At 50.3% G+C, this 115,343-nt stretch carries 103 protein-coding genes, 1 tRNA gene and 2 rRNA genes (1 of these 106 running past the window's edge); 69 read left to right on the forward strand and 37 right to left on the reverse strand.

What is annotated here, in order from left to right; translation table 11 throughout:
- From L4D79_RS23105 to L4D79_RS23115, 3 genes are all read left to right on the forward strand, one after another.
- Window positions 1–280: ribosomal RNA gene (locus L4D79_RS23105) — 23S ribosomal RNA — on the forward strand; the annotation flags it as partial.
- A 117-nt stretch (window positions 281–397) separates the two neighbouring features.
- Window positions 398–513: ribosomal RNA gene (gene rrf, locus L4D79_RS23110) — 5S ribosomal RNA — on the forward strand.
- Between the two features lie 66 nt (window positions 514–579).
- A tRNA-Asp gene (locus tag L4D79_RS23115) sits at window positions 580–656 on the forward strand.
- Between the two features lie 419 nt (window positions 657–1,075).
- Here the strand turns inward: L4D79_RS23115 and L4D79_RS23120 are convergent.
- Window positions 1,076–1,579 carry a DUF6252 domain-containing protein gene (locus tag L4D79_RS23120; RefSeq protein WP_428654850.1) on the reverse strand — a complete coding sequence of 168 codons (504 nt, stop codon included), beginning with the start codon at window positions 1,577–1,579 and terminating at the stop codon, window positions 1,076–1,078.
- 284 nt (window positions 1,580–1,863) lie between these two features.
- Here L4D79_RS23120 and L4D79_RS23125 point away from each other — a divergent pair, with 284 nt between their 5' ends.
- Both L4D79_RS23125 and mepA read left to right on the forward strand, forming a co-directional pair.
- Entirely contained in the window at window positions 1,864–2,844 is a 981-nt protein-coding gene (locus L4D79_RS23125; RefSeq protein WP_428654852.1) for a sugar-binding transcriptional regulator, read from the forward strand.
- Between the two features lie 109 nt (window positions 2,845–2,953).
- A complete protein-coding gene (gene mepA, locus L4D79_RS23130) occupies window positions 2,954–3,793 on the forward strand; it encodes a penicillin-insensitive murein endopeptidase (RefSeq protein WP_428654854.1) in 840 nt (279 codons plus the stop codon).
- 48 nt (window positions 3,794–3,841) lie between these two features.
- Here the strand turns inward: mepA and L4D79_RS23135 are convergent, their stop codons facing one another.
- From L4D79_RS23135 to rdgC, 3 genes are all read right to left on the reverse strand, one after another.
- Window positions 3,842–4,096: a YfhL family 4Fe-4S dicluster ferredoxin gene (locus tag L4D79_RS23135; RefSeq protein WP_428654856.1), complete on the reverse strand. Its 255-nt coding sequence runs from the start codon at window positions 4,094–4,096 to the stop codon at window positions 3,842–3,844.
- 5 nt (window positions 4,097–4,101) lie between these two features.
- On the reverse strand, window positions 4,102–5,493 hold the full coding sequence (trhP, locus tag L4D79_RS23140; RefSeq protein WP_428654858.1) for a prephenate-dependent tRNA uridine(34) hydroxylase TrhP: 1,392 nt from the start codon (window positions 5,491–5,493) through the stop codon (window positions 4,102–4,104).
- Window positions 5,494–5,770: 277 nt separating this feature from the next.
- Complete coding sequence (rdgC, locus tag L4D79_RS23145; RefSeq protein WP_428655185.1) at window positions 5,771–6,682, reverse strand: recombination-associated protein RdgC; 912 nt, start codon at window positions 6,680–6,682, stop codon at window positions 5,771–5,773.
- Window positions 6,683–6,834: 152 nt separating this feature from the next.
- Here rdgC and L4D79_RS23150 point away from each other — a divergent pair, with 152 nt between their 5' ends.
- The 5 genes from L4D79_RS23150 (at window position 6,835) to L4D79_RS23170 (ending at window position 15,225) form a co-directional block, all read left to right on the forward strand.
- Window positions 6,835–8,106, forward strand: coding sequence for an exonuclease SbcCD subunit D C-terminal domain-containing protein (locus L4D79_RS23150; RefSeq protein WP_428655187.1), 1,272 nt, complete (start codon window positions 6,835–6,837; stop codon window positions 8,104–8,106).
- Complete coding sequence (locus tag L4D79_RS23155; protein WP_428654860.1) at window positions 8,106–11,924, forward strand: AAA family ATPase; 3,819 nt, start codon at window positions 8,106–8,108, stop codon at window positions 11,922–11,924. Before L4D79_RS23150 ends, L4D79_RS23155 begins: the two co-directional genes overlap by 1 nt.
- 162 nt (window positions 11,925–12,086) lie before the next feature.
- Complete coding sequence (phoB, locus tag L4D79_RS23160) at window positions 12,087–12,776, forward strand: phosphate regulon transcriptional regulator PhoB (protein WP_107350498.1); 690 nt, start codon at window positions 12,087–12,089, stop codon at window positions 12,774–12,776.
- 57 nt (window positions 12,777–12,833) lie between these two features.
- Window positions 12,834–14,138, forward strand: coding sequence for a phosphate regulon sensor histidine kinase PhoR (phoR, locus tag L4D79_RS23165; RefSeq protein WP_428654863.1), 1,305 nt, complete (start codon window positions 12,834–12,836; stop codon window positions 14,136–14,138).
- A gap of 91 nt (window positions 14,139–14,229) precedes the next feature.
- On the forward strand, window positions 14,230–15,225 hold the full coding sequence (locus tag L4D79_RS23170) for a PstS family phosphate ABC transporter substrate-binding protein (RefSeq protein ID WP_428654865.1): 996 nt from the start codon (window positions 14,230–14,232) through the stop codon (window positions 15,223–15,225).
- Here the strand turns inward: L4D79_RS23170 and ppx are convergent.
- Genes ppx through L4D79_RS23185 form a run of 3 tightly spaced genes read right to left on the reverse strand, consistent with a single transcriptional unit; the run spans window position 15,222 to window position 19,349 of the window.
- Entirely contained in the window at window positions 15,222–16,724 is a 1,503-nt protein-coding gene (gene ppx, locus L4D79_RS23175; protein WP_428654867.1) for an exopolyphosphatase, read from the reverse strand. The two genes, L4D79_RS23170 and ppx, sit on opposite strands and share 4 nt — an antisense overlap.
- Complete coding sequence (ppk1, locus tag L4D79_RS23180) at window positions 16,721–18,811, reverse strand: polyphosphate kinase 1 (protein WP_428654869.1); 2,091 nt, start codon at window positions 18,809–18,811, stop codon at window positions 16,721–16,723. The genes ppx and ppk1 overlap by 4 nt, the downstream gene beginning before the upstream one ends.
- A 34-nt stretch (window positions 18,812–18,845) precedes the next feature.
- On the reverse strand, window positions 18,846–19,349 hold the full coding sequence (locus tag L4D79_RS23185; RefSeq protein WP_428654871.1) for a glycine cleavage system transcriptional repressor: 504 nt from the start codon (window positions 19,347–19,349) through the stop codon (window positions 18,846–18,848).
- 261 nt (window positions 19,350–19,610) lie between these two features.
- On the opposite strand from L4D79_RS23185, the gene L4D79_RS23190 reads away from it, so the two are divergent.
- The 4 genes from L4D79_RS23190 (at window position 19,611) to phoU (ending at window position 25,066) form a co-directional block, all read left to right on the forward strand.
- Window positions 19,611–21,830: an ABC transporter permease subunit gene (locus L4D79_RS23190; protein WP_428654874.1), complete on the forward strand. Its 2,220-nt coding sequence runs from the start codon at window positions 19,611–19,613 to the stop codon at window positions 21,828–21,830.
- Window positions 21,831–21,894: 64 nt separating this feature from the next.
- Window positions 21,895–23,508, forward strand: coding sequence for a phosphate ABC transporter permease PstA (gene pstA / locus L4D79_RS23195; protein ID WP_428654876.1), 1,614 nt, complete (start codon window positions 21,895–21,897; stop codon window positions 23,506–23,508).
- A gap of 18 nt (window positions 23,509–23,526) precedes the next feature.
- Entirely contained in the window at window positions 23,527–24,345 is an 819-nt protein-coding gene (gene pstB, locus L4D79_RS23200; RefSeq protein ID WP_107350505.1) for a phosphate ABC transporter ATP-binding protein PstB, read from the forward strand.
- Window positions 24,346–24,355: 10 nt separating this feature from the next.
- Complete coding sequence (gene phoU / locus L4D79_RS23205; RefSeq protein WP_039469132.1) at window positions 24,356–25,066, forward strand: phosphate signaling complex protein PhoU; 711 nt, start codon at window positions 24,356–24,358, stop codon at window positions 25,064–25,066.
- Between the two features lie 58 nt (window positions 25,067–25,124).
- Here phoU and L4D79_RS23210 read toward each other — a convergent pair whose 3' ends face one another.
- The 9 genes from L4D79_RS23210 to L4D79_RS23250 all read right to left on the reverse strand — a co-directional run bounded on the left by L4D79_RS23210 (window position 25,125) and on the right by L4D79_RS23250 (window position 33,359).
- A complete protein-coding gene (locus tag L4D79_RS23210; protein ID WP_428654879.1) occupies window positions 25,125–25,685 on the reverse strand; it encodes an outer membrane beta-barrel protein in 561 nt (186 codons plus the stop codon).
- A gap of 74 nt (window positions 25,686–25,759) precedes the next feature.
- The gene (locus L4D79_RS23215) at window positions 25,760–26,287 is read right to left on the reverse strand and encodes a porin family protein (protein ID WP_428654881.1); all 528 of its coding nucleotides are present in this window, start codon (window positions 26,285–26,287) and stop codon (window positions 25,760–25,762) included.
- Between the two features lie 272 nt (window positions 26,288–26,559).
- Entirely contained in the window at window positions 26,560–27,498 is a 939-nt protein-coding gene (locus L4D79_RS23220) for a LysR family transcriptional regulator (RefSeq protein ID WP_428654883.1), read from the reverse strand.
- A gap of 156 nt (window positions 27,499–27,654) precedes the next feature.
- Window positions 27,655–28,326: a hypothetical protein gene (locus L4D79_RS23225; protein WP_428654885.1), complete on the reverse strand. Its 672-nt coding sequence runs from the start codon at window positions 28,324–28,326 to the stop codon at window positions 27,655–27,657.
- Between the two features lie 60 nt (window positions 28,327–28,386).
- A complete protein-coding gene (locus L4D79_RS23230) occupies window positions 28,387–29,463 on the reverse strand; it encodes a hypothetical protein (protein ID WP_428654887.1) in 1,077 nt (358 codons plus the stop codon).
- A gap of 357 nt (window positions 29,464–29,820) precedes the next feature.
- Window positions 29,821–30,741, reverse strand: a complete 921-nt coding sequence (locus L4D79_RS23235) for a LysR family transcriptional regulator (protein WP_428654889.1) — start codon at window positions 30,739–30,741, stop codon at window positions 29,821–29,823.
- Window positions 30,742–30,793: 52 nt separating this feature from the next.
- A complete protein-coding gene (gene ppk2, locus L4D79_RS23240) occupies window positions 30,794–31,597 on the reverse strand; it encodes a polyphosphate kinase 2 (protein WP_428654891.1) in 804 nt (267 codons plus the stop codon).
- Window positions 31,598–31,759: 162 nt separating this feature from the next.
- Window positions 31,760–32,506, reverse strand: a complete 747-nt coding sequence (locus L4D79_RS23245; RefSeq protein WP_428654893.1) for a copper homeostasis protein CutC — start codon at window positions 32,504–32,506, stop codon at window positions 31,760–31,762.
- Between the two features lie 244 nt (window positions 32,507–32,750).
- Window positions 32,751–33,359, reverse strand: coding sequence for a peroxiredoxin C (locus tag L4D79_RS23250; protein ID WP_036817749.1), 609 nt, complete (start codon window positions 33,357–33,359; stop codon window positions 32,751–32,753).
- Between the two features lie 131 nt (window positions 33,360–33,490).
- Between L4D79_RS23250 and L4D79_RS23255 the strand changes: the two genes are divergently transcribed.
- The 3 genes from L4D79_RS23255 to aceA all read left to right on the forward strand — a co-directional run bounded on the left by L4D79_RS23255 (window position 33,491) and on the right by aceA (window position 38,155).
- The gene (locus L4D79_RS23255; RefSeq protein ID WP_428654896.1) at window positions 33,491–34,387 is read left to right on the forward strand and encodes a hydrogen peroxide-inducible genes activator; all 897 of its coding nucleotides are present in this window, start codon (window positions 33,491–33,493) and stop codon (window positions 34,385–34,387) included.
- Window positions 34,388–35,054: 667 nt separating this feature from the next.
- The gene (aceB, locus tag L4D79_RS23260; RefSeq protein WP_428654898.1) at window positions 35,055–36,665 is read left to right on the forward strand and encodes a malate synthase A; all 1,611 of its coding nucleotides are present in this window, start codon (window positions 35,055–35,057) and stop codon (window positions 36,663–36,665) included.
- Between the two features lie 182 nt (window positions 36,666–36,847).
- On the forward strand, window positions 36,848–38,155 hold the full coding sequence (gene aceA / locus L4D79_RS23265; RefSeq protein WP_428654900.1) for an isocitrate lyase: 1,308 nt from the start codon (window positions 36,848–36,850) through the stop codon (window positions 38,153–38,155).
- Window positions 38,156–38,260: 105 nt separating this feature from the next.
- Here aceA and L4D79_RS23270 read toward each other — a convergent pair whose 3' ends face one another.
- Both L4D79_RS23270 and L4D79_RS23275 read right to left on the reverse strand, forming a co-directional pair.
- Window positions 38,261–38,872, reverse strand: a complete 612-nt coding sequence (locus L4D79_RS23270; protein WP_428654902.1) for an acyl carrier protein phosphodiesterase — start codon at window positions 38,870–38,872, stop codon at window positions 38,261–38,263.
- A 48-nt stretch (window positions 38,873–38,920) separates the two neighbouring features.
- Window positions 38,921–39,379, reverse strand: a complete 459-nt coding sequence (locus L4D79_RS23275) for a CBS domain-containing protein (RefSeq protein WP_428654905.1) — start codon at window positions 39,377–39,379, stop codon at window positions 38,921–38,923.
- Between the two features lie 230 nt (window positions 39,380–39,609).
- On the opposite strand from L4D79_RS23275, the gene L4D79_RS23280 reads away from it, so the two are divergent.
- The 6 genes from L4D79_RS23280 (at window position 39,610) to secF (ending at window position 46,430) form a co-directional block, all read left to right on the forward strand.
- On the forward strand, window positions 39,610–40,698 hold the full coding sequence (locus L4D79_RS23280; protein WP_428654907.1) for a S1 family serine peptidase: 1,089 nt from the start codon (window positions 39,610–39,612) through the stop codon (window positions 40,696–40,698).
- A gap of 103 nt (window positions 40,699–40,801) precedes the next feature.
- Window positions 40,802–41,854, forward strand: a complete 1,053-nt coding sequence (gene queA / locus L4D79_RS23285; protein WP_428655189.1) for a tRNA preQ1(34) S-adenosylmethionine ribosyltransferase-isomerase QueA — start codon at window positions 40,802–40,804, stop codon at window positions 41,852–41,854.
- A 265-nt stretch (window positions 41,855–42,119) separates the two neighbouring features.
- A complete protein-coding gene (gene tgt / locus L4D79_RS23290; RefSeq protein ID WP_428654909.1) occupies window positions 42,120–43,250 on the forward strand; it encodes a tRNA guanosine(34) transglycosylase Tgt in 1,131 nt (376 codons plus the stop codon).
- A gap of 16 nt (window positions 43,251–43,266) precedes the next feature.
- Window positions 43,267–43,599, forward strand: coding sequence for a preprotein translocase subunit YajC (gene yajC, locus L4D79_RS23295; RefSeq protein WP_428654912.1), 333 nt, complete (start codon window positions 43,267–43,269; stop codon window positions 43,597–43,599).
- A 23-nt stretch (window positions 43,600–43,622) separates the two neighbouring features.
- The gene (gene secD / locus L4D79_RS23300; RefSeq protein ID WP_428654914.1) at window positions 43,623–45,470 is read left to right on the forward strand and encodes a protein translocase subunit SecD; all 1,848 of its coding nucleotides are present in this window, start codon (window positions 43,623–43,625) and stop codon (window positions 45,468–45,470) included.
- 12 nt (window positions 45,471–45,482) lie between these two features.
- Window positions 45,483–46,430, forward strand: a complete 948-nt coding sequence (gene secF / locus L4D79_RS23305; protein WP_428654916.1) for a protein translocase subunit SecF — start codon at window positions 45,483–45,485, stop codon at window positions 46,428–46,430.
- A gap of 368 nt (window positions 46,431–46,798) precedes the next feature.
- Here secF and suhB read toward each other — a convergent pair whose 3' ends face one another.
- Entirely contained in the window at window positions 46,799–47,599 is an 801-nt protein-coding gene (gene suhB / locus L4D79_RS23310) for an inositol-1-monophosphatase (protein ID WP_428654918.1), read from the reverse strand.
- Between the two features lie 235 nt (window positions 47,600–47,834).
- Here suhB and trmJ point away from each other — a divergent pair, with 235 nt between their 5' ends.
- The 22 genes from trmJ (at window position 47,835) to L4D79_RS23420 (ending at window position 68,716) form a co-directional block, all read left to right on the forward strand.
- Complete coding sequence (gene trmJ / locus L4D79_RS23315; protein WP_428654921.1) at window positions 47,835–48,566, forward strand: tRNA (cytosine(32)/uridine(32)-2'-O)-methyltransferase TrmJ; 732 nt, start codon at window positions 47,835–47,837, stop codon at window positions 48,564–48,566.
- 113 nt (window positions 48,567–48,679) lie between these two features.
- Window positions 48,680–49,186, forward strand: coding sequence for a Fe-S cluster assembly transcriptional regulator IscR (gene iscR, locus L4D79_RS23320; RefSeq protein ID WP_428654923.1), 507 nt, complete (start codon window positions 48,680–48,682; stop codon window positions 49,184–49,186).
- A 31-nt stretch (window positions 49,187–49,217) separates the two neighbouring features.
- The gene (locus L4D79_RS23325; RefSeq protein ID WP_428654925.1) at window positions 49,218–50,432 is read left to right on the forward strand and encodes an IscS subfamily cysteine desulfurase; all 1,215 of its coding nucleotides are present in this window, start codon (window positions 49,218–49,220) and stop codon (window positions 50,430–50,432) included.
- 36 nt (window positions 50,433–50,468) lie between these two features.
- On the forward strand, window positions 50,469–50,855 hold the full coding sequence (gene iscU, locus L4D79_RS23330) for a Fe-S cluster assembly scaffold IscU (protein ID WP_107350527.1): 387 nt from the start codon (window positions 50,469–50,471) through the stop codon (window positions 50,853–50,855).
- Between the two features lie 18 nt (window positions 50,856–50,873).
- Complete coding sequence (gene iscA / locus L4D79_RS23335; protein WP_428654928.1) at window positions 50,874–51,197, forward strand: iron-sulfur cluster assembly protein IscA; 324 nt, start codon at window positions 50,874–50,876, stop codon at window positions 51,195–51,197.
- Between the two features lie 93 nt (window positions 51,198–51,290).
- A complete protein-coding gene (gene hscB / locus L4D79_RS23340; RefSeq protein WP_428654931.1) occupies window positions 51,291–51,806 on the forward strand; it encodes a co-chaperone HscB in 516 nt (171 codons plus the stop codon).
- Between the two features lie 38 nt (window positions 51,807–51,844).
- On the forward strand, window positions 51,845–53,695 hold the full coding sequence (gene hscA, locus L4D79_RS23345; protein ID WP_428654933.1) for a Fe-S protein assembly chaperone HscA: 1,851 nt from the start codon (window positions 51,845–51,847) through the stop codon (window positions 53,693–53,695).
- A gap of 2 nt (window positions 53,696–53,697) precedes the next feature.
- Window positions 53,698–54,036 (forward strand): ISC system 2Fe-2S type ferredoxin, encoded by a 339-nt coding sequence (gene fdx / locus L4D79_RS23350; protein ID WP_255040639.1) that lies wholly within the window; start codon window positions 53,698–53,700, stop codon window positions 54,034–54,036.
- A 213-nt stretch (window positions 54,037–54,249) separates the two neighbouring features.
- The gene (gene iscX / locus L4D79_RS23355; protein ID WP_428654935.1) at window positions 54,250–54,450 is read left to right on the forward strand and encodes a Fe-S cluster assembly protein IscX; all 201 of its coding nucleotides are present in this window, start codon (window positions 54,250–54,252) and stop codon (window positions 54,448–54,450) included.
- A gap of 377 nt (window positions 54,451–54,827) precedes the next feature.
- Window positions 54,828–56,123: an aminopeptidase PepB gene (pepB, locus tag L4D79_RS23360; RefSeq protein ID WP_428654937.1), complete on the forward strand. Its 1,296-nt coding sequence runs from the start codon at window positions 54,828–54,830 to the stop codon at window positions 56,121–56,123.
- A 54-nt stretch (window positions 56,124–56,177) separates the two neighbouring features.
- A complete protein-coding gene (gene pepB / locus L4D79_RS23365) occupies window positions 56,178–57,455 on the forward strand; it encodes an aminopeptidase PepB (RefSeq protein WP_428654939.1) in 1,278 nt (425 codons plus the stop codon).
- 29 nt (window positions 57,456–57,484) lie between these two features.
- Complete coding sequence (gene ndk, locus L4D79_RS23370; protein ID WP_428654941.1) at window positions 57,485–57,913, forward strand: nucleoside-diphosphate kinase; 429 nt, start codon at window positions 57,485–57,487, stop codon at window positions 57,911–57,913.
- Window positions 57,914–58,174: 261 nt separating this feature from the next.
- Window positions 58,175–59,296, forward strand: a complete 1,122-nt coding sequence (rlmN, locus tag L4D79_RS23375) for a dual-specificity RNA methyltransferase RlmN (RefSeq protein WP_428654943.1) — start codon at window positions 58,175–58,177, stop codon at window positions 59,294–59,296.
- Between the two features lie 77 nt (window positions 59,297–59,373).
- On the forward strand, window positions 59,374–60,132 hold the full coding sequence (pilW, locus tag L4D79_RS23380) for a type IV pilus biogenesis/stability protein PilW (protein WP_428654945.1): 759 nt from the start codon (window positions 59,374–59,376) through the stop codon (window positions 60,130–60,132).
- On the forward strand, window positions 60,122–61,099 hold the full coding sequence (gene rodZ / locus L4D79_RS23385; protein ID WP_428654947.1) for a cytoskeleton protein RodZ: 978 nt from the start codon (window positions 60,122–60,124) through the stop codon (window positions 61,097–61,099). The genes pilW and rodZ overlap by 11 nt, the downstream gene beginning before the upstream one ends.
- 12 nt (window positions 61,100–61,111) lie before the next feature.
- Entirely contained in the window at window positions 61,112–62,227 is a 1,116-nt protein-coding gene (ispG, locus tag L4D79_RS23390; RefSeq protein ID WP_428654949.1) for a flavodoxin-dependent (E)-4-hydroxy-3-methylbut-2-enyl-diphosphate synthase, read from the forward strand.
- A 102-nt stretch (window positions 62,228–62,329) separates the two neighbouring features.
- Window positions 62,330–63,598, forward strand: a complete 1,269-nt coding sequence (gene hisS / locus L4D79_RS23395; protein ID WP_428654951.1) for a histidine--tRNA ligase — start codon at window positions 62,330–62,332, stop codon at window positions 63,596–63,598.
- A 13-nt stretch (window positions 63,599–63,611) separates the two neighbouring features.
- Window positions 63,612–64,223 carry a YfgM family protein gene (locus L4D79_RS23400; RefSeq protein WP_428654953.1) on the forward strand — a complete coding sequence of 204 codons (612 nt, stop codon included), beginning with the start codon at window positions 63,612–63,614 and terminating at the stop codon, window positions 64,221–64,223.
- Between the two features lie 10 nt (window positions 64,224–64,233).
- Complete coding sequence (gene bamB / locus L4D79_RS23405) at window positions 64,234–65,391, forward strand: outer membrane protein assembly factor BamB (protein WP_428654955.1); 1,158 nt, start codon at window positions 64,234–64,236, stop codon at window positions 65,389–65,391.
- A 181-nt stretch (window positions 65,392–65,572) separates the two neighbouring features.
- On the forward strand, window positions 65,573–67,081 hold the full coding sequence (gene der / locus L4D79_RS23410; protein WP_428654958.1) for a ribosome biogenesis GTPase Der: 1,509 nt from the start codon (window positions 65,573–65,575) through the stop codon (window positions 67,079–67,081).
- A 158-nt stretch (window positions 67,082–67,239) separates the two neighbouring features.
- On the forward strand, window positions 67,240–68,118 hold the full coding sequence (locus L4D79_RS23415) for an alanyl-tRNA editing protein (RefSeq protein ID WP_428655191.1): 879 nt from the start codon (window positions 67,240–67,242) through the stop codon (window positions 68,116–68,118).
- 373 nt (window positions 68,119–68,491) lie between these two features.
- Window positions 68,492–68,716, forward strand: coding sequence for a zinc ribbon domain-containing protein (locus L4D79_RS23420; protein ID WP_428654960.1), 225 nt, complete (start codon window positions 68,492–68,494; stop codon window positions 68,714–68,716).
- Window positions 68,717–68,840: 124 nt separating this feature from the next.
- Here the strand turns inward: L4D79_RS23420 and xseA are convergent, their stop codons facing one another.
- Window positions 68,841–70,199, reverse strand: coding sequence for an exodeoxyribonuclease VII large subunit (xseA, locus tag L4D79_RS23425; RefSeq protein ID WP_428654962.1), 1,359 nt, complete (start codon window positions 70,197–70,199; stop codon window positions 68,841–68,843).
- Window positions 70,200–70,468: 269 nt separating this feature from the next.
- Here xseA and guaB point away from each other — a divergent pair, with 269 nt between their 5' ends.
- From guaB to L4D79_RS23445, 4 genes are all read left to right on the forward strand, one after another.
- A complete protein-coding gene (gene guaB, locus L4D79_RS23430; RefSeq protein WP_428654965.1) occupies window positions 70,469–71,932 on the forward strand; it encodes an IMP dehydrogenase in 1,464 nt (487 codons plus the stop codon).
- Between the two features lie 114 nt (window positions 71,933–72,046).
- Entirely contained in the window at window positions 72,047–73,630 is a 1,584-nt protein-coding gene (guaA, locus tag L4D79_RS23435; protein ID WP_428654967.1) for a glutamine-hydrolyzing GMP synthase, read from the forward strand.
- Window positions 73,631–74,057: 427 nt separating this feature from the next.
- Complete coding sequence (locus L4D79_RS23440; protein WP_428654969.1) at window positions 74,058–75,617, forward strand: AbgT family transporter; 1,560 nt, start codon at window positions 74,058–74,060, stop codon at window positions 75,615–75,617.
- Between the two features lie 400 nt (window positions 75,618–76,017).
- Entirely contained in the window at window positions 76,018–77,574 is a 1,557-nt protein-coding gene (locus tag L4D79_RS23445) for an AbgT family transporter (RefSeq protein WP_428654971.1), read from the forward strand.
- A gap of 106 nt (window positions 77,575–77,680) precedes the next feature.
- On the opposite strand, the gene fghA is transcribed toward L4D79_RS23445, so the two are convergent.
- The gene (fghA, locus tag L4D79_RS23450) at window positions 77,681–78,523 is read right to left on the reverse strand and encodes an S-formylglutathione hydrolase (protein ID WP_428654973.1); all 843 of its coding nucleotides are present in this window, start codon (window positions 78,521–78,523) and stop codon (window positions 77,681–77,683) included.
- A gap of 58 nt (window positions 78,524–78,581) precedes the next feature.
- Window positions 78,582–79,712 carry an S-(hydroxymethyl)glutathione dehydrogenase/class III alcohol dehydrogenase gene (locus L4D79_RS23455; RefSeq protein ID WP_428654975.1) on the reverse strand — a complete coding sequence of 377 codons (1,131 nt, stop codon included), beginning with the start codon at window positions 79,710–79,712 and terminating at the stop codon, window positions 78,582–78,584.
- A 202-nt stretch (window positions 79,713–79,914) separates the two neighbouring features.
- Between L4D79_RS23455 and L4D79_RS23460 the strand changes: the two genes are divergently transcribed.
- Complete coding sequence (locus tag L4D79_RS23460) at window positions 79,915–80,784, forward strand: LysR substrate-binding domain-containing protein (protein WP_428654977.1); 870 nt, start codon at window positions 79,915–79,917, stop codon at window positions 80,782–80,784.
- A gap of 93 nt (window positions 80,785–80,877) precedes the next feature.
- On the forward strand, window positions 80,878–81,411 hold the full coding sequence (gene tadA / locus L4D79_RS23465; protein ID WP_428654979.1) for a tRNA adenosine(34) deaminase TadA: 534 nt from the start codon (window positions 80,878–80,880) through the stop codon (window positions 81,409–81,411).
- Between the two features lie 33 nt (window positions 81,412–81,444).
- On the opposite strand, the gene L4D79_RS23470 is transcribed toward tadA, so the two are convergent.
- Entirely contained in the window at window positions 81,445–81,594 is a 150-nt protein-coding gene (locus tag L4D79_RS23470) for a hypothetical protein (RefSeq protein ID WP_428654981.1), read from the reverse strand.
- 182 nt (window positions 81,595–81,776) lie between these two features.
- Window positions 81,777–83,240, reverse strand: coding sequence for a membrane-bound lytic murein transglycosylase MltF (gene mltF / locus L4D79_RS23475; protein ID WP_428654983.1), 1,464 nt, complete (start codon window positions 83,238–83,240; stop codon window positions 81,777–81,779).
- 443 nt (window positions 83,241–83,683) lie between these two features.
- On the opposite strand from mltF, the gene purL reads away from it, so the two are divergent.
- From purL to L4D79_RS23500, 5 genes are all read left to right on the forward strand, one after another.
- Entirely contained in the window at window positions 83,684–87,595 is a 3,912-nt protein-coding gene (gene purL, locus L4D79_RS23480; protein WP_428654985.1) for a phosphoribosylformylglycinamidine synthase, read from the forward strand.
- A 161-nt stretch (window positions 87,596–87,756) separates the two neighbouring features.
- Window positions 87,757–88,434 (forward strand): HAD family hydrolase, encoded by a 678-nt coding sequence (locus L4D79_RS23485; protein ID WP_428654987.1) that lies wholly within the window; start codon window positions 87,757–87,759, stop codon window positions 88,432–88,434.
- Window positions 88,435–88,596: 162 nt separating this feature from the next.
- Window positions 88,597–89,001: a hypothetical protein gene (locus tag L4D79_RS23490; protein ID WP_428654989.1), complete on the forward strand. Its 405-nt coding sequence runs from the start codon at window positions 88,597–88,599 to the stop codon at window positions 88,999–89,001.
- A gap of 117 nt (window positions 89,002–89,118) precedes the next feature.
- Entirely contained in the window at window positions 89,119–89,457 is a 339-nt protein-coding gene (gene glnB / locus L4D79_RS23495; protein ID WP_107301208.1) for a nitrogen regulatory protein P-II, read from the forward strand.
- Between the two features lie 348 nt (window positions 89,458–89,805).
- Window positions 89,806–90,279 (forward strand): Dps family protein, encoded by a 474-nt coding sequence (locus tag L4D79_RS23500; protein ID WP_428654992.1) that lies wholly within the window; start codon window positions 89,806–89,808, stop codon window positions 90,277–90,279.
- A 147-nt stretch (window positions 90,280–90,426) separates the two neighbouring features.
- Here L4D79_RS23500 and L4D79_RS23505 read toward each other — a convergent pair whose 3' ends face one another.
- A complete protein-coding gene (locus L4D79_RS23505; protein WP_428654995.1) occupies window positions 90,427–91,044 on the reverse strand; it encodes a YitT family protein in 618 nt (205 codons plus the stop codon).
- Window positions 91,045–91,488: 444 nt separating this feature from the next.
- Here L4D79_RS23505 and glyA point away from each other — a divergent pair, with 444 nt between their 5' ends.
- The 10 genes from glyA (at window position 91,489) to L4D79_RS23555 (ending at window position 101,183) form a co-directional block, all read left to right on the forward strand.
- A complete protein-coding gene (glyA, locus tag L4D79_RS23510; RefSeq protein ID WP_428654997.1) occupies window positions 91,489–92,739 on the forward strand; it encodes a serine hydroxymethyltransferase in 1,251 nt (416 codons plus the stop codon).
- A gap of 166 nt (window positions 92,740–92,905) precedes the next feature.
- Window positions 92,906–93,355 (forward strand): transcriptional regulator NrdR, encoded by a 450-nt coding sequence (gene nrdR / locus L4D79_RS23515; protein WP_255040667.1) that lies wholly within the window; start codon window positions 92,906–92,908, stop codon window positions 93,353–93,355.
- Between the two features lie 49 nt (window positions 93,356–93,404).
- The gene (ribD, locus tag L4D79_RS23520; RefSeq protein ID WP_428654999.1) at window positions 93,405–94,559 is read left to right on the forward strand and encodes a bifunctional diaminohydroxyphosphoribosylaminopyrimidine deaminase/5-amino-6-(5-phosphoribosylamino)uracil reductase RibD; all 1,155 of its coding nucleotides are present in this window, start codon (window positions 93,405–93,407) and stop codon (window positions 94,557–94,559) included.
- Between the two features lies 1 nt (window position 94,560).
- Complete coding sequence (locus L4D79_RS23525; RefSeq protein ID WP_428655001.1) at window positions 94,561–95,217, forward strand: riboflavin synthase; 657 nt, start codon at window positions 94,561–94,563, stop codon at window positions 95,215–95,217.
- Between the two features lie 34 nt (window positions 95,218–95,251).
- A complete protein-coding gene (gene ribBA, locus L4D79_RS23530; protein ID WP_428655003.1) occupies window positions 95,252–96,355 on the forward strand; it encodes a bifunctional 3,4-dihydroxy-2-butanone-4-phosphate synthase/GTP cyclohydrolase II in 1,104 nt (367 codons plus the stop codon).
- 173 nt (window positions 96,356–96,528) lie between these two features.
- Window positions 96,529–96,999, forward strand: coding sequence for a 6,7-dimethyl-8-ribityllumazine synthase (gene ribH, locus L4D79_RS23535; RefSeq protein ID WP_006646664.1), 471 nt, complete (start codon window positions 96,529–96,531; stop codon window positions 96,997–96,999).
- The gene (gene nusB, locus L4D79_RS23540; RefSeq protein WP_187462241.1) at window positions 96,999–97,466 is read left to right on the forward strand and encodes a transcription antitermination factor NusB; all 468 of its coding nucleotides are present in this window, start codon (window positions 96,999–97,001) and stop codon (window positions 97,464–97,466) included. The genes ribH and nusB overlap by 1 nt, the downstream gene beginning before the upstream one ends.
- Before the next feature lie 62 nt (window positions 97,467–97,528).
- Complete coding sequence (thiL, locus tag L4D79_RS23545; protein WP_428655006.1) at window positions 97,529–98,500, forward strand: thiamine-phosphate kinase; 972 nt, start codon at window positions 97,529–97,531, stop codon at window positions 98,498–98,500.
- 3 nt (window positions 98,501–98,503) lie between these two features.
- Complete coding sequence (gene pgpA / locus L4D79_RS23550; RefSeq protein ID WP_428655008.1) at window positions 98,504–98,989, forward strand: phosphatidylglycerophosphatase A; 486 nt, start codon at window positions 98,504–98,506, stop codon at window positions 98,987–98,989.
- Window positions 98,990–99,116: 127 nt separating this feature from the next.
- Complete coding sequence (locus L4D79_RS23555; protein ID WP_428655010.1) at window positions 99,117–101,183, forward strand: hypothetical protein; 2,067 nt, start codon at window positions 99,117–99,119, stop codon at window positions 101,181–101,183.
- Window positions 101,184–101,264: 81 nt separating this feature from the next.
- Here L4D79_RS23555 and dxs read toward each other — a convergent pair whose 3' ends face one another.
- Genes dxs through xseB form a run of 3 tightly spaced genes read right to left on the reverse strand, consistent with a single transcriptional unit; the run spans window position 101,265 to window position 104,286 of the window.
- Window positions 101,265–103,124 (reverse strand): 1-deoxy-D-xylulose-5-phosphate synthase, encoded by a 1,860-nt coding sequence (gene dxs, locus L4D79_RS23560; protein WP_428655012.1) that lies wholly within the window; start codon window positions 103,122–103,124, stop codon window positions 101,265–101,267.
- Window positions 103,125–103,148: 24 nt separating this feature from the next.
- A complete protein-coding gene (gene ispA / locus L4D79_RS23565; protein WP_428655014.1) occupies window positions 103,149–104,051 on the reverse strand; it encodes a (2E,6E)-farnesyl diphosphate synthase in 903 nt (300 codons plus the stop codon).
- Window positions 104,044–104,286, reverse strand: coding sequence for an exodeoxyribonuclease VII small subunit (gene xseB, locus L4D79_RS23570; protein ID WP_255040680.1), 243 nt, complete (start codon window positions 104,284–104,286; stop codon window positions 104,044–104,046). Before xseB ends, ispA begins: the two co-directional genes overlap by 8 nt.
- Before the next feature lie 318 nt (window positions 104,287–104,604).
- Between xseB and pomA the strand changes: the two genes are divergently transcribed.
- From pomA to thiI, 3 genes are all read left to right on the forward strand, one after another.
- On the forward strand, window positions 104,605–105,366 hold the full coding sequence (gene pomA, locus L4D79_RS23575) for a flagellar motor protein PomA (protein WP_428655193.1): 762 nt from the start codon (window positions 104,605–104,607) through the stop codon (window positions 105,364–105,366).
- 9 nt (window positions 105,367–105,375) lie between these two features.
- Window positions 105,376–106,296 carry a flagellar motor protein MotB gene (locus L4D79_RS23580; protein WP_428655018.1) on the forward strand — a complete coding sequence of 307 codons (921 nt, stop codon included), beginning with the start codon at window positions 105,376–105,378 and terminating at the stop codon, window positions 106,294–106,296.
- Between the two features lie 229 nt (window positions 106,297–106,525).
- Entirely contained in the window at window positions 106,526–107,974 is a 1,449-nt protein-coding gene (thiI, locus tag L4D79_RS23585) for a tRNA uracil 4-sulfurtransferase ThiI (protein ID WP_428655020.1), read from the forward strand.
- Between the two features lie 153 nt (window positions 107,975–108,127).
- On the opposite strand, the gene yajL is transcribed toward thiI, so the two are convergent.
- The 9 genes from yajL to L4D79_RS23630 form a co-directional block, all read right to left on the reverse strand.
- Entirely contained in the window at window positions 108,128–108,751 is a 624-nt protein-coding gene (yajL, locus tag L4D79_RS23590) for a protein deglycase YajL (protein ID WP_428655022.1), read from the reverse strand.
- Complete coding sequence (gene panE, locus L4D79_RS23595) at window positions 108,741–109,655, reverse strand: 2-dehydropantoate 2-reductase (RefSeq protein WP_428655024.1); 915 nt, start codon at window positions 109,653–109,655, stop codon at window positions 108,741–108,743. Before panE ends, yajL begins: the two co-directional genes overlap by 11 nt.
- 110 nt (window positions 109,656–109,765) lie before the next feature.
- On the reverse strand, window positions 109,766–110,605 hold the full coding sequence (locus L4D79_RS23600) for a nucleoside-specific channel-forming Tsx family protein (protein ID WP_428655026.1): 840 nt from the start codon (window positions 110,603–110,605) through the stop codon (window positions 109,766–109,768).
- Between the two features lie 307 nt (window positions 110,606–110,912).
- Window positions 110,913–111,722, reverse strand: a complete 810-nt coding sequence (locus L4D79_RS23605) for a nucleoside-specific channel-forming Tsx family protein (protein ID WP_428655028.1) — start codon at window positions 111,720–111,722, stop codon at window positions 110,913–110,915.
- 361 nt (window positions 111,723–112,083) lie between these two features.
- On the reverse strand, window positions 112,084–113,457 hold the full coding sequence (locus L4D79_RS23610) for an AmpG family muropeptide MFS transporter (protein WP_428655030.1): 1,374 nt from the start codon (window positions 113,455–113,457) through the stop codon (window positions 112,084–112,086).
- Window positions 113,458–113,634: 177 nt separating this feature from the next.
- Complete coding sequence (locus tag L4D79_RS23615; protein WP_428655032.1) at window positions 113,635–113,997, reverse strand: hypothetical protein; 363 nt, start codon at window positions 113,995–113,997, stop codon at window positions 113,635–113,637.
- Window positions 113,998–114,045: 48 nt separating this feature from the next.
- Complete coding sequence (locus L4D79_RS23620; protein WP_428655034.1) at window positions 114,046–114,600, reverse strand: peptidylprolyl isomerase; 555 nt, start codon at window positions 114,598–114,600, stop codon at window positions 114,046–114,048.
- Window positions 114,600–115,169 (reverse strand): YajG family lipoprotein, encoded by a 570-nt coding sequence (locus tag L4D79_RS23625; protein WP_428655036.1) that lies wholly within the window; start codon window positions 115,167–115,169, stop codon window positions 114,600–114,602. The genes L4D79_RS23620 and L4D79_RS23625 overlap by 1 nt, the downstream gene beginning before the upstream one ends.
- A 64-nt stretch (window positions 115,170–115,233) precedes the next feature.
- A protein-coding gene (locus tag L4D79_RS23630; protein WP_428655038.1) for a methyltransferase crosses the window boundary here: on the reverse strand, window positions 115,234–115,343 show its end. 1,021 nt of this gene lie beyond the right edge of the window; only the last 110 of its 1,131 coding nucleotides appear in the window; its start codon lies beyond the right edge, outside the window — the gene reads right to left on this strand; it ends in the stop codon at window positions 115,234–115,236.

The raw sequence follows: 115,343 nt of genomic DNA on the forward strand, positions 1-115,343 counted from the left end.
GCGTTGGATGATTGAGAGGGGCTGCTCCTAGTACGAGAGGACCGGAGTGGACGAACCTCTGGTGTTCGGGTTGTGTCGCCAGACGCATTGCCCGGTAGCTAAGTTCGGAATCGATAACCGCTGAAAGCATCTAAGCGGGAAGCGAGCCTCGAGATGAGTCATCCCTGAACCTATAAGGTTCCTAAAGGGTTGTTGAAGACTACGACGTAGATAGGCAGGGTGTGTAAGCGCTGTGAGGCGTTGAGCTAACCTGTACTAATTGCCCGTGAGGCTTAACCATACAACACCCAAGGGGTTTTTACGGACTCCATGAGCACTTGAATGAAGTGTTGAGAACCTGGTCAGATTTTCCCAGATTGCTATTTGCTGCCTTGAGGCGGTAGATACACAGAATTTGCTTGGCGACCATAGCATTATGGACCCACCTGATCCCATGCCGAACTCAGTAGTGAAACGTAATAGCGCCGATGGTAGTGTGGGGTCTCCCCATGTGAGAGTAGGACATCGCCAGGCTCCCAATTTAGATATGCGTATTGAACGACGTATATCGGATAGACATGAAGATGTTTATCATCGTGTGGAGCGGTAGTTCAGTTGGTTAGAATACCGGCCTGTCACGCCGGGGGTCGCGGGTTCGAGTCCCGTCCGCTCCGCCACTTATTAAGAAGCCTCGCTGGAAACAGCGGGGCTTTTTTACGTCTGTCGGATATATTCGCCTTGCAGGCGAATGAGTCCCGCTGGTGCGCCAGCCCGGCCGTTCCGCCACTTATTAAGAAGCTTCGCTAGAAATAGCGGGGCTTTTTTGCATCTGACGCTCCTGAAAGTGCTGTGCACTTTTTCGCGGGCCGGAATGCCGGACCATCGACTCCCGTCCGCTCCGCCACTTATTAAGAAGCCTCGTCTAAAGACGAGGCTTTCTTGTATCTGACGCTCCGAAAGTGCTGTGCACTTTGGTCGCGTCCGGAAGCCCGGCGCGTTGAGTCCCAGCCGCTCCGTCACTTATTAAGAAGCCTCGTCGAAAGACGGGGCTTTTTTACGTTTATAGGATTTGTTCGCCCCAGATTAGGCTGGTGCTTTACTGGTTATCGAGAAGATCAGCAGCAAATTCCCCATTAGATACGGTGATGGTAATAGCCCCTTGGATAGCATTGTTCGCGGTAAAGTTGAAGGTTCCACTGACTTGCCTACCAAACTCACCTTCTTCATCCGAAGTTACTACAAGTTCTCCGCTACCACCGAGATAGGTAAAGAAATTGTTATCAGTATCCTGCCTGCTGGCAAAAGTATCGAGATCTGATGGATTGAAGTTATAGCTGCCAACACCGGTATAGTTATCAATGACTAATTTAATTGCAGTCCCGTCGTCACCGAGTCCATTAACAATGAGGTGGCCTGAAGGCGCAGTGAAAATGATAATCTCTGCGTCCCATGCTTCATCATCTATGTCTGCAGACATGAATGGCTCAACAGGAATGAAAATACCGCCATCGTCATTATCGTTGTCACTATTACAGGAGGTAAGTGTGATAACAGCAGGTATTAAAATAAAGCTGGCTAGAAAAGAGGCACATGACTTCATAGTATTGACCTAATAAAACGATTAATTGGGATGTAATTACAAAGCGTAGTTGATAAGTATCCCTATACCTTCCGAGTATTGAGAACTGTATAGAGGAAATATTGAACAATAGTTCTTAACTTTAAACTGTAATTACATAATGCCCAACAGGCTGAGCAAGGACAGGCTCTCATTTTAGTGGCTTGTAAGTGACTGTCAGCTCGCTGTATTTTGTGATAACGGCTAAAATAGTTCTTCACTTTAAACCCTATTCATAACCCCAACTAGTAATAAAAGGTATGGCCATGACAGCGCCCCAGAATGATAACACCCACGTTGACAGCGATAAGCTTACCGAGATAGCCATCGCTTATTATCAGGATGGGGCCACGCAGGAAGAAATCTCCAAAATGTTCGGGATGTCGAGGGCCAAAGTCGGCCGTTTGCTTCGCCGCGCCAGGGATGAAGGGGTGGTCGAAATCACCGTGAAGTATCATCCGGTATTCAGCGAGAAACTCGAGCAGCAGTTGGTCGAACGCTTTAACCTCAAGCGTGCGTTGATTGCCCTTGACCAGCCTGATGATGAAAGCCAGCGCCAGCAGGTGGCCAGCTTGGTATCAAGCTATCTGTCCTCGATATTGACCGATGACATGGTGGTGACCGTAGGGCAGGGACGTAACATTGCTTCTATCGCGAGCCATGTCGGGGTCGTCCCCCATCGTAAGTGCCGCTTTGTTTCAGGTATTGGTGGTACTCACCGTTCGGGTAACGCGATTAATGCTGACCACATCTGCCGCCTGTTGGCCAAGAAGTACGATGGGATCAGTGAAACCCTCTATGCACCGGCCTATGTGGAAGATATCAAGGTAAGGGAAGCCTTCATGAAAAATGGCACAGTGAAGGAAACCCTTGACCGAGCCCGGCGGGCTGATGTGGCCTTGGTCGGTGTCGGGGATATGAATGAAAACAGCCATATGGTCAAATTGGGCTGGTTTACCCCGCAGGAGATTGTCGAGGCGAGGATCCGCAAAGGTGTGGTCGGTGATATCGCGGGTTACGACTTTTTCGATAGCCAAGGCCGGCGCGCTGATACCATGATGAGCGACAGGGTTATAGGGCTCAGTATGGAAGAGCTTAGGCATATACCGACGGTGGTGGTAACGGCGGCGGAGAACAGCAAGGCGCTGGCCTTACTTGGTGCTCTGCGCTCTGGTGTTGTTGATGTGCTGGCAACCAGCGTTAGTAATGCCCTGACCATTTTGAACTTGGATCAGCAAATGAAATAAAGATCGTATATTTGTTTTTCGATCCTAATTGATCAAGCTGCCTGCGGGCAGCTTTTTTATTGCTTGCTATGCTGAAGAGAGCAAGAAAATAAAGACAAAAGGATCAGTCATGAGGTACTTTTTTGTGCTGTTGTTGGGGCTCACACTGGGCTTGCCGGTATCTGCCAGCCCATGGGAAAAAGTAAAAGCACCGACACAGGGTCAATCGGAGTCTATCGGTACTTACAATAATGGTTGCTTAGCAGGGGCTGAGCCTCTGCCGTTGGCGGGAGATGGCTATCAGGTAATGCGCTCCCAGCGGGGGCGGTTTTACGGTCATGAATCGATGATCCGCTTCCTGCATGATTTGTCGAAGAGTGTCCATCAGCTAGAGCTTGGCCAGTTACTGGTTGGCGATATAGCAATGCCGCGTGGCGGGCGTTTTTCGTCAGGCCATGCCAGCCACCAGACCGGGTTAGACGCGGATATTTGGCTCAAGCTCGGCGAGCGTCCGCTTAACGAGGCAGAGCTGATTGATGTTCAACCGCTACCGATGGTGCACATCAAGCAGTATAAAATCAACAAGAAGAACTGGAGTGATAAGCAAGCTCTGATGGTACAGCTGGCTGCCGCCGACGAACGGGTCGCACGAATATTTGTCCACCCAGTGATCAAAGAGCAACTCTGCCAGCGTGAGTGGACCGATCGGGCATGGCTGCAAAAAGTCAGACCATGGTGGGGGCATTATTACCATTTCCATGTCAGGCTCCATTGCCCTGATGGTGACCGTAATTGTAAAGCGCAACAATCACCGCCACCGGGTGATGGATGCGGGGCAGAGCTTGCTTCCTGGAAACCGAAGCCAAAGGTGAAGAAAGAAAAAGTGGCTAAGGTGAAGAAAAAGCCCAAGCCAAAGCCCGTTCCGCCATCCCAATGTGTGGCCTTGTTACGGACTCCGGTCAAGGGATAAATACTCAGGATTAAGATACAAAAAAAGCGCCTCACGGCGCTTTTTTCGTTAAGCCAATCCCTGCAGGGTGACAAACTTTTCGAACAGGGCTTCGTCTGTTTCGATGTTGTCGGGATCGGTAATGATACAGTTGGTGATCGGACACACCGACTGGCAAGTCGGCTTGTCGTAGTGCCCTTTACACTCGGTGCATTTGTCAGGGTCGATCTCGTAGATTTCGGCCCCCATGACGATCGCCTCGTTCGGACACTCGGGATCACACATGTCACAGTTAATGCACTTTTGGGTGATCAATAACGCCATGGCGATTATTTACCGTCTTTAGGTGCGTGTGGGTTACGGGTGTTCTCACCAGAGTTTAGATTACGCATTAGCAATGCGTACTCTAGATCCATGTCCTGTGGGACCGGAATGAACACGAAGTGGCCGTTACCTTTGGCATCATCAATCACTTCAGACTTGCGGTTCTCCATCGCTTCAAGGGTGAAGATCACGTTGCCCTGCGGAGTCATGACCTCTAGGCTGTCACCAACGATGAACTTGTTCTTCACTTCGACTTCGGCCAAGTCACCACGGCGTTTGCCGGTGAACTCGCCCACGAACTGCTGGCTGTCAGAAATTGAGTAGCCATAGTCATAGTTCTGGTAAGCATCGTGCGTGTGGCGGCGCAGGAAGCCTTCGGTGTATCCGCGGTGAGCAAGGCTCTCCAGGGTACCCATCAAGCTTTCGTCAAATGGCTTGCCAGCAACTGCATCATCAATTGCTTTGCGGTAAACCTGCGCAGTACGTGCACAGTAGTAGAAAGATTTGGTACGGCCTTCGATTTTCAGTGAGTGGACACCCATCTTGGTCAAACGCTCAACGTGCTGGATAGCGCGCAGATCTTTCGAGTTCATGATGTATGTGCCGTGCTCGTCTTCGAAAGCGGCCATTTTTTCTTCTGGACGGTGTGCTTCACTTAGCAGTACGACTTCGTCAGTTGGCTTGCCAAGACCAAGCGTATTATCTGGACGCTCTTCGGCTTCTTGCACCTGAACCGCGGCATCTTGTACTTCGACAATCTGGCCGGCATCATTTTCAGTGGCTTTCTCTGTTTTGTATTCCCAACGGCAAGCATTGGTACACGTACCCTGGTTAGGGTCACGCTTGTTGATGTAGCCAGATAGCAAGCAACGGCCAGAGTATGCCATGCACAGTGCGCCGTGAACGAAAATTTCCAGCTCGGTTTCCGGGCAGTGTTCACGGATCTCTTCGATTTCTTCTAGCGAAAGTTCTCGAGACAGAATGACACGCTCGACACCTTGTGTTGACCAGAACTTCACGGTAGCCCAGTTAACGGCATTTGCCTGAACTGATAGGTGGATCGGCATTTCAGGGAAGCTTTCGCGAACCATCATGATAAGGCCTGGGTCTGACATGATAAGTGCGTCAGGGCCCATTTCCACGATAGGTTTCAAATCACGGATGAAGGTTTTCAGTTTAGAGTTATGTGGCTGAATGTTACATACCACGTAAAGCTTTTTGCCTTGGGCATGGGCTTCGTCGATACCTATCTTCAGGTTCTCGTGGTTGAACTCGTTGTTACGAACACGAAGGCTGTAACGTGGTTGGCCGGCATAGACAGCATCTGCACCATAGGCGAATGCGTAACGCATGTTCTTCAGGCTGCCCGCAGGCGATAACAATTCAGGTTTAAACATAGCTCTTAAATTCCAGTGTCTGATTGCAAATCAGGCCGTATCGCAGGGGGATACGGAGTTGAGGCGGGATTTTACTGTGATCTACCCCTCAATAGCAATGCTAACTCAGTAAACAGGGGAAGTTTCGCGGTTTGTGGCTGTAAATGGCAAATTGGCTGGATATGTTGGTGGACTTGGCTAATGGTGTGGTGTGCACTTTGCTAGGAGGAGGTGAAGCAAAGCGAAAGGAAAATGTGGCACCAATATGTATAGTGCCACACATCATTGTGTCTGGCTGTTAGCCTTTGGCTTCAAGGCCGCCAAGTACTTCGAACAGGTTCGGTAGGAATGCGGAGAATTCACCGGCCATCAAAGAAAGATCGGCGTCAATACGCACAGCCATCTCGTCACGGTCGATGTCTTCATTCTGTTCTTTCAGCTCGTCAGAGAACTTCAGCCGTTTGATCGACAGGTCGTCGGCCAGAACGAAATCAATGCGATCCTGCCAGTTGATAGACAACTTGGTCACCAGCTTATCGGCTTCGATGTGAGCCATGATTTCATCGCTCGACAAGTCCTGCTGCTTACAGCGGATCACACCGCCGTCTTCCAGAATCGCTTTCAGCTCGGCTTCTTCACCGATAGTGAAACCGTCTGGTGAAGTGTTCGAACGTACCCACTCGGTCATGGTTAGCTCTGCAGGCTTTTCTGGTGTTACCGGAATAACAGGCAGACTACCGATAGACTTACGCAGAAGTGCCAGCATATCTTCAGCTTTTTTGAAGCTACCCGCATCAACCAAGACATAGCCCTCTTTGGGCATGATCAGCGCATAGGTTTGGCTCTTGCGGCTGAAGGCGCGAGGTAGCAGATCCATCACGATTTCATCTTTGATGGTGTCTTTTTCGCTTTTCTTCAGCTTGCGGCCTTGTTCAAGCTCTTGGGCTTCCACCTTCTCATTCAGTGTTTCTTTGATCACTGACGCTGGTAGCATTTTTTCTTCTTTGCGCGCACAAATCAGGATGTTGTCACCAATCACATGGGTGAACATATCGCCGTGCTTACCCAGAGCATGGACCCAACCAAATTTTTGCTGATCCTGGCTGCCACACGGGGTGAACCGGAACTCTTCAAGTTGTTTTTCTAGTTGGTCAGGATTGAGGTCGATCTCGCGGCTGAAGCGATAGGTAAGTACGTTTTTAAACCACATCATGGCTGTTACAAATCCTTGGTTGTGCATTTGGCTGTCAATCTTATTGCATTGGTTAGCTTTTGTCTTAAGTTTTCGTGTTCCGCGCTTGGGCTAATCACAAAGTGCGGTACAATCCGAAACAGTTTTTCCAGAACGGCATATCGACCGCAATGAAGATCCTCCATACCTCCGATTGGCATCTGGGTCACCAGCTGCATGGCTATAACCGCGATTTTGAGCACCAGGCATTTCTTGATTGGCTGGCGCAAACCCTTGAGCAAGAGCAGGTCGATGCCCTGCTGGTCGCAGGTGATATTTTTGATACCGCCAACCCGCCGGCGAGTGCCTGGCGGATGCTGTACCGCTTCTTGGCGCGGATGGCGAAAAGCATGCCGGCCTTGAACGTGGTGATGATTGGTGGCAACCACGACTCGCCAAGTAAGCTCGATGCCCCGCACGAGCTACTCAAGGCGTTTGACTTACATATCGTCGGTGGTGTTCATCGCCTGCCTGATGGAGAGCTGGATACCGAACGGATGCTGGTCCCGCTGACCAACAAGGCGGGTGAGCAAGCAGCGTGGGTGCTGGCGGTGCCTTTCTTGCGCAGTGCCGATCTTCGCACCGAAGATTTAGACGAAGAGGATGACCGCCTGATTAAAGGCGTCGAAACCCTGTATGGCGAGGTAACTGCTGCGGCGCGCCAGTTGCAGCAACCGGATCACGCTTTGATTGGGATGGGCCACGCTTACATGGCATCGGGCAAGTTGTCGGAAATGTCCGAGCGCCGGGTACTGGGCGGCAACCAGCATGCCTTGCCGGCCACTATTTTTGCCGATGATATTCACTATGTCGCGCTGGGGCATTTGCATCTAGCGCAGATGGTAACCAAACAGGACCACATTCGCTATAGCGGCTCACCGCTACCGCTCTCGATGTCTGAACGCCGCTACAAGCACCAAGTGGTATTGGTTGATTTCGATGGCCAACAGGTAACAGCGATTGAGCCGCGGTTGATCCCCCGTGTGGTTGATATGCTCAAAGTGCCGGCTAAGCCAGACTCGTTGGAAGCGGTGTTGGCAGAACTTGAGGCATTAGAGCTCGAAGACGTACCGCGTGAGCAGCAGCCTTTCTTGGAGGTCCATGTGTTGCTTGATAAGCCTCAGGCACTATTGCGTGAAAAAGTCATGCTGGCGATCGAGGGCAAAGCGGTGCGTTTAGCCAAAATCACCCCGCATTATCAGCAACAAGAGCAGCAGGATGGTTTGAATCATCGCCGTTTATCGGAGGTCTCTCCCGAGCAAGTGTTTGCATTGAGCTGGGCGAAAAAATACAACGGGGAGCCGGATGTGGCGATGGCGACGGCGTTTGAGCAGCTATTGATTCAGGTTGAGGATGAGGCGGGTAATGACCGTGATTCCGTATCACGTGAGGGAGAAAAATAATGAAAATCCTGGCCTTACGTGGTGAAAACCTAGCGAGTTTACAAAGCCATTTCGAGATTGATTTTGCAGGAGGGCGGCTAGGTGAAGCCGGTCTGTTTGCCATTACCGGCAAAACCGGGGCAGGGAAATCGACCCTGCTTGATGCTATTTGCCTTGCGCTGTACGACCGTATTCCCCGTTTGCAGTCGAACAAGAAAAATGATGCGGAAATTGGCCGTGACGGTGACAGCGGTCGTATCAAAGCCAACGATGTACGCAGCATTTTATCGCGCGGTAAAGCAGAGGCTTACACTGAAGTCGACTTTGTCGCCAATGACGGTAGTCATTGGCGGGCGCACTGGCACGTCCGCCGCGCGAGGGGGCGGGCTGAAGGCCGAGTGCAGGCTGCTGAGCAGTGGCTGGAAAATATGGATACCGGCCAACGTTTTGCAGGCAAAAAGCAAGAGTTACAAGCCGAAATCGAACGTTTGATTGGTTTGACTTTCGAGCAGTTTCGTCGTGCAGTGATGCTACCGCAAGGTGAATTTGCGGCGTTCCTGAAAGCGGGTGCCGATGATCGTGCGGCTTTATTGGAGCGCATGACTGGCGGCGAAATCTACGGCCAGCTCTCGATTGCGGCGTATGAACGTGCCCGCGAAGAGAAGCTTGCCTTGACGCAACTGCAAGACAAACTGGGCGATATTGCGCTGCTGTCTGATGAAGAAAAGCAGGCATTGCAGAGCCAGGTGGCAACCTTGAAACAGCAGGTAGAGCGGCTCGATAGCCAGCTACAAGCGTTCAAGCAGCATAAGCAGACATTGCAGGCTGCGACCATATTGGCGACACGTGTCGAACAGGCGCAAAGCCAGTCTGCACAAGCGAGCCAGCAAAAAGCCGACGCGGCGCTACGGTATACCCAATTGACCTTGATTGAGCAGGTACAACCCGCCCAGCGAGATTTATCACTGTTGCAGCAAGCGCAGGTGCAGCTTAAAAAAATCACTGATGGCTTAACGGCGGCTACAGCGGCTTTGGCGACAGAAACTCAAGGCCACCATACAGCTGAGCAACAAGTGGTGGCAGTACGAAGTGCGCTCAACGACGTAGAGCAACAGTGGCAGGCCATTGAACCTAAGCTCAAAGATGCCGCGAAATGGGACCAGAAAATAGCGGGGCTGCACGACCAGTGGCGTGAACTCGATGCGCAGTGCCAGCAATACCGCCATGCCCAGCAAGAGCAGCAAAAGCGTGTGACGCAGTTGCAACACGCGCAGCAACGCTATCAGCAGCAAGCCGAACAGTTACAGACCTACTTTACTCAGCATCCCGATGTTAAGCGGTTGGCTGAACAAGCTTCGTCTGTTGAAGATAATGTGAAACGCTACCTTGCCGCGCACCGGGCCAATAGCGATTTGCGCAAAGAGCAGCAGCAGATCGGGCTTGAACTACAGGCTCATGCCCAGAGCAAAGCGACACTGGACCAACAAGCTCAAGATCTACAACTGCAGCAGCAGGCATGCGAGACACAGCGCCAGAGTCTGGATGTCGTAGCTCTGGAAGCCCAGCAGGCCCAAGAGCGGGTGCATTACGCAGACAAGCAACAGTGGCGTGATACCCTGCGCCAAGGCCTCTCAGGGGTGAAAGAATGGCAATCGCTATTGGTCCAGCAGGGTAAAGCCCATGGGGAATGCCAAGACACCACCAAACGCGTTGCTGATGCCACGCAGCGTTTGGCGAGCTTGGTTCCCCAGCTTGCGACTTTGTCGGTACAGCATCAAGAAGCCGAAGGCATGCTGCAGCAAAGCCGTGCCGTGATGCAGCTCGACGACTACCGGGCCGAATTGAAAGACGGTGAAGCCTGTCCATTGTGTGGCTCGCTGGACCATCCCTATGCAGCAGATAATCCCGTGGTGGAAAGCCTGCTGCAGGCCCAGCAAATGCGAGTGACTGAGCTGGCTACGCAGAAGCAGGCAACGGAAGCACAAATCAACCAGCTGCAGCAGCTTCAGGCCTCTGAGCAACCACGTTTGGCGGCACTTGAGGCTGAATACCTGTCTCTGGATCAACAGATTGCGCAGGTCTACCAGCAATATGAGCCTACCTTTGCCACCCTTTGTCAGGCTCTGGTCTCGGAGGCAACCGCTTCGGAGGTAACAGCTTCGGAGAGAACCGCTTCGGCGTTAACGGTTGAATCAGATCTGGCTGGGTTAGCTGCGCTGTCTGAACAGTGGCAAGCTGATGTTACGCTGGTGGATGTTGCTTTGAAACAGCTGCAACAGGCCGGTGAGGAGCGCCAGCGTAGTATTGAGCAAGGGCGTCAGCTCGAGCGGCAGTGGCAGCAGTTACAGCAGGCCCAGAGCCAACTTGCCGAACAGCAACATGGCCATGCCCAGCAAGCGATCCAGTGGCAATCTCGCCTGCAGTCGCTAGAACAACAGCAAGCTACCCAAACAGAGATCTTGACGGCGCGTGCAGAGGCACTGAATGGACAGTATGGGGGTGATACGTGGTTAGTGCAGCTGAAAAGTGTCGGGGAAGAAGCTTTCTTTACCCAGCTCCATACCCAGATACAGCAGTTCTCGGCCAATCAAACCGCATTGGCTGAGGCAGAAAATCAGCTGGGCTTGTTGGCTCCTCAACTGGCTGAAGCACAAACAGCACTGCGCAATACGGATCTGCGTAGTACGGAAATCACGGCTGCAATGACGACGCTCACAAATGAGAAAGCGCAATTGTGGCAGCAACGTGTTGCCCTAATTGGCGAGCAGGATATCGCGGCCCTCGAAAGCCAGCACAAGCAGGCCATTCACCACCAGCAACTCGCTTTGGATCATGCCCAGCAACAACAGCGCCAGTCGGGCGAAGCCATGGCGGCGGCGGATGCCGCCTTGAAAGCCGTGCAACAGCAGCATAGTGATGCCACACAGACACTGTCTGAGCGGCAAACGCAATGGACGCAATGGCTGACGCAGTTTGATCTGACTGATGAAGTACTGACAGCCTTGTTGGCCCACAACGAAGTGTGGCTAGCGCAAGAGCGTGAAGCCCTGAAACAGCTGGAACAAGCGCTGGCCGCGGCGAATACGGTATTGTCCGAGCGAGAGCTGGCCGTGGTCGAACATCAACCGGTGTTGGCTATCGCGCAGCAATGGCTGGCTGCACATAGCATCGACACTGACGACGTTGCCTTGCCGGTTGTTGCGGATTGGGAAACGGAGAAAGCGGCGTTGGATGAGCAGATATTCCAGGGCCGGCAGCGCTTGGCGCAAGCCGAACAAGCAGAGTTGCAGTCCGGGGCATTGACCGAGCAACTCAAAGGCCAGCAAACGACCACCGAACTGTGGATCCAGATGAATGAGCTTATCGGCTCGGCGACGGGCAATAAGTTCCGTACCTTGGCGCAGGGGCTGACCCTGCAGCAACTGGTGGTGCTGGCCAATGAACATTTGCATGATTTGGCACCGCGCTATGCCTTGCAGCCGGTTCCGGGCAGCCCGTTGGCGCTTCAGGTCATTGACCATGATATGGGCGATGAAGTGCGCAGCGTGGAGTCGTTATCCGGTGGTGAAAGTTTTCTGGTATCCCTGGCACTCGCACTGGCATTGGCGTCACTGGCGGCAGATACCCGCCAGCTGGGCTCGCTGTTTATTGATGAAGGGTTCGGTACCCTTGATCCCGATAGTCTGGAAATGGCGTTGGCCTGTCTTGATGCCTTGCAGGCTGATGGGCGTCAGATCGGGGTTATTTCCCATGTCGGCACCCTGGTTGAACGCATCGGTGTACAGGTTGCGGTAGAGGCGCAAGGGGGAGGCCGGAGCCAGATCACCGTGAGGGGGTGATATCATCATTTTTATCAATATGTTGCAGTTGAGTGCAACAAAATGCTATATGACAGTATGATATACGTTCAGTTACGTATTTCTCCATGAAAGTCACAAAAGTGTCATACTTAACACACATAATGGCGCTCGAAAGACAGCAATTAATAGGTATTGATTACGATGGTAAGACGGATTCTTGTTGTAGAGGATGAAGCTCCAATTCGCGAGATGCTTTGCTTCGTTCTTGAGCAGAAGGGATATCAGGCTGTTGAAGCCGAAGATTATGACATGGCGCTTGAGAAACTGTGCGAACCTTATCCCGAGCTGATTTTGCTCGATTGGATGTTGCCAGGTGGCTCAGGAATTAATCTTATCAAGCACTTGAAGCGCGATGAAATGACTCGTCAGATCCCGGTTGTTATGTTGACAGCCCGTGGCGAGGAAGAAGATAAGGTACGTGGTCTGGAAGTGGGAGCGGATGATTACATCACCAAACCATTTTCACCGAAAGAGTTGATGGCACGCCTGAAGGCGGTAATGCGCCGGGTTTCACCGACGTCTCTGGATGACGTGATTGATGTTCAGGGCTTGAAGCTTGATCCGGTATCTCACCGCGTGACGTCTAACGAACAGCCGCTGGACATGGGGCCCACTGAGTTCAAGATGCTTCACTTTTTCATGACTCACCAAGAGCGTGTATATAGCCGCGAACAGCTGCTGAACAACGTTTGGGGTACCAACGTATATGTTGAAGACCGAACGGTTGATGTCCACATTCGTCGTTTGCGTAAAGCACTAGAGACTGGCGGTCACGATAAATTGGTTCAGACGGTGCGTGGAGCGGGTTACCGTTTCTCGACCCGGGTTTAGTTTTAATAGTAACAATCAAGCAGGCGCACCGCGGTTAATGTGGTGACGGAGTTATAAATGGTAGAGCGGCTTTCGTGGAAAAAGTTAGTCTGGGAACTACTCTTTTTCTACTTGCCTTGGATCGCACTGGGGTGGGTATTTGGTTACATGCCCTGGTTTTTGCTGGTCGCAACGTGGATCCAGTTGATTTGGCATTTTCATAATCTTTTGAAGATGTCCAACTGGCTATGGAAAGAGCGGAGTCTGACGCCTCCTTCCGGATCGGGCAGCTGGGAGCCTCTTTTCAATGGTATTTACCGTTTGCAGCAACGTAACCGACGTCGTCGCAAAGAGTTGGCAACCTTGATCCGCCGTTTTAGAAACGGTGCGGAATCCCTTCCTGATGCTGTTGTTGTCTTTCGCAGCGAAGGGAACATCGTGTGGTGTAACAAGCTTGCTCAGCACCTGCTTGGTTTCCGTTGGCCGGACGATGCCGGCCAGCCGATCAGCAACTTGCTCCGGAGCCCGGACTTTGTCCGCTACTTGAGCAAGCAATCTTTTGAGGTTCCGCTCGAAATTACGTCGCCGCTTAATTATGACCGTACTCTCGAGCTGCGGATCATGCATTACACCGAAGGGGAATACCTGATGGTGGTGCGTGATGTTTCCCAGGTGAAGCAGCTTGAAGGTATGCGTCGCAATTTCTTTGCTAACGTCTCCCACGAGCTGAGAACCCCGATGACCGTGCTGCAAGGCTATCTGGAAATGTCGAAAGATCCCGAGATGCTGGTGGGGCCGATGTGGGATAAAGCCCACGGGGTGATGACCGAACAGTTGACCCGGATGAATTCTTTAGTTGAACAGTTGTTGACCTTGTCGAAAATCGAGGCGGCACCGAACATCGAACTTGAAGAGACCATTGATGTCCCGGCGATGCTGGATGTATTGGAAAAAGAGGCTATTTCTCTTAGCGGCGGTAAAGAGCAGCTGTTTACCTTTGAAGTGGATCCGTCACTCAAAGTATTGGGTGATGAAGACCAGTTACGCAGTGCGATTTCCAACTTGGTCTACAATGCGGTGAAGCATACGCCGTCAGATGCCGAAGTGAAGGTGCGTTGGTTCCTGACTGCGGCAGGTCCGAGACTGGAAGTGACTGACCAAGGGCAGGGGATTGAGCCGCAGCATATTCACCGCCTGACAGAGCGATTCTACCGGGTCGATAAAGCCCGCTCGCGTGAGACCGGTGGTAGTGGATTAGGCCTGGCGATTGTTAAGCATGCCTTGAGCCACCACGATTCACACCTTGAGATCGAGAGTGAAGTGGATGTCGGCAGTACATTTGCATTTACTTTGCCACAGCGGTTGATTGCAAACGCGGCATAAGTGCAAAACACGCCGAATTGCGGTGAAACATGCTAAAGTATTCAGCGGCCTAAGGGCCGCTGTTGTCGTTTTAAGGAGTTACAATAACCGAATGATTAACCGGATCAGGCAGGCCATTAGCCGATGGCAGAAAATAGCGACCACTCTGGTATTGCCTCTCTCTGCCCTTGTTGCAGCTGGCCCCGTTCAGGCCGATCATGGCCCGTTGCCTCATTACGAGAAGGTGAAAGGGATCTCCGGCAATTTATCCTCGGTTGGCTCGGACACCTTTGCCAATTTGATGACCTATTGGTCGGAAGAATTCAAGCGCACCTATCCGAGTGTGAATATTCAGGTGCAGGCGGCTGGGTCATCAACGGCACCGACAGCTTTGATTGAGGCAACCGCCCAGTTCGGGCCGATGAGCCGGCAGATGAAAGCGAGGGAAATCGCTGCCTTTGAGCATGAGTACGGTTACAAGCCAACGGAGATCCGAGTCGCTATCGATGCGTTGGCAGTGTTTGTTAACGAGGATAACCCGCTGCAAGGACTGGACTTTACCCAACTTGATGCCATTTTTTCGCAAACGTTGCGCTGTGGCGGTAACCAGTCGATCACCCGTTGGGGACAATTGGGGCTAACGGGCAGTTGGGACAAGCGGGGGATCCAGCTTTTCGGCCGAAACTCTGTCTCTGGCACCTATGGCTATTTCAAGCAAAAAGCTCTTTGCCAAGGGGATTTTCGCAATAACGTCAACGAGCAGCCGGGTTCGGCCTCGGTGGTACAGTCTGTATCGACCTCGCTCAATTCTATCGGCTACTCCGGTGTCGGCTATCAGACCACCGGGATCCGGGCGCTACCTATTGCCCGTAAAGGAAGTGATTATATCGCGCCGACCATAGAGAACGCGGCCAGTGGCCGTTACCCTCTGGCGCGCTATCTGTATGTTTATGTTAATAAACATCCTGAGCGGCCATTGCCGCCGCTTGAGAGTGAGTTTATTCGCTTTATTCTGTCGCACCAAGGGCAGGATCTGGTGAAGAAGGACGGCTATGTTCCCCTGCCAGCCGAGGCGGTGAAACAAACTCTGGCTGAGCTGGGGCTTTAGCTGGGGCTTAGGCCCAACTCCCAACCCGCCTTGCGCCAGTATTCCTGCTCTTGGCGCAAGTCCGCCGCCAGTAAGCGGTTACTCTCCTCCCAACCGTCAGGCAAGGTCAGTTGCCACTTCTCTTTGTCGGCATCGACAGTGATCGCCGGCAGTGATTCGTCACTGCGCTGGCCATTGAGGGCAACAGCCAATCTCAGGGTGCGGATCAGCGGGTAGAGGTGCTTGCGTTTGTAGATACTCAATTCCGGCATTTCATCCAACTTCAAGCTCTTGCGCTGGAAGCGAACCAAGGTCGCCAGTACCGTTTGCTGCTCGAGGTTGAAACCTGGCATCGTACTGAAGCGCAATAGGTAGGCTGAATGGCGGTGGAAACCCGGATAGCTGATACTCAGGCCCACTTCGTGGAGCAATGCCCCCCAGCTGAGCAGGGTCGCCAGTTCGATCTTGGTTAGGCCCGGTTGCGGCTCAACTTGGTTGTAGAGCTGCTCGGCGGTTGCCTTGACCCGGTTGGCCTGGGCGATATCGACATTGTACTGCTTGGCCATCGAGGTCGCGGTTCTGACCCTAATATCGCTATGGCGAAATCGCTCTTCCATTTCATACAGCAAGCCTTCGCGTAGGGCACCGTTTGAGAATATCATTTCATCGACATTCAGTGATTTGAACACCGCACTGAGAATAGCAACCCCGGCAGCAAAGACCGGCTTGCGGTCGTCGCTAAGGCCGACAAAGTCGAGCTCGTCTGAGTTTTTGACTTTGAGGATCGCATCATAGAGCTGTTGCAGGCGCTTGGCTGTGATCACCCCATCGCTGTGTCCTTGGCCTATCAGGACTTCTCGGATCGCCTTGATGGTGCCGGAAGAGCCGACCGCTGTCTGCCAGCCTTGGCGGATGTACTTGCTGGCGATGCTTTCGAGTTTTTGCTGAGCAGCAAGCTGTGCCGCTGCCATGTTCTTGCTGCTGATTTTGCCTTTGGCAAAGTAGTACTTGTTATAGCTGACACAGCCCATGTGTTTGCTGTAGGCCAGCTGCGGGGTAAAGCCATCACCGATGACCAGTTCGGTACTACCGCCCCCGATATCAACAATCAGTTTTTGTCCGCTGTCTGGCTGAGTGTGGGCGACACCAAGGTAAATCAGACGGGCTTCTTCTGTGCCGGGAATGATTTCTATCGGGTAGGGGAGCAGGGTTTCAGCGCGCTTGAGGAAGACATGGGCGTTGTTAGCCTGGCGCAACGTGTAAGTGGCGGCAATGCGAACATTTTCCGGTTCAAATCCTTGCAGACGTTCAGCAAACATCGCCAAGCAATTCAAACCGCGTTGGATCGCGGCCTGATCGAGGTTGTGGTGTTCATCCAGCCCAGAGGCCAGATGGACACGCTGCTTGTGACGGCTGATGATTTGCAGGCTTTGCCCGACAATGCGGGCGACAACCATATGGAAGCTGTTCGAGCCAATGTCTATCGCAGCGATTTCTCTTGGGCGTACAGGTTCTGTCATGTATTGCTTTCGCTCTTTATTTTTTTCTTAAGCTGTTTTTCTGATTGCTTGAGGTAGTCGTAGATCGCTAGCTGGGAGCGGATTTTACGTTTATTGCCTCGCGGAACGTATTTATTGGACATTTCTTTATCAATAATACGGGCCTTGACGGTATCAGAAAGCTGGATATTGAGTATGTCGATAATCTTCTTTTTCAGTGCCGGATCATCAATGGGGCAGCCAACCTCAATCCGGTTGTCGATGTTTCGCGTCATCCAGTCGGCAGAGGATATGTATACATCCGGCTCGCCGTTATTCTCAAAGACAACGACCCGAGGGTGCTCGAGGAAGCGGTCGACGATACTGATCGCCGTGATATTCTCGCTAATCCCCTTGATCCCCGGGATCAAAGTACACATGCCGCGTACAATAAGCTTGACGTTCACACCCGCATTACTGGCTTGGTAAAGCAGGTTAATCAGGCCTTTATCGACAAGGTTATTCACCTTTAGTGTAATACCGGATGGTAAGTTTTGCTTGGCATGGGCAATTTCCCGGTCGATCGAGTCATACAGACGTGAGCGGGAGTTGCGAGGCGAGACAATCAAGTGGTTGAATTTTACCGGGCGGTAAGGGTTTTGGATGTAGTTAAATACCATCCTGACTTCGTCGGTGATCTCCTTGCGACAGGTCATCAGCGAGAAATCGGTATAGATCCGTGCCGTTTTTTCGTGGAAGTTACCGGTGCCGAGGTGGGCATAGCGCACCAGCTCATCGTCTTCCTTGCGAGTAATGAGGCAAAGCTTGGAGTGGATCTTGAGTCCCGGGACGCCAAAGAGTACCTGGACCCCCGCATCTGTCAAGCGGCGGGCCCATTCGATGTTTGCTTCTTCGTCAAAACGGGCCTGGAGTTCGACCACGACCGTCACTTGTTTACCGTTGTTGGCGGCATCGATCATTGACTCGATGATTTGCGAGTTTTTGGCCACCCGGTAGATATTGATTTTTATACTGCGTACTTTCGGATCATAGGAAGCCTGGCGCACCAGTTCGGTCATATGATTGAAGGTGTGGTACGGGTAGTACAGCAGGATATCTTGCTTCTTGATCGCATCGAAAGCATTACGGGCATTAACAAACTGGGCACTTGCCAGTGGCGGCAGTTGTTTGTTCTCGAGGTAGTCCCGGCCAACATTCGGGAATCCGATGAAATCTTTGAAATTATGGTAGCGTCCACCTGGAATGATACTGTCGTAGTTCGATACTTTCAGTAAGCCGCAGAGCACATCGACCATATCGGCAGGCATATCACGCTGATAGACAAACCGGACCGGCATTGCGGTCAGGCGTTGGTCCAAACCTTCAGACATCTGCTCGAGCAGGCTGTGCTCCACCTCCAGGTTCAGGTCGTATTCGGCATCGCGGGTCATCTTCATCGCATAGGCGGACAGCTCATCGTATTCGAACAAGCCACTGAAGATGTCGTCAAGGCAGAAGCGGATAATATTATCGAGAAAGATGAGGGTCTTGCGTCGCTTGCCCTTGGCTTCAGGCAACTGGATAAAGCGTGGTAGCTGATCCGTCGGGATTTCCATCAAGGCATAGCGCTTGTTGTCACCTTGGCGCATTTCTACAGCCAGGTAGGAATATTCATCTTTGAGGAATTGCAGCAGATCGATGTCGTCGGTCAGTAAAATAGGGGTGACATGAGGCAGAATCTGGCTGCGAAAATGCTTTCTCAGCCAGCTCTGCTGGCGGTCATCGAGCTGCTGCTCATTGACCAGGAAGATGTGACGCCTTGCCATCTCGAGCAGGATTTCGTTGTACAGGGTGTCAAAATCCTGATTCAGCTTGAGTACCCGGCTTTGGATCTTGCTCAAGAGATCCTTAGCCTGGTCATTACTGCCTTGCTCTTCGTTGATCAGGATACGGCGTTTGACATCCGCAAAGCGCACTTTATAGAACTCATCAGTATTACTCGAGTAAATACCTAGGAACCGGACTCGCTCAATCAGCGGTACAGACTTGTCTGCGGCTTCCTGCAGCACGCGCTCGTTAAAAGATAGCCAGCTCAGTTCTTTGTCGGTATAGAGAGGTTCTGCGCTCATTGTCATCCTACTTACTAATGGGGCATAAGAGGGATCAGTTATCGTCGATATCTACAGTGAGATCATCGGCAATCTTCTCCAGCTCTTCCTGGACGTACTCAATACTCAAACTGCTTGGCAACTCTAATTGGAAACGGGCAGAAAAAATGGGGTAGCCCCAGTTGGGTGCACTGTCAGAATGCGTTTTGAGCTTGTGAATATTTATCCCAAGCTGGTTGAGCTTGGTCGTGACGTCTTTGACAATACCTGAGCGGTCGTTCCCCGTGACCAAGAGATGGTGCACAACAGACGTTGGCAGGGTTTTACCCTCTTCTTCAACAATTTGAATTTGAAGGGCATCAAGCTGTTGAAGGGCATTGCTGAGCACACCGACATATTGGTCGGCAACTTCTACTTGCAGGATGCCGGTAAACTGACCCGCTAACTTGCTGAGGCTGCTTGAAAGCCAGTTACCATGGTTTTGGTAAACCGTGTCTGACAGCGTTTCTACTAGGCCAGGGCGATCTTGGCCGATGACAGTGATGATCAGATGCTTCATAACGATGTCCTTATACAAGAGGCGTCATTGCCCGTTCTATATTGACTATTATGTGAGCATGTGAACTGTGTGTCTAGGCTAACAGACCGATCAAGATATTGAATTTTTTACGAAATCACAGAATTGAATAATAAATATTTTTTATTTCACTTTTATGTCATCTATGTCTATGAGCCCGACATGACGGAGGCGGCGGCTTGTCATATAATTGTCATCTAAAGGAAATATTATTAGTAAACGTGTAAATTTATTGAGGTAATGATGGCAAAGGCCGGTGCGATATTGATGGGAGAGAGTCCTGGCCGTAAGGTAAAAGATAAATTGGTGCGTTATGGTGTGACGTCCGGTGGGATCTTTGTCCTTGTTACCCTCATTTTGATTTTTTTCTACCTCCTGTATGTGATCCTGCCGATCTTCTCATCGGTCAAGGTGAGTTCCCAACAGCAATTTACCACCGCTTTTACCGACAAGACCGCAGATATCCGCGTCAGTGACAATAATGATCATCTGTTCCGTCTTGCTACCGACGGCTCCCTGAGTGCGATAAGCCTTACTGGAACCGCTGCGGGAGACGTTGTCGGTGCGGTTGATCTTCTCGACGGTGTGGCCAGTGTTGGCCGTACGCTTCCCGCTGACCAGCTATACGCCTTAGGTGGACAGTCCGGTGAGGTACTGATTGCCAAGCCCTCTTTGACGGCAACACCAGGTAATCGCGCCCTTACATTGAGCTATCCACTCGGTCATGAGTCGCTTCAGTTAGACCCTGAAAGCCAGCCGATAGTGAGCTTAGCGGCTTCGGTTCGTGGACGGCGAGCGATCATTATGGGGATCACCGCTGATGGCCGGGCGAGAGTGGTGTTGTTTACTGAGACCGGCAATGTACTGGGTGGAAATAGGGCGGACTGGCAGTCTTCTTCTTTTGCCGTCAGCGGTCTGCCAAGCTCGGTGAATGATATTGTTGTGACCCCTGATGCCCGTACAGCCTATGTCCTAGCGGGCGAAAAGGTGTACGTTGTTGCGTTTGACGGTACATCAGGCTGGGTGCGGGAAGTGGTTGAGATTGAGCTACCCGGCAGCCAGGCGCAACAACTGGCTTTGCTCTCGGGCGCCAACTCCCTGCTTATTAGCCACAGTGACCAATCGTTATCCCAGTGGTTTGAAATACGTAAAGACGGTAAGCGCGAGCTGGTCAGAACCCGTAATTTTGCCGTTGGCGATAGCCCGGTAACCGCTTTGATCCCTGAATATACCCGCAAGGGCTTTTTTGCTCTGCAGCAGGATGGTCAACTATCGGCATTCTATACCACGGTAAAAGGGGCGATATACCGCGAACCGGTTTTTGTTGATGACCTACCGCAACAGATTGTGATTTCGCCGCGGGCAGATCGTCTGGTCGCGCTGAAGGGCAATGACTGGCAGGTTTTTGATGTTGATAATCCTCACCCGGAGATAGGGTTTGCGTCCCTGTGGCAGAAAATTTGGTACGAGGGCTATCCGGAGCCGGATTATGTCTGGCAGTCGACATCGGCCAGTGATGAATTTGAACCCAAGCTGAGTTTGGTACCCTTGGTTTTTGGTACCTTGAAAGCCGCGTTATATGGCTTGATGTTTGCGGTTCCGCTAGCATTGGCAGGGGCGATATACACGGCGTATTTCATGTCTTCACGGATGCGTGGCATAGTGAAACCGACGGTGGAGCTGATGGAAGCGCTGCCGACCGTTATCCTTGGCTTCCTTGCCGGTATTTGGCTGGCACCGATAGTGGAATCCCATTTGGTCGGTATGGTGGCTTTGGTGGTGATGTTCCCGGTGGGCATGCTGTTGGCCGGGATTGGTTGGTCTTTGTTACCGGACAGTTGGCGAAGTAGGATTCCGAGTGGCTTTCATATCCTCATACTGATGCCGGTTATCGTCTTGATTGCCTACGCCTGTTTTGAGCTCAGCCCTTGGCTTGAACAACTGTGGTTTGCTGGAGATGTTAGGGCATACTTGAGTGACGAATGGGGGATTGGCTACGATCAGCGCAATGCCTTGGTGGTAGGGATTGCGATGGGGATCGCGGTGGTTCCGACTATTTTCTCCATTGCCGAAGATGCTATTTTTTCCGTTCCAGGCCATTTGACCAGCGGTTCATTGGCTTTAGGGGCGACGCACTGGCAAACTCTTACACGAGTGGTGTTGTTAACGGCAAGCCCGGGTATCTTCTCGGCCATTATGATGGGGCTCGGTCGGGCTATCGGTGAAACGATGATTGTACTGATGGCCACCGGTAATACCCCGATCATGGATTGGAATATTCTCGAAGGCATGCGCACATTGTCAGCGACAATTGCCATTGAAATGCCGGAAAGCGAAGTCGGCAGTTCTCATTATCGGGTCATGTTCCTGGCCGCCTTTGTGCTGTTCGTCTTTACGTTTATGTTTAATACCGTGGCTGAGTTAGTACGCCAGCGTCTACGTGAAAAATACAGTTCACTTTAATTTATTGCGGACTAGGCACCGATGAATGATCTGGAAACATTAATAACAATGAATAACGTATTTAATGAATAAGTGGTTAAAATCAGGCGCACCTTGGATATGGCTAACCGCAGGGGCTGTTAGCCTGAGCTTGATCGTGGTGCTTGGCTTATTGCTATTGATTGGCTGGAAAGGACTCGGTTACTTCTGGCCTGCGCCTGTTTATCAATTTGAAATCCAGCAAAACGGTCACCAAAGTACCGTTATTGGTGAGGTATATGAGCGTAAAACGGTCCCGGTTAAACAACTGACAGAGGCCGGTATCAATACCGCTGGTTTTGATGGCGACACTGTTTTCCGTTACGTTATCAAAACCGGTAACCGGGATGTGCTGGGCAGTGATTTTGTCACCATACTTGGGCCGCATATCGTCAGCCAACAGCCGGCAGCTGGTGTCGCGGTGATAGAGCGGTTGAAGAACGGTCGATTCTATGGCTTTCCGGTCGGGCTAATCGATGACGGGGTGGCGATCCCGCTGGAAGAGCTTGAGCACAGCCTGGAGCAAGCCAATATTGTCCGCGATTTAATTAGCCAGATTGAGCAATCGGATCTGGCTGAATTGAACCAACAGTTTGAACAGCTTAATGCCAAGGCGCGTCAACACGATGATCCCTCGCAATTGATTAGTGAGCGACAGTTGCTGGAGCAGCGGTTTGCCCAGATTGAGCAACAGCTGTTGACGCTTCATCAGCAACTCAGTCGTGATAGCTTGATTGTCCGAGAAATGACGGGGCGGGACATGACGCTGCCGCTCGAGCAGATTTTAGATCTCTGGTATCCCAATGATTTCACGACCGCAGGCAAGCTTGGCCATTGGCTCAGCCAGCTAGGCCATTTTGTCAGTGATGATCCCCGTGAGGCCAATACGGAAGGTGGCGTGTTCCCGGCGATTTTCGGCACCGTATTCATGGTGTTGTTGATGAGTGTGATTGTGACGCCGCTGGGGGTGTTGGCTGCGGTCTATCTTCATGAATATGCGGGGAAAAATATATTTACCAAGTTGATTCGGGTTGCCGTGATTAACTTGGCGGGTGTACCGTCGATTGTTTACGGCGTCTTCGGGTTGGGGTTCTTTGTTTATATTGTCGGGGCACAAATCGATGATTTGTTCTTTGCCGATCAGCTACCGGCGCCGACATTCGGTACGCCGGGTATTTTATGGTCGGCGTTGACCTTGGCGATCCTGACTTTGCCGGTGGTGATTGTCTCGACCGAAGAAGGGTTAGCCAGGATCCCGAGTTCGATCCGTCATGGCTCTCTTGCTCTGGGGGCGACTCAGGCTGAAACCTTGTGGCGGACTGTGTTGCCGATGGCAAGCCCGGCGATTATGACGGGCTTGATCTTGGCGGTAGCCCGGGCTGCCGGTGAGGTCGCGCCGCTGATGTTGGTTGGGGTGGTGAAAATGGCACCGTCGTTACCGATTGACGGTCAATTCCCTTACCTGCATTTGGATCGAAAATTTATGCATCTCGGTTATCATATATATGATGTGGGTTTTCAGAGTCCGAATGTGGAAGCGGCACGACCGCTTGTGTATGCCACGTCATTTTTGTTGGTCACCGTTATTGTGGGTCTGAACCTGACAGCCATTGGGATCCGTAACCACTTGCGTGAAAAATTCCGCTCCTTGGAGCAATAGTGAGATTCAGGAAAGAGTATGTTTTCAATTAATTCCCCAATTGGCCTGTTTGAGCCTGTTGATTTGTCAGCGTTGCCGGAAGAGAAAACGGCGCTGTCAATCGAGGGGCTGGATCTCCATTATGGTGCCCACCAGGCCCTGTATGATATCAACATGCGCATTGCCAAAGGCCAGGTGACGGCATTTATCGGCCCGTCAGGCTGTGGTAAATCGACACTATTGCGCTGTATCAACCGGATGAACGAACTGGTTGAAGGCTGCAAGGTTGACGGCAAGGTGATGCTGCACGGCCAGAATATCTACGATGGTAAAGTCGATGTTGCTTCGCTGCGCCGCCGGGTTGGTATGGTATTCCAGCGCCCGAACCCGTTTCCTAAGTCCATCTACGAAAATGTGGTGTATGGCCTCAGGCTGCAGGGGATCAAGGATCGCCGGGTGTTGGATGATGCGGTGGAAAGTTCGCTCCGGGGCGCAGCTCTGTGGGATGAGGTTAAAGACCGCCTGCATGAAAATGCCTTCGGCCTTTCCGGCGGCCAGCAGCAACGCTTGGTGATAGCCCGGGCAATCGCGATAGAACCGGAGGTTCTATTGCTCGATGAGCCGACGTCGGCACTGGATCCGATTTCGACCCTGACCATCGAAGAGCTGATTAACGATCTGAAAACCAAATATACGGTGATTATTGTCACTCATAATATGCAGCAGGCCGCACGGGTATCCGATAATACCGCCTTTATGCATATGGGAGAGCTGGTGGAATATACCAGTACCAATGATATATTCACCACCCCGAAAGAAAAACGTACCGAAGATTACATCACGGGTCGATACGGTTAAGGAGAAAGTAATGTTAGATAATTTGAGCCTTGGCCGTCATATTTCTGGCCAGTTCAATGCTGAGTTGGAAAGTATTCGTACCCATGTATTGGCGATGGGCGGGTTGGTCGAACAGCAGCTGGCCGATGCGCTTAAGGCAATGCACAAGCAAGATATCGAGCTGGCACGACGGGTGATCAAAGATGACCACAAGGTCAATGCGATGGAAGTGGCCATTGATGAAGCCTGTACCCGTATTATTGCCAAGCGTCAGCCGACCGCCAGTGACTTGCGCTTGGTGATTGCGATCATCAAGACGATTACCGACCTTGAGCGAATCGGCGATGTGGCCGAAAGTATTGCCAAGGTGGCGTTGGAAAACTTCACCAACAAGCAATATAACCTGTTGGTCTCTCTTGAAGCTTTGGGGCAGAGTGCAGTGCGTATGCTCCACGAGGTACTGGATGCTTTTGCCCGGATGGATGTTAAGGCGGCGATTGAGGTGTATCAGGAAGATGATCGGATTGACCGTGAGTATGAAGCGATTATCCGTCAGCTGATGACTTATATGATGGAAGATCCGCGCTCGATCCCGAATGTGCTGCAGGTGATGTGGTCGGCACGCTCGATTGAACGGGTTGGGGATCGCTGCCAGAACATCTGCGAGTACATCATCTATTTTGTGAAGGGTAAGGATATTCGCCATACCAGTCAGGAAGAACTGGAAAATATTCTGAAATAGAGACATTTTGGTTTGGGTGGCTTTGTGCTTATCAAAGCCGCCCTAAAATCCAATTACCTTAAAAGCGGTAATTAATCCCAAATCCGTAACTATGGTAGTAATTGTTTTCACCAAACATGTTGGCTTTTTGATAGTTGAAATAGCCGATGATATCGAAATTGGCAGTGACTTCTCGCCCAACCTCGAAGCCATAGATCCCTGTCGTGTCATGGTCGCGATCTTTTTGATATTCACCTCCCCCCACATAGTACTTCCGGCTTTCCTCTATTCGGCTTACCCCAATAACGGCGGCAACATAGCCTGGTTGGTAGCCAAGAGCCAGAAAATGATACTTAGGTTTTAACGCCGCACTATAACTGTAGGTTTTATAGTTGATACTACGAAAACCCTTGAAGAAAAGGCTATCGCCTAGCTCAGTGGCATTGAGTTCGATACCCATTGTTACTCTAGGGTTAATGTCAAACGCATAACCTGCAGTTAGGCCGTATTGGAGCGGCAAGGTTGTTTTGTGGTAATCGGTAAAACCGAACTTTAGACCAGCATATGGGCCTGCTACTGAACTAGCAAAAGCGCTGGTAGAAAGTAGTGTCGCAAGGAGCAATACAATACGTGATTTCATCGTGTTGGCTTTCTATGTTGGCGAAGAATGGGAGGGGAGAATCTGGCGATGAGATATCGCCAGATTGGTTTGGATTAGAACTTGTAGTTGGCACCGATGTAGAACGTACCGTAGTCTGAATCCATTGACTTGTAGCCACCTTTAACAGAGACATTGCGGTTGAAGTCGTAGCCAGCTTCTACACCTAGCGCGAGGACGGTATCGTTGAATGACTCTTTGCCGCTCCCTTCATAGATGAAATTATATTTGAGCTCTTCCTCGAGGTTATGTAGGCCAATTTGTGCCCCTGCATAGAAGTTATCGTTGAAGTAGTATTTTGGTTTAACATTAATCCCGTATGAGTAGGCAGATAACTTAGCGAATTCCTCGCCCTCAGAGTAAGAATCTTCACCATAGTTACGGTATTCGCCCTCGATACCAACAACAAACTGTGGGGCTACTTGGAAATCATAACCAGCAACTAAGCCAATTCCGGTATCGAATGAGTTGCCATCAAGGCTGTTCGAAGCCAAGTCTGCACCAATGTAAAAGCCTTCTTTTGATGCCAAAGCCGGTGCAGAAAGAAGTGAAGCGATAGTCAGAGCAAAAAGTGTCTTTTTCATAATTGATCTCTAATTCGTAATAGTTTGTTGGTTCGCACAGATAGCTACTTTGTCTTTCCAATGCGAGAAATATTAAATTGAACAGCGTACACAATCTAATTAGTTTGATTGATAAGGCTTATCAATGGTGTTTATTGCACGATGTTTTATTGTGTTGTTATAGAATCTGACTGTGGTTATGCCGCGCTATCCTTGCCAACGAGATAGATACTAAATTTTGCTTTGGTATTTATCTAATTACTAAATCTAAGGACTCTTATTCGCCATGCTTATCAGTCGATGTTCGGGGACTGGGCCTCTTGAATAAGCTGTTTGATGAGGCTTAATAGCCACTGGGTGAGAGGGTCTTTGTGTTTGGACTGGTGATAGAAACACACCGATGCGAAGCCTACAATGGGGAAATCAATATGGGCATCAATTTTACGAAAGTCCGGGTGATCATCGGGAATCATGATATCCAGAGTTGGAAATAGCAAATCGGTTTGTTTGATTGTTTGAAGGAGTGTTTCCGGAGAGGTAGAGCGAAAGCCAATTTTCGGTGTTAGGTTGTAATGGGCAAAGTATTGTTCAATATCAGCAGCCTGTTCATTTCGATCCGGCACGATTAAGCAGGCAAAGGTTGCGTCTTTGGCATCGGGTATGGCCATTACCGGTTTACTATAAGGATGCTCTCTTCGTACAATGACCACCCCCTTATCACCTGGAATCGTCTGTCGGTACAACTCCTTACTGGTGTTGGCGATATCATAGTTTAGGGCGATTTGAAGGCCGCCATTGAGCAGTTCAGCGAACGTCGATGTACTCCAGTTGATGACTTCTACCTGGCAATCAGGTGCCTGTTCCTGGATGAGTAAATATAACTTGCTGCCAAAGGCATAGATATACTGAGGTGCTAACGCGATACGCAGCTTGCCGGTGATCTGCTGTGGGTTGAACTCTTGGTTGGTATTGACGGCTTGGAACAGGTTATCGAGGGCAGGAGAAAGCTCTTGGCATAATTGTTCTACATAGGGGGTCGGTGTCAGTCCTGTACGGGTTTTGGTAAACAGCTCGTCATCGAAATGAAGCCGGAGTTTCTGCAGAGCATGGCTGACGGCAGGTTGGGTTACGAATAACCGTTCCGATGCCTTGCGCAGGTTTTGCTCTTGGTAGATGACCAGTAGGGTTTTGAGTAGGTTGAGATCGAGGTTGGCGGATAAGTCCTTGGCCATTGATACGTTCCGAGTTTGGTCACATAGTGATCAAGATATCACAGCTTTTAATTCTCGGGCATTGACCTTCAAATTTATCTAGCAAAAAAGCCCCTGAGAAATAAAGGTAGCAGGGGCGAGAGTACCAAACGGACAAGTTTTTAAAGGTGTAGTTAGTTATTTGAAGCGAAAGTTAATTCCTGCCTCTATAGTGCTGTCAGATGTGATCCTTTCTCCTGGACGGGCTCGGTGCTCACCGTAAGTATATTTGACGTATGGCTCTACCCATTTAGGCTTGAAGGTAACGGTTATGTCATGGCTGTTGATATTGTCATTGATGATATCTTGCGAGAACCGATCGCCAGACAGTAACCTGTCATGATTGAAGCTATAGCTGGTATTCAACCATGGTTTAGGACTGTAGCTAATCCCAACCGTATTCTTCCACTCTCGCTGATCAAACCAATCAATATCGAGTAATGCCTTGGTTTGTCGCCACTCGTGAGAAGTGCTGGCGTAGATCATCACAGTCTCTGACAGGGCGGTACCGGTAAATATGCCGATATCGTAAATATCGATACTGTCAGCACGGCCATAGCTAGCGTAAGCCTCGGTATAAAACTGCCCCAGCATGACTCCATAGCCAGTACCAATCTCGAGGTAACCGGTTGAGTCGATCTCTGCGCTAACGTTGATTTCCTCCGTTGCTTGCAGACTGCCTGTTACTGTTCCTATCCAGTCATCACCGGTTTTAGAAACTTGAAAACCCAATTGAGGCTCGTTGGCTATTGCCATGTGGCTGGCTGAAATAGAGAGCCATATACCCAAGATGTAAAGTAAGCGTGTCATAGCGAATTACCGTAAGAAAAGAAAGCCGCCATACGGGCGGCTTAGTTCGTAGGAGTTTGCTTAAGAGCGCTCAACCTTGGCCTTGATGGCTTCACGCAGCTCTCGTGACTTGGCGCGTAGCTGCGATTTTTGTTCGTTTGAAAGGTTAGGACGCTGTTTTAATTCCGGTCGACCTTGCCCTGATTTATCAACTGAGACCATTAGTCGGCCATCGTTATTCTGAAGGATAAGGGAGTTGCCTTGCCATCCAGTGATTGTTGTTTGGCCGTCAATTGAGCTATCGACTTTAGCAACGATGAGTCCATTGTCTACTGATCGGATCAAACCGTTATCATCGACATAAATTGGACTATTTTCACCGTTGAATTCAACAGCACCGGTGTCAGTATTAAATTTGATCTGATTACCATTGTCTCCATTTACGGTGATGTAATTACCTGAAGTATCAGATTCGATTTCGATATCACCGTGGCCTCTTTCTTTGCCGTCACTGGCTCCTATTCCCCAGTCCGGAGTATCGCCAAAGTCCGGTGACAGACCGCCAGTACCGCCGCTATCTTCAATTTCCCAGCGGCCATTACCGTCAGTGTTGATTACGATATATTCACCGTCTTTACCTGAGCTGAGGATGTATTGGTTATCACCATTTTTGGTGACGTTACCTAGAAATTTATCTTCGCGAGCCGATGTAATATTGCCTTGTTCATCAACTTTAACGACACCTACTGGGGCGCCTGACTCATTGCGAAGGATGAGGTGGCCAGAAGAAAGCACCACGATAGACTCACCAGAGTCAGCTGAAATGACACCTCGTTCGGTTTCAGGGTTAAATTGGCTCCCCCCTTGGATATTACCTGTTACATCTTGGATGGGAGCATCAATATCCGGTCTTTCTATTGGGTGATCTTCTGGAGGCAAGAGGCCCCAACCATTATCAGTCCCATCAATACCAATGACATTGCCGTTGTTATCGTAAATCAGGCCGTCGTTCGGTTTTTCTTTTTCGATTGGGTTTTCAATGCCTGCTCGAGGATTATCAAAATCAGGATCAACTGTATCGTTTTTTGAACCAGAAGATGATGAACAGCCAGTTAAAATCGTTGCTGCCACTAATGAAGCCAGTAGTTTAATTTTCATTGGATACTCTTAATTTTAAAGTTATTTCATAGGCCAATAGCAAATCGTGGTGAAAAAGGTTTGGCCATGGGACGATAATTTTTATATGTGGAACTGTCAGGTAGCGCTGTAAACCAGGGTGCCGTGTTGACGGAGTGAATATTAAATAGGTGGTAAGGCTTTCTCTAATTAGTGGTCGTTATTTAGTGCTTAAGCAACAGTGATTAATCATGGCGGCTTATCGAGCTGTTAAGGCTCACTTATGACCGCCTGATATCGTAGTTGATAGGTGAAGGGAAATAAGATTAATAAGTATAAGGAAACTTATTTGGTGGTGATTTTTCACTTTTATTTTGAGGTTGATTATTTAGTTGTCTCTTAAGAATCAGCTAATAACTCTTCGATCAGCTTGAATAGCCAGAGTGTCAGAGGGTTTCTGCGATTCTTTTGATGAAAGTAAGCCATGATTGGCAATTGGAGGTACTGTTCGTTGATTCTTAGTTTTAATCCTCTTAGCTGTTCACGTTCTTCTTGGCGTAAAAATGACGAAGATGGGTAAATCATATCAGTATGTTTAACTATATCTAGTACAGCCATGGGGAGCTCGGAGCGGAAAGCCACCCTGACATTCAGGCCATGGCTTCTCATTATTCTTTCTGCATGCGGGATATTGGAGTTCCAATCTGAAATGATAATACTAGCAATCTCTAGCCCATCTAAGTCCTGAGGGGTCACGAATTCAGCTTGGATAGGGTGATCCTTACGAACATAAACGGTAAAGGTATCGTGACACAGCGTTTTTCGCATTAGCTCTTTGGGGGCATGGTGTATATCGAAATTAACCCCTAGGCTGATTTCACCCTTGTTCAGTTCATCGAGTGACGTTGGAGACCAATTGAGTAAATGGAGGTTGACCTTGGGAGCTTGTTGCTTGACCTTTTGGTACAAAGGAGTAGATAAATAGGTCAGTATATTTGAGGTCATTGTGAGCTTTATCGTCCCCTCAAGCTCCGCTGGGTTAAAGCTGTGGCTGGCATTCAGGGTTTGAGATAGGTCGTCTAATAATGGGCTGATATTTTCGGCCAGTTCTGCACCAAATGCCGTCGGTTGTAGGCCATGCCGGGTTTTGACAAAGAGCTCATCATTGAAATGGTTGCGTAACTTTTGTAGTGCTTGGCTGATTGCCGGTTGGCTGACAAACAGCCGCTCGGAAGCTTTACGCATGTTGAGCTCTTGCGAGAGGATCACAAAAGTGCGGAGTAGATTGAGATCTAGGCTTGCATAGAGATCTTTTGTCATGTCATTCCTTGCGTGAGGGGCTTAAATAAAACGTCATTTTATTTAACTAACCTTAATCGTTGCCAAACAAGTCAGGAACAAAGGTCTGGTTTTCTTCCGGTACGCGGATGTAGCCTTCCTTGTTGACCTCCGGTAATTCGACCTCTGGGTAGTCGATATCTTGGTATGGGATCTGGCCCAAGAGATGGGAAATACAGTTGATTCTGGCTTTCTTCTTGGTATCGGCATCCACCACCCACCAAGGGCACTGCTTGGTATCGGTATAAGCGAACATCCGATCCTTTGCGGCAGAGTAGGCGGCCCAGCGGCTTCGGGATTCCAAGTCCATCGGACTGAACTTCCAGCGCTTTATTGGGGTGTTGATGCGTTCGAGGAAGCGTTTTTCCTGCTCTTCATCAGAGACCGAAAACCAGTATTTGAGCAAGATGATCCCGGAGCGCTTGAGCATCCTCTCAAACTCGGGGCAAGAGCGGAGAAACTCCTCGTATTCATCATCGTTGCAAAAGCCCATCACATGCTCGACACCGGCCCGGTTGTACCAGCTGCGATCAAACAGCACCATTTCACCTTCTGCTGGAAGGTGTGCTACATAGCGTTGGAAGTACCACTGGGTGCGCTCTCTATCAGTGGGTTTAGCCAAGGCGACGATACGGCTTATCCGCGGATTGAGCTTTTCGGTGATCCGCTTGATGACCCCACCTTTACCTGCTGCATCCCGTCCCTCGAAGACCACAACAACTTTCAGCCCTTCTTGCTTGATCCATTCTTGGAGTTTCACCAATTCTATTTGCAGACGTTCCAGCTCAGCGTCGTAATCGCTTTTTTTGAGTTTTTTCTTCGGCGGGACAAAAGGCATAGCGAGTCTCTACTTTGTTTCAACTTGATAACAAAAGAGTAACTCGGAAACTGGGGTTTGACGAATGGGAAGGTGAATATCTTGATATCGATAGCACTATTCTACCAATCCAGATAAATACGAGATCAACGACTTATCCAGATTGGTATACGGCGATTGTTCCTAATGGGCGCTTAATGCACGTACTACGTCCGCGATTTTCTCTGGTGCGGTGACCGGGATAGCAAAGTCATCGATATCGGCATTGCCCATATGGGCAGAATTGGCATAGCTGCGCATCTGGGAAGGGCGGGTGGATTTACCTGACAAGTGGACTTCCCTAACACCGGATTGCTGGACGATTTGGGTAACGTTGCCAGCATTGACGCCGGCACCCGCCATAATAGCGAGATGATCGCCACAGTATGACACCATTTTGCGTAGCATCGGGATCCCGTCGAAGGCATTGGCTTCAAGCCCGGAAGTAAGTACGCGCTCGCAGCGATGCTTCATGATGGTATCCAAGGCAGCCATCGGATCCAGGCACTGGTCGATAGCACGGTGGAAGGTCAATCCTATTCCGTTGGCTTGGCGACGGAGTTCAGCAAGGAAATCCTCATCAACGGTACTGTCGTTGTTAAGTGCCCCGATCACCAGGCCGTCGAGCCCTGCCTGCTTTGCAGTATGGGCATCTGCCAGCATGATTTCTTTATCTTGGCTCGAGAACAAGAAGTCCCCTTGGCGTGGACGGATCATGGCATAAACCGGCACGGTGGCATATTTGGCAGCCAGCTGAATTAATCCGGCATTGGGGGTGAGTCCTCCAAGCGCGAGCGAAGAGCAGAGTTCGATACGGGTGGCACCGCCTTGCTGGGCCAGGTGGAGAGATTCAATGTTATCGATACAAACTTCAATATGGTCAACGGTCATAACAACGATTGTACAAAGGGTTGGGTGACAAGCAGTGTAGACGATATTGAATTTTGAGACGATTGGTCAGATCAAAATTCTGATGGGCGATGGGCGATGGGCGATGGGCGATGGGATAGCTCAGATACAAAAAGGGCCCGGTGTGTCCGGGCCTCATTCTATTTTTTGCCTATTGGCTGACTTTGGCTTTACGCTATTGCGTTTATTGCCTGATTAACACCGTGAGCGTGGTGTTAATTGCTAATTACTTAGCTAGGTCTGCAGTGTGCTCAGATAGGTAGTCAGCAACACCTTTTGGAGATGCGTCCATACCTGCTTTGCCTTCTTCCCACTGTGCTGGGCAAACTTCACCGTTTTTCTGGTGGAAGTTTAGAGCGTCAACCATGCGTAGCATTTCGTCGATGTTACGGCCTAGAGGTAGGTCGTTAACTACTTGGTGACGTACTAGGCCATCTTCGTCGATTAGGAAAGAACCACGGAAAGCAACGCCTGCTTCTGGGTGCTCAACGTCGTAAGCTTTACAGATTTCGTGCTTAACGTCAGCGATTAGTGGGTACTTAACTTGACCGATACCGCCGTTCTCAACAGCAGTGTTACGCCACGCGTTGTGAGAGAACTGAGAGTCGATAGAAACACCAATTACTTCAACGCCTTTCGCTTGGAAGTCTTCGAAACGCTTGTCGAAAGCGATTAGTTCAGAAGGACATACGAAAGTGAAGTCTAGTGGGTAGAAGAAAACAACAGCTTTCTTGCCTTTAGTGAATTCTGCAAAGTTGAAGTTATCAACGATTTCGCCGTTACCTAGAACAGCTGCAGCAGTAAAATCTGGTGCTTGACGACCTACTAGTACCATTTTGGTGCTCCTAAAAATTCGGTTTGTCGCCCACCTTTCCGGTCGGCTCTTTGTTTGGACGAGACAAACTATAACGAAACTGGTAAATTCAAAAAAGCGGAATAAATAGATTGATGTAATCGAAATTTACGATGAACAAGTTTCCTTCTCTTAAACAATTGCACTATTTAGTGACTTTATTTGAAACCCGACATTTCGGTGAGGCGGCCAAGCGCTGCTTTGTCAGTCAGTCAACCTTGAGCTCTGGGGTGCAGAATCTCGAAGAGCTGATAGGCTGCCAGCTGATTGAAAGGGACAATAAGTCTTTGGTCTTTACTTCGACCGGCGAGGATGTTGTTTCCCGCAGCCGGGAGTTACTGGCGAGAAGCCAAGATTTAATGGAGCTATCAAATTGTATCGGAGATGGTATGGAAGGCCAGCTGCGGGTGGGGTGTATCCCAACTATCGCGCCTTTCCTGCTCTGTGATTTGGTACAGGAAGTAAATCGGTTGCATCCGAACCTTAATTTATTGTTGCGCGAAGATACTACCACCAACTTGCTGGCAGCCTTGCGCAGCGGCGAGATGGATGTCCTGATCTTGGCATTGCCTGTAGAGATTAATGGCATGCACAGCCAAGTGGTCGGCCGCGATGCGTTCAAGATGGTGATCAGCCGCAACCAGGCAGAGCAAGTCACCACCCCATTACGCTATGCTGATTTACCTGATGAGTCAGTGTTCTTGCTAGAAAAAGAACATTGCCTGACTGACCATGCGGTTTCAGCCTGTAAACTGACCACCAAAGAGAAGATCAACCCGTTCACAGCAACCAGCCTTCATACGCTGGTACAAATGGTTGCGAATGGGTTGGGAACGACCTTTATCCCACAGATGGCTATTGATCATGGCTTGCTGCATAACCAAAATCTGGTTGTGGTCGAGCCTCCGGGTCAGGAGGCATACCGTGAAATTGGTTTGGTATGGCGGCCGACCTCCAGCCGTACCCGCACCTTCCATCAACTTGCTGATATTGTCGAAGAGTTACTGTAAGCGATTCATTCTGTCGTCATTTTTAGTTGAGAGCCGCCAGTTTTGCGGCTCCTTGATATTATTTCCTTTCTGTAAATTAAGTGCTTGGATAAAACCGCCTAACACAGCACAAAATGCTAACTACTCATTCCTTGTTGGTGTTTTCCAATAATCCAATCTAATGAAACTGCCTTTAATTTGTAGGTTTATTATGTTTCGCTCTAAAAATAAATGAAACCAGTTGATTAAGGGTCTATGCTTCCTGTGTATAAAAAATAGGCTGCAAAGTGTATTTAACGATTATTTTTTAAGCACATAACTGCTTTCAAGAAAATCGGGCTTGTTTGAAACGCAGATCGGGACAAGTGTTTGAATTATCATTTTGTGTAATTTAATTACGTAAATGGTTACGAAATGGTAGGGGATAAGATTCAGTGACAAAAACCGAGTTTTTGCCTGAAATTTGTTTCAATTCAGTGTTTTGAGTTATTGCTCTACTTTTTATAAGTTGTTGTTTTATTTGGTTTCGAGTGGGCGGTTACTCGCTAGATTAAATTGTCTAGTCTTGCAATTAGGCGTATGTTACGGCAACGTAAATAGGGCGTTAAGGTCAAGTTTGTTTGCGTGTAGACGAAAGCGTACTTGGTTTGAGTGGTGATTAAGTTACATTCGTAAGGGAGCGAGAGGAATGGAAAACGAAATGTCTACTAACCATGAAGTGAAGCTATCGCTACAGACACCATTATCTGCAGAGCAGGCTGAAATCCTCAATGAGGAAGCCTTGGCTTTCTTGGAAGGACTTGTACAGCGCTTTGCTGGAAGGGTTCCTGAGCTACTGGCAACCCGAGAACATCGTCAGCTTGCGATTGATGCTGGCAGCCTCCCCGACTTCCTGCCTGATACCACTGAAATCCGAAACAGCGAGTGGACTGTTCAAAATATCCCGCAGGACTTACTGGACCGCCGTGTTGAGATCACCGGCCCTGTCGAGCGCAAGATGGTGATCAATGCGCTCAATGCCGATGTCAAAGTATTCATGGCTGATTTTGAAGATTCTTTTGCACCGGCTTGGGGAGAGGTACTCGCTGGGCAGCAAAATCTGAAAGATGCCGTCAACGGCACGATTTCTTACACCAACCCCGAGTCAGGCAAGCAATACCAACTCAATGACGACCCAGCGGTGCTGATCTGCCGGGTGCGTGGATTGCACTTACCTGAAAAACACCTGCTTTGGCAGGGGGAGCCTATTCCGGGTTGTTTGCTCGACTTTGCCTTGTATTTCTACCATAACTACCAGCAGTTGCTCGAAAAAGGCAGTGGCCCTTACTTCTATATCCCTAAGTTACAGGCTTATCAAGAAGCAGCATGGTGGAGTGACGTCTTTAGCTATACCGAAGATACCTTTGAGTTGCCAAGGGGGACGATCAAAGCCACCGTTCTGATTGAGACCTTGCCTGCGGTGTTTGAGATGGAGGAAATCCTCTACAGCCTCAAAGAGCATATTGTGGGTCTTAACTGTGGTCGCTGGGATTATATCTTCAGCTACATCAAGACACTGCGCAATCATCCCGATCGCATTTTACCGGATCGCCAAGTCGTGACGATGGAAAAACCTTTCCTTAATGCCTATTCACGCCTGCTGGTCAGAACCTGCCATCGCCGTGGAGCATTTGCAATGGGGGGAATGGCCGCGTTTATTCCATCCAAAGATCCTGAGCGCAACGAATGGGTACTCAACAAGATCCAAACCGATAAGTCACTGGAAGCCAACAATGGCCATGACGGGACTTGGGTTGCCCACCCTGGGCTTGCCGGCACCGCCAGAGCGGTATTTGACGAGGTGTTGGGAGCACGTACTAACCAACTTGATATCTCGCGCAGCGATGATGCTCCGATCACTGCCGACATGCTACTTGAGCCATGCCAAGGTGACAGAACAGAAGAGGGAATGCGCCATAACATCCGCGTGGCTGTGCAATATATCGAGTCATGGATTTCCGGTAATGGTTGTGTGCCTATCTACGGCCTGATGGAAGATGCGGCTACCGCTGAAATTTCACGGGCTTCGATCTGGCAGTGGATCAAGCACGGTAAATCACTGAGCAACGGTAGTGTGGTCACCAAGGCACTGTTTGAAGAAATGCTTAAAGAAGAGATGCAAGTGCTTGAACAAGAGTTGGGCTGTGAGCATTTCCAGCAGGGGAGGTACAACGAAGCGGCGGTATTGATGTCGCAACTGACCACCAGTGATGAATTGGTAAACTTCCTAACCTTGCCGGGTTATGAGTATCTGCCATAAATCTCTCATGCAGGTGTGAATGTGCAGTACCCCAAAGAATAAGCACTACCCATTAATAACATCAAAAGCCAATAACGAGAAAGGGCCCGTGACAGTCAAGCTTACCGGGCCGATAAAAAGTCAGTTTTGCCAATAACAAAATGTGATGCGGATTATCGCCAAATGAAACGAGGGACATCATTATGACATTGACTCGCCAGCAACAAATTGAAGCATTGGAAAAGGACTGGGCGGAAAACCCACGTTGGAAGCATGTTAAACGTACCTATACCGCTGAAGAGGTCATTAACCTACGCGGCTCTTTTGCCCCGGCTAATACCATCGCGCAGCGTGGTGCTGACAAACTGTGGGAGCTGGTCAACGGTGACGCGAAAAAAGGCTACGTTAACTGTTTGGGCGCGTTGACCGGTGGTCAGGCTGTACAGCAGGCTAAAGCGGGTATCGAAGCGATTTACCTCTCGGGTTGGCAGGTTGCTGCCGATAACAATACGGCCTCAAGCATGTACCCTGATCAGTCACTGTACCCGGTGGATTCGGTACCGGCCGTGGTCAAACGTATCAACAACTCGTTCCGCCGCGCGGACCAAATCCAATGGTCTACCGGTAGCTCGCCAGAAGAAGGCATTGATTACTTCCTGCCAATCGTTGCGGATGCTGAAGCAGGCTTCGGTGGCGTACTGAATGCCTATGAGCTCATGCGCAATATGATTGATGCAGGGGCGGCAGGCGTGCACTTTGAAGATCAGCTCGCGTCGGTGAAGAAGTGTGGTCATATGGGCGGTAAAGTACTCGTGCCAACCCAGGAAGCCGTGCAGAAACTGGTGGCTGCGCGTCTGGCTGCCGATGTTGCCGGCACTACCACCTTGGTGATTGCCCGTACCGATGCCAACGCAGCCGATCTACTGACCTCAGATTGTGATCCGTACGATAAGGACTTTATTATCGGCGAGCGCTCTCAGGAAGGCTTCTACCGCGTGCGTGCCGGTATTGATCAGGCGATTGCCCGCGGCCTTGCCTATGCGCCCTATGCCGATTTGATTTGGTGTGAAACGGCGACACCTTGTCTGGAAGAGGCACGTAAGTTTGCCGAGGCGATCCATGCCCAGTATCCAGACCAGCTACTTGCCTACAACTGCTCGCCTTCTTTCAACTGGGAGAAGAATCTGGATGCAGAAACCATTGCCAAGTTCCAGCAGGAACTGTCGGACATGGGCTATAAGTACCAGTTCATTACCCTAGCGGGTATCCACAACATGTGGTTCAACATGTTTGAGTTGGCACACTCGTATGCTCAGGGTGAAGGTATGCGTCACTATGTTGAGAAAGTGCAGCGTCCAGAGTTTGAAGCAGCAGACAAAGGCTATACCTTTGTGGCCCACCAGCAGGAAGTGGGTACTGGCTACTTCGATAAGATGACCAATACTATCCAAGGTGGCAACTCGTCGGTGACAGCCTTGACCGGTTCGACCGAGGAGGAGCAGTTCAAGTAACAGAAATACCCAAGCCTCCTAGTAATTGTTACAACCTATTTTGATTTTTGAGCGCCGTAATGGCGCTCTTTTTTTTATCTGCATGGTTTATTTTATCAGCGAGGTCTAGTTTTTGGACGGACTCACAGGTTGATCGTTGTTGGGTTGAAAGCCCCGTGCTGCCTGTTCCACTTGCGGATAAATTACAAAGAATTGTTGTTCCAGCTTGCTGTAGTTAACCATCAAAACTGCAGGGGTAAGGGCGAGTTGGTGGAGCTTTGGTCTGCGGTTGGCCATCCGGGTTAAGGACGTTTCCAATGACTCGGGGTACTGGTATTGCAGCAGCCAGTTTTGCTGCCACATCCGGTTCATGGTAAGGAGGTAGTTCTCTGGCATATTATGCTGGTATTGCTCGACTTCCGCCCTGGTTTCGCGAACAAACTCAGGCAGTGTCAGGGGGTGGAATTGTTGCCAGTGACGGGCCAGGAAGTGGTCCCAGACCATATCGAGGGCGATACCGCTGACCCGACGGGTGTCCGATCCAAACAGTTGTCGGCAGTTGCGTACTTCCGGCATAGCATCGATGTAGCTGTCGACGAAGCGGTGGAGCTTGATGCCATCTGCGATGTCTTGGTTGAACTGCCGGTAGGGATCACCCCTGACGAAATCGGCTAGTAGGTTACCCGCTAGGTGACTATTGCATTGCTGGGCAAGGTGGAGGTGGGCCAGAAAGTTCATGCGTGGGTAAACGCTGCCGGGCTTTCTGGCGCAGTGTTTGGCTGATGTTCAGTAGGTAGGTGCAGAGTCGTTTTCAATCGGTTCGACCTCTTCTTGCAGCTCCAGTAAATTGATGGCGATAGAGACGAAATCGGTATCAGTGATGATCCCGACTAGTTTATTGTGGTCGACAATGGGTAAACAGCCAATGTGGTGTTTCTGCATGTAGAGTGCGGCTTCTTTCAGTCCTGCCGTTGGTTCGACACTCCTCAGGCTACGATGCATGGTTTGCTCAAGGGGAATATCCAGCGCGGAGATAAAGGTGCTTTTGGATATTTGCTCGAGGCTGGACTCTTGGGCTGACAAGATATCTCGCTGGCTGACCAAGCCAATAAGGTGATTGTCTTTGTCGGTGATAGGAACATGATGGATATGATGTTTTTCCATAACCCGCTTGGCATCGGCCAGGGTGTGCGATGCGCTCAAGGTATGGGGGTAGGGTGTCATCATGTCGGAAACGGTAAACATAAAGCCTCCTCAATAACGGTGAGTTATTTGTTGTTATTGCCCGCATTGCAGGCTCCATAACTTCCTTTTTTTTTGCTTTCTCTATGAATGTAGCTAATCCTGACCGCACGACCTATGACACCCGTCAAAGAACTTGCAAGTTATTCCTCTGTTTCTCATTTGTTTCTCATAAGTTAAAAACGAGATTGTGTCGTATACTCATTAAAATGATACTGTAGAGGAATGAGTTGATGCGTAAGCTGCTGTTTATTTTGCTGTCTTGGGCGATGTTGTTTCCATTCTATGTATACAGCGATGAGCCTGAGCCACAGCCCAAAATCATTGGTGGCATTGAATCTGGAACCAATGAGATTCCTTGGCAGGCTTACCTCAATATGACTTTTGGCGAGGGAGCGGATGAAAGGACATTTATCTGTGGTGGGGTAGTGATAAGCGCCGATGCGGTGCTGACTGCGGCCCACTGTATGCGTAATGGCAGCGAGACGGCCAAGCCCGAGAATGTACGGGTGTGGGCCGGTATCACCAGTATCTTCAGTGCGGGCTCTCTGAATTCTGTGTCAGTGAGTGAAATCGTACTCCACCCTAATTACAATTCATCCCGGTTTGCCAATGATATTGCCATCCTCAAGCTGTCCAGTACCCTGCCGGATGATGCCTTGCCAATTCGCCTTGCGTCTGTGAGTGAGCAGCAGCGTGCCGATCAGGCGTTTGCCAATGGTTGGGTCTCCGATGGCGAGCGCCAGCCTAACTTATTGGTCTCTGGTTGGGGGAGCACAGATGCCAGTGATTCCAGCTCTGGGGCAACTCGTCTTCAACAAACTCTACTGTCTGGGGTGCCGGATAATATCTGTAACTCGATGTGGGGAGGCAATATCAACAGTAGCGAAGCTGGTATCTTCCTCTGTGCTGGCTCGGTATCGCCGACGCTCGGCAGAGACAGTTGCTTCGGCGATTCGGGTGGCCCCTTGGTGTGGCAGGATCCGCTCGCCGCTGCAGATAGCGACTTTGGTCTACGTTTAGTTGGGCTGGTCAGCTTTGGTGAAGGCTGCGCCGGGCGATTACCGGGTGTCTATTCGGAAGTGGCGGGTCAAACTACCTGGCTAGGGGGAGAAATTGGCCAGGGTTTCCTCAATCAAGCGACACCAGAGTTTGCAGTGGATCCCTTCCTCGCCAATTACGATGGAGCAGGTGATGCTGTTGAAGGCGTCCAGTCCGTCGCCAGCGGTGGTAATAGCAGTAGCGGTGGCGGCACTATCGGTATCGTTAGTTTGGTATTGCTGAGTGCTATTATCGGGTTACGCCGACGCGTGACGAGTTAGCATTTGTACTGTACTCCAGCCGAGCCCTATCAAGGTGATCTTTGCTTGATATTGCAGTGTGGCAGCCTATACTAGCTGCCTGCTGTAATTTAGGGCCCTAATGATGCAAGTTTCTGATTTTGACTTTGACCTTCCTGATGAGCTGATTGCTCGTTACCCACAACCTCAGCGCACTGCTAGCCGTTTGCTGCAGCTGACCGGCAATACTGGTGAGCTTGCGCACAAAGGCTTTAAGGATGTACTGGATCTGGTTGAGCCGGGTGATTTGTTAGTGTTCAACAATACCCGAGTGATCCCAGCTCGCCTGTTTGGTCGCAAAGCTTCTGGCGGTAAGATGGAAGTTTTGGTTGAGCGTATGCTGGATGACAAGAGTATTCTTGCCCACGTGCGTGCGTCAAAATCACCCAAACCGGGTAATGAATTGTTCCTTGGCGAGAATGATGAGTATCAGGCTGAAATGGTTGCCCGCCATGATGCATTGTTCGAAATCCGCTTTAACAGCGACAAAACGGTGTTGGAAATCCTTGAAGAAGTCGGCCATATGCCACTTCCTCCTTACATTGACCGTCCTGATGAAGACTCTGATAAAGAGCGTTATCAAACGGTATACAACGCCAAACCGGGAGCTGTGGCAGCTCCAACGGCCGGCCTGCACTTTGACGACGAGTTGATGGCGGATCTTAAGGCGAAAGGGGTGAACTTTGCCTTTGTTACCTTGCATGTTGGCGCAGGTACCTTCCAGCCGGTACGCGTTGACAATATCAACGACCACCACATGCATGCCGAGTATGTTGAAGTGCCTGAAGAGGTTGTTGCGGCGATTAACGCGACCAAGGCCAATGGCAAGCGTGTGATAGCGGTTGGGACGACATCGGTACGTTCTCTGGAAAGTGCAGCCCAAGATGCCAAGCAGAAAGGCACTGAGCTGAAGCCATTTTTCGGCGACACCGAAATCTTCATCTATCCAGGTTATGAATACCAATTGATTGATGTGCTGATCACCAACTTCCACTTGCCGGAATCCACCCTGATCATGCTGGTGAGTGCCTTTGCCGGTTACGAGAATACCATGAACGCATACAAGCAAGCTGTTGAAAACAAATACCGTTTCTTCAGTTACGGCGACTCGATGTTCATTACCCGTAAAACGGCGTAATCACACTTTTCATTGACGAAGTCAGTGCCACTTAAGGCTGCATTTGTTAAAATGCAGCCTTTGTACGTTTCATCTCTCGGCGAAAAGCCCAGACGATGACATATTCTTCCACTAGGCTTTAGGGCGGAGTGGAACACCTGCTGTCTTATAGCAGGTATATTTAGGCAGGGCTGGCGTGTTGCCGGGTACTGCCATTGTTGTGTCCCTGACCTTAGCGGGATGGGGGCGTTTATGTCAGATTGTTTCTCTGGCTGTTGGAGGCTTTGTGAAATTTGAATTAGATAAAACCCTGGGACGTGCCCGTCGTGGCCGTTTGCAGTTTGAGCGTGGTACGGTAGAAACACCGGCCTTCATGCCTGTGGGTACTTACGGTACCGTTAAGGGTATGACCCCGGAAGAAGTGGAAGAAACCGGCGCGCAAATCCTGCTGGGTAATACCTTCCACCTTTGGCTGCGTCCTGGCCAAGAAGTCATGAAAATGCACGGTGATCTGCATGACTTTATGCAGTGGCAGGGGCCGATCCTGACTGATTCAGGCGGTTTCCAGGTATTCAGCTTGGGCGATATCCGTAAAATCACCGAAGAAGGTGTTCACTTCCGTAACCCAGTAAACGGTGACAAGATTTTCATGGACGCAGAAAAGTCGATGGAAATCCAACAAGACCTAGGTTCTGACGTCGTTATGATCTTCGATGAGTGTACGCCATACCCGGCGACACACGACGAAGCGAAGAAGTCGATGGAGATGTCTCTGCGCTGGGCACAGCGTAGCCGTAACCACTTTGACAAACTTGGTAACAAAAATGCACTGTTTGGTATCGTCCAAGGTGGTGTATATGAAGACTTACGCGATGTTTCTGTTGAAGGCCTGACTAACATTGGCTTTGACGGTTATGCGGTTGGTGGTCTTGCTGTCGGCGAGCCGAAAGAAGACATGCACCGCGTGCTTGAGCACACGTGTCCGCAGCTACCTGAAGACAAGCCGCGTTACCTGATGGGTGTGGGTAAACCAGAAGACTTGGTTGAAGGTGTTCGCCGCGGTATCGACATGTTCGACTGCGTGATGCCGACTCGAAATGCCCGAAATGGCCACCTGTTTGTGACCGGAGGTGTGATCAAGATCCGTAATGCGAAACATAAAACGGATACAACCCCTCTCGATCCGCACTGTGACTGTTACACTTGTCGCAAGTATTCGAAGGCGTATCTGTACCACCTGGATAAATGTAATGAAATCTTGGGTGCGCGCCTTAACACAATCCACAACTTGCGTTACTACCAGCGTTTGATGGAAAGTATCCGTAGTGCGATTGAAGAAGATCGTTTCGATGTGTTTGTAGAAGAATTCTATGCACGTCGTAACCGTGAAGTTCCACCATTAAATGACAACAAATAATCGAGGACGTTAGTAAATGAGTCTGATCTCTCAAGCACACGCAGCAGCTGAAGGTGCACCACAGGGCGGCGGTATGCAGCTATTTATCATGCTTGGCCTTTTTGCCGTAATCTTCTACTTCATGATTTACCGCCCGCAGGCGAAACGTGTTAAAGAGCACAAGAACCTAATGTCTTCTATGGGCAAAGGTGATGAAGTACTTACCAGCGGTGGCCTTGTCGGTAAAATCGCCAAGGTTTCTGAAGAAAATGACTACATTGTTATCGCGTTGAACGATACGACTGAAGTTACTATCAAGAAAGACTTCGTTACAGCCGTTTTGCCAAAAGGCACAATGAAGTCTCTGTAAAACTTGCTTTAAGGATCACCGCAGTGCTAAACCGTTATCCCTTGTGGAAGAACCTGATGGTAGTGTTCGCGCTATTAATCGGTTTGCTTTATGCGCTTCCCAATGTTTACGGCGAAGATCCAGCAATTCAAATCTCCGGGGCGCGTGGCGCCTCGGCAGATATGTCCACGCTGGATGCCGTCACCGAAGATTTAGAACAAAATCAAATCTCCTATAAATCAGTCGCTTTCGAAAACGGTACTGTCCTGGTCCGCTTTAACGACACTGATACTCAAATCAGTGCTCGCGATATTCTTAACGAACAGCTTGGCGATGATTTCGTTGTTGCCCTGAACCTTGCCGCTTCTACTCCTGACTGGCTTGAATCCATCGGCGCTAACCCAATGAAACTGGGTCTTGATTTGCGCGGCGGTGTGCATTTCTTGATGGAAGTAGACATGGACGCAGCAATGGAAAAGTTGCTGGGCCAGCAAGAAGAAACATTCCGTACTGAATTGCGTGAGGCGAAAATTCGCTACCGTGCAATCAGCAAAACGGATGAATCCGTGGAAGTTCGTCTGCGTAACGCAGAGCAGCTTGATGAAGCCAAGCGTGAACTGCAGCGTCTTCACCCGGATATGTTGTTTACCGACACCACCAGTGGCTTCTTACTGAGTGCGACATTCACCGATGCTCGCCTACAGGAAATCCGTAACTACGCGGTTGATCAGAACATCACTATCCTACGTAACCGTGTTAATGAACTGGGTGTGGCCGAACCGTTGGTTCAGCGCCAGGGTGCCAACCGCATCGTGGTCGAGCTTCCGGGTGTTCAAGATACAGCCCGAGCTAAGGAAATCCTCGGTGCAACGGCAACCCTTGAGTTCCGCGAAGTGGATAATTCGGCTGACCTAGCGGCAGCGGCTTCTGGCCGTGTACCTCCGGGTAGCGAAGTGAAGTTCACTCGTGATAACCGTCCAGTCGTGCTGAAAAAGCGTGTGATCCTATCGGGTTCTCATATTACCGATGCTAGCTCAAGTGCCGATGAATATGGCCGTCCTCAGGTTAACATCTCGCTCGACAGCGAAGGTGGCAGCAAGATGACAGCCTTCTCACGTAACAACGTGGGCAAGCTGATGGCGACCGTCTTTACCGAATATAAAGACAGCGGCGAGCGTGAGGAAAGTGGCAAGGTTATCCTGGAGAAGCACGAAGAAGTGATTAACCAGGCGACTATCCAGACTGCACTCGGCCGTAACTTCCGTATTACCGGTATTGACTCGCAGGCTGAAGCCCATAACTTGGCGCTACTGCTACGAGCAGGTGCACTGATTGCACCGATCTCGATTGTCGAAGAACGTACCATTGGTCCATCAATGGGTCAGCAGAACATCGATATGGGTATCCAGGCGATGATTTGGGGTATGGTCGCAGTCATGCTGTTTACCCTGATTTACTACCGCCGCTTTGGCCTGTTTGCCAACATGGCGCTGTTGATGAACCTAGTGCTGATTATCGGTGTGATGTCGATGATCCCGGGTGCAACCATGACCTTGCCGGGTATTGCGGGTATCGTTCTGACGGTAGGTATGGCGGTTGATGCCAACGTACTGATCTTTGAGCGTATCCGTGAAGAGCTTCGCGAGGGCCGCAGCCCACAGCATGCAATTCAGCAGGGTTATGCGAATGCCTTCAGTACGATTGCCGATGCCAACATTACCACCCTGATCACCGCAATCATCCTGTTTGCTGTGGGTACCGGTGCGATTAAAGGTTTCGCCGTTACGCTATCAATTGGTATTTTGACTTCCATGTTCACGGCCATTATCGGTACTCGTGCACTGGTTAACTTGGTTTACGGCGGTAAGCGCGTCGATAAACTGTCGATCTAAGGAGACGCTGACATGTTTCAGATAATGAAAGCGGATAAGGTGATCGACTTTATGCGCTGGTCGAAAGGGGCATTTGTCCTTTCGATTATTATGATTTTCGCGGCCATTGGTACCGTGACCACCCAGAAACTGAACTGGGGCTTGGATTTCACTGGCGGTACCCTGATTGAAGTGGGCTTCGAACAGCCTGCCGATCTGGGCCTGATCCGTGAATCGCTGGAAGAGGCTGGTTTTGGTGATGCCATCGTACAGAACTTCGGTACCGCACGTGATGTCATGGTTCGCCTGCAGCCACGTGAAGATGCTAAGGGTGAGAAGCTGGGTAACCAGATCATCGATGCACTGAAAGTGGGTACAGGTCAAAGCGTAGAAATGCGTCGTATCGAGTTTGTTGGCCCGAATGTCGGGGACGAACTGGCCGAAGCGGGTGGTTTGGCAATTTTGGTGTCACTGATCTGTATTTTGCTCTACGTATCCGTTCGCTTTGAATGGCGTTTGGCTGCCGGTGCGGTATTGGCATTGGCTCACGATGTGATTATCACTATTGGCATCTTCTCGTTTACTCAGATCGAGATCGACCTGACTATCGTGGCAGCCTTGCTGACGGTTGTTGGTTACTCGCTCAACGATACCATCGTAGTATTTGACCGGATCCGAGAGAACTTCCGTAAGATGCGTAAGGGCGATGCCATCGAGGTAATGAATAACTCGATTACTCAAACCCTGAGCCGTACCTTGATTACCTCGGCAACCACCTTGTTTGTGGTTATCGCCCTGTTCATGAAAGGCGGTACTATGATCCATGGTTTTGCCGCAGCCTTGCTGATTGGTATCACTGTCGGTACTTACTCGTCTATCTACGTTGCTTCGGCGCTGGCGCTGAAACTGGGTATTGTCCGTGAGCACTTGATGCCACCACAAGTGGACAAAGAAGGTGAAGAGTTTGATGCCATGCCGTAAGGCACGCATCACCTTAAACTGAAAAACGGAGCCGATGGGCTCCGTTTTTGTTTTAAGAGCACGGAGGAAGAGCGGTTCCTAGATCCTAGTTCCTGGGAAAAGCGGGCTCCTAGTTCCAAGGAAAAGCTTGAAAAGAGCCTTGGCTCTTAGATTCTGCCTGCAGAACCCAGAACCCAGAACCCAGAACCCAGAACCCAGAACCCAGAACCCAGAACCCAGAACCCAGAACCCAGAACCCAGAACCCAGAACCCAGAACCCAGAACCCACTCTCAAGGATCTAGGAACTCGTATCTAGGGTCTTAGATATAAAAAAACGCCCCGGTGATTTTCATCACCGGGGCGTTTGATGTTTTTCTGTTAGCGAGAATTACTTCGCTAGGGCTTCGCTACCGTGTTCACGGATTTTGCTAAGCAGTGGCTTAACTACGCGTGCGTTACCAGCAACGATGTTGCCTGTAACCAGGTAGTTAGTGTTGCCAGTGAAGTCAGTACAGATAGCACCAGCTTCGCGCGCGATTAGTTCACCAGCAGCAATTTCCCAAGCCTTCAGGCCTAGGCGGAATACACCGTCAACACGGCCAGCAGCTAGGTAACAAAGGTCTAGGGCTGCACAACCAGATTGGCGCATATCGTCACATTCAACGAAAAGGGCGCTTTGGATCTTGATGTAGCTTTCAGCGTGCTGCTTAGCAGCAAACGGTAGGCCAGTTGCCAGAGTTGTACCTGTAAGGTCGCGAGGCTGAGATGCACGTAGACGCTGGCTGTTTAGCTGGGCGCCTGAGCCACGAGTAGCAGTGAAAAGCTCGTTACGCATAGGATCGTAAACGGCTGCTACTTCAGTGCGGCCGCGCATGCGTAGTGCAACAGAGATTGCATAGTGAGGGTAACCACGAACGAAGTTCTTGGTGCCATCCACTGGGTCAATGATCCACTGACATTCTTTGTCCTTGCCTTCAATCGTACCGCTTTCCGCTGCAATGATGCAGTGGTCAGGGTAAGATTTACGGATAGTGTCGATAATGATAGCTTCTGCTTCGTTATCGATGTTGGTAACAACATCATTGCCTTTATTGGCAACTTCAATAGCTTGTGATTTTTCTAGAGATTTAATGACATGGTCACCTGCCTTTCGTGCAGCACGAATGGCAATGTTCAGCATAGGATGCATAGGATCTTCCCAACGGATGTTAAAGAACTAAAAAGCGGCGGCGAGTATATCAGAGCTAGGGCAAAAGGGAAGTGGTTATTTTTTATTCGCGCAGCAGCTGTAAAGCCAACTGGCAGGATTCTCCCCACTTACTGAGTCCGCTTAGGTATAAAGTTTTTACATGTTTTCACCATTTTTAAAATCACTGTGTTAAAATCTGTCGGTTCGATTGATAGAGTTGAAAGTTGCACCTCCTATGTTAGATAAAGTCAGTGTAGTTCTTGTGGGAACATCGCATCCCGGAAATATTGGTTCTGCGGCCAGAGCGATGAAAGTTATGGGATTGACCAATTTGGTTTTGGTTGATCCAGCTTGTGAGGTCGATGAGAAAACCTACGCGTTGGCAGCCGGTGCAGCCGATATTGTTGAACAAGCAAAAATTGTGTCTTCCCTTGATGAAGCTATTGCCGATTGTGGTTTGGTTATCGGTTCCAGTGCACGTTCTCGTACACTCGAGTGGCCACAACTAGACCCTCGTGAATGCGGTATTAAAACCATTGCGGAGGCACCGTCTCACAATGTGGCTATTTTATTTGGCCGTGAGCGAACAGGGTTGACCAATGAAGAGCTGCAGCGCTGTCATTGCCATGTCTATATCCCTGCGAATCCAGAATACAGCTCGCTAAACCTAGCGATGGCGGTTCAAACGGTTAGCTATGAAGTGCGTATGGCGTTTCTCGAGCAACAAAAACACGCCAATGACGGGCTGGTGGAAGAATACCCGCGTGCCGCAGAGCTAGAAATGTTCTACGAGCACCTTGAAAAAGTGGCCAAGCAAACCCAGTTTATCAATAAGAAGCACCCTGGCATGGTAATGGCGAAGCTTCGTCGTTTATTTACCCGTGCTCGCCCTGAGTCCCAGGAGTTGAATATTCTGCGCGGTATCTTATCCTCGGTTGAAAAGTCACTCGAATATAAAGACAAATAGACGTATAAACTTTATGGTTAAAAGCCTGACTAAAACAGTCAGGTAAATACTTGACCGTTTTAGTCAGGTATGCGACACTCCCTCACATAGACAAACGTGGGTAGCGGTGTGTTATGAGATTGACATCAAAAGGAAGATACGCAGTCACAGCCATGTTAGACGTGGCTTTGCACTCTCAGGATGGTCCGGTTCCTCTCGCTGATATTTCAGAGCGACAGGGGATTTCGTTGTCCTATCTGGAACAGTTATTCTCTCGCTTACGTAAGGCTGGTTTGGTTGCCAGTGTCCGCGGACCGGGTGGGGGATATCGCCTCGGCGAAGATGCCAACCATATCGCTGTAGGTATGGTAATTGCTGCCGTCGATGAATCGGTAGATGCGACAAAGTGTCACGGCAAAGCTGATTGCCAAGGTGGGGTTCGCTGCCTGACACACACGCTATGGCGTGATCTAAGCTCCCGTATCAGCGGCTTTTTGAACAACATCACTCTTGGTGAGTTGATGCAAGATAATGACGTACAAGAAATATCTGACCGTCAGGATCAGGTCCTAACGAAGTCGTCATTTGGACATAAAAATACACACGACAGCACCACAATCGGTGTCGATGTTCGCTCCTAGAGACCAGACGTCCGTGTTTTCGGAGATGAAGATGAAACTGCCAATATATTTTGATTATTCCGCTACTTGCCCAGTAGATCCTCGCGTTGCAGAAAAAATGATGCAATGCATGACCATGGATGGAAACTTCGGTAACCCGGCTTCTCGTTCTCACCGCTTCGGTTGGCAGGCTGAAGAGGCGGTTGATACCGCCCGTGAGCAAATTGCTGAACTGCTGAACGCCGATCCGCGCGAAATCATATTTACTTCAGGTGCTACCGAGTCAGATAACTTGGCTATTAAAGGTGCGGCCCACTTCTACGGTAAGAAGGGCAAGCACGTGATCACCTGTAAGACAGAACACAAAGCAGTACTTGATCCATGCCGCCAGCTAGAGCGTGAAGGTTATGAGGTGACTTACCTTGAGCCGGAAGAAAACGGCCTGATTGACATGGCTAAGCTGCGTGATGCAATGCGTGACGACACCGTATTGGTGTCAATCATGCACGTGAACAACGAAATCGGTGTTATCCAAGATATCGCCACTATCGGTGAGCTATGCCGCGAGAAGAAAGTGATCTTCCACGTTGATGCTGCCCAGTCAGCAGGTAAGCTGCCAATCGATGTTCAGGAAATGAAGATTGACTTGATTTCCCTGTCAGCACACAAAATTTACGGCCCTAAAGGTATCGGCGCATTGTATGTTCGCCGTAAGCCACGTATCCGCCTAGAAGCACAGATGCACGGTGGCGGTCATGAGCGTGGTTTCCGTTCTGGTACGCTGGCGACTCACCAAATTGTGGGTATGGGCGAAGCATGCCGTATTGCTAATGAAGAAATGAACAAAGATCACCAGCACGCGCTTTCCCTGCGTGAGCGTATGCTGAAAGGCCTTGAAGGTCTTGAAGCGATGACTATCAACGGTGATCTTGAGCAGCGCGTACCGAATAACCTAAACATCAGCTTTGCTTTCGTTGAAGGTGAATCACTACTGATGGCACTGAAAGATCTTGCAGTTTCGTCAGGCTCGGCCTGTACGTCTGCCAGCTTGGAGCCGTCTTACGTGCTTCGTGCTCTTGGTTTGAACGATGAACTGGCGCACAGCTCAATTCGCTTCTCTTTCGGTCGCTTCACGACGGAAGAAGAAGTAGACTACGCAGTTTCACAGATCCGCACTGCGGTAGAGAAACTACGTGACATGTCTCCGCTATGGGATATGTATAAAGAAGGTATTGACCTGAACACGGTCGAGTGGGCACACCACTAATCTTGCGGTCATCACCACGTATTCGAGGAAACTGTCATGGCATATAGTGAAAAAGTTATCGATCATTATGAGAACCCACGTAACGTAGGCTCATTTGATAAAGGCGACAAAAATGTAGGTAGCGGCATGGTTGGTGCACCTGCCTGTGGCGACGTTATGAAACTTCAGATCAAAGTGACTGAAGAAGGTATCATCGAAGATGCCAAGTTCAAAACGTACGGCTGTGGTTCTGCGATTGCTTCAAGCTCATTGATCACTGAGTGGGTTAAGGGTAAGACGCTGGACGAAGCTGCTAGCATCAAGAACTCTGCAATTGCTGAGGAACTTGAGCTTCCACCTGTAAAAGTTCACTGCTCAATTCTAGCGGAAGACGCTATTAAAGCAGCAGTTAGCGATTACAAGAAGAAACACGAAGAACATTAATTTTCTAAGGGTTGTTGTATGGCCATAACTATTACTGAAGCGGCTGCAAGCCGCGTAGCTACTTTCCTAGAAAGCCGAGGAAAAGGCATCGGCCTGCGGTTGGGTGTCCGGACTTCAGGCTGTTCAGGAATGGCCTATGTACTGGAATTTGTCGACCAGTTGGATGAAGGTGATCAGATCTTTGAAGAAAAAGGGGTGAAGATCATCATCGATGCTAAGAGCATGGTGTATCTGGACGGTACCGAGTTGGACTTTGCCAAAGAAGGTCTTAACGAAGGCTTCCAATTCAACAACCCTAACGTATCCAGCGAATGCGGCTGTGGTGAAAGCTTCAACGTATAATCGCTGAGCCAATTGGACCTGATTGCTGCCTTTATTCAAGGGAGGGTCAGGTTCAGTTATTTTAGACTCAGTCTTTACAGAAACTCACGCGATATGAATCATTTCGAACTCTTTGGGCTACCTTTTCAGTTCCAGCTGGACGGTAGCCTTCTTGCAACTCAGTTCCGCGAATTGCAACGCCATTTCCATCCAGACAAGTTTGCTACGGCTTCTGAGCGTGACCGCTTGCTGGCAGTGCAGAAAGCCGCGCAGATCAACGATGCCTTCCAGATATTGAAAAATCCTGTCTCCCGTGCCGAGTACATGTTGTCGGTTAACGGTGTTGATATCCGTGGTGAGAACAAAACGCTGCAGGATCCGGCCTTCTTGATGCAGCAAATGGAACTGCGTGAAGAGTTGGAGGTGATCCCTGAATCGAGTGATCCAGAAAGCGCGTTGTTTGATTTTGAGCAGCACGCCTCTACGCTCTACAAAGCACAGTTGACTGAGCTTGAACAATTACTTGTTGATGAACGCTGGGAAGTGGCGGCTGACGCCGTGCGCAAGCTGAAATTTATTGTTAAGCTGCGTGAAGAAGTCGAGCGCTTGGAAGATAGCCTGCTTGATTGATTTTTTCTGAGCCCGGTATAAACACCACAGGAACGAAAATGGCACTGTTACAGATTGCTGAACCCGGTCAAAGCGCTGCGCCGCACCAACATAAATTGGCGGTGGGTATTGATTTGGGGACTACTAACTCTCTCGTGGCTGCAGTACGCAGCGGCGTTCCGGAAACCCTGAAAGATGAACAAGGCCGGGCAATTTTGCCTTCGGCGGTTCACTACAGCGAAAGCGGCATTGTTGTCGGCCATGAGGCCCGCGAGATTGCCCAGCAGGATCCGGCCAATAGCATCATTTCTGTTAAGCGTATGATGGGTCGCTCGCTGGCTGATATTCAAACGCGTTATCCGCATATGCCATACCAGTTCAGTGCAACTGATAACGGGTTGCCTCAGCTGATCACCCGTGGCGGTGATGTCAATCCTGTGCAAGTGTCGGCAGAAATCCTTAAGACGTTGAACCAGCGTGCGCAAGACACTCTTGGCGGGGATCTTGAAGGCGTAGTAATCACTGTTCCGGCCTACTTTGATGATGCCCAGCGTGCTGGCACCAAAGATGCGGCGAAACTGGCTAATCTTAATGTGCTTCGTTTGCTTAACGAGCCTACCGCTGCTGCGATTGCCTATGGTTTGGACTCAGGCCAGGAAGGGGTTATTGCAGTCTACGACTTGGGCGGTGGTACGTTTGATATCTCCATTCTTCGCTTGTCTAAAGGTGTCTTCGAAGTCTTGGCAACCGGTGGTGATTCCGCTCTGGGCGGTGATGACTTTGACCACCTACTCGCCGATTGGATCGCTGAGCAAGCCGGTATCACTGAGCGTGATGCGATTGCGCAGCGTAAACTGCAAGATGCAGCGCAGGCAGCCAAAGAAGCCCTGTCTGATACTGACGAGGTGTCGGTTGATGTGCTGGGCTGGCAGGGAAGTGTGACGCGTGCGCAGTTCGAAGCCATGATCCAACCTCTGGTTAAAAAGACCTTGATGTCATGCCGCCGTGCGTTGAAGGACGCCGATGTAGCAGCCGATGAGGTGATTGAAACCGTCATGGTCGGTGGTTCGACTCGTGTGCCATTGGTCCGCGAAATGGTCGGTAACTACTTCGGCAAAGATCCACTGACATCGATTGACCCTGACCAAGTCGTGGCAATTGGCGCCGCGATTCAGGCCGATATCCTTGCGGGTAATAAGCCAGATGCTGATATGTTGCTACTGGATGTGATCCCACTGTCTTTGGGTATCGAAACCATGGGGGGGATGATTGAAAAGATCATCCCACGCAATACCACGATTCCTGTTGCTCGTGCCCAAGAGTTCACCACTTTCAAAGATGGTCAAACCGCGATGTCAGTGCACGTGGTGCAGGGCGAGCGAGAGATGGTCAGTGATTGCCGTTCGCTGGCACGCTTTACCCTACGCGGTATTCCGGCGATGGCGGCAGGTGCTGCACACATTCGTGTCACCTACCAGGTAGATGCCGATGGCTTGCTATCGGTTACCGCGATGGAGAAGAGCAGCAGCGTACAATCTTCTATTCAAGTTAAGCCGTCTTACGGCTTGACCGACGATGAAATCGCGACAATGATCCGCGATTCAATGACCTTTGCCCAGGACGACAAAGACGCCCGCGCCCTTGCAGAGCAACAAGTGGAAGCCGATCGTGTCCTGGAAGGGTTGATTGCAGCGCTGGCTCAGGATGGTGAAACCCTGCTGAGCAAAAAAGAGCGCGACGAGCTGGAAGCCGTCATGATGGAACTGGTTCAGTTGCGTCAGGGGACAGACCCTTACGCGATTGAAGCCGGAATTAAGAAAACAGATAAGGCGAGTCAGGAATTTGCATCACGCCGGATGGATCAGTCTATCCGCCGTGCGCTGGCTGGTCAGTCGATAGATGAGGTTTAGGCATGCCTAAAATTGTTGTATTACCCCATGATGAGCTGTGCCCTGAAGGGGCGGTACTGGAAGCGCAAGAAGGTGAAACCATTCTTGACGTGGCACTGCGTAACGGTATTGGCATTGAACATGCCTGTGAAAAATCCTGTGCGTGTACCACATGTCACTGCATTGTGCGTGAAGGTTTTGATTCACTTGAAGAAAGTGACGAGCTGGAAGACGATATGCTGGACAAGGCGTGGGGACTGGAGCCTGAATCACGCTTGGGTTGTCAAGCCAAGGTAACTGATGAAGATTTGGTGGTGGAGATTCCGAAATACACCCTGAACCTAGCATCGGAAAACCACTAACACATTATAGCAACCAAGCAAACTCGCTTTCGGCGAGAGCAACTTGACGTTATTTTGTTATAAAAGCCCTGATGGTGAAAACCATCAGGGCTTTTTGTATGTCTGTGCTTTGCGGTTAGCTACACTAATACCAATCTGAAAATTATTCTGGCTAAAGGCTAAAGGCTAAAGGCTAAAGGCTAAAGGCTATGGGCTGAAGAATAGGAGGCAGTAATGGGCTTGAAATGGATTGATTCGCGGGAGTTGGCGATCGAGCTGTCCGAGCAGCACCCTGATGTTGATCCGGTGACGCTCCGCTTTACCGACTTAAGGGAATGGATTCTGGCACTGGAGGTATTTGATGATGATCCCGAGCATTGCAGCGAGCGGGTGCTCGAAGCGGTGCAGATGTATTGGATTGAAGAGGCGGATTGAGCCGCTTTCTTGCTATCTCTCCCCCATGATATTTTCCTGCATGATCTTGCTCCTACTCTCGTTGTAAACAGCTTGTTTCTTGGCTGCATCCAAGGCAGAGTAGGATAAATTCTGAAAATTGGCCAAATAGCCTTATTTTCAACTACCACGTTCTCCCTCGCTGGGGAGCGCTGTCCGGAACGTGCTGAAATCGCTGTGAAACCCCTTGTAATGCTAAAATGCGCCCCAATAACATCTGTTATAACGGGTAACGCCATTGTCATCTATTTGTTATCTAAATGCATGCAAGATAATGTATTCAGGCGTTAGGTTCGGTCCTATCATATCCCGTTACTGCGCTGGGTATAGCGGAGTAACAATAATCCAAGGAGTCTTTCATGTCTGCCAAAATGAGTGTGCTACTGTCTGCGGAAGCAGCTGACGAAAAATGGGGCAAAAATGCCCTGGTAACCTTCGAAGCTGACGGTGCGGTAGTTCACCTGACAGAAGAAAATATGCTGCCTGCAATCCAACGTGCTGGCCGCAAACTGGATGCGCAAGGTATCAAGAACGTCGAGCTAGCTGGTGAAGGCTGGGATCTGGAGTGTATCTGGGCCTTTGTTCAGGGCCACCGCAATGCCAAGCCGGGTAATGAGGTCATTTGGAGCGGACTGTCAGAGGCCGATGAAGCTGAGCTGCAGGCGCGGCTGATGGCAACCAACTGGGTTCGCGATATTATCAACCAGTCAGCTGAAGTGGTTCGTCCTTCGCAGCTGGCCTCTCGTGCTGGCGAGTTGATCAAGTCATTGGCGCCGGAACATGTTACCTACAAGATTATCAAAGGTAATGACCTGTTGGATGAAGGCTGGAACGGTATCCATACTGTAGGCCGTGGTTCAGAGCGCTCACCAGCGATGTTGCGTCTTGACTATAACCCAACCGGAAATGCCGATGCGCCGGTACACACGTGTGTTGTTGGCAAGGGGATCACTTTCGATTCAGGTGGCTACAGCATGAAGCCTTCTGCGGGCATGACAGCGATGAAGGCGGATATGGGTGGTTCGGCGCTAGCGACCGGTGCGTTGGCACTGGCTATTGCCCGTGGTACCAACAAGCGTATCAAACTGATCCTGTGTTGTGCCGAAAACATGGTGTCAGGCCGCGCCTTCAAACTGGGTGACATCATTACCTACAAGAACGGCAAAACTGTTGAAGTACTTAACACAGATGCCGAAGGTCGTTTGGTATTGGCGGACGGTTTGATCTACGCAAGCAGCCAGAACCCAGAGCTGATCATTGATTGCGCCACCCTAACCGGTGCAGCGAAGAATGCACTGGGCAATGACTACCATGCTCTGTTCAGCTTCGATCACGGGTTGGCACAAAAAGCACTAATGGCGGCAAGCGATGAAAACGAAGGTCTGTGGCCACTACCGCTAGCTGAACAACACCGCGCGATGATGCCATCGAATTTTGCTGATCTTAGCAATATCTCACAAGGTGATTTCCTGCCGGGAGCCAGCACTGCTGCGGCTTTCCTGTCTTACTTTGTCGAAGATTACCAGAATGGTTGGATGCACATTGATGCCAGTGGTACCTACCGTAAGTCAGCCAATGACAAGTGGGCGGCAGGGGCTACCGGTATGGGTGTCCGCACGCTGGCCAATATCCTGTGTGACCACGAACAAGACTAAAACTAAAAATATAATGCTGCCGCCAATGAGCGGCAGCTTTTTCAGGAAGAAAGTATGTTAAAGATTTTATTATCGTCAGCTCCACACTCGGGAGTATGGGGAGACAAGGCGCTGGTGGCGTATGAAGCCGACAGTGCCGTTATTCATTTCATGGCTGATTTCCCGCTGCGTCGAATTCAGCAGGCAGCTCGACAGTTACAGTCGCAAGGAATCACTCAAGCTAGCCTAGAAGGTGAAGGCTGGAGTTATGAGCGCCAGTGGGCGTTTTACTGTGGTTTCGCTACACCCAAAGCCGAAGTCGAGCTGCGCTGGGCCTCTATCGACGAGGACGAACTGGAGCTGCTCAATGCCCGCCGCCGCAGTGCCGACTGGGTGCGTAAGGTGGTAAATGCTACCCCGGAAGACATGTACCCGGAGAAGCTGGCGGACGAAGCGGTATCCTTCTTGTCGTCGATTGCCGGCGAAGCCCTTTCCCACCAGATTGTGGTGGGTGATGCCCTGGCCGAGCAAGGCTGGATCGGTACCCACAGCGTTGGTCGTGCCAGCAGCCGTCCACCTGTGATGCTAACCGTGGATTTCAACCCAACCGGAGATGCCGATGCGCCGGTATCGGCCTGCTTGGTGGGGAAGGGGATCACCTTTGATTCAGGCGGTTACAGCATCAAGTCGAGCGCTGGTATGGTGACCATGAAGTGCGACATGGGCGGTGCCGCCACAGTAACTGCGGCACTGGGTTATGCGATAGAGCAAGGTTTGCGTCAACGTGTGAAGTTGATCCTGTGTTGTGCCGAAAACATGATTGCCGGAAACGCCTATAAGCTGGGTGATGTGTTAACGTACAAGAACGGCCAGACCGTGGAAATTGTTAATACCGATGCAGAGGGGCGCTTGGTACTGGCTGATGGTTTGATTGCCGCTAGCGAAACCAAGGCACCGTTGATTATTGATGCGGCGACGTTGACCGGGGCAGCCATGATGGCGGTCGGTACGGATTACAATGCGTTGTTTGGCTTGAACAAGGAGTTGGTGTTCAAAGCGCAGCAGCTTTCTGATTTGGTCAATGAGCCGGCATGGCCGTTGCCGTTGGAAACTTGGCACCAGGCCAACTGCCCGTCATATTATGCGGATACGGCCAACAGCCGATCGCAGAAAGGTGGCGGTATGGGCGGTGCATCAAATGCGGCCGCATTCCTGTCGCGTTTCGTCGACACCGACAACTGCGGCTGGGTACATTTTGATTTGGCGGCTTGCTTCCGTGATAGTGCCGATGCCCGCTGGGCCGCTGGTGCAACCGGAGTGGGTGTTGCCAACATCGCAGCAATGCTGCTTTAGAAGATTTAAGCCTGAGGGGAAATATAATAATGACAATTGAAAGAACATTCTCAATCGTAAAACCAGACGCCGTTAAGCGTAATTTGATTGGTGCTATCTATAACCGAATCGAGAAGGCCGGGCTACGTGTGGTTGCCGCGAAAATGATCCGCTTGGATGCCGACAAGGCCAAGGGGTTCTATGCCGAGCATGAAGGCAAGCCATTTTTTGATGACCTAGTGGCCTTTATGACGTCGGGACCGGTGATGGTTCAGGTACTGGAGGGCGACAATGCCGTAGTGCGCTACCGTGAGCTGATGGGCAAGACCAACCCGGAAGAAGCGGCGTGTGGTACCCTGCGTGCCGACTATGCGCTTAGCCTGCGTCATAACTCGGTACATGGTGCTGACAGCCCAGAGTCTGCTGCACGTGAAATTGCTTATTTCTTTGCAGATGACGAGATCTGCCCTCGCGACTAAGCCAGCCTAATCAAGCAGAGAAAATGAAACGGGAAGCCAAGGCTTCCCGTTTTTATTTGCCTGCCAGCCCCCTGCCGAGTGAACAAGTGGAATCTCACTGCCAAAGCCTGTACAATTTCGCGCCTTAAAACCAAACTGACAAACAGGCGGATGGAAAAAGCCATTCTCTGATTGTTTGGTACTCAAAGGTCCTGTCGTATACCGCTAACCGGTATACCCAAGGCACAGATAACGTCACGTAATTTAAAGAGGCAACAACCGATGACAACTGTTAAAACAAATCTGCTGGATTTTGATCGCAAGGGGCTGCGTAAGTATTTTGCCGATGAACTGGGTGAAAAAGCCTTCCGCGCCGATCAGATAATGAAGTGGATTTATCATTTCGGTTGTGATGATTTCGATCAGATGACGAACATCAACAAGAAATTGCGTGAAAAACTCAAGCGAGTCGCCGAAATCCGTGCACCGTATGTCGCGGAAGCTCAGCACTCGAGCGACGGTACCATCAAGTGGGCGATGAAGGTCGGTGATCAGGACGTGGAAACGGTTTACATTCCTGACGAGGATCGCGCGACTTTATGTGTCTCTTCTCAGGTAGGTTGTGCGCTGGAATGTAAGTTCTGTTCAACAGCCCAACAGGGTTTCAACCGTAACCTACGGGTGTCGGAAATCATTGGTCAGGTTTGGCGTGCTGCCAAAGAGATCGGTATCGAGAAAGAAACGGGTCGTCGTCCGATTACCAATATTGTAATGATGGGTATGGGTGAGCCACTGCTTAACATGAAGAACCTGATCCCAGCGCTTGAAATCATGCTTGATGATCTCGGCTTCGGTCTCTCTAAGCGTCGCGTCACGGTATCGACATCAGGTGTTGTATCTGGTCTTGATCAGATGACGGGCACTATCGATGTGGCACTGGCGATTTCTCTGCACGCACCTACCGATGAGCTGCGTTCGCAAATCATGCCAATCAATGATCGCTGGAATATTGAAGACTTCTTGGCGTCGGTACGTCGTTACATTGATTCATCGAATGCAAACCGTGGCCGTGTGACCGTGGAATACGTACTGCTTGATCATGTTAACGATGATATGGAACATGCACGTCAATTGGGTGTGCTCTTGAAAGATACGCCGGCCAAGGTGAACTTGATCCCATTCAACCCATACCCGGGTTCTCCGTACAAGAAACCGAGCAACTCTCGTATTGACCGCTTCATGAAAACCCTCATGGAATACGACTTTACGGTAACAGTTCGTAAGACCCGCGGCGATGATATCGATGCGGCCTGCGGACAATTAGTAGGTGATGTGATTGACCGCACGAAACGCACACAAGCTAAGGCTCAAAATGCTGAACAAATCCCGGTAAAATCAGTCTAATAGACAATTACCTAGTCAAAGCGGAGAGGGAATCCGCTTTGGCTGCACATTAATATGGACATTAAGGTGGGAGTGGGATGGTGCGATGGACGATGTACCTATTATTGTGTAGTTTTATGACCGGTTGTGTTACCGTCGATGAAACTGGCAACACCCCCCAGGGCATGAACAAGATTGAGGCATCAGAAGCCAGAGTCACTCTTGGGCTGGGGTATTTAGATAAAGGACAATGGCAGCGGGCGCGTGATAATTTTGAGCTCGCCTTACGCTATGCGCCGCGTTATTACCGGGCGCAAAATGCGATGGCTTATTACTACCAGCGGGTGGACGAACCGGAATCTGCTGAAGCCATGTATCGCCAGGCGCTGAAAGATTCGCCAAAAAATGGCGATGTGAGAAACAACTATGGTGTATTCTTGTGTAGTCAGGGGCGCTATGATGATGCCATCGATGAATTTGAGCGTGCCATCAAGCAACCATACTATTACCTGACTTCGGCCAGTTATGAAAATGCAGCATTGTGTCGCCTGGAACAAGGTAACCAACCACAAGCTCGGGGCTATTTTGAAAAGGCCCTGTCTTACGATCCTTACCGGGCAAGATCGATGCTGAATCTGTCGAAGTTGGACATTGAGGCGCAGAACTTCAAGGAAGCCCGCGTCAGGCTGTTTAAATTTAACAAAAGATACGGGTACAAAGCCGACAGCCTTTGGCTGTTGATCCAGCTAGAGCAGCTGGCTGGCTCTGATAGCCAAGCGGATAAATACGCTGGTATTCTCAAAGCCCAGTACCCAAACTCTCAGCAATATCAAAAATATCTAGCCAATGAATACTGAACAGAACGAAGAACGATCAACAGAAGATATCATTCTTCCAGGGGATATGCTGCGTCAGGCTCGAGAGAAGCTAGGCTATTCACAGAAGGATGTTGCAAGCCGATTGAGGCTCCGCCTCTCGGTTGTCAGCGATATCGAAGATAATCATTTCGAAGAAGCGCAACTGGCCACGTTTACCCGTGGCTATGTGCGTTCCTATGCCAAATTTGTCGGCCTTGACGAGGCTGAGATACTGGCCAAACTTGACCAGCAAGGTCATGCCCAACCCCAAGAGCAGGAAATGCAGAGCTTTTCACGCCGTACCAAGCGTGAAGCGCACGATAGTCGTATTATGCGATTGACCTGGGCTTTGGGTGCCTTGTTTGTCGGATTGACCGGGATCTGGTGGTGGCAGAGCCTGCAGATGACCCCAGAAGCAGAACTGACCGCCGTTCCAGCAGAGGTACAGGCGTTGGATGAGTCGATAGCGAATGCTGGTAACGGCAGCAGCACGGCTGTACTGACGGCAGTAACCGAGCCGGGAGCGGAAGATGGTGCAAGTGTGGTGAGCACGGTCGATGCCGAGCAACCTGTGCAGCTACCAGAGATCGAACCCGAGCCTCAGGCCAGTTTCGAAGACAGCTTTACCGAGCCGAAAGTGCTGGCAGACACCGATGTAGACAGTGCTGATAGTTTGGCTGCAGAGCAGCTGAGCGATGTGGTCTCTGAAGAGGAAACCGTCGTTGTCAGCACTGATCTTGAGCTGAGCTTTAGTGGCGATTGCTGGATTGACATCCGTGATGCCAATGGTCGTCGCTTGGATACCGGTATCAAGAAAGCCGGCGATGTCCTGAAGCTTGATGGCAATGAGCCATTCCGCGTGGTGCTAGGTGCACCGAGCGTAGTCACCATGAGCTACAAAGGTAAACCTGTTGATCTTAGCAGGTACCCTGCAGGTAAAGTGGCGCGATTGAAACTGCCGCAGTAAAGAGTAGATGTAATGCATAACGAGTCTCCAATTAAACGCCGTCAGTCCACCCGTATCTATGTCGGTGATGTGCCAATCGGTGATGGCGCACCGATTGCGGTGCAGTCAATGACCAACACTCGCACCACCGATGTGGCCGCGACAGTTGCGCAGATCAACGCATTGGAAAATGTGGGTGCTGACATCGTGCGTGTTTCTGTACCAACCATGGACGCGGCCGAGGCGTTTAAGCTAATCAAGCAGCAGGTGAATATCCCGCTGGTGGCTGATATTCACTTTGACTACCGTATCGCACTGAAAGTGGCCGAGTACGGTGTTGATTGCTTACGTATCAACCCGGGCAATATCGGTCGTGAAGACCGTATCCGTGCGGTTGTAGATTGCGCCCGTGACAACAATATCCCAATTCGTATCGGGGTGAACGGTGGCTCGCTGGAAAAAGATATCCAGCAAAAGTACGGGGAGCCGACACCAGACGCTTTGGTCGAATCGGCGATGCGTCATGTTGATATTCTGGATCGTCTCAACTTCGACCAGTTCAAGGTCAGTGTGAAGGCATCAGATGTGTTCTTGGCGGTTGACTCGTACCGTAAGCTGGCCCAGCAAATCAGGCAGCCGCTTCACTTGGGCATCACCGAAGCGGGTGGCGCACGAGCTGGATCGGTGAAATCAGCCGTAGGCCTTGGTATGTTATTGGCTGAAGGGATCGGTGATACCCTGCGTGTTTCTTTGGCGGCCGATCCGATTGAAGAAATCAAAGTCGGTTTTGATATCCTCAAATCCCTGCGTATCCGCTCTCGCGGTATTAATTTTATTGCCTGCCCAACCTGTTCACGCCAAGAGTTTGATGTGATTGGCACCGTGAACGAGCTGGAGCAGCGATTGGAAGACATCACAATACCTATGGATGTTTCCGTCATCGGTTGTGTGGTCAATGGCCCGGGTGAAGCAGAAGTGTCACACCTCGGTATTGCCGGCGGCAACCGCAAAAGTGCGTTTTATGAAGACGGCCTGCGCCAGAAAGAGCGTTTCGATAACGACAACGTGATTGAGCAGCTGGAGGCTAAAATCCGCGCTAAGGCATCAATGCTGGATACAGCAAACCGCATTGATGTGACAGAAAAATAACGAAATTGGCAAGAATCGCCCCTACTCGTGTTGGGGCGGTTCACTATTTGCGTTATAACCTATATATTCAACTCCATTCCCCATCGGTTAACGAGAATAAACGTGGCGAAACAAATTCAAGCAATTCGAGGCATGAACGACTGCCTTCCAACCCAGTCTCCACTTTGGCAGAAAGTGGAATCGACCATTAAACAAGTTGTAAGCGCTTACGGTTACAGTGAAGTCCGTATGCCTATCGTCGAGTCGACGCATTTGTTTAGTCGGGCAATCGGTGAAGTAACGGATGTTGTTGAAAAGGAAATGTATACATTTGAGGACCGCAATGGCGATAGCCTGACGCTGCGTCCTGAAGGAACCGCTGGCTGTGTACGTTCGGGTATCCAGAATGGCCTGCTATACAACCAGGAACAGCGTCTGTGGTATACCGGCCCTATGTTCCGTCACGAGCGCCCTCAGAAAGGTCGCTACCGCCAGTTTCATCAGTTCGGTGTGGAAGTCTTCGGTCTGAATGGCCCGGACGTTGACGCAGAGCTTATTATGATGACAGCCCGCATGTGGCGTAAGCTGGGTATCGACAAGCACGTCCGTCTTGAGTTGAACTCTATCGGTTCACTTGAAGATCGTGCTAACTACCGTCAGGCATTGGTGGCTTTCCTAGAGCAGCACATCGAGATCTTGGACGAAGACTGCAAGCGCCGTATGCACACTAACCCATTGCGCGTTTTGGACACCAAGAATGCCGCTATCCAGGAAATTCTGGTTGATGCACCTAAGCTGTCTGACTACCTCGGTGAGGAGTCAAAACAACATTTTGCCGGTTTGTGTGAACTATTGAGCGCTGCGGGTATCGAATACCAAGTAAATGAACGTCTTGTACGTGGTCTGGACTACTACAACCGTACTGTATTTGAGTGGATCACCGAGAGTCTTGGTGCACAGGGTACAGTATGTGGCGGTGGCCGCTACGATGGCCTGGTTGAGCAACTAGGTGGCAAAGCGACACCGGCTGTTGGTTTTGCTATGGGCCTAGAGCGCCTGGTATTGATGATGGAAACCCTAGAGCTGACCGATGTACGTCGTCCGGTTGACGTGTACATGGTCACGGCGGGTGAAGGTACCATGATGGCAGGCATGAAGCTGGCTGAGAAGCTGCGCGAAGAAGTCGCTGGCCTACGTGTGATGAGCCACTTCGGTGGTGGTAACTTCAAGAAGCAATTCAAGCGTGCTGACAATGTCGGCGCGGCAGTAGCATTGGTACTGGGCGAAAACGAAATCGCTGAAAATACCGTGGTAGTTAAAGATCTGCGCGGCGGTGAGCAAACCACAATGGCGCAAGACGAAGTGGCAGCGAAGCTGGCCGAATTGATTTAAGAGAGGACAGGAAGTGGACGGCAATATCACAGAAGAACAACAAGTTGAACAGATAAAGGCTTGGTGGAAAGAAAACGGTAAAGCCGTTGTTCTCGGAACTGTGATTGGTTTGGGTGGTCTGTTTGGCTGGCGTTACTACCAGTCGGAAGTTCAGTCAGCCAAGGAGCAGGCATCCGATGCATATACCCAGGTGGTTAACCGCCTGGAAAATGGCAGCGAGTCAGCCATTGCAGATGTACAGGCATTTATCGCAGCCCACGAAAGCAGCCAGTACTCTGTTTTGGCAGCACTTCAACTAGCGAAAGCTCAGGTTGATAACGGTGACTTGGATGGTGCCGCTGAGCAGTTGAGCTGGGCTATCGCCAATACCCAAGATGTCGCGATCTTACCGATTGCACAAACCCGCTTGGCACGTATTTATGCCGAGCAGGACACTTTCGACAAGGCACTATCAGAGCTGGACAAAGTGACAGCTGAAAGCTGGCAGGCCAAAGTGGCTGAGCTACGTGGTGATGTTCTATTGCAAAAAGGTGAGGTTGAAGCGGCGCGTGAAGCTTATGTGAGCGCACAGCAGCTTGGTGCATCACCGGCCTTGCAGATCAAGCTAGACGACTTGGCACAGTAAGGTAGAGCGTATGCAGAAGGTGTTGAAGCAAGCCGTTTCGGTCGCATTGGCTGTCGGTCTACTTGCGGGTTGTGCCAGCGAGGAAGATACGATCCAGATGTCACCGTTGCCAGTGGTAGAAAGCACATTTACCCCGGTGCAGGGATGGAGCAGTAAGGTTGGGGATGGTGTTGGCCATTTCTTTTCCAAGCTGAGCCCGGCAGTGGGCTACGGTAAGGTGTTTGTTGCTGACCGTACTGGTTTGGTCAAGGCGCTGGATCCGGATACGGGCAAAGAAATTTGGCAGCAGGATCTTGAAGGCGATATTTCCGCAAGATTGGCTGGCGGTATGACCTTGTCATACGGCAAGGTGTTTATTGGCTCGGAAAATGCCGAGGTCATTGCCCTTGACGAAGAAACCGGTGAGATCGCTTGGCGCCAGACGGTAGAAGGCGAGGTATTGTCAAAGCCATTGGTCGATGAAGGCTTAGTGGTTGTTAATACCAGCCGAGGTATTTTGCAGGCGCTGGATGCCGACAGTGGCGAAAGTCGCTGGCAACTGGGTAGCGAAGTACCAACCCTGACTCTACGCGGTGACAGTTCGCCAGTGTCGATTTCTGGTGGTGTATTCTGGGGACAGGCCAATGGGCGTTTGGCGGGTGCTCTGATGGGCAATGGCCAGATGTTGTGGCAACAGCCGATTGGTTCGCCGAAAGGCGGTACCGAGATTGACCGTTTAGTTGATGTTGATGCTACCCCCGTTATCGATGGCGAGCGTCTGTTAGCCCTTGGCTTCAATGGTAGCTTGGTATCGATTGATCTGCGTACTGGCCAGCCGGCATGGAAACGAAACTATTCCTCGGCCACTGATTTTGCTATTGATGGTAGTCAGCTATATTTGATCACAGACAAAGATCATGTTGTTGCGGTAGATACCCGCAGTGGCACAGAGCTGTGGTCGAATAATCAGCTGGAGTACCGTTTGCTCAGCGCCCCTGCTGTAATTGATGGTTATCTGGTGGTGGGTGATAGCGAAGGCTACTTGCATTGGCTTGACCCATACAGCGGTGATTTTGTTGCCCAGCAGGAAACAGACGGTAGCGGTATTGCGGTACCACCGGTCCGAATGAGCGATGGTTACTTGGTGATCACCCGCGATGGGCGTATTAACAAAATGCAAATGCCGTAATTTGCCGTTATAATACGCGCCATTATTATTCTCGGCTCCTGCTGTGGACACAGTCAGGAGCCGTTGTTGTTATATCCGTTCGCGATATTATTGTCGGATGAAGGTGCAGGCTGTAGGCCTGGCTGGAGGCAAGAATGAATGGAAAATATGTCATTATGACTATGAAAAGTAAGAGGTACTTATGATTCCTGTTGTTGCCCTTGTCGGGCGCCCAAACGTGGGTAAATCGACGTTATTTAACCGTCTTACCCGTACAAGGGATGCGCTGGTAGCTGACTTTCCTGGCCTAACAAGGGATCGTAAATACGGTAAGGCTGAGCTCGAAGAGCATGAATTTATTGTGATTGATACCGGTGGTATCGACGGAACTGAAGAAGGCGTCGAAACCAAAATGGCCGAGCAATCACTGGCGGCGATCGAAGAAGCCGATGTTGTCCTGTTCCTCGTGGATGGCCGTGCAGGCCTGACATCGTCAGATGAAGCGATTGCCAAGCATCTGCGTAGCCGTGAAAAGCCGACTTTCTTGGTGGTAAACAAGATTGACGGTGTTGATGGCGACAGCGCTTGTGCCGAATTCTGGAAGCTGGGCATGAACGGTATGTACCAGATCGCCGCGGCGCAAAACCGTGGTGTAACGGCACTGATGGAGCGCGCACTAGCCCCGTTCGCAGATAGCCTGAACGCGTCAACAGACGAAGACAGCGATGAAGTATTCATCGAAGATCTGACTTCGGTAGAAGATATCGAGAAAGCCAATCTGTCTGAAGCGGATGCGGAAGCGGCGTATAAGCGCTTGCAAGAGCAGCCAATCAAGATGGCGATTATTGGCCGCCCGAATGTGGGCAAGTCGACACTGACTAACCGTATTCTTGGTGAAGAGCGTGTTGTTGTGTACGATATGCCGGGTACGACCCGTGACTCTATTTACATTCCGATGGAGCGCGAAGGCCAAGAGTATGTTCTGATTGATACTGCGGGGATCCGTCGTCGTAAGAACATGCATCAAGCGGTAGAAAAATTCTCAGTGATCCAGACGCTTAAAGCGGTGGAAGATGCCAACGTAGTTCTGTTGGTCATCGATGCGCGTGAAAACATTTCTGATCAGGACTTGAGTCTGCTTGGTTTTGCCCTAAACGCTGGTCGTTCACTGGTTATAGCCGTTAACAAGTGGGATGGTTTGGATAACGAAGTCAAAGAGCGTGTGAAGTCTGAACTTGACCGCCGCTTGGGCTTTGTCGACTTTGCCCGTATTCACTTTATCTCGGCTCTGCACGGTACAGGTGTTGGTCACCTTTACGAGTCAGTACAGGAAGCCTACCAGTCAGCGACTAAGCGTATCAGCACCTCGTTGCTGACCCGTATTATGCAGATGGCGCAGGACGATCACCAGCCACCAATGATCCGTGGTCGCCGTGTGAAACTGAAGTATGCCCACGCTGGTGGTTACAACCCACCGATTATTGTTATTCACGGTAACCAGGTGAATGAACTGCCGGGTTCATACAAGCGCTACTTGATGAACTACTACCGCAAGTCACTGGAAATGATGGGTACACCAATCCGTATTCAGTTCCAGAACAGCGAGAACCCGTTCGAAACCAAGAAGCAAAAGCTAACGATTTCTCAGGAACGTCAGCGCAAGCGTCTGGCGACAGCACTGAAAAACCGTGATCGCGACGGCGACAGCTAATTTACTGTTTAGGTAGCTCTTAAGCTACGTATTCAGCGGTATAGACAAACCCGGCCATTTGGTCGGGTTTTTTGTTATGATACCAAGCTACATAAATACGTGATCAACTACTTACCCAGATTGATATTACACCTTTCCATCTACCTGCAAGGATATCCATCATTGTGATCAGCGCGACCCATGTACTTTTTCCTGAACGTACCTACCAATGTGAAGCGGACGTACAACTGATAGCGGCCACTCCGACTCAGGGCTGCTATGTTGTTACCGATCAGACGTCTTTCCATCCTGTTAGCCATATCTGGCCAGATCACCCCGCTGATCGTGGTACATTGGTCTTTGCAGGGCAGGCGTATGAGGTTGTCGATTGCCTCGTCGGCGCCGTCGAGCAGGAGAGTGGTCAGCTGCACGTTGGTGCTGATATCCCGGTGAAACGCGATGAGCCGGGATGGGTGTTTGTGGTTGTGCACCAGCTGGCTGAATCTGTGGATTTTGCCTCAGGCTGCAAGGTCATGCTGAATGTTGATGAGCAATATCAGTTAGCATTGAGCCGCGGTCACAGTGGCGGCCACCTGTCATCGCTCGCCCTGAACAAGGTGCTGCACCATGATTTTTGGCGCAAGGACGCATCACGCAAAGATGAGCTCGGCCATTATGACTTCCACAGCTATGCACAGACCGAAAGTAGGGTAACCGAAGACTGCAGTACAGATACGTATCGTATTGGTAAAACCCTGCGTAAACGTGGTCTCAATGCGGCCGACATGCTGGCAGCCTTGCCAGTTATCACCGAGCAAATCAATCAGCAGCTTGCGCAGTGGTGCGAGGCGGGTTATCCGGTCGATATGCGAAGGGAAGGGGAAGCGCTTACCGATTCCCGCTACTGGCGCTGTGATTTGGATGAAGGCCAAGTGGTGGAAATCCCCTGCGGCGGCAGTCATGTCCGCTCACTAGCAGAATATGCGGCATTGCGGGTAGAGTTCCGTATTGCCAGCGATCAGGAGTTGGTGATGCTAACATATAGCCAGCCGGCTTGATCAATCGTACGAAGACAGTAAAAATCGCCTTTTTGGCGATTTTTTTATACTTATCAGATGATTAGGCTTTATTGTTAAGTCGGTTATTATAAATGCGATCTTTTTAGTGCTTATTTCTAATCTTCTTGATCATCTGGCTTTACACCGGAAGTTGCAGGTATAAATATCGTTTAAAATTGAAAAACAGAACATGTAACTTATGCTTTCGGGATGTGTATTGATAAATGTTCTTTTGGTACCTGATCGCTGATCACCATGGCTTTTAGCGTTGATCACCGGTTTGAAGTACGATCAGGATACGGAATGTTGAAGCGTTAAGGCACAGGCCGGCAAATTGAATTATGATTGGCGACTCATCGTTAAGGGAAAGAAAATGAGCCAGAATATTTGTCCGAGTTGTCAGCAAGATCTCGAGTGGCAGGAAGGGAAGTACCATTGTGGGGACTGCAGCACGACGTTTATCAAAAAGGCTTTTTGCCCCGATTGCGAGGCTGAGCTGGAAAAGCTTCAGGCATGTGGGGCGGCGAGCTATTTTTGCAATAGCTGCAATGAACTGAAGTCCAAGTCGCGGGTCAGAATTCAATTTGAAAAAGCGTAATACTAAACTGGATAAGCTGTTGAAATAGAAATGCCGCCAGGTGTGATCACTGGCGGCATTTTTGATCTGACGCTTTGAACTTACCAGCGCGTTATGACTGAGCTGGATGATCAGTGATGGCCACTTAGTCTGCCGATTCAGACACTATAGAATGGATTTCCCCGTCGGCGAGGGTTGTCCGCAGGCCATCACCGTGCTTGACTTGCTCGCTACTACGGATGACCTGTCCCTTCTGGTTACGAGTAATCGAGTAGCCACGGCCTAGGGTTGCCAGTGGGCTGACAGTCTCCAGTTTTTCAGCCGCCATGGCGAGCTTGTGGCTGGCAGTGAGCAGGCGGCGATCCATTCCATCCTGAAGCCGTTGCTGTAGGCGCTCAAGCCGGTTTTGTTGGCTTTGGACAATTTGCGCTGGCGAGTTGAGTGCTAGCTTGTAGTTATTACGGTCAATGTGCTGCTGGTGACGGCCCAAGCGCTGCTTCATTGCCAATTCCAGCTTACCTGCCAATTCATCCAACTGCTGTTGCTGTTGGTTGAGGCGCACTTGCGGGTGCTGGCGATCGAGGCGGTGCTGCAGGCGGACAGTTTGTGCTTGCTTACCGGATAGGTAATGGCGCATTGCATGCTTAAGCTGCTGAGTTTTCTGGCTGATTTTCTGGGTTTGGAAGCCCATATCCCGGCTGATCAGTTCTGCAGCCGCTGATGGTGTCGGTGCCCGGACATCCGCAACAAAATCCGCAATAGTGACATCGACCTCATGGCCGACGGCGCTGACGATTGGGATTTGACTGGCGGCAATGGTCCGCGCCACGATTTCCTCGTTGAAGGCCCACAGATCTTCCAGCGAACCGCCACCCCGGCCGACAATCAGCACATCACATTCACGGCGGGCGTTGGCACGGCCAATGGCCTGGGCAATGGAGATTGCAGCGCCTTCGCCTTGGACTATCGTTGGGTAAATGACCACCGGTAGGCTGGGATCGCGTCGATGCAGGACATTAAGTATATCGTGCAGGGCAGCACCGGTTTTGGAGGTGATAATTCCCACCCGCTGCGGTTGCTCCGGTAGCGGTTGCTTGAGTGATTGGGCAAATAGACCTTCGGCGGCCAGGTTCATTTTCAGTTGTTCAAACTGCTGCTGGAGGCGGCCATCCCCCTCGGGCTGCATGCTTTCGATGATCAACTGATAATCACCGCGTGGCTCGTAGAGCGACAGGCGGGCTTTGACCAGTACCTGTGTACCATTTGCCGGCTTGAAGGTCACACGTCGGTTGCTGCCTTTGAACATGGCACATTTAACTTGGGCGCGTGAATCTTTGAGAGTGAAATACCAATGGCCGGAAACGGGCATGGAGAGATTCGATAGCTCACCGACCAGCCAAACCACTCCCATTTCGTTTTCAAGGATCAAACGAACTTGGGCATTGAGGCTGGAAACGGTATAGATACGGTCATTGGTCTGGTTCTGTTGAGCAAATAACGTCACGAGACAAGATACCTGTATTGGAAGGCTGGGGTGTGCGGTAGACGAGCGACAGGACGTGGTGAACAAAGCCTAGGCAGATCTATGGACAGATCTTGGTCGTAATATGCTGTCCGCAGCACCGGAAACTTAACCGAAATATACTACACATCAAGACAAATTTGTCAATTAAAAAAAATAAAAAAAGTCTGGCCAATCGATTGCTTCACCCGTATAATTCGTCCGCAATATTTTATCCTTCTTTAAACCTCTACTTGGTGTGAGATATTGCAATGTTACGAATCAAACAAGAAGCTTTGACTTTCGATGATGTCCTGCTGGTTCCAGCCCATTCTACCGTACTGCCTAACACTGCCGATCTGCGCACCCGCCTGACGAAAGACATTACGCTGAACATCCCTATGGTGTCTGCGTCAATGGATACCGTGACAGAAGGCCGCTTGGCAATTGCCCTTGCCCAGGAAGGCGGCATCGGTTTCATTCATAAGAACATGTCTATTGAGCAGCAAGCCAATGAAGTTCGCATGGTGAAAAAATTCGAAGCCGGTGTGGTCTCTGAGCCAGTTACGGTGAAACCTTACAATACAATTGAAGACGTGAAGCGTCTGACAATTGAAAACGGTTTCGCCGGTTACCCTGTTGTTTCTGATACCAATGAGCTTGTGGGTATTATTACCGGTCGCGATGTGCGTTTTGTTACTGACCTTTCTATGAAGGTTGAAGAAGTGATGACATCAAAAGATAAACTGGCTTCTGCTAAAGAAGGCGCATCGCGTGAAGAAGTTGAAGCTATCATGCAGCAGTACCGCGTTGAGAAAGTGCTGCTAGTCAACGATGATTTTCAGCTTCGCGGCATGATCACAGCGAAAGACTTCCAGAAAGCTGAGCGTAAGCCTAACGCATGTAAAGATGAGCGTGGCCGTCTTCGCGTAGGTGCCGCTGTCGGTGCTGGTGCCGGAAACGAAGAGCGTGTTAAAGCGTTGGTTGAAGCGGGCGTTGACGTACTGCTTATCGACTCATCACATGGCCACTCTGAAGGCGTACTTACCCGTATCCGTGAAACGCGTGAAGCGTTCCCTGATTTGCCTATCGTTGGTGGTAACGTCGCGACGGCCGAAGGTGCTCGTGCACTTATCGAAGCCGGTGTGAGCACCGTGAAAGTGGGTATCGGCCCTGGCTCTATCTGTACTACCCGTATCGTTACTGGTGTAGGTGTACCTCAGGTAACGGCTATTGCTGAAGCCGTTGCTGTCGCTGACCAATACGATATTCCTGTTATTGCCGACGGTGGTATCCGTTTCTCTGGCGATATGTGTAAAGCCATTGCTGCCGGCGCATCATGTGTGATGGTGGGTTCAATGTTCGCAGGTACAGAAGAAGCACCGGGCGAAGTTGAGCTGTATCAAGGCCGATCTTACAAATCTTACCGTGGCATGGGCTCACTGGGCGCCATGTCTAAAGGCTCTTCTGACCGTTACTTCCAGACGGATAACGCGGCTGACAAGCTGGTCCCTGAAGGTATCGAAGGCCGTGTTGCTTACAAAGGCCTTATGAAAGAAATCGTTCACCAGCAAATGGGTGGTTTGCGCTCTAGCATGGGCCTAACAGGTTCTGCGACTATCGAAGCGCTGCGTACCAAAGCAGAGTTTGTACGCATTTCAGGTGCCGGTTTGAATGAATCACACGTTCACGATGTGACGATCACCAAAGAAGCACCTAACTACCGCTTGGGTTAATTTTCATCAGCTGCACCAGCAACTGACGAAAACGTTTGCCTAAACGCAAAACTTGTATAAGATCGGGGGCGTTTTTATGCCCCCACCTTTCAATTATTTTTTGAGACAGCTCGAATGACCACGACCACAAACATTCATGACCAGCGTATCCTGATCCTGGACTTTGGCTCCCAGTACACCCAGCTTATTGCACGTCGTATCCGTGAAATTGGTGTTTATTGTGAACTATGGAGCTGGGACGTTGATGAAGCGGATATTCGCGATTTCAACCCTAACGGCATCATCCTTTCTGGTGGCCCTGAAAGTGTGACAGAAGAAGGTTCACCTCGCGCACCGCAGTATGTGTTCGAAGCGGGTGTCCCTGTTTTCGGTGTTTGCTACGGTATGCAGACAATGGCCGAGCAACTAGGTGGCAAAGTAGCGGGTTCTACTGAGCGTGAGTTTGGCTATGCTCAGGTTAAAGTGGTTGAGCCAACTGCCTTCTTCCAAAACATCGAAGATGCGATTGCCGACGACGGTCAGGCACTGCTAGATGTATGGATGAGCCACGGCGACAAAGTTGTCGAAATCCCATCTGATTTCGTAAAAGTTGCAGAGACTGATACTTGTCCGTTTGCTGCAATGGCGAACATAGAGAAAAACTTCTACGGCGTACAGTTCCACCCAGAAGTGACCCACACTCGCCAGGGTATGCGTATTATTGAGAACTTTGTCCTGAACATCTGTGGCTGTGAGAAGCTATGGACATCGGCAAACATTATTGATGACGCTGTTGCCCGTATCAAAGAGCAGGTGGGTGACGACGAAGTGATCCTTGGCCTGTCTGGCGGTGTTGACTCTTCCGTTGTGGCGATGCTTATTCACCGTGCGATTGGTGACAAGCTGACATGTGTGTTTGTTGACAACGGACTGCTTCGCTTGAACGAAGGCGAGCAGGTAATGGAAATGTTTGGTGAGCACTTCGGCCTGAAGATCGTTCACGTTAAAGCGGAAGACCGTTTCCTTGATGCGCTGGCGGGTGAGGCAGAGCCGGAAGCTAAGCGTAAGATCATTGGCCACGTATTTGTTGATGTGTTCGATGAAGAGTCGAAAAAACTATCTAATGCGAAGTGGCTGGCACAGGGTACTATCTACCCGGATGTGATTGAATCTGCAGCATCAAAAACAGGCAAGGCACACGTTATCAAATCTCACCACAATGTTGGTGGTCTGCCTGATGACATGGAAATGGGCTTAGTTGAGCCACTACGCGAACTGTTTAAAGATGAAGTCCGTAAGATTGGTCTAGAGCTTGGCCTGCCTTACAATATGCTTTACCGCCACCCATTCCCGGGTCCTGGTCTAGGTGTACGGGTACTGGGCGAAGTGAAGAAAGAATACTGTGATCTGCTACGTCGTGCTGATGCTATCTTCATCGAAGAGCTACATAAGGCTGACCTTTACAACAAAGTCTCGCAGGCATTTACTGTGTTCCTGCCAGTCCGTTCTGTGGGTGTCATGGGCGATGGCCGCAAATACGACTGGGTAGTTTCACTGCGCGCCGTCGAGACTATCGACTTCATGACAGCACACTGGGCGCACCTGCCATACGATTTCCTCGGTAAGGTTTCTAACCGTATCATCAATGAAGTCGATGGCATCTCACGTGTTGTTTACGATGTATCAGGTAAGCCACCAGCAACTATCGAGTGGGAATAATCCCCCTCAGCAATGCTGAGTTTTGCTTAGGCTGATTGAATAAAAAGAAGCACCCCTCGGGTGCTTCTTTTTTTTGGCTAAACTGTAGTGACGTAAACTTGCTTTTAAGTAATAAAGGGGGAAGTGGTGATGCCTATTAGGCCGCTCAGGGGAGAGGGAACGAAATAATTTATATAAATGAAAGTATTGTTGTGCTCTGGGTGTGGGCTTGTAACGTGCTTGTTAGTGTTATGTTTTGCGTTAATATTTCATTACAATATGCTATTGTGAAAGTTCTCGAATGTATGGTGTATCGTGCGTTTTTATTTGAACTTTTCATTACAATTCGCTGCAAGCTTTTTCTGTTTCAGAAAAGACGGATTGACGGCGATACAACGACAATCTAACGCCGCAAATTTACAACATCACTAATGACCATGGAGTTCCCATGAGCAATCAAGCTGTCAACAAGACACCTAATGAGTCGCCGAGTGCGATGAATAAGTTTCTTAACTTTATTGAGCGTACAGGTAACAAGATCCCAGATCCTGCCTTGCTCTTCTTCTGGGGATTGATCCTTGTTTGGGTTTTATCTGCAGTTTTCTCTCAGTTCGAATTTGGTTTAATTCACCCTGTTTCTGGCCAAGCCGTAGAGGTTAACAACCTACTGACAGGTGAAGCGTTCGCAAACTTCCTTGCAACAATGGTGACTAACTTCACCGGGTTTGCACCACTGGGTATTGTTCTTGTAGCAATGCTGGGTGTGGGTGTTGCTGAGGCCTCAGGCTTTATCAATACTGGCCTTAAGAAAATGCTGAATGTTACACCGGCTAAATTCATTACGCCTGTGCTAATTCTGGTTGCAATCGTATCGCACACAGCTGCTGATGCTGGTTACGTACTGGTTATCCCTCTGGGTGGTATTATTTTCCACGCAGCAGGCCGTCACCCGCTAGCGGGTATTGCAGCTGCATTCGCGGGTGTATCAGGTGGCTTCGCGGCGAACTTTATTCCTTCAGGCATCGACCCTCTATTGGCTGGCTTCACGCAAGAAGCGGCACAAATTCTTGACCCTGAGTATATTGTTAACCCGCTATCAAACCTATTCTTCACCGGTTTGTCTTCACTGCTTATCGTAAGCATTGGTTGGTACATCACTGACCGCGTTATTGAGCCACGCCTATCTCAAACGGCTATCGATGATGATGCTGAAGAAGCGCCTGATATGGGTTCTTTCACTGAGCTAGAAAGTAAAGCTTTCTCTCGTGCTGGTTGGGCGATGATGGCCGGTATTGCTGTGCTGATTGTGTCGCTGATCCCTGAGACATCACCACTACGTAGCCCAGCAGGTGAAATCACAGCGTTTAATGCGCCAGTGATGCAGTCTATCGTACCGCTAATCTTTATCTTGTTCGTTATCCCTGGTGTGGTTTACGGTCGCATTGCCGGTACCTTCAAGGCGAGTGACGATGTTATCAAGTCAATGTCTGCAACGATGAGCAGCATGGGTAGCTTCATGGTCATGGCGTTCTTTATCGCCCAGTTCCTTGTTGCCTTCACCCAATCTAACCTTGGTACGCTATTAGCTCTTTCTGGTGCTCAGCTTCTTCAAGCGATGAACTTACCGGGTCAGGTAACTATCGTTGGTATGATCCTACTAACAGCATTCGTTAACCTGCTTGTTGGTTCGGCATCTGCGAAGTGGGCCCTGATCGGTCCTATCATGGTACCGATGCTGATGGCTGTTGGTATTTCTCCCGAGCTGACTCAGGCTGCATACCGTGTAGGTGACTCTGTATCTAACATCATTTCACCAATGATGGTGTTCTTCCCGCTAGTTGTTGTTTACATGCAGCGTTATGTGAAGAGCTCAGGTATTGGTTCTCTGGCTTCAATGATGATGCCTTACTCGATTGCAATGTTGATTGGTTGGACTATCTTCCTACTTATCTACTGGGCAATCGGTATCCCGCTAGGTATCCAGGCACCATACACCTACGCAATGTAAGATCAGATAGTCTGAATGATATAGAAGCCCCGCACTGCGGGGCTTTTTTTATGCCTATAAGCGTTGGCTTGCTATTCCTGAGCTGAATATTATGTTGGGGAAACGTAGTCTGATATTGTCGTCATCAATAATTATGTGTTTCTTAATTGTTAATTCTGATTTTGTTGCAATTATTGAAATTTAATTTTGCAAAATTTTAATGCTGTACTAACCCAATAGTACAGGCTGGTTTGTTGCTTAACGTAAGCTGAATGGGTTTTTATTCTACCTTTTACTTGATTGGTGGTGTTTTGCTTTAAATTCACTCTGGTTTAGTGGTTTTACTCAGATGAAATGATTTGTTACTTTTCGATGAAAACACAACATTAAAACTCAATCGATGTATTAAGGAAGTACGATTATGAGTGAGACCATTTCAAGCCCGCCTTCGCAGAAAGGCATCATCGCGTTCATCGAGCGTGCTGGTAAAAAAATCCCTGATCCTGTCATTATTTTCATGTCGTTATTTGTATTCTGTTTGGTGCTGACTGCTGCTATTGGAGGCTTGCAGTTTGACATTACAGGTGCTGATGGCGGTGCGGTGACCCACAGCGTCAAAAATATGATGGCAACGGAAAATGTCCGTTGGATGTTTGATAATGCACTGCTGACCAACTGGCTGTCATTTGGTGGCGGTGTCCTTGGCGTTATCTTGATAGTGATGCTGGGTGTCGGTATCGCGGAAAACTCTGGCTTACTATCGGCGGTGATCAAGAAGGTCGGTCTGCGAATCAATGACCGCTACCTGCCGTTGCTGGTTGTTTTTCTGGGTATTATGAGCTCGATTGCAACGGATGCGGGTTACCTGATCCTGATCCCTCTTGCGGGCCTGCTTTATGCGGGGCTCGGTAAAAACCCATTGATCGGTATGGCGGCTGGTTTTGCCGGTGTATCGGCAGGCTTCAGTGCCAACTTGATCCCCGCGACGCCGGTTGACGTTATTCTGGGGGCCAATGCACGTATCTTTGCTGAATCTCAAGGGATCCCTTTTGAAAACGCGGCGGGTGAAGCGCTTAATCCTGCAACGATGCACTATTTCTTCATTTTTGCTTCAACCTTCCTTCTGGCTGGATTGGGAGCTTGGGTAACGACGCGTTTTGTCGCGCCTCGCCTTGAAAAAATGTCTTACCAGTTGCCGGAAGACTTGAATCTAGATGACTTCAAGGTATCGGATGCAGAGAACAAGGGCCTTCGTGCTGCGGGTTTGGGGCTGATAGTCGCGCTGGCTGCAGTGGTTGGTCTGGCGATGGGACCTCTGGCAACGTACACCAATGAAGCTGGTCGTGAAATTACGCCTTATCTTGATAATGTGATTTTGTTGATTGCAATGGTCTTTGCGGTTGTCGGCGTGTTCTTCGGTGTGGCAACCGGTAAATTTAAATCGCTGCAGGATGTCGTCAAGGCGATGGTGACGCAGATGAACACCATGGGCTATATCCTGGTGCTGACGTTCTTCTGTTACAACTTCCTGGCCCTACTTGGTTTCTCAGGCTTAGGTACCTATGTAACTTATCTGGGTGCGAGTTTCCTTAGCGCGCTGGGCTTGCAAGAGTTTCCAATCCTGCTGATCATCGGTTTTATCCTGACAACGGCGGTGATTAACCTGTTTGTGGGTGGCCTGACGTCAAAGTGGATGCTGCTTGGCCCGATCTTCGTCCCAATGCTGTATCAGGTAAACCCAAATATGACGCCGGATCTTGTTACTGCGGCTTACCGTGTAGCGGATTCATCAACCAATATTATCACCCCGATGATGAGCTACGCGGGGGTTATTTTGGCCTTCATGCGTAAGTACAAACCTGAGCTATCGTTCGGTGATGTGATTGCGATGATGGTGCCTTACTCGGTGGCGTTCTTGACCGTATGGACCTCGGTGCTGGTTGCTTTCTTTGCTTTCAATATCCCACTTGGCTTTTAATCGAGCTTTCTAATTGAGCCTCTACGAAGAGATCATCAATTACAGATAAATCAAACCCCGCTTCGAGCGGGGTTTTTTATGTTTACCGGTAATCGCAGGCAGTTGCTTAGAGAAGATGCTGGGCATGGAAGCGCAGGTGATCATCAATAAAGCTGGCGATGAAGTAGTAGCTATGGTCGTAGCCTTCCTGCATGCGCAGTTCAAGCGGGTAGTCGACACTTTGTGCTGCTTCGGCAAGTGACTCAGGCTTCAATTGCTCCTCAAGGAAGCTGTCTTGGCTACCTTGGTCAACCAAAGCCGGAACAGGCTGTTGGTTATTCTTGAGCAGTTCGGTGGTGTCGTACTGTAGCCAAGTGGTGCGATCATCACCAAGGTAGCCACTTAAGGCTTTTTCACCCCAAGGGCAGTTTACCGGGTTGCTGATCGGGCTGAAGGCCGATACCGAGCTGTAGCGTGACGGATTGCGCAGTGCAATCATCAAGGCGCCGTGACCCCCCATTGAGTGACCGCTGATTGCTCGCTTGTCGCTAACCGGGAAGTGCTCCTCGATCAAGGCCGGCAGTTCATTGACCACATAATCATACATCTGGTAGTGACGGTTCCACGGTGCCTGAGTGGCATTGACGTAAAAGCCGGCACCCAAGCCGAAGTCATAGGCCCCTTCGGGATCATCGGCGACACCTTCACCGCGCGGGCTGGTATCCGGCGTGACAATAGCAATACCCAGTTCTGCCGCCAGGCGCTGGGCACCGGCTTTTTGCATGAAGTTCTCATCGGTACAGGTCAAGCCTGATAGCCAGTAGAGCACAGGTACTTTTTTACCCTGGGCGATGTGTGGTGGAAGGAAAATGGCAAAGCGCATGTCGCAGTTAAGCACTGCAGAGTGGTGGGTGTATTGCTTGTGCCAGCCACCAAAACTTTTGTTCCAGCTTACGTTTTCGATAGTCATTGAGATACTCTTCAATAGCTTGAGTTGCTAGGCCCCCGTAGGAGCCTAGCCGTTAGCATTATTTGTTGTAGTGGATAACAGAGCGGATGCTCTTGCCTTCGTGCATTAGGTCAAAGGCTTCGTTGATGGCATCCAGTCCCATAGTATGAGTAATGAAGTCATCTAACTTGAACTCGCCTGCCATGTAGCGTTCAACAATTTCAGGTAGTTCTGAGCGGCCTTTTACGCCACCGAACGCAGAGCCACGCCATACTCGACCTGTCACCAACTGGAACGGACGGGTAGAGATTTCCTGACCGGCACCGGCAACACCGATGATCACGGATTCTCCCCAACCTTTGTGGCAACACTCAAGGGCTGAGCGCATCACATTGACGTTACCGATACACTCGAATGAGAAATCAACGCCGCCGTCGGTCATTTCGACAATCACTTCCTGAATTGGCTTGTCGAAGTCGTTCGGGTTGATGCAGTCTGTCGCACCGAGCTCTTTCGCCAACGCGTATTTGCTTTCGTTGATATCAACACCGATGATGCGGCTTGCACCGGCCATTGTCGCACCGATGATTGCTGACAGACCGATACCGCCAAGACCAAAGATGGCAACAGTATCCCCTTTTTGTACTTTGGCTGTTTTCAGTACGGCACCCATACCGGTCGTTACGCCACAGCCAAGTAGGCAAACTTCTTCCAATGGCGCTTCTTTGTTCACTTTTGCCAGTGAGATCTCTGGCAATACCGTGTATTCAGAGAACGTTGAGCAGCCCATGTAGTGGTAAATTGGCTGGCCATCTTTGTAGAAACGGGTAGTGCCGTCTGGCATCAAGCCCTTACCTTGGGTCTCACGGATCTGTTGGCACAGGTTAGTTTTGCCTGACTTACAGAATTTGCACTCGCCACACTCAGGGGTGTAAAGAGGGATAACGTGGTCGCCGACTTCTACGCTCGTCACACCTTCACCAACCATTTCAACAATACCGCCACCTTCGTGGCCAAGGATCGCTGGGAAGATCCCTTCCGGATCATCACCTGACAGAGTAAACGCATCGGTATGGCAAACACCGGTGGCGATAATTCGAACCAATACTTCGCCTTTTTTCGGCAGCATCACGTCAACTTCTTCAACAGAAAGTGGCTGGTTTGGACCCCATGCGATGGCTGCTTTGGATTTGATAAATTGCTCAGACATTTAGTTTCTCTCTTATGATAGGTGGGCAAGGCCCTTTGCTGTTCCTACGTTGCTATAACAGTAGGAGAGATTTTTTAACGATGGCGCACAGATTCAATGTTCTGGTGTCTCGTTGTGATGGGCTTAGTATATTTGTTTCTCGCTCAATGATAATTACCCTATAATGCAAATAACTTTTTCTTATGTGTAACAATGGTGGGATATGTTTTTGTGGGAAGGGGTCAGTGAGTTCGTCGCGGTAGCGGAAGCCGAGAGTTTTACCTCGGCATCCAGGCAGCTCGGCATTTCCACGGCCCAAGTGAGCCGTCAGGTCAGTGCGTTGGAAAACCGGCTCAATACCAAGTTGTTTTACCGTACAACCCGCAAGGTCTCGCTGACCGAAGAAGGGACTATTTACTACCAGCATTGCCGCCGTTTGATGGATGGGCTTGAAGAAGCGGAGCGGGCGATCAGTGATCGGCGTGATACACCGCAGGGAAGCTTGAAGCTGACGGCGCCAGTGACCTATGGTGAACAGTTCATCATGCCACTGGTGGTGGATTTCATGCAGTTGTATCCCGAAGTGGATGTGACGATGAATTTGACCAACCAGACGGTAGATTTGGTCGAGGGCGGGTATGATTTGGCGATCCGTCTTGGCAAACTCAGTAGTTCGACCATGATGGCCAAGCGCCTTGCTAGCCGTACCCAGTTTGTGTGTGCCTCCTCATCTTACTTGGAGAAGTTCGGGGTGCCGCATTCACTGTCTGAGCTTCGTCACCATAATTGCTTGGTGGGCAATTACGATCATTGGCGCTTTCAAGAAGCTGGTAAAGAGCGCAGTGTCAGGGTTGATGGGACTTTGCGCTGTGCCAGTGGCCATGCCTTGCGCGATGCGGCCCTGAAGGGGGTTGGGTTGGTGCAGTTACCTGATTACTACATCAGTGATGATTTGGAGCGGGGAGAGCTGGTGACGGTGCTGGATACGTTCCGTGAACCTGAAGAAGGGATCTGGGCGCTCTATCCCCATAACCGTCACTTATCACCCAAGGTCCGTTTGCTGGTGGACTTTTTAGCCGAGTCATTGGCATAGACTTTAAAGAGCGGTGAGGCTGCCCGAGCCTCGCATCCCTCGGGCTTTTGGGTATAATCAGCGGCCTCAAGTAATAGCGAGTAGAAACCACCCATGACAGATGCATCCCCTCAATATACCGACGAAGATTTCATGCGCCGTGCCATGGCGCTAGCGTCCCGCGCCGAAGCGGTTGGTGAAGTGCCTGTCGGTGCAGTCGTGGTCTATCAGGGGCAAGTCGTCGGTGAAGGTTGGAACCGTTCTATTACCCAGCATGATGCCACTGCTCATGCTGAAATCATGGCATTGCGCCAAGCCGGTCAGGTGTTGCAGAACTACCGTTTGCTCGATGCCACCTTGTACGTGACGTTGGAGCCATGCCCGATGTGCGCCGGTGCCATGGTGCACAGCCGAATTGGCAAGGTGGTCTTTGGTGCCCATGATCTGAAAACCGGGGCGGCAGGCAGTATCATGAACCTGCTCAGCTACGAGCAGGTCAACCACCATGTGGCTATTGAGTCTGGGGTGCTGGCCGATGAGTGCCGCCAGCAGCTTCAGGCTTTCTTCAAGCGCCGCCGGGCTGAGAAAAAAGCGGAAAAGAAAGCACGCCAGCAAGCCTTGCAGCAAGTTGGTGATAAACCTTCCTGAAAACTTCCACTTTTCACATCAGGTACGAAGGGATCAAACCTCAGCTGAGCTATTAATGATATAGCTTCGTTGACGCCACAGAATTTTCTTGCGGATATTGGCGTTAAGTCGCTTGCGTCGGGTGGCAGAGGATGCCATCCGTTTGCGCATGGTACTGATGGTTTTTTTATTTGAAAAGTGCATAGAGCCTCCTCCTTTAGAACTGCCCGGATCGGAGCTAGCAAAAACGTTGTTAAGGCTAGTATCTCTGATCTCTTCGGTATATCTAACGATAGTGGTCACGCTTTGCGATCATTTCTTGCACATAAGAACAGCAAGGTGTGAGCAAGATCCCCCTGTCAGGACAGGGGGCGGAGGAGGGCTGATTAATTACTGGCGGTTTTGTTCGGTGCTGCCGCCTCAGGCGTTAAGGCTTCTTCACCGTCTGGCAGCTGTTGGGCGAGCGTCCCCGTTGACGGGGTAATGGTATGCAGGCCATCAATCAGTTCAATTTCATCAAGCTGCGGCTCCTGGCTGTGGGTTTGCTCGTAGCCGATAATGCTTTGGTAGTAACGACGGATATTCTCTACATAATGTAGGGCCTCATCACCACGGGCATAGCCATAACGGGTTTGCTTGTAGTATTTGCGCTGGCGCAGCAGCGGCAAGCGTTGCTTCACATCGCTCCAGGCGTCTGGGTTACCGCCTTGTGCTAAGGTGAGGCGGCGGGCGTCCATCAAATGGCCGAAGCCGACGTTATACGACGCCAAGGCAAACCACACTTTTTCGTGCTCTTCGATACTATCCGGGATCCGGTTGATCATCTTACGCAGGTACTCGGTACCGCCGCGAATACTCTGCTCCGGATCCAAGCGGTTCTTTACCCCAACCGAGCGGGCTGTCGGCAGGGTCAGCATCATCATCCCGCGTACCCCTGTGGGTGATACTGCGCGTGGATTCCAGTGCGATTCCTGATAGGACAGGGCAGCAATCAAGCGCCAGTCAAATTCGTTGGCATATTGTTTGAACAAGCCTTTCCACTGTGGCAGCTTGCCTTCGACAGCACGCAGGAATGCTCGGGTATCGACATAGTCAAACTTGTCGACGTGGCCAAGGTATTTCTCTTCCAGCTTGGCCAGCTCACCGCTCTGCTGGATTTCACCGAAGAACTCGATCAGCAGGGCATACAGGCTGTCATCATTATTCTGGTTGACGAACCAGGCGATAGGCTCATCTTCAGTCAGTTCCAGCGCGGTAGTGACATCCGGCAAGATCCGCTGGTTCAGGGCAATATCGACCGAATCGGCCAAGGTATAGTCGAGCTCGCCTACCGCCACTTGGCGCAGTAACTCGTCGCTGTCGATCTCTTCAAGCGACTGCCATTCAAGGGTCGGGTGATCTTGCTTGAGCGCTTGCAGGGTCTTTTCATGGCTAGAGCCGCTGACAACCGCAAGCGAACCTTTGTTTTCGGCAAGATCTTCTATACTGCGCGGGCGCCATTGGCCTTTTTTGTAGACCACTTTCTGGCTGGCGTAATAGTACGCTGGCGCAGCACGAAATTGCGCCAGACGTTCATCGGTCATGGTCAGGCCGGCGGCAAGGATATCGACATCACCACGGTCGAGGCCGGGAAACAGGCCTGAGAGGGTGAACATGGCCTTCATTTCCAGCTTGACGCCAAGTTTGTCGGCAAAGCGGCGGGCCAGTTCGTAATCCAACCCGGTAGGGCCTTCATTGCCAATATAATAAGAGAGTTGGTTATTGAGCGTTCCGACACGCAGGACGCCTTCTTCGCGGATCCGTTCTAGTTCCGTGCGGGGCTCTTCCTGCCACAAGCAACCATTGAGCATAAAGAGGCTCAACAGTAAGACAATGAATTGTTTAAAACTTGGATTCGGTCGAAGAGTACTCAACGATGTATGCTCTTGGTAAAAACAGGATGTCCTTTATACCAAAGCTCGTCCGATCCGCAAAATAATCACAGCGTTTTGACGACAGGTTTGCCGCGGTAATGCGCATTTCTTAAACTTGAAATCGTAAATAAATGTGTGAAAAGGGGACGGTGTGACAAATATCTCTCTGTTTTTGGTGCTGATTGAAAAAAAAACACGCAAACGGTTGCGTCAGGTGTTACGTCACAAAAAAAATTCCCTTATACTACGCCCCATCATGAGCTGCTCGCCTTAAACGGGTAATGGCAAATGAGGTGACATTGACGTAATTGTCCCGGTATCGGTCCGGGGGTTAGGCCAATATCACCTTTATTCAACTGCTAATCGAGAGACGTTCGCACATGGAAATTTTGCGTGGTTCACCCGCACTGTCTGAGTTTCGCGTTAATAAGCTACTAGAGCGTTGCCGTGAATTGGATCTGCCTGTGTCAGGTATTTATGCTGAGTTCATGCACTTTGCAGACTTGTCTGCGCCACTGAGTGCGGAAGAGCAAGAAAAGCTAACAAGCTTGCTGACTTACGGCCCTACGATTGCAGAGCACGAGCCGTCAGGCCTACTACTGCTGGTTACCCCTCGTCCGGGAACAATCTCCCCATGGTCATCGAAGTCTACGGATATCGCCCACAACTGTTCCCTTGAGCAAATTAAGCGTCTGGAGCGTGGTACGGCATACTACATCGAAGCCTCAGTTGAGCTATCTGCTGAGCAAGTGGTTGTGCTAAAAGGCCTGATCCATGATCGCATGATGGAAGTTGTTTTCACTGAATCTGATTCAGCAGTTGCCCTTTTCCAGGTTGCAGAGCCAGCCCCTGTTGCTGATGTCGATCTACTATCAGGTGGCCGTAAGGCACTTGAAGAGGCAAACGTGACGCTCGGTCTTGCGCTTGCGGAAGACGAAATTGATTACTTACTAGAAAGCTTTGTGACCAAGCTTGAGCGCAACCCAACAGACATCGAACTGATGATGTTTGCCCAGGCGAACTCAGAGCACTGCCGTCACAAGATCTTCAACGCCGATTGGACCATCGACGGCGTTAAGCAAGAAAAATCCTTGTTCAAGATGATCAAGAACACGTTCGAAACCACACCGGACCACGTTCTGTCTGCCTACAAAGATAACGCAGCCGTAATGACGGGCTCTAAAGTGGGCCGCTTCTTCCCAGATCCTGAGACTCGCCAGTACAACTACCACAACGAAGATGCGCATATCCTAATGAAGGTGGAAACGCATAACCACCCAACGGCTATCTCACCGTGGCCGGGGGCTTCTACCGGTTCTGGTGGTGAAATCCGTGACGAAGGCGCAACAGGTATCGGTGGTAAACCAAAAGCGGGTCTTGTTGGTTTCACAACATCTAACCTACGTATCCCGGGCTTTGAACAGCCATGGGAAACAGATTTCGGCAAGCCGGGGCGTATCGTTAACGCGCTAGATATTATGCTAGAAGGCCCACTGGGTGGTGCCGCGTTCAACAACGAATTCGGCCGTCCCAACCTACTGGGTTACTTCCGTACCTACGAAGAAAAAGTGAATTCTCACGCAGGTGTTGAAGTGCGTGGTTACCACAAGCCAATCATGATTGCGGGTGGTATGGGTAATATCCGTGACGAGCACGTGCAGAAGAAAGAGATCCCAGTCGGTGCAAGCCTAATTGTTCTGGGTGGCCCTGCGATGAATATCGGCCTTGGTGGCGGTGCAGCCTCGTCAATGGCATCTGGCCAGTCAGCGGAAGACTTGGATTTTGCTTCTGTTCAGCGTGAAAACCCAGAGATGGAACGTCGCTGCCAGGAAGTGATCGACCGTTGTTGGCAGCTCGGTGAGGCTAACCCAATCGCATTCATCCACGATGTGGGTGCGGGCGGTATCTCTAACGCATTGCCAGAACTTGTTGATGATGGTGAGCGTGGTGGTATCTTCCAACTGCGCGACGTACCCAACGATGAGCCGGGTATGAGCCCACTAGAGATCTGGTGTAACGAATCACAAGAGCGTTACGTAATGGCTGTTGCGCCAGAACACATGGCAGCATTCGATGCTATCTGTAAGCGTGAGCGTGCACCATACGCCGTGGTGGGTGTTGCAACCGAAGAGCGTGATCTGAAACTTGAAGACTCACACTTCGACAACACGCCAATCGACATGCCAATGGACATCCTATTGGGCAAAACGCCGAAGATGCACCGTGATGCAACAACGCTGAAAGTGGATAGTCCTGCGATTGTTCGTGATGGCATCGAAATTAACGAAGCGGCTGATCGCGTACTGCGCCTACCGACCGTTGCCGAGAAGACATTCCTTATCACTATCGGTGACCGCACGGTAACGGGTCTTGTGGCTCGCGACCAAATGGTAGGACCATGGCAGGTGCCGGTCGCCAACTGTGCGGTAACAGCAGCCAGCTATGACTCTTACCACGGCGAAGCAATGTCGATGGGTGAGCGTACGCCAGTTGCACTGCTAGACTTTGGTGCGTCTGCACGTCTAGCTGTCGGTGAGTCGCTAACCAACATTGCTGCGACCGATATCGGTGATATCAAGCACATTAAACTGTCTGCAAACTGGATGTCTCCAGCGGGTCACCCAGGTGAAGATGCCGGTCTTTACGAAGCCGTTAAAGCGGTAGGTGAAGAGCTGTGTCCTGCATTGGGTCTGACTATCCCTGTGGGTAAAGACTCCATGTCGATGAAGACCAAGTGGGAAGAGAACGGCGAAAACAAAGAAGTGACCTCGCCACTTTCCCTTGTTATCACCGCCTTCGGCCGTGTCGAAGACGTACGCAAGACAGTAACGCCTCAGCTGCGCACTGACAAAGGTGACACGTCACTGGTTCTGGTTGACCTGGGTAACGGTAAGAACCGCCTGGGTGCAACAGCACTGGCACAAGTTTACAAGCAGCTGGGTGACAAGCCGGCTGACGTTGATAATGCAGAGCAGCTAAAAGGCTTCTTTGATGCGATGCAAACCCTTGTCCGTGACGACAAGCTGGTGGCTTACCACGATAAAGGTGACGGCGGTTTATTCGTAACGCTAGCAGAGATGGCATTCGCGGGTCACTGTGGCGTGAAAGCCGATATTGCTGGCCTTGGTGAAGACACGCTGGCAGCGCTGTTTAACGAAGAGCTGGGTGCGGTGGTTCAGGTTAAGAACAATGACCTAGATGCTGTGCAAGCGGTACTGGCTGCGAATGGCCTGGAAGCATGTTCGCACGTTATCGGCAGTGTAGAAGCGTCAGATAGCGTTGTGATCACCTCGGGCGATGCTGTGGTACTCGAGCGCTCTCGTATCGAATTACGCACTATCTGGGCGGAAACGACCCACAAGATGCAAGGTTTGCGTGACAACCCAGCCTGTGCTGACCAAGAGTTCGAAGCGAAGAAAGACAACACTGACCCGGGTCTCAACGTTAACCTGAGCTTTGATATCAACGAAGATGTTGCCGCGCCATTCATCGCCGGCTCGATGGTAAACACGGGTGCCAAGCCTAAGATGGCTATCCTGCGTGAGCAGGGTGTTAACTCGCATGTAGAGATGGCTGCTGCCTTTGACCGTGCTGGCTTCGAAGCAACAGATATCCACATGAGTGATATCCTTACAGGCCAAGCTGCGCTTGAAGAGTACCACGGCCTAGTGGCTTGTGGTGGCTTCTCTTACGGTGACGTACTGGGTGCCGGCGAAGGTTGGGCGAAGTCTATCCTGTTCAATGCACAGGCTCGCGACCAGTTCCAGGCATTCTTCAACCGTGACAACACCTTCTCGCTAGGTGTGTGTAATGGCTGTCAGATGCTGTCGAACCTGAAAGAGCTGATCCCTGGTGCTGACCTATGGCCACGTTTCGTTCGCAACGAATCAGAGCGTTTTGAAGCACGCTTCAGCCTGGTCGAAGTACAGAAATCTGATTCTGTCTTCTTCGATGGCATGGCCGGCTCTCGCATGCCAATCGCGGTATCCCACGGTGAAGGCCGCGTTGAGGTTCGCGATGCGGATCACCTAAGCGCCATCGAAGCATCAGGTACCGTGGCTGTCCGCTATGTGGACAATAACGGTAACCCGACGCAGCAATACCCGAACAACCCGAATGGTTCACCAAACGCTATCACCGGTCTGACAACCCAAGATGGCCGTGTGACTATCATGATGCCTCACCCAGAGCGTGTATTCCGCACTGTGGCTAACTCTTGGCACCCTGATGAGTGGAGCGAGAACAGCCCATGGATGCGCATGTTCCGCAATGCCCGAGTGAATATCGGCTAAGCTAATTGCTTAATATTGATGAAAAAAACCGCTCCTAGTGAGCGGTTTTTTATTACCGGTATCATTTTTGGGAAATAAATCTCGCACTAAATACAAGACTATGATTAAGCTGAAGATATCCATCTATTGCTGAATCGGCCCTAGCCGGTGCAGGAGGTGCAATGATTTTCTTCGATCTTGATAATACCTTGCTCGATCATGATGGGGCGGAACAAGACGCCATTCGCGATTTTGCCAAGCGCTATTGTGATGACATTATTGACTGTCCCGATGGCATCGAGACCATGTGGCGGGCAATCACCGACGAAAAGCGCCAGCAATGGCGGGCCGGCTCGCTCAATTTTGAAGGCCTGCGCCGGGCCAGGATCAGTGCCTTGTTCCGTCGCCCACTCAGTGAAGAGCAGGCCGACAGGCTGATTGCCGAGTATTATACCCACTACCGCCAATACTGGCGTTTGTTCCCCGATGTGTTGCCAGCACTGGAAAAGCTGCGAAACGTCGTGCCGCTGGCCATTATCACCAATGGCTTCACCTACCACCAAGAAGCCAAGCTACAAGCGACAGGGATCCGTGAGTTTTTTTCGTATCTGGTGATCTCGGAGCAGGTCGGTGCCGCCAAACCCGATCCGCGTATTTTCCAGCGCGCATTGAAACAAAGTGGCAAGCAAGCACAGGAGTGCTGGTATATAGGTAACCACCCTTTTAATGATGCCACAGCAGCCAGCGAGCTGGGGTTCAAGGCGGTATGGCTCAACCGGCAGAAGCTGGATACCAAAGTCTCGACCCGGGTCGTCAGAAGTCTAGAGGGACTGGTCGATCTGGTGACTGTTCACTACTAGCGCAGGAGGGAACCTATTGCTGAACCAAGGTCTAAATATGGAGGAGAGAAATTCAATCGTTCAATAATTGAATAATTGTTGTACTGGACAAAATACCCGCATAGAATATGCGCTTATTTTTGCGGGCACTAAATATCATTACCTCATGGAAGAGAGATAATAATGGATGTAACACGTCGTGGACTGCTCCTGGCTGCCAAGGGCCTCGCAGTACTTGTAATGATTTGCCTGGTAAGATATGCCGACAGCTTTGCCCTGATTTTTAGCTTAAATCAAGTCGGCATCGTACCCAGCTATATTGCTATCTTGGTCCTGTTTTCCGGTATCGGCGCGATACTCGGTCTAAGCCGTGGAAATCGCTGGGGATTCATTCCGCTTTATTTTTTCATTCCCGCGATCACTATGTTCTTCAACTACAGCCTGATCCCTTATCTCCCCCAGCTAGTCAGCCCCGAGTTTCGTGGTATGGCCATCTTTTTCCTCAACAGTAGCGTGTTACTCTTTTCCGTCTTGCTACTGCTGAAAATGATGGACAACGATGTCATATTCTCGGTAGAAAAATACTGAAACGTTGATCTTTCAGTATCAGGCTTTTGATATACTTCACTTAAATTAATCAGGTCGTTGGCCGATCCCCAATCACACTTCTGCCAACAGCGCCTTGCTCAGCAAAGGATGATGAGAATGAAAAAAATTGAAGCCATTATCAAGCCGTTCAAGCTTGACGATGTCCGTGAAGCCCTAGCCGATGTGGGTATCACCGGTATGACCGTTTCAGAAGTCAAAGGCTTCGGTCGCCAGAAAGGCCATACCGAGCTTTACCGTGGTGCCGAATACATGGTCGACTTCCTGCCGAAAGTGAAGCTGGAAATCGTCGTGGCCGATGAAGTGGCCGATCAGTGTGTCGATACCATCATCGAAACCGCGCAAACCGGTAAGATCGGTGACGGTAAGATCTTCATGTTCGATGTTGATCGTGTGGTGCGGATCCGCACCGGCGAGGAAGACGAAGACGCTATCTAAAATCGTCTCTGTCGTCGCTGTTTCATCCTCTGGCGGTATCGGAAGTGCTCATTTATGCGTATAAACTCCGCGCTTCCTCTTTGCCAGAGAATGAAACATCTTAGATGACATGGCCCTAGGAGGAGAGGGTTCTAGGTCCTAGGAAGAGCAAAGAAATAACTTGACGTTTAATAGCGTTTTCAAAAATTCTGCAGCACCCAGCACCCAGCACCCAGCACCCAGCACCCAGCACCCAGCACCCATCGCCCCCAAATTGATAGGTTTTGCTTATTGAATATATAAATCAATACGAATGGTGCCTTGGAAGCTCAGTCCGTAATATTGAGGAAAACCAAGGGGGAAAGAATTATGTCTACACAAAATATGATTGGTCTTGATAGCTGTAAAGCTGAAGAGTTGGCGATTCAACTCAATAAGCTATTGGCAAACTACCAAGTACTTTACATGAATGCTCGCGGCTACCATTGGAATATCAAAGGCAAAGAGTTCTTTGAATTACATGCGAAATTTGAAGAGATTTATACCGACCTGCAAGTGAAAATTGATGAGCTGGCAGAGCGTGTACTGACACTGGGTGCGACACCTTCACACAGCTTTACCCATTATGTGCAGGTCAGTGAGATCAAAGAGCATCTAAATTCACATGCCGGTGATGAATGTGTCAGTGGATTACAGCAAGGGTTTAAAGTCCTTCTTGGCATGCAGCGTGGTATTTTGGCCCTTGCCGGTGAGGCGGATGATGAGGGTACTGCTGCCATTATGGGAGACTATATTCGCGAGCAAGAGAAGTTGATGTGGATGCTGAACGCTTATAACCATTAAGCACAGCAGCACGAACGGGAATTAGGCACGAAAAAAAGAGGTCGCAGGAAGCGACCTCTTTTTTTGTATTCCATTATTAGCCCACAGCGACTCTATTCAATGGCCAATAGCCAATAGCCAATAGCCAATAGCCAATAGCCAATTTTATCAACTTGCCTGTGGCTTCAGCTCGCCGCTGTAACGGCCCGGCTTGTGGTTCATTGCCAACACCAAATTCAGCACGAATGCGCCGACGATCGAGAACAGCAATACCATCGGGCTGACAAGGAAGAAGGAGGCGACTAGGATAGTGATATCAATTCCCATCTGTAGCTTGCCCGCTGACCATCCCATTTTTTCCTGTAGGAACAGGACCAATACGTTAAAGCCGCCGAGGCTGGTTTTGTGGCGGAATAGGATCAGCATGCCCAGTCCCATCAGCAAGCCACCGATCAATGCGCAGTACAGTGGTTCGAGACGGCTGATCTCCAGTACATGGTGCAGGTTATCGGTAATGATCGAAACCAGTCCGCCAGAAATAATACTGGTGATGGCAAAGCTCTTACCCATCCGGAACCAGGCCATCAGATAAAACGGGCAGTTCATCATAAAGTACAGCTGGCCAAAAGACAGATCGACAAACTGGCTGAGCAATAGGGCCAGACCGGTTGTTCCACCGGTGAGAAGATCGGCTTGCTGGAGAAAGAAAACCCCTTGGGCAACGATGAAAGTACCGGTAAGAATAGCAATGATATTTTCTTTCAGTGAATGATGATAACCGCTCAAGACAACACTCCTTATGTTTAGAGGCGCCATGATATAGACCATTGATGAAGAGCGTGATAGCCAGGGGCAAATCTGTTCACCTAAGGGTGTACAAATTAAATTACGCCATCGTAAAAAATTAATTTCATCCATTACTTGTAATGTGGGTATTTTGAGTTTGGTTGTCTATGTCGAGGGAGTGAACAACTTGAAAACAATTCATACCAAAAATGAAATAAATACTAATAAAAAGTCACATTAGGGGTATCTGATTTAGATCAATTTCTGTAAAATACAGCGCTATCTACTGGTGAGACGAAAACGTTTGCGTCCCCGTGACGCCTAGCTTTATGGTTTTTCCGTTCTTCGCCAATTTTGTGTGTTTACCGCCTTTTTGTCGGCGAAGCTATTTACCGGCTTACAGAGACAAAAAGGACTGAAAACAATCCGAGTCAGGAGATACAGATGCTAAAGCGCGACATGAATATTGCCGATTATGATGCTGAACTATTTGCAGCGATTCAGGAAGAAACGGCGCGTCAGGAAGAGCACATCGAGTTGATTGCTTCTGAAAACTACACCAGCCCACGCGTGATGCAAGCGCAAGGCTCCCAGCTAACCAACAAGTATGCTGAAGGCTACCCAGGTAAGCGTTACTACGGTGGTTGTGAGTACGTAGACAAGGCTGAGCAACTAGCCATTGACCGTGCTTGCGAGCTATTTGGTGCAGAGTACGCCAACGTTCAGCCTCACTCTGGCTCCCAAGCGAACAACGCTGTTTACATGGCGCTATTGAATGCCGGTGATACGGTATTGGGTATGAGCCTGGCACACGGTGGCCACCTGACTCACGGCTCTCCAGTTAACTTCTCGGGCAAGCTGTACAACATCATTCCTTACGGTATTGATGAAGCTGGCCAGATTGATTATGCCGAAGTAGAAGCGTTGGCGCTTGAGCATAAGCCAAAAATGATCATCGGTGGTTTCTCTGCCTACTCTCAGATTGTTGACTGGAAGCGCATGCGTGAAATCGCAGATAGAGTCGGTGCGTACTTCTTTGTTGATATGGCGCACGTTGCCGGTTTGATTGCTGCAGGCGTTTACCCTAACCCTGTGCCACATGCGCACGTTGTGTCAACAACGACGCACAAGACACTGGCAGGCCCTCGCGGCGGCCTTATCCTGTCAAATGCGGGCGAAGACCTATACAAGAAGCTGAACTCTGCCGTATTCCCTGGTGGCCAGGGTGGCCCTCTGATGCACGTGATTGCGGCAAAAGCGGTGGCATTCAAAGAAGCGATGGAGCCAGAGTTCAAAGACTACCAGGCACGCGTTGTTGAAAATGCCAAAGCCATGGTCGGTGAGTTCCTTGAGCGCGGTTACAAGATCGTTTCTGGCAGCACTGAGAACCACCTGTTCTTGGTTGACCTGATTGATAAAGGCATCACAGGTAAAGAAGCGGATGCGGCACTGGGCGCGGCTAACATGACGGTGAACAAGAACAGCGTACCGAATGACCCTCGCAGCCCGTTTGTGACTTCTGGTATCCGTGTCGGTACACCAGCGATCACTCGCCGTGGTTTTACGGTTGAAGATGCCAAGCAACTGGCTAACTGGATGTGTGATGTGATGGATAACATCGACAACCCAGAAGTGATTGAAGCGACCAAAGTCAAGGTGCTGGACATTTGTAAACGCCTACCTGTTTACGCGTAATGGCCAACGTCGGTTGGCGACGGTAACCAAATTCAAAGAGGGTCTGCAGCTTGCAGGCCCTTTTTTATGTCTTTTATAACGGCATTTTCAGGAGAAATTTTGTGGTAATAGTCTCCCCCCGTTATTGAAATGGGTTACACTGGTGCGACGAAGTTGAGGAGGCAAGATGCATTGTCCTTTTTGTGGTGCCAATGACACCAAAGTAATAGATTCTCGGCTGGTGGCCGATGGCCATCAGGTTCGTCGCCGCCGTCAGTGCCTAGCCTGTAGCGAACGTTATACGACGTTTGAAACCGCTGAGCTGGTGATGCCACGGGTGATCAAGACCAATGGTAACCGTGACCCGTTCAATGAAGATAAGTTACGCGGTGGGATCCAGCGTGCGTTGGAAAAACGCCCAGTCAGCGCCGATGATATCGAGAGTGCCATCAACACCATCAAATCGCGCCTGCGTGCGACCGGTGAGCGTGAAGTGCCATCGGAAATGATCGGTAACTTGGTGATGGAAGCGCTGAAAGAGCTAGATAAAGTCGCCTATATCAGATTTGCTTCTGTTTACCGTAGTTTTGAAGACATTCGTGAGTTTGGTGAAGAAATCGCTAAACTGGAAAAATAATTGATGCCGGACGTGATGTGCCGGCTTTTCTAACCAATACTGAAGTCTCATGTTCTCATCTATCGACCACGCCATGATGCTGCGCGCAATCACGTTGGCGAAGAACGGTCAGTACACGACTACCCCAAACCCCAATGTCGGCTGTGTGATCGCCCATGGCGATGAAATCGTCGGTGAAGGCTATCATTACCGTGCAGGCGACCCCCACGCTGAAGTCTATGCCCTTCGTGCCGCTGGCGAAAAGGCAATGGGGGCGACGGCCTATGTCACCTTAGAGCCTTGCTCTCATTATGGCCGTACCCCGCCATGTGCCGAAGCATTGGTAAAAGCTGGCGTCAAACGTGTGGTTTGCGCCATGGTGGATCCCAACCCAAAAGTGGCTGGCCGTGGTATTGCCATGTTGCAGCAAGCGGGTATCGAGGTACAAACGGGTCTGCTCGAGCCAGACGCCGAAGCGCTGAATCCCGGTTTTATCAAAGTGATGAAAACCGGTCTGCCATATGTCCAGTTGAAACTGGCTGCTAGCCTTGATGGCCGTACCGCGCTGGCTAATGGCGAAAGCAAATGGATCACCGGCCCTGCCGCAAGGGCGGATGTTCAGCGTTACCGAGCCAAAGCGGGTGCTATTCTGTCAACCAGTGCAACAGTACAGGCTGATGACCCGTCGCTGAATGTGCGCTGGCAAGAGCTGGGTAGTGAAGTGCATAAAGCCTACCCGCAGGCAGAATTACGTCAGCCGGTTCGGGTCGTGATTGACAGCCAGAACCGAGTGACACCGCAGCACCGCTTGGTGAGCCTACCAGGAAAAACGGTTCTGGCGAGAAAGCAGGCCGATACCCAACAATGGCCACAAGACGTTGAACAGCTGGTTATCAAAGAAGGCGAGCGAGTAGACCTTACTGCCTTGATGGCGGAGTTGGCAAAGAACAATATTAACCATATCTGGGTTGAAGCGGGTGCTGGCCTAGCGGGCGGTTTGTTGCAAGCCGGATTGGTCGATGAGCTGATCTTGTACCAAGCGCCCAAATTGATGGGCAGCGATAGCCGCGGGTTGGTTGATCTCAATGGCCTGATAGCGATGGATCAGGTTCCCGAACTGAGCGTGACGGATGTGCGTATGGTGGGAGGGGATATTCGTATCACTTCCCGCATCCAGGCCCATATCCAAGCAGATATACTCAATCAGACAAAGAATAAGGTTTGACATGTTTACTGGCATTATTGAAGCCGTGGGTACGATTACTGCCCTGACCCCTAAAGGCAAAGACATTTCTGTGACGGTGGACTCCGGCAAGCTAGACCTATCCGATGTAAAATTGGGTGATAGCATTGCAACCAACGGCGTGTGTTTGACCGTCGTTGCACTGACAGGATCAGGCTATGTGGCCGATTTGTCGTTGGAAACACTAAAGCGTACCGCATTTGTAGAATACCGTGCGGGACAGAAAGCTAATTTGGAAAAAGCCATGCTGCCGACCACACGTTTCGGTGGCCACATGGTGTCTGGCCATGTTGATGATGTGGCAGAAGTCATAGAACGTAATCAAACCGGTCGCGCGATTGAGTTTTGGTTGAAGGCACCAGCCCATTTGGCGAAGTACATTTCGGAGAAGGGCTCGGTGTCGGTTGATGGGATCAGTCTGACGGTTAACGCTATCCGCGGTGATGAGTTCAAGCTAACCATCGTGCCACATACGGCATCGGAAACCACCATGGAGGCATTCACGCCGGGTCGTAAGATCAACCTGGAAGTGGATGTTATCGCCCGCTACCTAGAGCGCCTGATGCTGGGCGACAAGGCCGCGGAGCCAAAATCAGAAGTTTCTATGGATTTGCTGGCCCGCAGCGGATTCCTTGGATAAACAGACAGAATATAAACAAGAATAAGGTAGCGATATGGCTCTAAGCAGCGCAAAGGACATCATCGAAGATATCCGCCTAGGTAAGATGGTTATCCTGATGGATGACGAAGATCGTGAAAATGAAGGCGATCTGATCATTGCGGCGGAAAAAATCACGCCTGAAGCAATCAACTTTATGGCTCGCCATGGCCGTGGATTGATCTGCCTGACCTTGACTAAATCTCGCTGTCAGCAACTGAAGTTGCCTTTGATGGTGCAGGATAACACCGAACAATTTAGCACCAACTTCACCGTATCGATTGAAGCGGCGGAAGGGGTAACAACCGGTATTTCGGCGGCCGATCGTGCTGTTACCGTACAGGCGGCCGTCGCAGCCAATGCGTCACCGGCTGATATCGTGATGCCAGGCCATATTTTCCCGTTGATGGCACAAGAAGGTGGGGTATTGGCTCGTGCCGGTCACACTGAAGCTGGCTGTGATATTGCGCGCCTTGCTGGTTTGGAGCCATCAAGTGTGATTGTCGAAATCCTTAATGAAGACGGCACCATGGCGCGTCGCCCGGATCTCGAGATCTTTGCTGAGCAGCATGGCCTGAAACTGGGCACGATTGCAGACCTTATTGAGTACCGTAATAATAACGAAACCACTATCGAACGTGTCGCGCAGTGCACTCTGCCAACAGAATTCGGTGACTTTGAGATGATCACCTACCGTGACACCATCGACAACGAAGTCCACTACGCATTGCAAAAAGGCGATGTGGTAGAAGGTGAGCCAACGTTGGTACGTGTTCACTTGCAAGATACATTCAAAGATATTCTTCACTCGGGTGCGACCCAGTGGACACTGCCATCGGCAATGAAGCGTATTGCTGACGAGGGCGGGGTATTGGTGGTGCTGAGCAAGGCGGAAAGCCAAGAATCGGTCATTACCAAGGTTCAGAATATGGCGGCTAAAGAAGAGGGAAGGCCCGGCGTGAAGCTGAACCCGAAAGATCAGTCTCGCCAGGTCGGTGTCGGTTCGCAGATCCTGTCTGATTTGGGCGTTTCAAAAATGCGCCTGCTGTCATCTAGCACCCAGCGCTATCATTCGCTGTCGGGTTTTGGCCTCGAAGCGGTTGAATATATTTGCGAATAATGGAAGCGGGCAAGATGCCCGCTTTTCTCCGAAACGCTAACTCTAATATTTATCCCAAACATTGCTGGTATGGGGCGGGAAAGTGCTTGAATATGCCAATTGGTATAACGCATAAAGTGTGATAGACTCCCGCGGTTTCTCATACCGGAAAAGACATAGTCACAGGAAGGCCCATGAAGGTAATTGAAGGCGCCATCGCGGCACCAAACGCAAAAGTTGCTATCGTAATCGCACGCTTCAACAGCTTTATCAACGAAAGCCTGCTTTCAGGTGCGCTAGACGCTCTGAAACGTCAGGGTCAAGTAAGTGAAGACAACATCACTGTTGTTCGTTGCCCAGGTGCATATGAGCTACCGCTTGTTGCTCAGCAAGTTGCTAAAAGCGATCGTTATGATGCTATTGTTGCGCTTGGCTCTGTGATCCGTGGCGGTACGCCACATTTTGATTATGTTGCCGGTGAGTGTAACAAAGGTCTGGCTCAGATTGCTCTAGAGTACAATACTCCAGTTGCATTCGGTGTTCTGACTGTAGATTCTATCGAACAAGCCATTGAGCGTGCCGGTACCAAGGCTGGTAATAAAGGGGCAGAGGCTGCACTAAGCGCGCTTGAAATGGTTAATGTCCTGTCCCAAATTGAATCCTAATGGGGGTTAGTGTGAAACCAGCCGCACGTCGTAATGCACGTCATTTTGCTGTACAAGCAATTTATTCTTGGCAAATTACCAAAGGTAATGTTGCTGATATCGAACAACATTTTCTTTCTGACGATAAATTCGAAGAAGAAGAGCACCAGGCAGAAGCCCCGGCGCTTGCAGCACCGCATACAGATGTTGCTTACTTCCGTGACTTGCTGACAGGTGTTGTGCTGAACCATCAGGAACTGGACAGCAAAATGCGTCCGTACCTGTCTCGTCCTCTACAGGACTTGGATCAGATGGAACTAGCGCTACTTCGTCTTGCTATGTACGAGATGACCAAGCGCGATGACGTACCATATAAGGTAGTTATCAACGAAGCTATCGAATTGGCAAAAGCCTTCGGTGCTGAAGATAGCCACAAGTTTGTGAATGGTGTGCTGGACAAGGCAGCGCCATCACTTCGCAAGAAGTAATCACAACGCTATTATAAAAGGCCAGCAATGCTGGCCTTTTTTCTATCTATAAAAAGAAGAATATGGCAAACGAATTTGATCTGATAGCCCGGTACTTTGAAAACCAGGCCGTGAAACGCAAAGATGTGCCGTTGGCCATTGGTGACGACTGTGCTTTGCTGGAGGTACCGAATGGTAGCCAACTGGCAGTTAGCACCGATTCCTTGGTGGCGGGAACCCACTTTTTAGCCGATGCTGATCCGTCATGGATTGCCCACAAGGCACTTGCCTCTAACCTCAGTGATCTAGCGGCTATGGGGGCAACGCCTGCCTGGGTATCGCTGGCACTGACCATGCCAAAGCCGGATGAAACGTGGTTGGCTGGGTTCTGCAAAGGCTTTTTTGCCTTGGCGGAATACTACAATGTCCAGCTGGTGGGCGGGGACACGACCAAGGGCCCGCTTAGTATTACCTTGACAGTGCATGGCTTTATTCCAACAGGGAAAGCGCTGACCCGCAGTGGCGCTCGCTCTGGCGACTGGATTTACGTGACAGGTAACCTCGGCGACAGCGCTGCAGGGCTGGCGCTGCTTTTGGGCCAGAAAACCGTTGATGATCCTGCGTTGGCGGCGACCTTGCTTGAGCGACACCATAAGGCAGAACCTCGCATTTTAGCCGGCCAAGCGCTGCGGGGACTCGCTTCGTCGGCGCTGGATATTTCGGATGGCCTAATTAGTGATCTTGGGCATATCCTGAAACGATCTGGGGTGGCAGCAGAAATTGACGTTGATAAACTACCGCTGTCGCCAGAGCTTATCGCTTTCGAACCCGAGCGCGATACAGCACTACAGCTGGCCTTGGCGAGCGGTGAAGAGTATGAGCTGTGCTTCACGGTACCGGAGCAGAATAGGGGCGCGGTTGACACGGCCTTAGCTCGCAGTGGTGTGAGGGCAACCTGTATTGGCCAGTTGCGGCCGGGACAAGGTATTACCTTGGTTCGCAAGAGCCAGCCGCTGAGCTGGAAACTGCACGGATATGATCATTTTGCGGAGTAAATAGTGGCAAACCCAAAAGATAAAATTAACCTGAAAAACCCATGGCATTTCTTGGCTACCGGATTCGGTAGCGGGCTTTCGCCTATCATACCGGGAACCATGGGGACCGTGGCAGCGATCCCGCTATATTTGCTGATGGCACAATTGCCATTTACGGCCTACCTAGTGATCACTGTGGTTGCAGCCCTGATCGGTATTACCATTTGCCAGAAAACCTCAGATGACATGGGGGTCCATGACCATGGCAGTATTGTCTGGGATGAATTTGTCGGTTTCTGGATCACCATGGCTATTGCACCAGTGGTCAGCTGGCAGTGGGTGCTGGCGGGCTTTGTCCTGTTCCGCTTCTTCGATATGGTCAAGCCATGGCCAATCAGCTGGCTGGATAAACATGTCCACGGTGGCTTGGGGATCATGGTTGACGATATTTTGGCAGGCTTTATGGCGATGATTGCCTTGTGGGGCTTGGGCCATTGGCTGGGTTGGTAACCTTACCCACCGTACCTTGTTATTAAAGCCGCGCATTTGCGCGGCTTTTTTATTTCTAATTCAATGGACTACTCTTTAAGGGGCGAGAGGTTAGAGGTTAGAGGTAATAGGGAGGTGCTGTTTGCATGTGCTAAGGAATATTTTTTGGTCTGCCTGGTTAGCGATGTTGTCACCGCTTAGCCTGGCTCAGGTTTACCCCTCGACCGGCACCGCATGGGTCTTACCTGGTAGCTGGCAGGGTACGGTTATCCAGGGTCAACCTCATACAGCCGACCAAGTTAAAACGTGGGAAAGCCAGCATGCCGATGTGGTGTTTGGCAGCATGCAGGATCTGGAAATCAACCGCCGGATGCATGCGATGGGGTATATGTATGCCCAGAAATTCGACTGCCGCCCAGGTAAACAAGAAGCTTGGCTGAGTCAGAGAGCCTTGAATTCGGGCATAGATGTAGAAGATGGGTACCTACACTTTACCGAAGATACCCAATTGGCAATGGATAAGCCCAATAAAGGGCTGGACTATTTGCTTGAGGGGCACCCATATCATTTACTGCTGATCCGCAACGGTCAGTTCTCGACGGCACGTTTGCCCATCAAGCTCGAGCCCGATGATAAATTGGTGATGTTTGCTTCTTACCCGTTTGAGCGAGTGTCGGTCAAAGCGGGAGGGCTCCCTGAAATTGCCCGGCATGTGACGAACGATGAAGGGAGTGTCGCCCGGTGGCGGCCACTTGAGGTGGAGTGGCACATTAAGTCCGGTGAGGATTGGGCGATCAAGTATGAAGGGCAACTTCAATTGGAGCGTCCGTGGGACAGTGCTCAGCCGTGGTATCAGGGGCGCGAGCTAAACTCTGGCGAACTAGGACTAGCCGCTGGGCTACGGGTGTGGATGCTAGAGCTGGCCTGGCGAAAGCCGACCGAGGTTGAGTCATTGGCAATAACACCATGGCTTGAGGTACGTCAGCAGCGCCTGCTTATTCCCGGCTGGGATCCTGCCAATGATGTCGATGGTGATGGTTATATTAATCCGCGGGAATTTTCATCCAGAGCCAATACAAAGGCGTCGGCGCGCTTTCGCCATCAGGCAAGGCTCATTCCGGCTGGCTATATGTGGCCGGGGACTTGTTGGCACCGGGTTAACTTCCTTGATAGTACTTTCAATAAGCTGCATGCGCAGTGGTACCTGGAAGACTGGCAACAGCAGGGGCTCTCTGGTGCGTATAACGATGATATGGCGAAGTTGCTGGGGGGAAATCAGTTCACGGTCGTATCGGGCGGAGAGGTTCGGGAGCTTGCCATGATGGCGGGGAGTCAGCAGGCAGAATATGAATACGCTAAGCAGCTTGCCGGTTTCCTCAAGCAAGTTAAATCCTTGACCGACACCCAGTGGCTGGCTGCCAACATCTCCGAGCTCAATCTTTGGCATTATGCACCATGGCCGCCAGAACTCAGGGAGGTTATCGATGTCTGGCTGCGTGAACACTACCTGACCCCAGCGATTGGGCTCGATCGCCTGCAGCGCTATTGGGATAGTTTTGCACTGGCAGCCCTGCAGGATAAGAGCCTGATCATGGCCTCCACCAAGGGAGGGCTAAGTCACTACTCACCTTCGGATCCAGCGGCATGGCAGCAGGATATCAAAACCGGGTTGGCTCTGTATTACCTTTTCAACGTACCGGGACAGACTTTCTACCATAGCTGGAACCAGAGCTACTACTATGACAGTGGCAAGACCAAGCTGGGCAACTGGTATCAGGCCGGTGTCGGCAAGAATATCGCCTATCAACCCACGGCAATGCTTGAAGTGGATATCGGCATTCCCGAAGCGGCTCCGGAAGGGGCTGAATTGGTGGTATTTGATGATAAAGGCAAGGAAGCGGACTCGGCTGCAACAAATATTGGCGGTATTCCGCTGCAGCCTTCCGGCTGGTTTTGGCTCCAGCGCAGTGGTTGGTTCGGCGGCTTTCCCGACCAGGGGGTGATTGCCCGCCGCTATAGCGAAGGACTCGTTATTTATCGGGGGACCAGAGAGCGAAACCAATCTGATTTCTTCTCTGCGGAACCGCTTGATATCAGCCTTAGTGGGGTTTACCGCCCCGTGAACTTTGATGGCAGCCTTGGGCCTGGGGTTAGCCACGTGTCGCTGGGTGGTTACCAGGGAATGATTTTAAAAAAGGTAAACGAGAAGAAGTAGGACTGGAATGAAAAAATGCCCCAAGCAACCGGAAGTTGCTTGGGGCATCGTATTTTGAGTCGTCGTTCGGCGCTGCGATGGTTAGTCGATATAAGCGCGGATCTGCTTTTCGAGACCCGGACCGTCGATTTCCAGCATTGCGTGAAGTTCGGCTTGGGTACCTTGTTCAATGAAGCGATCGGGTAGGCCAAGGTTCAATACCGGCTTGAGTACTTTTTGTTTCATCAAGAACTCATTGACACCACTACCGGCACCGCCGGCAATCGCATTTTCTTCAACGGTTACCAACACATCATGGCTGGCGGCCAGTTCAAGGATCAGCGCTTCATCAAGAGGCTTCACAAATCGCATATCGGCAACAGTCGCATTGAGCCCCTCAGCGGCTTCCAGCGCATAGCTCAACATAGTGCCGAAGCTAAGGATAGCGACTTTTTCCCCTTCACGGCGGACAATCCCCTTACCGATTGGCAGGGCGGTCATTTCACGTTCAGGCGCAACTCCCGTGCCGCTACCGCGAGGATAGCGAACCGCACTCGGGCCTTGGTGCATGTGGCCGGTATAGAGCATCTGGCGACACTCGTTTTCATCGCTTGGGGCCATGATCACCATATTCGGAATACAGCGCATGAAGCTTATGTCAAAGGCACCCTGGTGGGTTTGGCCGTCGGCGCCAACAAGCCCGCCACGGTCGATGGCAAACATCACCGGCAGATCCATAATTGCGATATCGTGGATCAACTGATCATAGCCGCGCTGCAGGAAAGTCGAGTAAATCGCCACAATCGGGTGGTAGCCGCCAATGGCCATACCGGTTGCCAGTGTGACGGCATGCTGCTCGGCAATTGCCACATCAAAATACTGCGATGGGTATTCTTTGGAGAAGCGGACCATACCCGAACCTTCACGCATGGCTGGCGTGATAGCCATCAGCTTTTCATCCTGCTCGGCCATGTCACACAGCCAGTCGCCAAACACATTGGAGAAGGTTGGCTGGCTTTTCGCTTTCGGGATCGGGTTCTGGTTCAGATCAAACTTAGGTACCGCGTGGTAGTTGATCGGATCCGCTTCGGCAGGGGCGTAGCCTTTGCCTTTCTTGGTCATTATGTGCAGGAACTGCGGCCCTTTGAGGTTACGCATGTTCTTGAGGGTTTTGACTAGCTCCTCGACATCATGGCCATCGATTGGGCCAATGTAGTTGAAGCCTAGCTCCTCGAACATGGTACCCGGAACTACCATGCCTTTGAGGTGCTCTTCGGCACGCTTGACTAGCTCTTTGATAGGGGGCGCACCAGCCAGAACTTTTTTGCCGCCTTCACGGATAGTGGTATAGAGATTACCGGACAGCAGACGCGCCAAGTGATTATTCAGGGCACCGACATTTTCCGAAATCGACATTTCGTTGTCGTTGAGGATCACCAGCATGTCAGAGTGGACACCGCCGGCGTGGTTCATGGCTTCGAAAGCCATGCCCGCAGTAATGGCACCATCACCAATGACGCTGACAACCTTACGGCCTAGCCCTTCTTTTTCAGATGCGATGGCCATACCCAGCCCGGCACTTATCGAGGTGGATGAGTGGCCGACGGACAGCACATCGTACTCGCTTTCTTCACGCCACGGGAACGGGTGTACCCCATTTTTCTGGCGGATGGTTGGCATCTGGTCACGACGGCCGGTCAGGATCTTGTGCGGGTAGGCTTGGTGGCCCACATCCCAAATCAGGTGGTCGAACGGCGTGTTGTATACATAATGCAACGCGACGGTTAACTCGACAGCACCTAGCCCAGAGGCAAAGTGGCCACTGCTCTGGCTAACAGAGTTAAGGAGATAGGTGCGTAGCTCGTCGCACACAGCCGGCAGGCTTTCTGCAGGTAGTAGGCGTAACTCATCTGGGGTGTTGGCCAACGCCAAATGAGGGTATTTCGAAATATCCAGTGTCATAACATTCACGGCGCTTTGCTGTTTTTAGTTATTGCGCTCGATGACGTATCGGGCAAAAACTTCTAATTGTTCTGTATTGTAAGGTATTGCACTCAATGCGTGTAGTGCCTGTTGGTACAGTTGCTGAGCTTTTGCCTTGGCGCCATCCAACCCGAGAAGAGCAGGATAGGTACTTTTTTCCAGCTCGATGTCCGAACCTTGTGGCTTGCCCAAGGTTTCAGTATCACTTATTACGTCAAGAATATCGTCTTGGACTTGAAACGCCAAACCAATTGCATCGGCATAGGCATTAAGTTGAGGCAAAACGGCAACGCCTTTTTCCCCAGCGGCCAGTGCGCCAAGGCGAACCGCGCAGCGGATCAGGGCGCCGGTTTTGTGGCGATGGATATTTTTGAGTTGCTCAAGTCCGACATGCTTGCCTTCTGCATCAAGGTCAAGGGCTTGGCCCATACACATGCCGCTGGCACCGGACGCCTTGGCCAGCTCGCGGATCATCGCGACACGGTTGGTTTCGCCATCAGCACTCAGAGAGCCTGAAGCGAGAATGTCAAACGCCAGTGTTTGCAGCGCATCACCGGCTAGAATGGCGGTTGCTTCATCAAAGGCAATATGGCAGGTCGGTTGGCCGCGGCGCAGGTCATCATCGTCCATTGCCGGAAGATCATCGTGAATCAACGAATAAGCGTGGATGCACTCTACCGCCGCAGCTGGCGTATCCAGATCGACAATGTCGGCACCTAGCATCTCACCAGTGACGTAAGTCAGAAATGGACGGGCACGTTTACCCCCCAGCAGGGTACCATGTTTCATGGCCTTGATGAGTGGCAGCTCAGCAAAAGGCTGGGCATCAATCCACTGTCCAAGCTGCTGGTTGCTGCGCGCTTGATAAAACTGAAGTGATTGCGACAGTGATGGCGTGTTATTCATTATTTGTATCAAATTTGGTCAGGGGGGCTTCGTCATCTGCCTGAAGCAGGATTTCAACGCGTTGTTCGGCTTGGGTCAGTTTCTGCTGGCTGGTGCGGGCAAGGGCAATACCGCGTTCGAATTTTTTAAGTGCATCTTCGAGCGCAATGTCTCCGGATTCTAACTCATTGACGATTGCGTCTAGTTCATCCAGTGCGGCTTCAAAGGCCATATTTTCAGGTTTTTTGGCTGCCATAGTGGTGTCATTTCTCATCTAAGTGCTCGAAAAATAGCGTAGAGCGTAATCTGGGTCAAATTATCTCACAGTAATCTGTGTAGCAAACAGGATTTTTCTTTTTTTCTCCCTACAAGGCTAAACCTAAGCAGCAAAGTGCCGATAATAAGTTTCAGTAACGAAAATTGATGGTGTTAGCTTCATACTGAGGTCACCTGAAGCACGAATAATGAACGAATGCATCCCTTTTGGCATTGTGGCTTTGAAAGGTCACAAGGGGCTAGATACAATGTACCGTTCAATATTGATTCACAAGTGCAACGAACTGGAGACTACCAAGTGGATTTGGCGACCCTTATAGGATTAATTGGGGCATTTGCTTTTGTCATTATGGCCATGGTGCTAGGCGGCAGCTTTGGCATGTTCGTTGACACCCAGTCGATTCTGATTGTTTTGTGTGGTTCGTTGTTTGTAGCCTTGATGCAATACAGCGTTGGCCAGTTTTTGGGGGCCACTAAAATTGCCGTTAAGGCATTTATGTTCAAGAACGACAATCCGGAAGATCTTATTGCGAAAATTGTCGAGATGGCTGATGCCGCCCGTAAAGGTGGTTTCCTCGCGCTGGAAGAGATGGAGGTGGATAATAGCTTCCTGCGAAAAGGCGTCGATTTGCTGGTAGATGGTCATGATGCCGATGTGGTAAGGGCGACGCTGCAAAAAGATATCGCCTTGACCAATGAACGCCATGAGCAGGGGATCGGTATCTTCAAGGCGCTTGGCGATGTTGCTCCTGCGATGGGGATGATAGGTACCCTGATCGGTCTGGTGGCCATGCTGTCGAACATGGACGACCCTAAATCAATCGGTCCGGCGATGGCGGTCGCCCTTTTGACAACCCTGTATGGCGCTATCATGGCCAACATGGTGATGTTGCCAATAGCGGCAAAATTGGGCCTGCGCAAAGATGAAGAAAAACTCAATCGCCGTCTGATCCTCGACGGGGTATTGGCAATTCAGGATGGCCAGAACCCCCGGGTTATCGATAGCTATCTGAAGAACTACCTCAACGAGAAAAAACGTACGATTAACGTTGATGATTAAGAGGGGCTGATGGAAGAAGAACATAAATGTCCCCCTCCGGGGCTACCTGCGTGGATGGGTACCTTCGCCGACTTGATGTCATTGCTGATGTGTTTCTTTGTTCTGTTGCTGTCATTTTCTGAAATGGATGTGCTGAAATTCAAGCAGATCGCTGGCTCGATGAAATTCGCCTTTGGCGTACAAAACATGCTGGAAGTGAAAGACATTCCCAAAGGGACCAGTGTGATTGCCCAGGAGTTCCGTCCTGGCAGGCCAGAGCCGACGCCCATTGAGGTGATCATGCAGCAGACCATTGACATGACTCAGCGGACCTTGGATTTCCATGACGGCGATTCAGAGCGTGCGGGAGGCACTAAACGCGATGCCGGCAAGGTGACTGGCGGTCAGAGCGCTGAAGTGGCAACCCAGCAAAATCAGAATAACGAATCGGAAATGACCGAAGCCCAAGAGCAGCTACTGGAAGTGCTTAAGCAAGCCTTGAACCGCGAAATGGATGAAGGGGCCATCGAGGTGGAGAACCTCGGTCAGCAAGTCGTCATTCGGATCAAGGAAAAAGGCGCCTTCCCTGAAGGGTCGGCTTTCTTGCAGCCTAAATTCCGTCCGTTGATCCGGCAAGTTGCCGATTTGGTGAAAGATGTTCCCGGGGTGGTCAGGGTCAGTGGCCATACCGACAACCAGAAACTGGACTCTGAGCTCTACCGCTCCAACTGGGATTTATCTGCCCAGCGCGCAGTGTCGGTGGCACAGGAAATGGAGCAGGTCGATGGGTTTGATCCCCAGCGTCTGCGCGTGGTCGGGCTGGCAGGCACCCAGCCTCTGAATGAGAACGCGACGCCGGAAGAGCGCAGCGCCAACCGACGGGTCGAAATTTCGATCATGCAGGGTGAGCCGCATTACAGCGAGGAAATCTCCACTCGCACCGTGCAATAGTGCCAAATAGGCTATTCAATTAAGGTCGGTTCCATCACAGGAGCCGGCCTTTGTTTTATGAGGTCACAGCAACTGGCTAACGACAAATGAAAATATGCCTACACTATATTTAAGCTCCTTGAAGTTACTTAGGTATAAATATCCTTGTTTCAGCAACAGCCTGCTTGCTGTATAATCCGCGCCTTTCAGCCTTTTTGGTATTGTTTGGCCCAGTGTAGCGAAGCGTGTTATGAAATTTATTGTTAAACCCCATCCTGAGATTTTCGTAAAGAGTGAATCTGTACGTAAGCGTTTTACCAGAATCTTAGAATGTAACATTCGCATTATCCTTCAGCGTTCATGTGAGTCTATTGCGGTGATCAATCGCCGCAGCCATATTGAAGTGGTGCCAAAAGACGACAGCCAGCGTGAAGCGATACTGACGGTCTTGACCCAGACTCCGGGTATCCACCATGTGCTGGAAGTTAAGCAAACTGACTTCACCGATTTGCACGACATCTACGAGCAGACTCTCGCGCATGTTGGTAACACTCTAGAAGGCAAAACCTTCTGTGTTCGTGCTAAACGTACCGGTAAGCATGATTTTACCTCGATCGAGCTTGAGCGTTATGTGGGCGGTGGCCTGAACCAGGCTGTTGAGTCGGCATCGGTGAAGCTGAAGAACCCGGATATGACTGTCCGTGTTGAAGTACAAAATGAAAAACTGAACCAGATCCTTGCCCGTCACAAAGGCTTGGGTGGCTTCCCGCTGGGGACTCAGGAAGATGTATTGAGCCTGATTTCTGGTGGCTTTGATTCAGGTGTATCAAGCTACCTGCACATCAAGCGCGGCAGTAAAGTGCATTACTGCTTCTTCAACTTGGGCGGCCCAGCGCATGAAATCGGTGTTAAGCAGGTTTCACACTTCTTGTGGAAGAAGTATGGTTCATCCGCTAAAGTGAAGTTTATTGCGATCGACTTCGAACCTGTTGTTGGCGAAATCCTTGAAAACATTGATGACGGCCAGATGGGCGTCGTACTCAAACGTATGTTCATGCGTGCAGCGGGTATGGTTGCCGAGCGTTTTGGTATTCAAGCATTGGTGACCGGTGAAGCTCTGGGCCAGGTATCGAGCCAGACCCTGACTAACCTGCGCCATATTGATAACGTGACCGATACGCTGATCCTGCGTCCGCTGATCAACTGGGATAAAGAAGACATCATTGATGTTGCCCGTAAGATCGGTACTGAAGATTTTGCTAAGACCATGCCGGAATTCTGTGGTGTGATCTCTAAGAGTCCGACGGTAAAAGCGGTACTACAGAAGCTGGAAACCGAGGAAGCGAAGTTCGATTACACTGTTCTAGAGCGAGTGATTGCTGAGGCGCGTGTGATTGATATCCGAGATATTGAGAAAGAAAGCCAAGAGCAGGCACCGGAAATCGAACTGGTAGACCAGATCGAAACGGATGCTGTGGTACTGGATATCCGTAGCCCGGATGAAGAAGACGAGAGCCCGCTTGAGCTCGACAATGTCGATGTGAAGCACCTTCCTTTCTACAAACTGGCGACCCAGTTCGGTGATCTACCGCAGGATAAAACTTACCTGCTGTACTGTGACCGTGGTGTAATGAGCCGCTTGCAGGCGCTATACCTGAAAGAGAACGGTTTTGACAATGTGAAGGTCTATCGTCCGTAGACACCTCTAGGCCCTTGGAAAAGCAGGCCCTAGGAAAAGCGGAAAGAGCGAAGAGCTTGACGTGGTATAGCTACCAGTAAATGTTCTTCCAGGACCCAGAAAAAACGAGAGCTAAGGCTCTCGTTTTTTTATGTCTGTCGTTTTATACCTTGCTTATTTCCTTGGCAAAACGGTGTAGTGCATGTTCGGCCACACCACCATCGGCTCTGCGACCTCGGCCGATTTTTCCTTGCCGGCAAGGTGGTTGATGATCTCAAACGCGAACTCCATCGCGGTGCCCGGCCCTTGGCTGGTCAGCAAGCGGTTGTTGACGTCATAGACCACTCGCTTGGTGCGTAGTCGCTCTGTTGGAATGCGGTCATGGAAACTAGGGTGCGATGTCATCAGGGCTTCGGGGTAGAGCTGGTGGTGTTCAAGCACCAACGCTGGAGCGGCACAAATAGCAGCAACTAACTTGCCATCGTATTTGTGCTGTTTGACAAACTCAACCAGCAGCGGACTGTCGCGAAAGCATTCTGCCCCGCCAAGTCCACCCGGAAGTACCACGCAATCAAACGGTTCATCGGCAATATTGACCAAGGCCGTATCGGCAACCAGCTTGATCCCTCGCGAGCCTTCCATGATCAACGCCCCGTCGGAGGCTGCGCTGGCCGTTGTTACCGAAAAATTGGCGCGAACCAACATGTCGACAGTTGTAATGGCTTCCATCTCTTCCGTTCCCGGTGCAATGCATACTGCGACCTTGATTGGGTTCGGGCTGGTGCTGTCATTGGTCATGGTATTTTCTCTCCAATTCTTTTATAGCCTGCCACAGGCGATGGTTGTGGGGCACTTTAATGTTGTGTGCTGTCGCCCGGGCAATAAGATACCCGCTAATATAGTCGATTTCTGTCGGCCTTTGATGGCAGACATCCTGATTCATGGAAGAAAAGTTGCCAGCCGTTGCATTTATCACCGTATCGACCATCTGCCTGAGTTCTGGGGCGGTAACCGGATATCCCTCTGCGGACATGACCTCGGCGACTTCTTGGCAAATTGCCGTCAGCTCTGTATCAAATTCTGCCCGAGCCAGATCGCCATTCTTGCAATTGTGGAGGGCTGTCAGTGGGTTGATGGCGCAGTTGATGGCTAGTTTTCGCCATAGCGGCTGGTTGATATCTTCCTGCCATTGGCAAGGGGGCAAGACATCATTAAATATCTGGCCGAGTTGTTGGTACTGGATAGCATGAGGGGTAAGGCTCCCCAGCAATGTGGGGCCAATCCCGGTATGGCACACTTCTTTTTCATTTGGGCGGAACGCGGCCTGGGCTGTTGTCGCGTAAATAATCGGGTTATCGGGTAGTCGTTCCAACACGGTTTGCTGACTACCCATGCCGTTGTGCATGATAATTACCGCGGTGTCAGCTCTTAGGTGGGCTTTAACTGTTTGAATAGCGGCTTCTACCTGAAAGGCTTTGACGGTGACTAACACCACTTCGCTTTCAGCCAGCAAAGCGGGCTGGTTAGCTTCAAACACGAAGGAGCCTTCTGGAGTTATTAGGTTTGTCGCTTCAGTGCCTGACAGGTGAATAGCTAATTGTGGGCTATTATCACGCGTCCAGAAGTGGACTTGATGTTTACTGACGAGTTTACAGCCCCATAGCCTGCCAACGGCACCAGCCCCGATAATGGTAATGTTCACAACTTGCTTCCGTGTATACGCTTCTATAGTGCGATGATAACACTGATAGAAATAATGAGGAGAGTGTTCCGCTCTTCCTTGAGCGGGCGATAAGTAGGGGGAGCGAGGGATTAGAATTTATAGTTGGCTGAGAGGTAATGCCCGAATCCTGTGGTTTCACCAGCTACTCCGCCATCTTTAAACAGAGCCATGTTGTCATAGTACTTGAGGCCATAACCAAAGGCCCACTGCGGGGTGTGATAATAGATACCATTGAACCATTCCATCGAGGTGGTACTTCGGTTTGGGTCCTCAGTAATCTTCGATGCACCGAACTTGTAATCGAGGTAACCTTGATAGGTCACAAAATGACCGCTGGCAAAGGTGTACCAAGGCTTGAACCAATTGGTGGACACCATATAACCATCCCATTTCCCTTCATTAGCAGCACCAAAGTTCTCGCGAACATAGCGGGCGTAGGTGTTGAAACCCACCTTGCCAAACCAAGGTAAAACGATATCCGATCCCGGTCCTATATAGTGTTCAAACAAGGCATTATCACCGACATTGGTGACTGTTGAAATGTAGAGCTCTTGTACTGGACCGAAGGAAAGATCTTTACCTGTCATACCATCGATAGAGAAGCGGGGGGCAAATTTGAAGAAAAAGTTATCGGCGAAATCAACACTGCCTTGCGGCTTATTACGGTCAGAGCTACTTGAGTTAAATATGTCAAATACATCAAGATAGCCGTAGAGATCGAGCCAGCCGGATCGGCCGCCGAATTCCATTTCAAAGTAGGTGTCATCTTGAAATCCAAAAGGGATTTTGTTGTCGATACTTTGCATCAGGTTGAACGTTATCCATTTATAGTCGTTTTTGCGGATGTCGTCAGAATAATCGAGAGCAAAGCATTGGGTTGGCAGCATCACTGCTGCGCTGATACTCAAAGCGGTCAGGGTTTTATACATGATAGTGTCTCGCTAGCCATTTGCCATTGCCTGTGCGCACTGAAGGCCATGTTGTCTGGCGTAGTCCAGTGCTCATTAAAGGCTAGCGGAATAGTGCATGCCTGGTGCGTTGTCTTGTAACTGCGGCAAGGATCTTGCGTATGAAAATCTTAATGCTGGAAAAATGTGCCAGAAATGAACAACAAAGACAGGGTGTCTCGAAAGTAATTTCTATCTTAGATTTGAGAGGAAAGGTTTGAGGACAATATGTGAGGATTAAAAAAAGCACCCGAAGGTGCTTTTTTCTGTCAACTACGAGAGCTGTAACTTAGAACTTGTAGCCAAGGCTGAAGTAGTGAGCAACACCGCTAGACTTAAAGCCACTTGTGTCTTTGATACCGTAAACGTCTTTGTACGCTTTCAGGCCGTAACCCACAGAGTAGCGATCAGAGTGCCAGTAGATACCGTTGAACATTGCACCGCCGTTGCTTGCTGATGCGTATTCATCTTTCATGCCGAACTGGTAATCAATGTAACCCTGGTAAGAAATGAACGTACCGTTGTCTAGGAAGTAGAAAGGCTTGAACCAGTTGGTAGATACCTGGAAGCCGTTCCAGTCTTTCTGGTTCATGTCGTAAGTACCGTATAGGTTTAGGCCAATTTTGCCCAACCAAGGTACCATCACGTCAGAGCCTAGACCAACTTTATAGTTGTTTACACCGAAAGTGCCTTTCTCTGCGTTTGTTGTAACGCCATCCCAAGTCAGCTCAGTTGCAACGTATAGCTCTTGAACAGGACCGAAAGACAGGTCTTTGCCCGTAACTGCATCAAGAGACATACGCGGTGCAAACTTCATGAAGATTTTTGCATCAGCGTCAGCTTTGTCGCTGCTTGAATCACCAGTTAGGTTGAACACGTCAACGTAACCGTATAGGTCGAAGATACCTGAACGACCGCCGAATTCCATCTCTAGGTAATCGTGAGTTGATTCGCCTGGTAGTTCGTCAACAGCCATCATCAGGTTGAACTGAGACCAGCTGTAGTCGTTTTTGTGGATGTCGTCTGAGTAATCAGCCGCATTAACTGCTGGAACAGCAGAAGCAGCTAGAACGCTTAGTGCTACTAGTGATTTACGCATGGGGTGAACTCTCGCTAATTGTGTATTTAAGACCGGACTTTTGGCTGCCCGTGTTCTGTTGGCGGAGAGTTTATTGTTTTATGTCACCTTTGTGAATGTAACGATTGCGCAATCCTTTGCCAAATGTGATCTTGATCGTTTGTAATCGATTACAACTAGGGTTAAAAGTGATCTTTAGCGTGTTTTTTGTGCGTTTGATGGTAATTTTTCTGAACTAAGTGTGAAGGGGGCACTCTAAGCGCGGTTTTGCTATCCCAATTCGGGATGAAAAGTGTGAAAAATAAAAAAGGAAGTATTCCTGCTCAACAGAATACTTCCTTTAGGTGTTACCTGACAGTGGAAGAGCGCGTGATTGTGTTTGCTAATGGCTCTCTGCGGTAAGGGCGGTGCTGTGCCTGTTGACGATGTAGATCAAGCCCAGTACCGGCAGGCCGATGAGGGCAGTGGTAAGGAAAAAGATATTGTATCCGTACATGTCGACATACAAGCCTGAGAAGCCGGCAATGAATTTCGGGAACAGCAGCATAATGGAGCTAAACAGTGCGTATTGCGTGGCTGAGAAGGCCACATTGGTCAGGCTCGACATAAAGGTAATGAAAGCGGCGGTGGCAATACCGGCACTGAGATTATCCAATGAAATGACTAAGGTCAGCATCGGTAGGCTATTGCCGATATAGCTGAAAACCATGAAGGCCAAATTGGTGACGGCGGCGAGTACAGCCCCCAAGGCTAGGATGCGCATGGTGGAGTATTTGCTGACTAAGATCCCGCCAAGGCCTGCGCCCAGCAGTGTCATGATAACGCCATAGATTTTTGACACTGAGGCCACTTCGGTTTTGGTAAAGCCCATATCGACGTAGAAGGCGTTGGCCATGACCCCCATGACGACATCAGAAATCCGATAGCAACCGATCAAGGCAAGAATGAGCAAGGCTTGTTTGCCGTAACGGTCAAAGAAATCTTTAAATGGCATCACGGCAGCGGCATAGAACCAAGCAATGAGCCTTGCCTTGCGCGGTGAGGTCCCTTTGGCAATCAGGTTTTGGCGGAACTCTCGCTCAACATTATCGATGGCGGAGCTATCAATGGTCGGTTCATGGATACAAAGCGCAGTGACTAGACCGACCGACATCAGGCTTGCCATAATGAAATAGGCATACTTCCAGCCTTCAGGATCGTAGGCGGTATTCGAACCAAACCAAGCGGCAAATGCCAGTGCTCCAGCGCCTGCCATGATCATCGCGAGGCGATAACCGGTCATATAGGCCGCGGCCAGTGCTGCTTGCAATCGTTCAGAGGCCAACTCGATGCGGTAGGCATCAATCACAATGTCTTGTGATGCCGATGAAAAAGCCACAATCACCGCAAAAATAGCCAGTTGAAGCAAGTCGCCTTGCGGGTTGCTGACCGCCATCCCGACCAAGGAGCCAATGATCAGTAGCTGCGAGAAGATCATCCAGCCTCGGCGTCGCCCCAGCAGTGATGATAAGATCGGAATTGGGAAGCGGTCGATCAGCGGTGACCAGATCCATTTAAAGCCGTAGGCTAACGCCACCCAGCTGAAAAAGCCGATATCGGTGCGACTGACTTCGGCTTCACGCAGCCAGAAAGACAAGGTTCCAAACACCAGCAGTAAGGGCAGGCCAGAAGAGAAGCCCAATGCCAGCATGATCAGGACTTTTTTCTCTAGGTAAACTCGCCAGCCAAGTTTTTCATTTTCAATCGATTGCTCCATGGATCCCTCAGGTCGTTCTGATTTAGCAGCCAGTAGTATAACCTCAAGCGAGTTGGGTATACCCGCAAGCTACCGAGTAATTCAGTCAAAATACAGTAAAAAAAATATGAATAATGTATGTTTCTGAAACAAGGCAGGGTGAGATGGTGTGAAGGGAGGAAGCGATAAGGCGGGAGATTACGGACGAATACCCTGCATTTTTTCTTGCCGTTCACCGACCCCTAGCAGAAACTGTGCAGCTGAAGCCACTTTGTATTGCAAGAAGTTATTGCCCAGCAACTCATGCTCTTCCAACGATTCTAGCAAGTGGACTAAGTACCAGTAGGTGGACTCGTAGTGATCGTCAGGCGAGCCGGAAGGGACTGAGAGTAGCCACCATTCATGGAGGTGTTCGGTGACAGTGGTTTTCATGGCGTCGTAATTGACGTCGCCGTTGATGGTCCCCAAGGCACTGAGGGCAATAGCCGGAGCATGGTCGGCAATATGCTGGCTGATCAACTCAGCAGGGGCAGCATGTGTGGTAGAGATAAGTTTGAGCATAGCTGTCACCTGATCACAAGCTAATAATCAGGTGACACTAGCCTGTGTCTAATTTTTAATAATTTTGACACTTTCAATAACTATAGGCTGCTCAGGAACATCTTTCATACCCATAGAGCGGATAGTTGTAGTGGGAATTTCCGTCATTTTTTCAATAACTGGGAAGCCGCTCACAACTTTACCAAATACCGCATAACCCGGTCGGCTGCCTTGTGCATCCAAGAACGTGTTGGTTTGGTAGTTGATATAAAACTGGCGGGTGGCCGAGTCCGGATCTTGAGTACGAGCCATCGCGACCGTGGCTTTGGCATTACTCAGTCCATTGGTGGATTCATTTTTGATTGGCTCGTAGCCTGAACGACGCTTGAGATCTTTGTCGAAACCACCGCCCTGGGCCATGAACCCCGGAATAACACGGTGGAAAATGGTTCCTTCATAACTGCCATCTTCGACATAACGAAGGAAGTTTTCACTCGATACCGGCGCTTTCTCTTGTTCGAGCTCAATAACGAATTCACCCAGGTTAGTCGTGACAGATACTTGGGTTGCTGCACTGACGGGTAATGCTAGGCAAAGTAATAGGGTTGATAGCAAACGACGCATTATAGGTTCTCCTGCATATAAGCGTTCAATTCTGGATCAGCATAGATGTCTTTTAGTACCGCAGTGATCAAATTGTTCATGGATTGCTCCATATCCTCTACCGATGCACTCATTGCACCATTGCGGGCAGACTTGCCGGAATAACGTTTTACAAACTTGCCTTTTGGCGTTTCCACGACGAGTTGTAGTTGCAGCTTGCTGCTCAGTTCATGGCTTACTACGCTGTGCTTGACGTTGACCATCGCTTCAAGGATATCAAGGCGTAATGTCCCCTCGCTGTCTTCCGCAATGGTATAGCCTTGGGCGGTCAACTGGCGTGACAGGGCCTCTTCCATCGTGGAACGGAGGTTTTCGTTGCTGTGTAGCGGCTGGACATTTTCACGGCCACTGTCGACAACGGCAATGAACTGAGCGGTACGTAGATCACGGCTATCGAGATTCATGCTTTTGCCGTGTACCAGCGGCTGCGAGGCAATCACAGGTTCCGGATTGATGGAGAGCTGAGGCTCTGACGGGGCAGAGCAGGCCGTTAAGGCCAGTACGGAGGCAGCAACAAGAAGCTTCTTCATAGTCATTCTATCCTTGGGTAAAAGCGGGGGACTGCGCAGTTCCCCGTAAAAGTGATATTGTAATTTACTTATCTGATTGATAAACGACAAATTTGTTATTTTGGCTAATGACGGTGACATTGCCAAACAAACGTTTGAGCTTTCCGCCGTATCCTAAATGACGGTTACCAATCA

The organism is Photobacterium satsumensis (genome assembly GCF_050336935.1).
GTDB classification, from domain to species: Bacteria; Pseudomonadota; Gammaproteobacteria; order Enterobacterales; family Vibrionaceae; genus Photobacterium; species Photobacterium satsumensis.

What these genes read in the sequence shown, in the direction of transcription:
- rdgC (WP_428655185.1), bottom strand. Translation starts at nt 6,682, where the DNA reads ATGTGGTTTAAAAACGTACTTACCTATCGCTTCAGCCGCGAGATCGAC.
- L4D79_RS23255 (WP_428654896.1), top strand. Translation starts at nt 33,491, where the DNA reads ATGAACAAGTTTCCTTCTCTTAAACAATTGCACTATTTAGTGACTTTA.
- thiL (WP_428655006.1), top strand. Translation starts at nt 97,529, where the DNA reads ATGGCAAACGAATTTGATCTGATAGCCCGGTACTTTGAAAACCAGGCC.
- L4D79_RS23220 (WP_428654883.1), bottom strand. Translation starts at nt 27,498, where the DNA reads ATGGCCAAGGACTTATCCGCCAACCTCGATCTCAACCTACTCAAAACC.
- iscU (WP_107350527.1), top strand. Translation starts at nt 50,469, where the DNA reads ATGGCATATAGTGAAAAAGTTATCGATCATTATGAGAACCCACGTAAC.
- suhB (WP_428654918.1), bottom strand. Translation starts at nt 47,599, where the DNA reads ATGCATCCTATGCTGAACATTGCCATTCGTGCTGCACGAAAGGCAGGT.
- L4D79_RS23525 (WP_428655001.1), top strand. Translation starts at nt 94,561, where the DNA reads ATGTTTACTGGCATTATTGAAGCCGTGGGTACGATTACTGCCCTGACC.
- der (WP_428654958.1), top strand. Translation starts at nt 65,573, where the DNA reads ATGATTCCTGTTGTTGCCCTTGTCGGGCGCCCAAACGTGGGTAAATCG.
- guaB (WP_428654965.1), top strand. Translation starts at nt 70,469, where the DNA reads ATGTTACGAATCAAACAAGAAGCTTTGACTTTCGATGATGTCCTGCTG.
- L4D79_RS23215 (WP_428654881.1), bottom strand. Translation starts at nt 26,287, where the DNA reads ATGAAAAAGACACTTTTTGCTCTGACTATCGCTTCACTTCTTTCTGCA.
- aceB (WP_428654898.1), top strand. Translation starts at nt 35,055, where the DNA reads ATGGAAAACGAAATGTCTACTAACCATGAAGTGAAGCTATCGCTACAG.
- mepA (WP_428654854.1), top strand. Translation starts at nt 2,954, where the DNA reads ATGAGGTACTTTTTTGTGCTGTTGTTGGGGCTCACACTGGGCTTGCCG.
- trmJ (WP_428654921.1), top strand. Translation starts at nt 47,835, where the DNA reads ATGTTAGATAAAGTCAGTGTAGTTCTTGTGGGAACATCGCATCCCGGA.
- bamB (WP_428654955.1), top strand. Translation starts at nt 64,234, where the DNA reads ATGCAGAAGGTGTTGAAGCAAGCCGTTTCGGTCGCATTGGCTGTCGGT.
- L4D79_RS23230 (WP_428654887.1), bottom strand. Translation starts at nt 29,463, where the DNA reads ATGAAAATTAAACTACTGGCTTCATTAGTGGCAGCAACGATTTTAACT.
- L4D79_RS23275 (WP_428654905.1), bottom strand. Translation starts at nt 39,379, where the DNA reads ATGTTTACCGTTTCCGACATGATGACACCCTACCCCCATACCTTGAGC.
- phoU (WP_039469132.1), top strand. Translation starts at nt 24,356, where the DNA reads ATGTTAGATAATTTGAGCCTTGGCCGTCATATTTCTGGCCAGTTCAAT.
- yajC (WP_428654912.1), top strand. Translation starts at nt 43,267, where the DNA reads ATGAGTCTGATCTCTCAAGCACACGCAGCAGCTGAAGGTGCACCACAG.
- L4D79_RS23615 (WP_428655032.1), bottom strand. Translation starts at nt 113,997, where the DNA reads ATGCTCAAACTTATCTCTACCACACATGCTGCCCCTGCTGAGTTGATC.
- pstA (WP_428654876.1), top strand. Translation starts at nt 21,895, where the DNA reads ATGAATAAGTGGTTAAAATCAGGCGCACCTTGGATATGGCTAACCGCA.
- L4D79_RS23225 (WP_428654885.1), bottom strand. Translation starts at nt 28,326, where the DNA reads ATGACACGCTTACTTTACATCTTGGGTATATGGCTCTCTATTTCAGCC.
- L4D79_RS23190 (WP_428654874.1), top strand. Translation starts at nt 19,611, where the DNA reads ATGGCAAAGGCCGGTGCGATATTGATGGGAGAGAGTCCTGGCCGTAAG.
- ndk (WP_428654941.1), top strand. Translation starts at nt 57,485, where the DNA reads ATGACAATTGAAAGAACATTCTCAATCGTAAAACCAGACGCCGTTAAG.
- aceA (WP_428654900.1), top strand. Translation starts at nt 36,848, where the DNA reads ATGACATTGACTCGCCAGCAACAAATTGAAGCATTGGAAAAGGACTGG.
- L4D79_RS23235 (WP_428654889.1), bottom strand. Translation starts at nt 30,741, where the DNA reads ATGACAAAAGATCTCTATGCAAGCCTAGATCTCAATCTACTCCGCACT.
- guaA (WP_428654967.1), top strand. Translation starts at nt 72,047, where the DNA reads ATGACCACGACCACAAACATTCATGACCAGCGTATCCTGATCCTGGAC.
- L4D79_RS23620 (WP_428655034.1), bottom strand. Translation starts at nt 114,600, where the DNA reads ATGCGTCGTTTGCTATCAACCCTATTACTTTGCCTAGCATTACCCGTC.
- L4D79_RS23155 (WP_428654860.1), top strand. Translation starts at nt 8,106, where the DNA reads ATGAAAATCCTGGCCTTACGTGGTGAAAACCTAGCGAGTTTACAAAGC.
- L4D79_RS23625 (WP_428655036.1), bottom strand. Translation starts at nt 115,169, where the DNA reads ATGAAGAAGCTTCTTGTTGCTGCCTCCGTACTGGCCTTAACGGCCTGC.
- iscR (WP_428654923.1), top strand. Translation starts at nt 48,680, where the DNA reads ATGAGATTGACATCAAAAGGAAGATACGCAGTCACAGCCATGTTAGAC.
- hscB (WP_428654931.1), top strand. Translation starts at nt 51,291, where the DNA reads ATGAATCATTTCGAACTCTTTGGGCTACCTTTTCAGTTCCAGCTGGAC.
- L4D79_RS23120 (WP_428654850.1), bottom strand. Translation starts at nt 1,579, where the DNA reads ATGAAGTCATGTGCCTCTTTTCTAGCCAGCTTTATTTTAATACCTGCT.
- phoR (WP_428654863.1), top strand. Translation starts at nt 12,834, where the DNA reads ATGGTAGAGCGGCTTTCGTGGAAAAAGTTAGTCTGGGAACTACTCTTT.
- L4D79_RS23250 (WP_036817749.1), bottom strand. Translation starts at nt 33,359, where the DNA reads ATGGTACTAGTAGGTCGTCAAGCACCAGATTTTACTGCTGCAGCTGTT.
- L4D79_RS23270 (WP_428654902.1), bottom strand. Translation starts at nt 38,872, where the DNA reads ATGAACTTTCTGGCCCACCTCCACCTTGCCCAGCAATGCAATAGTCAC.
- pstB (WP_107350505.1), top strand. Translation starts at nt 23,527, where the DNA reads ATGTTTTCAATTAATTCCCCAATTGGCCTGTTTGAGCCTGTTGATTTG.
- ispG (WP_428654949.1), top strand. Translation starts at nt 61,112, where the DNA reads ATGCATAACGAGTCTCCAATTAAACGCCGTCAGTCCACCCGTATCTAT.
- fghA (WP_428654973.1), bottom strand. Translation starts at nt 78,523, where the DNA reads ATGACTATCGAAAACGTAAGCTGGAACAAAAGTTTTGGTGGCTGGCAC.
- ribH (WP_006646664.1), top strand. Translation starts at nt 96,529, where the DNA reads ATGAAGGTAATTGAAGGCGCCATCGCGGCACCAAACGCAAAAGTTGCT.
- glyA (WP_428654997.1), top strand. Translation starts at nt 91,489, where the DNA reads ATGCTAAAGCGCGACATGAATATTGCCGATTATGATGCTGAACTATTT.
- L4D79_RS23605 (WP_428655028.1), bottom strand. Translation starts at nt 111,722, where the DNA reads ATGCGTAAATCACTAGTAGCACTAAGCGTTCTAGCTGCTTCTGCTGTT.
- ispA (WP_428655014.1), bottom strand. Translation starts at nt 104,051, where the DNA reads ATGAATAACACGCCATCACTGTCGCAATCACTTCAGTTTTATCAAGCG.
- pepB (WP_428654939.1), top strand. Translation starts at nt 56,178, where the DNA reads ATGTTAAAGATTTTATTATCGTCAGCTCCACACTCGGGAGTATGGGGA.
- L4D79_RS23485 (WP_428654987.1), top strand. Translation starts at nt 87,757, where the DNA reads ATGATTTTCTTCGATCTTGATAATACCTTGCTCGATCATGATGGGGCG.
- dxs (WP_428655012.1), bottom strand. Translation starts at nt 103,124, where the DNA reads ATGACACTGGATATTTCGAAATACCCTCATTTGGCGTTGGCCAACACC.
- pilW (WP_428654945.1), top strand. Translation starts at nt 59,374, where the DNA reads ATGGTGCGATGGACGATGTACCTATTATTGTGTAGTTTTATGACCGGT.
- queA (WP_428655189.1), top strand. Translation starts at nt 40,802, where the DNA reads ATGCAAGTTTCTGATTTTGACTTTGACCTTCCTGATGAGCTGATTGCT.
- L4D79_RS23125 (WP_428654852.1), top strand. Translation starts at nt 1,864, where the DNA reads ATGACAGCGCCCCAGAATGATAACACCCACGTTGACAGCGATAAGCTT.
- L4D79_RS23610 (WP_428655030.1), bottom strand. Translation starts at nt 113,457, where the DNA reads ATGGAGCAATCGATTGAAAATGAAAAACTTGGCTGGCGAGTTTACCTA.
- pepB (WP_428654937.1), top strand. Translation starts at nt 54,828, where the DNA reads ATGTCTGCCAAAATGAGTGTGCTACTGTCTGCGGAAGCAGCTGACGAA.
- L4D79_RS23420 (WP_428654960.1), top strand. Translation starts at nt 68,492, where the DNA reads ATGAGCCAGAATATTTGTCCGAGTTGTCAGCAAGATCTCGAGTGGCAG.
- mltF (WP_428654983.1), bottom strand. Translation starts at nt 83,240, where the DNA reads ATGCTCAATGGTTGCTTGTGGCAGGAAGAGCCCCGCACGGAACTAGAA.
- L4D79_RS23470 (WP_428654981.1), bottom strand. Translation starts at nt 81,594, where the DNA reads ATGCACTTTTCAAATAAAAAAACCATCAGTACCATGCGCAAACGGATG.
- L4D79_RS23185 (WP_428654871.1), bottom strand. Translation starts at nt 19,349, where the DNA reads ATGAAGCATCTGATCATCACTGTCATCGGCCAAGATCGCCCTGGCCTA.
- ppk2 (WP_428654891.1), bottom strand. Translation starts at nt 31,597, where the DNA reads ATGCCTTTTGTCCCGCCGAAGAAAAAACTCAAAAAAAGCGATTACGAC.
- iscX (WP_428654935.1), top strand. Translation starts at nt 54,250, where the DNA reads ATGGGCTTGAAATGGATTGATTCGCGGGAGTTGGCGATCGAGCTGTCC.
- L4D79_RS23440 (WP_428654969.1), top strand. Translation starts at nt 74,058, where the DNA reads ATGAGCAATCAAGCTGTCAACAAGACACCTAATGAGTCGCCGAGTGCG.
- trhP (WP_428654858.1), bottom strand. Translation starts at nt 5,493, where the DNA reads ATGTTTAAACCTGAATTGTTATCGCCTGCGGGCAGCCTGAAGAACATG.
- L4D79_RS23490 (WP_428654989.1), top strand. Translation starts at nt 88,597, where the DNA reads ATGGATGTAACACGTCGTGGACTGCTCCTGGCTGCCAAGGGCCTCGCA.
- L4D79_RS23210 (WP_428654879.1), bottom strand. Translation starts at nt 25,685, where the DNA reads ATGAAATCACGTATTGTATTGCTCCTTGCGACACTACTTTCTACCAGC.
- L4D79_RS23135 (WP_428654856.1), bottom strand. Translation starts at nt 4,096, where the DNA reads ATGGCGTTATTGATCACCCAAAAGTGCATTAACTGTGACATGTGTGAT.
- rlmN (WP_428654943.1), top strand. Translation starts at nt 58,175, where the DNA reads ATGACAACTGTTAAAACAAATCTGCTGGATTTTGATCGCAAGGGGCTG.
- ribD (WP_428654999.1), top strand. Translation starts at nt 93,405, where the DNA reads ATGTTCTCATCTATCGACCACGCCATGATGCTGCGCGCAATCACGTTG.
- L4D79_RS23325 (WP_428654925.1), top strand. Translation starts at nt 49,218, where the DNA reads ATGAAACTGCCAATATATTTTGATTATTCCGCTACTTGCCCAGTAGAT.
- L4D79_RS23245 (WP_428654893.1), bottom strand. Translation starts at nt 32,506, where the DNA reads ATGACCGTTGACCATATTGAAGTTTGTATCGATAACATTGAATCTCTC.
- L4D79_RS23445 (WP_428654971.1), top strand. Translation starts at nt 76,018, where the DNA reads ATGAGTGAGACCATTTCAAGCCCGCCTTCGCAGAAAGGCATCATCGCG.
- xseB (WP_255040680.1), bottom strand. Translation starts at nt 104,286, where the DNA reads ATGGCAGCCAAAAAACCTGAAAATATGGCCTTTGAAGCCGCACTGGAT.
- nusB (WP_187462241.1), top strand. Translation starts at nt 96,999, where the DNA reads ATGGGGGTTAGTGTGAAACCAGCCGCACGTCGTAATGCACGTCATTTT.
- phoB (WP_107350498.1), top strand. Translation starts at nt 12,087, where the DNA reads ATGGTAAGACGGATTCTTGTTGTAGAGGATGAAGCTCCAATTCGCGAG.
- ppk1 (WP_428654869.1), bottom strand. Translation starts at nt 18,811, where the DNA reads ATGAGCGCAGAACCTCTCTATACCGACAAAGAACTGAGCTGGCTATCT.
- secF (WP_428654916.1), top strand. Translation starts at nt 45,483, where the DNA reads ATGTTTCAGATAATGAAAGCGGATAAGGTGATCGACTTTATGCGCTGG.
- L4D79_RS23500 (WP_428654992.1), top strand. Translation starts at nt 89,806, where the DNA reads ATGTCTACACAAAATATGATTGGTCTTGATAGCTGTAAAGCTGAAGAG.
- rodZ (WP_428654947.1), top strand. Translation starts at nt 60,122, where the DNA reads ATGAATACTGAACAGAACGAAGAACGATCAACAGAAGATATCATTCTT.
- L4D79_RS23170 (WP_428654865.1), top strand. Translation starts at nt 14,230, where the DNA reads ATGATTAACCGGATCAGGCAGGCCATTAGCCGATGGCAGAAAATAGCG.
- L4D79_RS23460 (WP_428654977.1), top strand. Translation starts at nt 79,915, where the DNA reads ATGTTTTTGTGGGAAGGGGTCAGTGAGTTCGTCGCGGTAGCGGAAGCC.
- purL (WP_428654985.1), top strand. Translation starts at nt 83,684, where the DNA reads ATGGAAATTTTGCGTGGTTCACCCGCACTGTCTGAGTTTCGCGTTAAT.
- L4D79_RS23150 (WP_428655187.1), top strand. Translation starts at nt 6,835, where the DNA reads ATGAAGATCCTCCATACCTCCGATTGGCATCTGGGTCACCAGCTGCAT.
- nrdR (WP_255040667.1), top strand. Translation starts at nt 92,906, where the DNA reads ATGCATTGTCCTTTTTGTGGTGCCAATGACACCAAAGTAATAGATTCT.
- thiI (WP_428655020.1), top strand. Translation starts at nt 106,526, where the DNA reads ATGAAATTTATTGTTAAACCCCATCCTGAGATTTTCGTAAAGAGTGAA.
- yajL (WP_428655022.1), bottom strand. Translation starts at nt 108,751, where the DNA reads ATGACCAATGACAGCACCAGCCCGAACCCAATCAAGGTCGCAGTATGC.
- fdx (WP_255040639.1), top strand. Translation starts at nt 53,698, where the DNA reads ATGCCTAAAATTGTTGTATTACCCCATGATGAGCTGTGCCCTGAAGGG.
- L4D79_RS23600 (WP_428655026.1), bottom strand. Translation starts at nt 110,605, where the DNA reads ATGTATAAAACCCTGACCGCTTTGAGTATCAGCGCAGCAGTGATGCTG.
- tadA (WP_428654979.1), top strand. Translation starts at nt 80,878, where the DNA reads ATGACAGATGCATCCCCTCAATATACCGACGAAGATTTCATGCGCCGT.
- hscA (WP_428654933.1), top strand. Translation starts at nt 51,845, where the DNA reads ATGGCACTGTTACAGATTGCTGAACCCGGTCAAAGCGCTGCGCCGCAC.
- ribBA (WP_428655003.1), top strand. Translation starts at nt 95,252, where the DNA reads ATGGCTCTAAGCAGCGCAAAGGACATCATCGAAGATATCCGCCTAGGT.
- ppx (WP_428654867.1), bottom strand. Translation starts at nt 16,724, where the DNA reads ATGACAGAACCTGTACGCCCAAGAGAAATCGCTGCGATAGACATTGGC.
- iscA (WP_428654928.1), top strand. Translation starts at nt 50,874, where the DNA reads ATGGCCATAACTATTACTGAAGCGGCTGCAAGCCGCGTAGCTACTTTC.
- L4D79_RS23455 (WP_428654975.1), bottom strand. Translation starts at nt 79,712, where the DNA reads ATGTCTGAGCAATTTATCAAATCCAAAGCAGCCATCGCATGGGGTCCA.
- L4D79_RS23280 (WP_428654907.1), top strand. Translation starts at nt 39,610, where the DNA reads ATGCGTAAGCTGCTGTTTATTTTGCTGTCTTGGGCGATGTTGTTTCCA.
- glnB (WP_107301208.1), top strand. Translation starts at nt 89,119, where the DNA reads ATGAAAAAAATTGAAGCCATTATCAAGCCGTTCAAGCTTGACGATGTC.
- L4D79_RS23580 (WP_428655018.1), top strand. Translation starts at nt 105,376, where the DNA reads ATGGAAGAAGAACATAAATGTCCCCCTCCGGGGCTACCTGCGTGGATG.